This window comes from Fodinicurvata sp. EGI_FJ10296 (assembly GCF_040712075.1).
In the GTDB taxonomy this organism is placed as follows: domain Bacteria; phylum Pseudomonadota; class Alphaproteobacteria; order DSM-16000; family Inquilinaceae; genus JBFCVL01.
In genome coordinates this window covers 56,529-170,402 of record NZ_JBFCVL010000007.1, presented here as the reverse complement: position 1 = coordinate 170,402, position 113,874 = coordinate 56,529, and the positions used below count along the sequence as shown (strand labels likewise).

The following is a 113,874-nucleotide window of genomic DNA, read 5'->3' as shown; positions in this document are numbered from 1 at the left end:
CGATCGCCAATTGGCCGGCCAGCGACGGCGATGCGCCCGATACCGCTTCGGGCCCGACAAGCACCAACAGCCCCGCCAAACCGACGCAGAGGCCTGCCAGCTTGGGGACTGTGAACCGGTCGTCAGGTGTGAAGAAATGTGAGATGAACAGCGCCATGAACGGACCGGCGCCCATGAGCACGGCGGCCGTGCTGCTGGGGATGTGCTGTTGGCCCCAGGCGACCAGCGAAAACGGAATGGCGCTGCCGAAGGCGCCGGCAACCGCAATGCGCATCAGCGCGCGGCGATCCATCGGCACCCGGTAGCCCGCCGAGATCGACAGGATGAGCAACAGCGCCGCCCCGATGACCGTCCGCCCGGCAACGATGGTCATTGGCGGCATACCCCTGAGGGCAACCTCGATCCACAGGAACGTCGATCCCCATAAAGCGCCGAGGCACAGGAGTTTCAGGGTGTCCAGACTGGTGGCGGGCCGGATAGGCTGCATCGATGCATCTCATGGTTGCAGTACGACGATTGGCACAATGCAGCACCAATGTTAAGAGAGTTTCAGCATTGCTGTCGGACTATAGGACGCGGCGAGGTCAACGGCTACCCAGGTGCGTTGGCATTGATGGCGCCGTATTTTCACCCGAGGGGGGACAAAATGCTGGGATGGTTCGGCAAGAAGCCGGCGGCGAAACGACGGACGGGCGCGGCGGACCACGGACACAATGAACACGGCAAGTCCGGGGCCAATCGAGAACAACAGGCGGCGCAGATATCCGGCAACAACGGTGGCCCCCGAATCGAGGGGCATGTCGACCCCGAAATCCTCGATCGCGCGGCCGGGGCGGTCAAGGGCAAGCATGCGTCGGAGTCGATCAAGGGGCTGATGAACGACGACGATGGCCGCAAGGCGATGGCCAACACGCTGCGCAAATGGATGAACGATGGCCGCTCCTGAACGGGCCCTGAACTGCGGCTCGTTAGAAAAGGCTCTGCTGGAAGGGCGGTGGAGGGCCGGACGGAGCGTCTGTTGTCCCTGATCCGGCGGCTTCCGCCAGCATCTGGTCGGCCGTTTCGTCCAGCAGCATGTCGGCGGCGGATCCGTAAACCTGCTCGCGCCCCACTTCCAGCAGGACGGGAATGGCCAGGGGCGAGACCCGGTGCAGCCGGCGATGCGCCAGTCGCTCGGCAGCCCGCTTCAGCAGGCTCCCGATCCGCGAGACGTCGGTGAGGCCGCGCGCGGCGTCGGCGCGGGTCGCCCTCAGCAGCAGGTGGTCGGGTTCGTGCTGGCGCAGGACGTCGTAAATGAGGTCCGACGATACCGTGATCTGCCGGCCGGATTTCTGCTGGCCCGGATATCGCCGCTCGATCAGACCGGCGATTACCGCGACACTGCGAAACGTTCGCCGCAGCAGCGAGCTTTCCTCCATCCAGGCTTCGAGATCGTCACCCAGCATGTCTTCGTCGAACAGCGTGCGCATATCATCGACCTCGTGAACAGACCAGACCGCCAGAACGTAATCGGTGGCGACGAAGCCGAGCGGGCCATAGCCCATACGTTCCATTCGGCGCGTCAACAGCATGCCCAGCGACTGGTGGGCGTTGCGGCCCTCGAAGCAATAGGCGACCAGAAAGCTCTTGCCGCCACGCGGAAACGTCTCGACGAGCAGGTTGTCCCGCCGCGGCAGTTCCGACTTTTCGGCCTGAAGGCGCAACCACCACCGCACCGCTTCGGGCAGATCGATCCAGGTGTCGGGCGATTGCAGGATCGCGCGCACGGCATCCGCCAGATGGGTGGATAGCGGCAATCGGCCGCCGGCATAGGCGGGCACCTTCGGGTCGCCCTTGCCGCCGCGCGCGCACTCGGCAAAGGTATCCCGGACGCCGACAAAGCGCAGCAGTTCACCGGCAAACATGAAGGTATCGCCGGGCTCCAGCGTCGAGATGAAATATTCCTCGATCTCGCCCAGTACCCGCCCCCGTCCCAGACGGACCTTGAGGGTCACGGCCTCGACGATGGTGCCGACATTCATGCGATAGGCGCGCCGGGCGGACTGGTCGCTGGCCGCCAGTCTGCCATCTGGCATCGGGGTGAGGCGCTTGAAGCGGTCATAGGCGGCAAGCGCATAGCCGCCGGTCGCGACGAACGAAACGGCGTCGTCGAAATCCTTGCGCGCCAGATCGGCATAAGGCGCCGCCCGCCGGATCTCGTGATACAGCGTATCGGGATCGAACGGCGTGCTGCAGGCCGTGCCCAGAATATGCTGGGCCAGAACATCCAGACCGCCAGGTGGCGGCGGGTCGCCGTCGAGCTGGTTGGCAGCGATGCTGTCCATGGCGGCGCGGCATTCCAGAACCTCGAACCGGTTTGCCGGAACGAGCAGGGCGCGCGATGGCTCGTCGAGTCGGTGATTGGCACGGCCGATGCGCTGCAGCAGGCGGCTGACGCCCTTGGGCGCGCCGATTTGCACCACCAGATCCACCGACGCCCAGTCGATCCCCAGGTCGAGCGACGAGGTCGCCACGACCGCGCGCAGGTCTCCGGCGGCCATGGCGGCTTCGACTCGACGGCGCTGATCGAACGCCAGACTGCCGTGGTGCAGCGCGATCGGCAGAGTGTCGTCGTTGATCCGCCACAATTCCTGAAAGACCAGCTCTGCCTGGGCGCGTGTGTTGACGAACACCAGCGTGGTCCCGCCTTGGCGGATACGCTCGTAGATCTCGGGCACGGCATGCAGGCCCATATGCCCGGCCCAGGGCAGCCGTTCCCGTGTCGCCAAAATTTCCACCGTCGCCGCGGCACCCGCACGGCCGATGACGGTACGGACATCGCCGGCATCCGAGCGGCCCGCCATCGAAAGATAAGCGACAAGGGCATCCGGGTGCGCGACGGTGGCCGACAGACCGGCGCGGCGAGCGGTGGGGGCGATCGTCGCCAGCCGGCTCAGGCCGAGTGCCAGCAGGTCGCCGCGCTTGGTCCCGGCCAGCGCATGCAATTCGTCGATGATGATCCTGCGCAGACCGCCGAACAGGCGTGGCGCGTCTTCCAGAGACAGCATCAGCGCCAGGCTTTCCGGCGTCGTCATCAGGATCTGCGGCGGGTGGCGGCGCTGACGCTCGCGCACCGCCGCAGGCGTATCGCCGGTTCGGGTCTCGGCACGAATGGGCAGCCGCATTTCGGCGAGCGGGGCGTCAAGGTTGCGCCGGATGTCCTGAGCCAGCGCCTTCAGCGGCGAGATATAAAGCGTATGAAGTCCTTCGCGCGGGCGGTCCTTGAGCGCGGCGAGGGTTGCCAGAAATCCGGCGAGCGTCTTGCCGCCGCCGGTCGGTGCGATCAACAGCGCATTCGCCCCGTCGGCCGCCGCCTGGACCATGGCCAACTGGTGCGGGTGGGGGTGCCAGCCCCGGTGCCGGAACCAGGCGTGCAACTCCGGTGGCAGCAGGGCCGAGCCGTTGCGCTGGGGAACCGAAGTGCCGTCGGTCCCGAAATCGGAACCGGACGGGGGCGGTCTGAATTCATCGTTATGCAAGGAGTCGTGCTCCGGGGCTCGTTCTCCGGGGGCGATCTGTGCCATGATCGGCCAAAGACGCCATGTTTCCGACGAAGATTTGTCCCAATACACCGGGATACGACAGGTCCGGCGTGAGGTATCGATACACGAACAAGGAGATCAAAATCATGAAATCGACCATTCTTCGTACGGGTCAGAGCCTGGCCGCCGCCGCTGTTGTCGTTGTTGCGACAACGGTGACAGCTGCGGCGCAGGTAGAGATCGCCCGGCAACAGAGCCTGGTTGCGACGGTGCCATCCGGTGCCTGGTGCGCGCCCAACGTGCCGGTGACGATCAACGCGCCAAACCGATCTTCGTTCCGTGATGGCGATTGGGCCTTCCGCGAGATCGGCGGCACGATTCGCAGGACGATGGACGAGGTATGCCCCGTTGCCACACACCTGAACATTATCGGGCGGGTCGACGGCACGGAAGTCTATAATGGCCGTCTGGGCCCCGATACCGGAGACCGTATCGTCGGCTCCTATGTCGATGGCTCGGGCACCGTCAGGTCGTCCCCGGCCACCACACAGCCGGCCACGAGTTCGCCGTCCCCCAGCTATCGCGATCAGGTGCGCGAAGCTCAGACCCTGTTGAACCGCCTTGGCTACAACGCTGGCCCTGCGGACGGGCTGATGGGTCCCAGAACCCGCTCGGCCGTCCGGTCGTTTCAACGCGCACACGATCTTTCCGTGACGGGTGAAGTCAATCAGGATCTGATTTCGGCCCTGATCAGCGCCGAGGGGTAATAGCCGTGCCCAATAATTCAGCCGGGTGAGGGCGGAGTTGCGGACCCGGACGGAAGATGGTCTACACGGCAACGACAGCGGGCCGGGCACGACAAGACGGCCGGCCCTCTCCCTTGAACGACCGCTGGAAAAAGGCTGCGGCGATGACGAAAACCGCCACCCTTGGCGTCATGACGGCCATTCCCGAAGAAATTGAGGATCTGGGCGCGGCATTCACCGAAGAAGGGCGCGAGGTCGTCGCCGGCCTCGTCTTCCGGCGCGGCGTGCTGGAGGGTCGCCGATGCGTCCTGGTCGAAACCGGAATCGGCAAGGTCAATGCGGCCATCGTTGCCACGTTGCTGATCTCGCGGTTCGGCTGCGACGGGCTCGTCTTTTCCGGTGTTGCCGGTGGGCTCGATCCGGCTCTGGGCGTCGGTGACGTGGTGATCGCCACCCGGTTGATCGCCCATGATTACGGCGCCCTGATCGACGGCGATATCCGGCCCTATCAGCCGGGTGTGCCGCCGCTTCCGGGCTTCGACGAAACGGTCGGCTACGACATCGACGCCGCCGTGCTGGGCCGTCTGCGCCCTGTGCTGGACGGCATTGATCTGCCGACGCTCAGTTCCGAAGCCGCGGGCGGGGAACCCCGGACGCCGTCTGTGCATTTCGGCACTGTGCTGACCGGCGACACGTTCATGAATTGCGGCGCGACCCGGGAACGGCTGTTCAACCGGTTTGGCGGCCTTGCGGTTGAAATGGAAGGGGCCGCGGTGGCCCAGACGGCCGACCGGTTTGGCGTACCGGTTGTTGTGATCCGGGCACTCAGCGATCTTGCCGGTGCCGACAGCCATGTCGATTTCGGTGCTTTTGTGCACGAGACGGCGGCGGTTGCGGCCGGTATCGTTCGTCAGGTCGTCGGGCATCTATGATGTGGGCGGCCAATAAGGGCGACGCACAAACGCCGGTCCGCCGGTAACGGGAAAAAGGCCCTGAAGTGGCGAAATCGACGCTTGAAATCCGGTGCGACTGGGGAGCCGACGGCGTTGCCGCGCTCGCGCCCTATACGGACGTCTTCATCGTTGTCGACGTCCTGCTCGCCACCACGGCCATCGATCAGGCGGTCTCTCAGGGCGCGGCGGTGATTCCGTTCCTGTACCGCGCCGACACCGCGGATGTGTTCGCCAAGGGCCAGCGCGCCTTCCTTGCCCGGCCGAAAGAGGCCGCCGATACCGGTACATACAGCGACTTGCCGTCATCCCTTGTCGGTCTGGCCCCCGGCGTTCGTCTGGCGCTGCCGGCCGCCGACGTCGCGGCGATCGTCCGGGCGGCCTCGACCACGGGCGAGGAGGTGCAGCCGACGGTGCTGGCCGGCTGTCTTCGCAATGCCGGCGCGGTCGCCGATACGGCACGCCGGATGGGGCGACGGATATCGATCATCTGCGCGGGCGAGCGGTGGCCACGCGGCGGATTGCGGCCGGCTGTCGAAGATCTGCTTGGCGCGGGCGCTATCGCGCACCGGCTGGAAGGCTCGCAATCGCCGGAAGCCCTGGCAGCGCGGGCCGCGTTTCGGGCGGCCTGGGACAGTCTTCCACGATCGCTGGCCGGATCGGCGACGGGATATTCGCTCTGCCGCTCGGGCTATACCCAGGACGTGACCGATGCGGCCGCGCTGAATGTCAGCCCCTATACGCCGGTATTCATCGACGGCGTTTTTCGCGCTGCCGAGTGGTAGGCCCGTGTTTGGGCCGCGGAATCCGATTGCCGCGGCATTGTGTTCCATATATGTTCTATTCTTGGGCGGTGGACGATAGCGTGCAGGCTGAGGAATTCCAGGTAGAATGAGAGAGGGCGCCGTGGCTGATACCGGACATCACGACAGAACGGAGAACGACCGGCGAATCGACAACATCGAGTTCGTCGTCGGCGACATCGACCGGTCGAAGGCCTTCTATCAAGCGGCATTCGGGTGGACATTCACCGATTACGGCCCGACCTATTGCGAATTTTCTGATGGACGGCTGACAGGCGGGTTTACCACCGACGGCCGGGTCATGCCGGGCGGGCCGCTGGTCATCCTCTACGGCGCCGATCTGGAAGGTATGCAGGCGCAGGTGGAAGCCGCGGGCGGGACGATCGTCAAGCCGATCTTTTCGTTTCCCGGTGGCCGGCGGTTCCAGTTCACCGATCCGGATGGGTACGAGCTGTCGGTCTGGTCGGATCGCTGACTGGATATTGAGCGGGGTGGCCGGCTACGGGGCGGCATAGGCGGTTGCAATGCGTCCGGCGAGGGCGGCATTGTTTCGGGCCAAAGCAATATTGGCCTTCAGGCTGGCACCGCCGGTGGCGTCGACGACACGGGACAGCAAAAAGGGCGTGGTTTCCTTGCCCTTGATCCCCTTCAGTTCGGCTTCGGCCAGGGCGTTGTTGATTGCGGCGTCGACGGTCGCCGGGTCGATGGCGTCGGCCGCCGGTATCGGGTTCGCGATAACGGTGCCCTGCCGGTAGCCCAGATGATCCTGATGGGCCAGAATTGCCGCGATCTCGTCTGGCGTGTCGCATCGGGCGTCGCAGCCAAGCCCGCTGTCGGTGCAATAGAATGCCGGGAAGACGTCTGTGCCATAACCCAGAACCGGCACGCCGTGAGTTTCCAGATATTCGAGCGTCTTCGGCAGATCCAGGATCGATTTCGCGCCGGCACAGACGACGGCCACGGGCGTGGACGCCAGTTCCTGAAGATCGGCGGATATGTCGAAGCTGGCTTCTGCCCCGCGATGGACGCCGCCAATGGCGCCGGTGGCAAAGACGCGCACACTGGCGAGCCCGGCAACGATCATCGTGGCCGCCACGGTCGTTGCGCCGCTGCCGCCCCGCGCCATCAGGATCGGCAGATCGCGCCGGCTGGCTTTCGCGATAGCCGGATCCGTGGCGATGCGTTCGAGCATGTCCGGTGTCAGGCCCAGCTTGAGGCGCCCGTCGAGCACCGCGACTGTGGCCGGCACACCGCCGCTGTCGCGGACGGTTTGCTCCAGCATCCGGCCGGTGGCGAGATTGTCGGGATAGGGCATGCCGTGGGCGATGATGGTGCTTTCCAGCGCCACGACCGGGCCGCCAATGGCGATCGCCTCTGCAACTTCCGGCGTCATGTCGACAAGGTCGAGTGCGGGGTCGGCACGGGTATCAGACTTGCGGAATCGGGTTTGCATAGGAGGTCACCATGAAGTCTGGAGAGTGCGGGTCAGAGCGCAAGATATGGCATAACCCTCGCCGCATTGTCAGCCAGCAGCGCGGGTGTCACGGCGTCGAAGCCGGCCCCGGACCGGCAAAGGACGACGGCGGCAGCGGCATGCCCGACGACCGCAGCGTCGGCCAGTTGCAGCCCCATGGCCAATCCGTGGATCATTCCGACCGTAGCGGCGTCTCCTGCCCCGGTGACGTCGACCGTCGTAACGCTGGGCGCCGGGACCAGCCAGGCCGGCGCCCGCTCGCCCGATCCGGCGACGACGACGGTACCGTGGGCGCCGTCGGTCAGAACGATCGAGGCCGCCATGCGGTCGGCCAGCGCGCGGGCCAGCGAAACCAGGGGAACGCCCGGGCGTTCAAGTATGGCCTCGGCTTCGGCACGGTTGGTGCGCAGGATGGTGACGCGTCCGACGAGGCAGGCGGCCCGCGGCGCCTTCGCCACCGACACGGAATCGGCGATCAGGCAGGTCTGTGGCGGACACCGGGCCGCCAGCATCGACAATACCGGTTCCGGCAGATTGGTATCGATGAACCAGACGCGGTCATCGCGTCGGTTGGCGATAATCGGCTCCAGATCGCCAGGGGTCAGGGTTTCGCACAGGCGCGTGTCGGCAAAGCCATAGGTCAGATTGCCGGAGGGGTCGAGCGCGGCGACATAGCGCCCGGTCGGCCGTTCGGTGCGGGTTATCAGGCAGTCGCCGGCGACGTTGGCTTCGGCCGCGCGCTGGCGAAGGCGCTCGCCGTCGCCATCGTGGCCGATGGGGGCGCATAGCGCGACCGGATGGCCGAGGCATCCCAGCCCGACTGCCACGTTGAATGCCACGCCGCCGCAGGATGTCGCGATTTCGCATGGATTGGAGGTTCCGGACCGAATGGGTCCGGTCGCCGTAATGGTTTCATCGATATGGGCGGCGCCGAGGCACAGCATGGAGTCACCGAAAGCAGTGGACCGCCGGATGCGGGTCCGGCGATCGTACGAATTGCGGGTTCGCGGTCGGGCTTGTCAATGGAGCCATGGACGCCGACCCGATGCCGTCCAATTTTCATACCCATGGCACGGTAACGACGGCAGATGAAACGACAGCAGATGACATGACGACCGACAGCACCGAAACAACCGACCTCGTTCACCAGCCGCGACAGGCGCCGTGGATGGAGGTACGCCCGGAGGGTCTCTATTGTCGGCCAGGTGCGTTCTATATCGATCCGTCGCGCGCCGTCGACCGGGCCCTGATCACGCACGGGCATGCCGATCACGCCCGGCCCGGGCACCGCAACGTGCTGGCAACGCCGGAGACGCTTGCCATCATGAGGGTGCGCTATGCCGAAAGGGCCGGAGAGCGGCTGCAGCCGGCGGTCTATGGCGACCCCATGACCATCGGCGGCGTCAGTGTCCGCTTCGTTCCGGCGGGTCACGTCCTGGGCAGCGCGCAGATCGTCCTGGAATACGCGGGCGCACGGGTCGTCGTGTCCGGCGACTACAAGCGCGGCGACGACCCGACCTGCACCCCGTTCGAACCGGTGCCGTGCGACGTGTTCGTGACCGAGGCGACATTCGGTCTGCCGGTCTTCCGCCATCCCGATCCGGCGGGCGAAATTAAACGCCTGCTGGAGTCCATGGCGCTGTTTCCCGAACGCAGCCATGCCCTCGGCACCTATGGACTGGGCAAGACGCAGCGTGTCATCGCCCTTTTGCGCCGTGCGGGCTATGACCGGACGATCTATCTGCACGGGGCGCTGGTGGCGCTGTGCGCGCTTTATGAACAGTTCGGCGTGCCGTTGGGGGCCGTGGCGCCGGCAACCGGCATGAAAAAGGCCGATCTGGCGCGGGAACTGGTTCTGGCGCCGCCATCGGCGATTGCCGACCGCTGGGCGCGACGGCTTGCCGATCCGGTCGTGGCGGCGGCGTCGGGCTGGATGCGCGTTCGTCAGCGGGCAAAACAGGGCGGTGTCGAACTGCCCCTGATCATTTCCGACCACGCCGACTGGAATGAGTTGCTGCGCACGATCGACGAGGTCGAAGCCAGTGAGGTCTGGGTCACCCATGGCCGGGAAGAGGCCCTGATTCTGGCGGTCGAACTGCAGGGGCGGGTCGGGCGGGCGCTCAACCTGCTCGGCTATGATGAGGAGAGTGGCGAATGAAGCGCTTCGCCGCCCTGATGGAGAAACTCGTCTTTACGCCATCGCGTAATGGAAAGCTGCGCCACATGGCGGCCTATTTCCGCTCGACCCCGGACCCCGACCGTGGTTATGCGCTTGCGGCGCTGGCCGGTACGCTCGACTTTACCGGCGTCAAGGCGGGTGCGATCCGCAGTCTGGCGACGGCGCGCATTCATCCGCAGCTGTTCGCGTGGTCTTGCGACTATGTTGGCGATCTGGCGGAAACCGTGTCGCTGGTCTGGCCCGATGGCCCGTCGGACGACGCGGCGGGGCCGGAGACCGGGCCGCACGATCTGAGCCTGTCAGAAGTCGTGGAAACGCTGCGCGCGACCAGCCGCCGTGCGGCGCCGTCGGTCGTCGAGAGATGGCTGGATGTGCTGGCGCCGACGCAGCGCTTTGCCCTGCTCAAGCTGATCACCGGCGGCCTGCGGGTCGGCGTGTCGGCGCGGCTGGCCAAGACGGCGCTGACCGAAGCCTGGCACGACGCCGATCTGGCGGCGATCGAGGAAGTCTGGCACGGCATGGAGCCGCCCTATATCGACCTGTTCGCCTGGCTGGACGGAACCGCAGACCGGCCCAGCATCGACGACCGCGCCGTTTTCCGGCCCATGATGCTGGCCAATCCGCTGGAAGAAGAGGACATCCTGCGTCTCGATCCGGCCGATTATCGGGCCGAATGGAAGTTCGACGGCATCCGCGTCCAACTTGCCGCACGGGGCGGGCAGCGACGCCTGTTCTCGCGCACGGGCGATGAGATCGGCGCCGCCTTTCCCGATATCGTCGAGGCCATGACCTTCGATGCCGTGCTCGACGGCGAATTGCTCGTCATGACCGATGGCGCGGTGCAGAGCTTCAACGCCCTCCAGCAGCGTCTCAATCGCAAGACGGTCGATGCCGGTCTGCTGCAGAAGCACCCGGCCTGGGTGCGCGTCTACGACATCCTCATGGACGAGGGCGCTGATTTGCGCGCGTTGCCGTTCGACCAGCGGCGCGCGCGGCTCCAGGGCTGGATCGAACGAACGGCACCGGCGCGGATGGATATTTCGCCGCTGATCGCGTTCGCCGGCTGGGACGATCTGCGGGTGCTGCGCGACAGCGCCCGCGACACCGGCGACGAAGGGCTGATGCTGAAGCACCGCGAGAGCGCCTATGTCGCCGGCCGGCCCAAGGGGCCGTGGTTCAAGTGGAAGCGCGGTGCGCTGACGCTGGATACCGTGCTGATGTATGCCCAGCGCGGCCATGGCAAGCGGTCGAGCTATTATTCCGATTTCACCTTTGGTGCCTGGCGCCCGGACCCCGAGACCGGCCAGGACGCGCTGGTCCCGGTGGGCAAGGCGTATTTCGGTTTCACCGATGCCGAACTGACCGCGCTGGACAAATGGATCCGTGCCAATACGGTGCGCCGCTATGGTCCGGTGCGCGAGGTGCCGCCGGGGCTGGTGCTCGAAGTCGCGTTCGACAGCATCCATCCGTCCACCCGCCACAAATCCGGTCTGGCGATGCGCTTTCCGCGTATTCACCGCATCCGCTGGGACAAGCCGGCGGCCGAGGCTGATCGGCTGGAAACGCTGCGGGCGCTGGTCCGGGATTAGCCATACCGGTATGCAAATGTCATTATCGAACGCATGCGCCCGATCTCCTGCACCGACGGACGAGGCCAGTTCCGATGGGTCCGATCTTTTTCCTGGACTATGTTGGCGTTGCTCTATTCGCCGCGACCGGCGCCCTTGCGGCGTCGCGCCAGCAACTCGACATCGTCGGCTTTCTGTTTCTCAGCGCCGTGACAGGTATTGGCGGGGGAACGGCGCGGGATCTGATTCTCGGCGTGCCGGTGTTCTGGGTCGAGCAGCCGGTCTTTATTCCGGTTTGCGCCGCAACAGCTGTCCTCGTCTATTTTGCAGCCCATCTGATTGAATCGCGGCACCGATTGCTGCTGTGGCTCGATGCCGTGGCTTTGTCGGCTTACGGCGTCTTCGGTGCTTACAAGGGGCTCGCGGTGACCGATTCCGCGACCGTGGCCGTGGTCATGGGCATGATCACCGGCACGTTGGGGGGAATACTGCGTGATGTGCTGGCCAGTCAGCCGTCGGTTCTCATGAGGCCGGAGATTTACGTGGCGGCTGCAATGGCCGGGGCGGTGACGTTTGTGGCGGTTTACGGCCTGGGCTTGCCGCTCATCCTCGCCGCCGGCTCCGGTTTTCTGGTCGCGCTCGGCATTCGCAGCGGTGCGCTGTATTTCGGCTGGACCTTTCCTCGCTACAGGTCTCGGCCGGGGCGAACCCCGACTGAAGCCGCCGACAAGGAATAAACCCGCAGCGTTCTGTTGCTCCTTCCTGTCTCAGACCACTTCGGTATTCTGCATACATTGTGGCGCCATATCTGCAACAATGGCGTCGATGTCTGACAGGCCTGTCCAGTAATTCATGGCGTTTGTGAAAGCCTGCATCGGATCGTGTCCGGCCTGTGCCAGAATTGCCGGTGTCTGATCAGTGAAACAGGTGGCGATTTCGGTTGCCTGTTCGCGGTCCATGCCATTTGCGACATACGAGTCTACAATGTGTCCTTGCATCGGCTCGACAAGGAAAAAGGCAACCAAGGCCGCGAATATTTCTTGTATCACTTTGTTCTCCAATATTCCGGGGCCGGGGATGGATGGCCCGGCGCCACATCCCCTGATGCCACATTCCCCGGACAGATCGTCATTCCTCCCAATGGTGTCAACGGCCGGTGACGCGCGGCGGCAGGGCAAAGGGCCGGGCCTGCTCGAAGGCATGGCTGGCGGCCATCACGGCGGCATCGTCGTGCATCGGGCCGACGATCTGAAGACCGGCAGGCAGGCCGCTGGCGGTCAGACCGCAGGGCACTGTGGCCGCCGGTTGCTGGGTCAGGTTGAACGGCGGGGTAAATGGCGTCCAGTCGGGCCAGCCGCCAAAGGCGCTGTCCGGCGGCACGTCGTGCCCGGCTTCGAACGCCGGTATCGGAATCGTCGGCATCAGCAGCAGGTCGATATCCCGGTATAGCTTATTAACGGCAGCGCCGATCCGGGCCCGCTCGTTCATCGCAGCAATGTACTCGGCCTTTGTGATCCGGTCGCCGTCTTCGGCGATGGCGCGCAGCCCGGGATCGATCAGGTTGCGGCGCGCTTCGGGAATGTTGCCCACGGCGACGGCGGCAGCGCCGTGCCAGTGAATGCGAAAGATTTCCTCGATCCCCTCGAACGGCAGCGTGACCGGCCGGAGATCGGCGCCGAGATCGGCGAATACCTCTACGGCATCGTCGAACAGGGCCGCGATTTCCGGATCGACATGGTGGCCGTTGAACGTCTTGACGACGCCGATGCGCGATTTGGCCATCGGCCGATCCAGCGCCGCGGTGAAGTCCAGTTCAGGGAACGGCGGGCGGGTCCAGTCGCGGTCGTCAGATCGCGCCGTGATTTGCATCATCAATGCGGCGTCGGCAACCGTCCGGGTCATAGGCCCGACATGCGAGATCGAGCCGAACACGCTCGGCGGATGGACGGGAATCCGGGCGAAGGACGGCTTGAGCCCGAAAATCCCGGTGAATGCGGCCGGAATGCGCACGGAGCCGCCGCCGTCGGTGCCGACATTCAGCGCCGCCATGCCGCAGGCGGCCGCGACGGCGGCACCGCCGGACGAACCGCCCGGTGTCTTCGAGTCATCCCACGGATTGCGGGTGATGCCCGTCAGGGGCGAGTCCGTCACACCCTTCCAGCCGAATTCCGGTGTCGTCGTGCGACCGATAAGAATGCACCCGGCGTCGCGAAGGCCAGCCACCACGGGGCTGTCTTCGTCCCAGGTCTGAAGCGGGTCCGTTGTCCGCGACCCCCTGAGCGTTGGCCAGCCCTTGGCCAGGACGATATCCTTGACCGAGGCCGGAACGCCGTCGGCGGGGCCGATCGGCCGGCCGGCCGCCCACCGCGCCTCGCTTTTGCGGGCGGCGGCACAGGCGCCGTCGGCGTCGACCGCGTTAAAGGCGTTCAATCTGCCGTTGTCGCGTTCGACGGCGCGCAGGCAGGCAGCAACGACCTCGACCGGGGAAAGCGTTCCGGCGCGATAGGCGGTCACCATCGCCGTTGCCGGCCAGAGAGCCGGATCGGTGGGGAGCGTGCTGTCGGTCACTGGTAGTCCTCCTGCCTGTCGTCGTGCTGCCGGGTGCGCTCTTTGGCCTGTCGGCGGCCTGAACGTCCAGTCTCGACCGGCAGTATAGACCTGCGGCCGGGGGGGATCGCAAGGCGAGTGGCTCTGAATGGGTGCCAGATCAGCGTCCTTGACAAGACCGGCTGTCCGCGCCGACGAAGAAGCCATGTCGTTTCTGGCGAGATCCCTGATGGTGGCCCGGCGCCGCCTGCTTTCCCTGTCGACGGTCCCCCGCATCGGGGTCCGGCTGCTCGCCGTGTCACCTGATGAGCATGTCCTGCTGGTCAAGCATACCTACGTGTCCGGCTGGCATCTGCCGGGCGGTGGCCTGAAGACCGGCGAGCGGGCGGACGAGGGCGCGATCCGGGAAGCATGGGAAGAGAGCGGCCACAGGGTCGGCGCAGTCGACGGGCTGCTCGGCCTCTATGCCAATTTCGGTGTCGGATGGTCGGATCATGTTGCCGTCTATGTCAGCCGCGATATCACGGCCGACGTCGATTTGCCCGTGCGGCCGCCGTCGCGGCTGGAAATCGCGGCCGCGGCCATGTTCAATCTGGACGAACTGCCGCCCGATATCTGCGGGTCGAGTCTGCGCCGGATCGAGGAATGGCGCGGGCGCCGGCCGCTGGCCAGAGACTGGTAGCCCGTGCCGCCGACCTGTAACTGCACACGAACACTTGCCGAATGCACCAGGAGATTGCTGCCGATGACCGACCCCAATTCCGGAACCCCGGCCCGAACCCGTCCCGACCGGTCCCGGGAACTACCCGACGAGCCCGAGCCGACGCCGGTAGTGCCCGATCGCCTGACGCAGATTCACGAGTTCCTGCTGTTCTGCGACCGCTACAAGCGGATCGAGCGGCGCAACCCGCTCACCGATGGTTCGCGCCCGGAAAACGACGCCGAGCATACGTGGCACATGGCCCTCTATGCCCTGATGCTCAAGGACGAGATCGGGGCCGATGTCGATATCACCCGCGTGCTGGCGATGATCCTGGTCCACGACCTGGTCGAGATCCACGCCGGAGACACATTCGCATACGACGCGGTCGGCCGGGAGGGTCAGGCTGAACGGGAAGAGGCGGCCGCGACAGAGCTTTTCGCCATGCTGCCCGACGACCTGCGCGACCGCGTCTGGTCCTGGTGGCGCGAGTTCGAAACCGGCGATACCGCCGAAGCGGAATTTGCGCGCGCATTGGACCGCCTGCAGGCCTTCGGGCAGAACGTCCGCTCCGGCGGTCTGGCGCATCGCGAGCATGGTGTCTCTCGTACCATGACGTTCGATCGCATGCGTCCGGCCCGGCGTGCCGACGACGCTATCCGACTGCTCGTCGACCGTCTCTATGCCGAAGCCGATGGTCGTCCGGGATATTGGCTGCCCGAGCGGGGTGCCGGGAAATGAAACCTGGGGGAGCGATGCCGCCGGGATGACGCGGAGCCGTGGGATTACACGTTTTCGGCGTCCTCCTCGGGCGCCGATTCCGCGACATGGTCAACCATGTCGATCAGCGTCCGGCGGATATGCGCATCGGAAACGAGGTAATAGACCCGCGTTCCCCGGCGTTGCGACTGGATGAGGCGGCCGGCGCGCAGCAGGCGCAGGTGATGGCTGGTCAGCGACGCTGACAGGCCCAGCGCCTCCGCCATAACGCTGACCGATTGGGCCTCGTGCAGGCAGGCCAGTATGATACGCAGCCGCGTCGGGTCGGCCATCAGACGGAACATGTCCGCCAGTTCGATGGTCTGGTCTTCGTTCAGGCGCGATTCGCCGGTTTTGGCGCCAGTGGGCAAGGGGTTTGCTCTCGTGTCAGATGCCGCAGTCGCCCGAAAAGCAGTCGACCGTATCGCAGTCTAGGGCGGCCGGTGCCCCGGCGGCAAGACCCGGCGGCACGTCTCTGGCATCGGGTTTCCCGTCATGCTTGACCATCGCCGCCCGACACGCCTGAATGACGCCTCGAATTCGACTGCAAGACGGACACCTGTACCAGACCTCACACCCCCCATTAGAGACCGAGGCAAGATGCGCACTGTCTATTCGAAGGATCACGAACGCCAGCACGGCACGGCCGAACTGAACGAGGGGCGCATGATGCCCGTCGTGGAGATGCCCCGGCGCGCCCACACCATCCTGGCCCGCGTCCGCGAGGTCGGGTTGGGCGCGATCGACGCTCCGACGGACCATGGCACGGCCCCACTCGGACGAATCCATTCGGCGCCGTATCTGTCGTTCCTGGAATCAGCCTGGGACGAATGGTCGAAGCTGCACGGCGAGATCGACGCCATGCCGCTGAACTGGCTCGTCCGGGGCCTCCGTCAGAAGGAGCCGCGCTACATTGACGGCCGGATCGCATTCTATGCCGGCGATGCAGGCACGCCGATCACAGCCGGCACCTGGCGGGCTGCAACGAGTTCGGCCAATGTTGCGCTGACGGGTGTCGACATCATGCAGGCGGGCGAACGCACCGCCTTCTCGCTGTGCCGGCCGCCCGGCCATCATGCTTCGGCGGATGTCTATAACGGGTACTGTTTTCTGAACAATGCCGCAATTGCGGCCCAGGCCTGGCGTGACGCCGGCGCGGATCGGGTGACGATCCTGGATGTCGACTATCATCACGGCAATGGCACCCAGGCCATATTTTATGACCGGGGCGATGTTCAGGTGGTTTCCATCCATGCCGATCCGATGGAGGAGTACCCCTATTTTCTCGGCCATGCCGACGAGCGCGGAGTCGGAGCGGGCGAGGGGGCCAACCTCAATCTGCCGCTGCCATTCGGTACCGACTACGCGCGTTTTGGCGAGGCCCTCGATACTGCCTGCGCCGCCGTTGCCGATTTCGGTCCCGACGTCGTGGTGTTGTCGCTGGGCGCCGATACCTACAAGGACGATCCGATCTCGAAATTCAAGCTGGAGAGCGATGATTTCAACCGGATCGGCGAGCGCATCGCCGGGTTGGCGCTGCCGACCCATTTCGTGATGGAAGGTGGCTATGCCGTGGACGCGCTGGGGGTCAATGTCTGCAACGTGCTGACGGCATTCGAAGGGGCCCTGGATTGATCGGGGGCTGTGACCGACGCCGCGCCTCCCCCTTATGCGTCCTGTTCAAATCGATGGGCCGGATGACGCAGCCGGCCGTCGAGCGTGGTTAGTGGACCGTAAAGATCCGGCCGCCGGTCGCGGAATACGCCCCAGCTGGCCCGCGCCCGGCGAATGGCGTCCAGATCGACGGTGGCGGTCACGATCTCTTCACGGTCGCGGCTGGCCTGGGCCAGCAGTTCACCTTGCGCGCCTGCGATGAATGAGGATCCGTAGAAGGTCGTCTCGCAACTGTTGCCGGTCTCGCGGCCGATCCGGTTGCTGGCGACCAGGGGCATCATGTTCGCGCCTGCGTGCCCCTGCATCACCCGGGTCCAGTGGTCGCTGCTGTCGAGTTCGGGGTCCTGAGGCTCCGATCCGATAGCCGTGGGATACATCAGGATCTCCGCGCCCATCAGCGCCATGGCCCGCGCGGACTCCGGGAACCACTGGTCCCAGCAGATCGCGCAGCCGATCGCGCCGAAGCGTGTCCGGAACACCTTGAAGCCGGTGTCGCCGGGATTGAAATAGAATTTCTCCTGATAGCCGGGACCGTCGGGAATGTGGCTCTTGCGATAGACGCCGAGCACCGAACCGTCGGCGTCGATCATGGCAACGGAATTGTAATAGGCCGTGTTCGCGCGCTCGAAAAACGACACCGGGATGACGATGCCCAGGCTCCTGGCCAGGCTGGCAAACCGCTCTATTACCGGATGTCCCTTTGCTGGATGGGCCAGATCGAAAAACCGCTGCTCCTGATCCTTGCAGAAATAGGGCGTTTCGAACAATTCCTGTGGGAGTACGATGCCGGCACCGGCCGCCGCTGCCTTGCGGACAAGTGCCTCGACCCGGTCGATATTGGCATTGCGATCCCAGTCGCACGCGGTCTGGGTTGCGGCCAGCGTTACTGGGGCCATGGGCGGTTTTCCTCGATTTTTCAAAGCATCACAGAATGGGACAATCCCGGTGGATATGACGACTGCCCCAAGCCTTCGTCAACCGCCGGTGGGGTCGGCTGCTGCGAAAGTTCGACCTTCTCGCATTATCATCCAAAAATTTTTCGGAACAAATTCAAGAAAAATAGGCATATCGATTCCATTAAACAACCTGTGCGGGATATCAGCCTTCGAAAGGACATCGTTGCCTCTGAAAAAATGAGACATCGACGGAGTTGATATGGCCGAATAAAACGTTGGAAGTTTTCTTCGAACGTTATGCGGAGAATAGCATGATATGGCGACCGTTACTAAATCAAAACTCGGAGCGGGGGGTTAAATATAGGGCTATGACAGAGAATTATATTTGTAACGTCACGCAGTATGATTTGGCATATATCGAATTTTTTCTTGTCTGGCGAACCGTTTGATCTTAATCTACTAAGCAATGAGGGCTGTTGCGCCCTTTAAGAGCAGGAGGGGGCCAATATGCTGAACGCCGAAGTCATCGACAGAAAAACGGATGCCGCCATGTCCATGCAGGCAGAAGACGAATTAGAGGTCGAATCCTCCACCGTGGAGGAGCCTGACGGTATCGCGCAACTGTTGCGCGACGCACAGCGCGCGATGTCGCGCACACTCGCCCTGCGTCTTTCGTCTCATCAGGTGTCTATCGGGCATTGGTATTTCCTCCGGGCCCTATGGGAGGAAGACGGCCTCACCCAGCGAGAACTGAGCCACCGTGTCGGAATGATGGAGCCGACGACGGTCACAGCCCTGAACGGCATGGAGCGGCGAGGCCTGGTCCAGCGGGTCCGAAATCCGCGCGACCGCCGGAAGGTCAATATCTTCCTGTCGGACAAGGGTCGCAGCTTGAAGGACCAGCTATTGACCTTTGAGGCCGACGTGAACGCCAAGGCGGTCGACGGGCTGAATGCCGATCAGGTTGAAGCGCTCGTCCGGGCGCTCAAGATCGTCAACGGCAATCTGTCGACCGCGGCAGCTCGATAACTGCTCACACAAGAGACATACCGGCAGCTTTGCATCGATAAGAAGGGCCATCGATTGTCTCGACGGCAATGGTTGCCGGCGGCCGAGAATTGACCGTCGGCAACCCTCTTTGATCCGTCAGACCGGCAGGTCGGCGAGAACGAGTTCCGCCGGTTCGTCAGCCGTGATCGACAGTGACCGCGTGTCCCGGATAACAGCGCCGTCGCGCAGGCAAAGCGCAACGCCATTGACGGTCACCTTGCCCCTGGAAACGACCATATAGCCCTGCCGTCCGGCCCCGATTCGATAGTCGGTCGTCTGACCGGCCATGAGTGAGGCGCCAAGGACTGCCGCGTCCTGGTGGATCAACAGCGCGCCCCCGTCCAGATCGGCCTGCCTTCCGGAGGCCAGGGCGATGAACCGTCCGTCGCGGGCCTCTTTGGGGAACTGGCGTTGCTCCCATCGCGGCGTAACGCCGAGAGTGTGTGGGCGAATCCAGATGTGGAACAGCGTCGAGCGCCCGTCTTCGCGGTTCATTTCACTGTGTTTGATGCCGGTGCCGGCGCTCATCACCTGAACGTCCCCGGCTTCCGTCCGCCCGGAATTTCCCAGGTGGTCGCCGTGCGTGATCGCGCCTTCGCGGACATAGGTAATGATTTCCATGTCGTGGTGCGGGTGCATCGGAAATCCCGCGCCGCGCTGCACTTCGTCGTCGTTCCAGACCAGCAGCGGACCGTGACCCGTGCGGTTCGGGTCGTGATAGTTTGCGAAACTGAAATGGTGGCGCGCCCTCAGCCAGCCGTGGTCGGCGCCGCCAAGCGATTCGAACGGGATCCGTTCGATGTTGGTGTCCTCTGTCGTCTGTGCTGCTGTGCTCATGGTTCCTCTCTGACGGCGCCATTTCGGGCCGTCGAAGCGTCGCGACGGGGCTCGGGCAGCTCCGACAGCCCGTTTGCCGCCGTTTTACCTGTCAGCGCTGAATCGACTCGCGCCCGTGAGGGGCCGCAAAGTCGATCACCGGTCCCTTCGGAACAATTCGCGTCGGGTTGATCATCGGGTGGCTCTCGTAATAATGCCGCTTGATGTGAGTCAGATCGACCGTTCCGGCAACGCCCGGCACCTGAAACAGATCGCGGGTGTAGCCCCACAGGTTGGGATAGTCGACAATACGACGCAGGTTGCACTTGAAGTGGCCGACATAGACCGGGTCGAACCGGACGAGCGTCGTGAACAGCCGCCAATCGGCCTCGGTATAGGTGTCGCCGGTCAGGTAGCGCCGTGTGGCGAGGCGTTGTTCAACCGTGTCCAGGGCATAGAACAGTTTCGTGACATTGGTCTCATAAGCGGCGCTGGTGGTGGCGAAGCCCGACTTGTAGACGCCGTTGTTGATCCGGTCATAGACCAGGGCGTTGATTTCGTCGATCTCCCCGCGTTTCGGCTCGGGGTACATGTCCGGTTGGCGCCGTGTGGCGATGGCGTCGAAGGCCGTGTTCAGCATACGGATGATGTCGGCCGATTCGTTGCTGACGATGGTCTGGCGCTTTTTGTCCCACAGCGTCGGAACCGTCACCCGTCCCGTATAGGTCGGGTTCGCCTTGACGTACAGGTCGCGGAGCCGCTCGACCCCGTTGACGCTGTCGGGCACCACCCCTTCGGACGGCTTGCCGCCCTCGTTGTCGATTCCGAACTGCCAACCGTTGCTGCCCATATAGGGGTCGACGACAGATACGCCGATAGCGTCTTCCAGACCCTTCAGGGCGCGGAAGATCAGCGTTCTGTGCGCCCAGGGGCAGGCGAGACTGACATAAAGATGATAACGGCCGGCTTCGGCCTGGAATCCGCCGTCGCCGGTCGGGCCGGCGAATCCGTCCGCCGTCACCCAGCTCCGAAAGGCGCTTTCCTCACGCTTGAAATGGCCACCGGTCTTGTCGGTATCATACCATTTGTCGTGCCATTCGCCTTCAATCAGCAGGCCCATGGAAAAGCTCCTTTCAGGGATCAGAATTCGGATCGGGATCAGAATGCGCATCCGGCCAGGTCGGCCCGATGCGCATAGTGCCGTGGTTAGCCGGCGAGCTTTGCCGCGACTTCAGCGACATGGTGACCCTGGGAATAAGCCATCGACAATTCGTTGTCGGAGGGTAGCCGCGCCCCGTCGCCGCCGGAAATCGTCGTCGCACCATAAGGTGATCCGCCGGAAATTTCAGCCAGAGTCGTCTGCTCCTTGACGGAGTAGGGCAGGCCCACGACGACGAAACCGAGATGCAGGAGAACGGTATGGAACGACAGGATCGTACTTTCCTGCCCGCCGTGCTGGGTTGCCGTCGAGGTAAATACCGACCCGACTTTGCCGACCAGCGCGTCCGAGAACCACAGGCCGCCCATCTGGTCGATGAAGTTCTTCATCTGCGAGGCCATGTTGCCGAACCGTGTGGGGGTGCCGAACACCACGGCGTCATAATTGGCAAGTTCTTCCGGTGTCGCGATCGGCGCCGCCTGGTCGAGCTTGAAGCCCGATTTCTCGGCGACTTCGGCGGGCACGAGTTCAGGAACGCGCTTCACATCCACCTTTGCGCCAGCTGCCCGGGCACCGTCGGCGATCGATGAAGCCATGGTCTCTACGTGGCCATACGAGCTGTAATACAGGACGAGAACTTTAGCCATCAGGGCAACTCCTTGGTTTGTTCGGCATTCGGTGATGTCCACCGCATGGACCGTATATGGCTGCTTCCTCTTCGATTGTAATCACTGATCGAAGAAAGAGATTGTTGCGCCGATGGATACAATGCCGCTGCGCGCCTCTGTGCGCATCGCTCTTGCCTTCGGGGATTTGACCTCCTAGAAACGGCGGATGTGCGGGGCGACGGCAGTGCGCCGCCGCGCGCCGCCACCGAAATCGTCGCCGGGAGCCATCACCGGGGCCATCACCGGGGCCATTCCCGCGGCACCCCGCCGCCCTTAGCGGAAACGAATAAATGCCTTCATTGACCGCCGACCTGACACTGCTCGTCGCGAACGCCTTCGAGGCTGCCGGCCTCCCGCCCGAACTTGGCGTGGTCGCTGTTTCCAATCGGCCCGACCTCGGCCAGTTTCAATGCAATGGGGCATTGCCCGCCGCCAAAACCGCCCGGCGCAAGCCGCGCGACATTGCCGACGACATCGTAGCGCGCCTGAAGGATGCGCCGGCGCTATCCGATCTGTCAGTGGCCGGTCCGGGCTTCATCAACATCAGTGTTTCGGATGCGGAAATCGCGCGCCGGGTTGCCGCGTTGGACGACGATCCGCGATCCGGTGTTACGCCGGCGGCAGGTGAGACAGTGGTGCTGGATTTCGGTGGCCCGAACGTCGCCAAACCGATGCATGTCGGTCATCTTCGCTCGTCGATCATCGGCGACAGCCTGCAGCGATTGTTCCGGTTCCTGGGCTACCGCACTGTCAGTGACGTCCATATGGGCGACTGGGGCTTGCAGATGGGTATGGTGATCAGCGAGATCGCCATTCGATACCCCGACTTGCCCTATTTCGCCGAGGGGGCCGCGGGGCCGTTCCCCACGGAAAGCCCGATCGGGCTGGACGAACTGGAACAACTCTACCCGCAGGCGTCAGCGGCCTGCAAAGCCGATCCAGAGAGGCTTGAGGCCGCGCGCAGGGCAACGGCGCTGCTGCAGTCGGGCCACCCCGGATATACCGCGTTGTGGCGGCACTGCATGACGGTGTCCAAAGCTGCCATGGAGCGTGACTTCGCGAGTCTTGGCGTCCAGTTCGACCTGTGGAAGGGCGAAGCCGACGTCAACGACCGCATCCCGGGCCTGGTCGATCGGTTGAAGGCCGAGGGCGTCGCGATCGAGAGCCAGGGCGCTCTGGTGATTCCCGTTGCCGAGGAAGACGATACGACCGAGATCCCCCCGCTGATCCTGCTGAAATCCGACGGTGCCGTGATGTACGGTTCGACCGACCTGGCGACGATTGCCGACCGGCAGGATGCCATCGCCCCCGATCTGGCGCTCTATGTCGTCGACCAGCGCCAGCACCTGCATTTCGAGCAGGTCTTTCGCGCCGCCCGCAAAGCCGGCATCGATGGCGGAATGGGACTTGAGCATATCGGGTTCGGGACCATGAATGGTCCGGACGGCAAGCCCTTCAAGACCCGCGAAGGCGGCGTCATGAAGCTGCAGGATCTGATCCGGATGACGACCGACAAGGCGCGCGAGCGCATGGTCGAAGTGGGACTGGATCGCGAATCGCCATCCGAAGAAGCCCCGGTTGCTACAGGCGGCGATGTCGATGAGACGGTCGCGCGACAGGTCGGATTGGCGGCGCTGAAATACGCCGATCTCAGCAACCACCGCAAGACAAACTATATCTTCGATCTGGACCGGTTCACGCGATTCGAAGGCAAGACCGGACCCTATCTTCAATACGCTGTAGTGCGGACGGGGGCGTTGCTGCGGAAGGCGGCAGAAACCGGCGCCGCACCCGGGCCGCTCGCTCCGCCGACAGCGGTCGAGCGCGAGGTCATGCTGACCCTGCTGCAGTTTCCCGATGCGATTGCGGCGGCCCATGACGGCCGCTCGCCGGATGACATCTGCGAGCATCTGTATGCCCTGGCACAGGCCTTCTCGCGCTTTTATTCGGCCTGCCACATCCTCAGCGAACCGGATCCGGCCGTCAAAGCCTCGCGGCTGACGGTGGTCAAGATCACGCGCGATCAGATGGCTCTCGGCCTGTCCCTGCTCGGCATTGACGTGCCTGAACACATGTAGCGGCCGAGAGTGTAAGGGGAATGGGCGGTGGCGGTGATGGCTAGCGTGTTCGTCGACTATGCCAGAATCGGAGAGTGGAATGGCTCGCGGGCTGTTCAAGAATAGGGTGGAGGGATTCGCTTTGGGAACTGGGCCGTAGAAGATGTGTTCTTGTTCGCAAGTTTGACATCGATCCTCGCTGCGTCTGGCGCAGCAAATCCTAGCCGATCAATCATTTTCTTGATCGCGTCCGATTAACCCTGCCCGAATTAGCTTCGCCTCCTTGATCCGGTTTCGGGTCTTCTTCACGTTGATCTTCATTTCGACGGGTGTCTTGCCCCATTCTCCATCTTGCAGCGCGTCAATTTGGCTGGAAGTTAAGGTTCCCTCTGGAACATCTACAGTCAATTCTTGATTTCCTCCTGACTCGCGTACCTTTATGCGATAGCCTCCCTCAATAGCGCCGGAATCTACCGTCAAAATAACGAACTCTCCATCGATCCGGTCTTCTATGGGCATTGCCCGTGGTTTACGCATGATTCTCTGAGCCGTTTCACCGTCTATAACAGGGTGATCACCCATTACGATTTGGTCGTGAACCTCTAATTTTTTCAAGAATCCAGATTGCATTTCATGTATGTTATTTATCTGTTGCTGAAGCGTATCATTATTGCCTGCGAGTTCGACGATTTGACGATGTCGCTCTGTTTCTTGTTGTGACATACTTATACTCTGATCTAGCTCTTTTTCTTTTAGTTTGCTATTCAGAAAAGCCTTGTAAGAAAAATATCCACCTAAAATAGCGGCTAATCCAAGAATAGTGATGGTCGTTTGCGTTCCGTCCATCTTAATAGATGCCTGCTGGACAATAGTGTTGAGTACATGCGTTAAATCAGCCGTAAATTTTGTCGAGCCATTTTCAAAACGTACGACAAGTTCTGTCTTCCTTTTTTCGTGTCTGATTAATGGTTTTTCTTCACCGTATTGTATTATCGAGTAGGTTCTATTGATCTGCTTTTGTAGATTCATGAGGGCGGGCATGATTCGAGTCGGCACACCGCCATCAAAGCTCTCACCGCGAATTGTAATCTCGAATTTCGGCCAACCGAGAAACTCCACGTCGGGTGCTTTGGTAGTCTGCGTAGTTCGGACCCGCTCGATCGCGCCGAAAAGGTCATCCTCACTTCGAATCTCGATCCGTGCCATGCGCTTCCTCCAAATTTCGAACCGTACTATAGGTTGTTTGGGAGAAATTTGCACGTTCTAGATGTATAACTATAGTAAATTTCCCTCATAGAGCGGTGAGTGGGCGATTGTCGATCTTGTGCCAGTTGTTCGGACGTTGCGGGAACAACTGCACAATCTACTCAAGCGGTATCTTCCAATCTTCGCAGACCAATTTGTCGGAACCACCGCAGCCGGCGACGGCATTTGGCTTGTCAGCTTTCTGAAACATGATCTGGGAAATGTCGTTCTAGAACAGAAACGTAAGCGCGATGCCGACCACCTCCTGCCATTTCCGGACTGATCCTGCCATTTTGCGCGGACATGTGCTGCGGGAGTGTTGGAATTGGATCGAGACGGCAAAACGGGCGTCCATTTGGACGGCTCCGTGGATGTTGGGGTCTCCCGGCTGGAAGTGATCGAGGGGCCGAGCGGACGGCATCAGCGCACGAAGGCAGAACGGGCGCGGATCGCGGCGTAATGCCTGATGCCCGGGTGTGGCGTCCTCGCCGATGCTCGCCGAGTTGGTCCTTGAAGACGGCGTTCCGGGTAAGGCCGCGGCATGCGGTAAGCCCGATCTTCAAATTGTCGTGGGCGACGTTGTGATCCGTGTTGGCGCCGGCGTGGATGAAAGACAACTGACACGGGCCATCGCGCGCTGGTCGGGGATATCCGCTACACGCTGGCGCATTGGTCCGGCCTGATCCGGTTCCTGGATGACGGCGCACTCGAACTGGATACCAACCCGGTCGAGAGCCAGATCCGGCCGATAGCCCTTACAAGGAAAATTGCGCTCTTCGCGGGCAACGAGATCGGCGCCGAAAACTGGCCATGCTCGCGTCACTGGTAGCCACCTGCAAGATATCCGACGTGAACCCGGTCGACTACATCGCCGCCACGCTCCGCGCCATCCTCGACCGTCATCTCCCTCTGCCATCGAAGACCTGATGCCATGGCGCTTCAATCAGCCGTCAAGCCTCGCCACATAGGGCAGCGCCGTCGCGCTTACGTCGCTGGCGACGTCATCGTCCTCAGACTCAGCGACACTTCCCCCTCGCGGAGCAAGGTCGGACGTTCTCGGGTAACGGACATGCGCACCGTCTGGGATGCGATCCAGACATGGCAGGGACAGGATGCCAGTGGGAAGTCGTCCGGTTCCGCCCAGGTGTGATTTACATGGGGGCTGCCCCAGATGACGTTTTGCGCGGAACGAAGAGTTGGTTTCCGGGATTTCGAATTCCGGGCGGTCACGCTGTACGTCGTTTCCGGCTGTCAGGAGCAAGACGCCGGGCGGCTCGGCCTGATTGAGACGGGGGTTCGTGATCTGGTCGATGCTCGACTGAGCAAATGTTGAACAATAACCGGGTGGGAGGTGGCGAACCCGTGTCCTCAGGATTGGTTTGGGGCATGGTGCCGCCGCCCTTAAAACGGGAATACCCGTGCCCGACTCGCCGCAATGCGGGCCATCGAATGTGCGGTCGGTCGAGGTTTGCGTCAAAACTTTTCGTAACGGACCGGAGAATCACGTGCGTTTCGACGCCGGTCTGTTCCCATGTGCGGTTGTGAAAGCCACAGCCAGGCAATGCGAAAAACGGCGGATTTGCGGGGATTCGGTGGTGCCGACTGTAGGACTCGAACCTACGACCTACCGCTTACAAGGCGGTTGCTCTACCAGCTGAGCTAAGTCGGCGTCCACGCGAACGGAAATACATTCAACCGGCGTCCGATGCAAGTGACCCTATCCAATATTCCGGACGAGTTCATACAGCGCCGCGGCCGCCGCGTTCGAAACGTTGAGGCTGGCGATCGGACCGGATGTCGGCAGCCGGACGAGATGGGTGCAGTTCTCGCGTGTCAGCCGTCTCAGGCCCGCGCCCTCCGATCCCAACACCAGTGCGGTCGAAAGCCCGTGGGGCAGCCCTGACACGACGGTTGCCAGCGTTTGCTCGGCCTCTTCGGCCAGACCCAGCGACGCTACGCCCGAATCAGTCAGATCTGTGAGTGTCCGGGCCATGTTCGTGACGCGGATGATCGGGACATGCTCCACGGCGCCGCTGGCGATTTTTGCCAGGGTCCCAGAGACCGGCGGGGCATGCCGTTCGGTCATGATCAAGGCCGCGGCTCCAAAGGCGGCGGCCGTACGGAGAATCGCGCCGACGTTGTGCGGGTCCGTCACCTGATCCAGAACAATGAGCAGCGTAAACCGTTCACGTGCCCTTTCCAGCATCGCCTCAAATGTGGGTGTGGACAGCGGATCGACGGATGCCAGCACACCCTGGTGTACAGTCCCTTCCGGCAGGCGCGCATCGATTGTTGCACGCTGAACAATCTCTGGCGCCGGGCGGCGGAGACCGGCAGCCGAGGCCGCCTGTATTTGATCGTTCAACGCGTCCAGCGCTGCCCTGGTCGCCACCAGGTGACGGATCTTGCGTCCCGGGTTGGTCCATGCCTCCGCTACCGCGTGGTGGCCGTAGATCGCGGTTTCGTCGACGGGCTCCGGAGACGCTACCGGGGGCCGTGGGTCCTTTGCAGGAGCCGGCGCCACAGACATTGACTTTCCCGGGCGAACGCTGCCGCGCGGTCCGTCTCCGGGCCGCGGGCCACTTCGGGAGCTGTCCTGCGATGCGGGGCCGGATCTGCTGCCGGTTTTCGGTCCCAGCGGTTTCGGCGGCCTTTTTCCGGCCCGTTTGGTGGCATTCCTTTCCGCCGATGCCTCCTGTGGCTTTCCGGCGGTTCGACCCGGACCTTCTCGCTCGGTCTTCCGCGGCGGTCTCTGTGGCTTGCGATCACGGGACAAGGGTGGCTCCTGTTGGCGAATTGGGGCAGAGGCGAGAATATCGTCGACCCCCTAGATGTGCAGGCTTGTCAATGAATGCACGGAATTTGCGTCCGGTGACGATAACCTGTTGACAGCCGAAGCCAAAAAATTTACTTCCCGCATCCACCGGCTGGTCGGGAAGACTGGGCGTGACAATGTAGCCCTGCGGAGGGGTGGCCGAGCGGTCAAAGGCAGCAGACTGTAAATCTGCCCACGTACGTGTTCGTAGGTTCGAATCCTACCCCCTCCACCAATTTGCGACGCCATAGTACCGGACGTCGTGCTATGGTATCGGTTACTGCTCGCGTGTTATTCCGACCGGTTAAAAAGTCGTTCCGGCTATGCGGGTGTAGCTCAATGGTAGAGCAGCAGCCTTCCAAGCTGAATACGGGGGTTCGATTCCCCTCACCCGCTCCACCGGGAACCGCGTTATTGTCAGTCGGACGCCCCCAAACGGGCAGATAAACCACAGGATCTCCGGAAATGGCCAAGGCAAAGTTTGAGCGTACGAAGCCGCACGCGAACATAGGAACGATCGGTCACGTTGACCACGGCAAGACGACGCTGACGGCGGCGATCACGAAGGTTTTGTTCGAGTCATCCGGTTCCGGCAGTTATCTGGCGTATGACGCGATCGACAAGGCGCCCGAAGAGAAGGCGCGCGGGATCACGATTTCGACGGCGCATGTGGAATACGAGACGGATGCGCGTCACTATGCGCATGTGGACTGTCCTGGCCACGCCGACTACGTGAAGAACATGATCACGGGTGCGGCGCAGATGGACGGTGCGATTCTGGTGGTTTCGGCGGCGGACGGCCCGATGCCGCAGACCCGTGAGCACATCCTTCTGGCACGCCAGGTTGGCGTTCCCGGTCTGGTGGTGTTCATGAACAAATGCGACCAGGTGGATGACGAAGAGCTGCTTGAGCTTGTGGAGATGGAAATCCGCGAGTTGCTGAGTTCGTATGATTTCCCAGGCGACGATATTCCGATCGTGAAGGGTTCGGCGCTGGCGGCGATCGAGGGCACGGACGACAAGCTTGGCAAGGAAGCCATTCTTGAGCTGATGAAGCAGGTCGACGCGTATATACCGACGCCTGAGCGTCCGAAGGACCTGCCGTTCCTGATGCCGATCGAAGACGTGTTTTCGATTTCGGGCCGTGGCACGGTCGTGACGGGGCGTGTGGAGCGCGGGATCGTCAAGGTGGGTGAAGAGGTCGAGATTGTCGGCCTTCACAAGACGGTCAAGACGGTTTGCACCGGCGTTGAGATGTTCCGCAAGCTGCTGGACAGCGGCGAGGCGGGGGACAACATCGGCGCACTGCTTCGCGGGACGAAGCGTGAAGATGTCGAGCGTGGCCAGGTGCTGGCGAAGCCGGGCTCGATCACGCCGCACACGAAGTTCAAGGCCGAAGCGTACATTCTGACCAAGGAAGAGGGCGGTCGCCACACGCCGTTTTTCTCGAATTACCGGCCGCAATTCTATTTCCGAACGACGGACGTGACGGGCAGCGTGACCCTTCCGGAAGGCACGGAGATGGTCATGCCGGGGGACAATGTGTCGATGGAAGTGACACTGATCGCGCCGATCGCGATGGATGAAGGCCTTCGGTTCGCAATCCGCGAAGGTGGCCGTACCGTTGGCGCCGGCGTCGTCGCTTCGATCGTCGAATAAGCGACCAGAGGTGAGCGAAACAACGGTGCAACCGGGTGGAGCGTTTCCTGTTGCATCGCTGTTTCGGTTCGGCTAAAACCCGCCCCTGTCCAGGTTCGGATCGAAATGTACGGGGACCTGTCGGGCCGGCCGTTCCCGCCATCACCGCGATGATGCATGGTTTGCGTTCCGGCTGATGTCTCGGAGGAGTGTAGCTCAATTGGTAGAGCACCGGTCTCCAAAACCGGGGGCTGGGGGTTCGAGTCCCTCCACTCCTGCCATCCGGGACTAAGACGGAAACTGATCAAGCGGTCGGCGCGTCACTGACGGGCCGGCCTTTGTGCTGTATTGAAAGCCTTTACCACGCCATGGCAAGAACCAATCCCGCTGAGTATGTTCGCCAGGTCCGGCAAGAGGTTTCCAAAGTTACGTGGCCGACGCGTAAGGAGACCGGAATCACGACGGCAATGGTCTTCGTATTCGTTACGATCATGGCGCTATTTTTCCTCGTCGTTGACCAGGTGTCGGCAGTGGCGATCCAATTCATACTTGGCGTCGGGGGCTGACCATGGCGATGCGGTGGTATGTCGTGCAGGCCTATTCGGGCTCGGAAAAACGTGTGGCCGAAGCGATCCAGGAGCAGGCTGAGAAGAAAGGGATGACCGACCTCTTCGAGCAAATCTCGGTGCCGACCGAAGAGGTGGTCGAAATGCGGCGAGGCCAGAAGGTCAACGCGGAGCGCAAGTTTTTCCCCGGCTATGTTCTCGTCCGCATGGACTTGACCGACGAATCGTGGAATTTGGTGAAGAATACGAACAAGGTTGCGGGCATTCTTGGCGCGCGCGGCAAACCTGCGCCGATCAGCGACGCCGAGGCCGATCGTATTCTCAAGCAGGTAAAGGATGGTCTTGAGCGGCCGAAGCCATCGATAACATTCGAAGTCGGTGAGCAGGTACGCGTTACGGATGGGCCGTTTACCTCCTTTACAGGCTATGTAGAAGAAGTCGATGAAGAGCGTGCACGCCTAAAAGTCGCTGTCTCGATATTTGGCCGGGCGACCCCGGTTGAGTTGGAGTACACGCAGGTTGAGAAGCTCTGACGCTCGACCAGTTTCGCTGCGGAAGGCTTGCCATGGCCGTACCGCATCTTTCCGACTTCCGGGCCGTCCGCCCGGATAACAAAAAAGGGAAGCAGTAATGGCAAAAAAGATTGTCGGTTACATCAAGCTGGAAGTTCCAGCCGGCGCGGCCAATCCGTCGCCGCCTATTGGTCCTGCGCTCGGTCAGCGTGGCCTGAATATTATGGAGTTCTGCAAGGCCTTCAACGCCGCGACGCAGCATCTTGAAAAAGGTATGCCAATCCCGGTCGTCATCACGGCTTTCGGTGACCGTACATTTACGTTCGTTACGAAGACTCCTCCGGCTGGTTACCTGATCAAGAAGGCTGCCGGCATCCCCAAGGGAAGCCCGACGCCGAACAAGTCGAAGGTCGGGACGATCACGGTGTCTCAGGCGCAGGAAATTGCCGAGGCCAAGATGGTCGACCTCAACGCTTTCGATCTCGACGCGGCGGTACGGATGGTCCGCGGATCATGCCGCTCCATGGGCATTGATGTGGTGGAGGGCTGAGGAATGGCTAAGCTAAGCAAGCGTTTGCGCAGCGTTCGTAAGGGCGTCGATCCCGACCAGACATATCCTCTGGATGCGGCGATAAAGATGCTCAAGGAGCGGTCGACCGTCAAATTCGACGAGACGGTCGAGATTGCCATGAATCTGGGCATCGATCCTCGCCACGCCGACCAGATGGTGCGTGGAATGGTCCAGCTTCCCAGTGGTACCGGCAAGACAGTTCGGGTTGCCGTCTTCGCACGGGCCGAGAAGGCAGAGGCAGCGACCGCGGCCGGAGCAGAAGTCGTCGGTGCGGAAGAATTGGCACAGGAAATCCAGGGCGGACGGCTTGATTTCGATCGGGTTATCGCCACACCTGACATGATGCCGGTCGTCGGTCGGCTGGGTAAGATTTTGGGCCCACGCGGCCTGATGCCGAACCCGAAGCTCGGCACCGTAACAGCCGATGTTGCCGGTGCTATTGCCGCGGCAAAGGGCGGAGCGGTCGAATTTCGTGCAGAACGCGCAGGTGTTGTGCATGCCGGGATCGGCAAGATCAGCTTCGACGAGGCGGCGCTGGCGGCCAACGTCAAGGCGATCGTCGAAGCGATATTTCGCGCCAAGCCGTCGGGCGCGAAAGGCACATATCTGAAGAAGCTCGTCCTGGCGTCGACCATGGGTCCCGGAATTCGGATCGATGTCGGAACGGTGGCAACGGAATCCACTTCGGCGGCTGCATAGAGCGACGGTCGGAGTCGATTGGCCCGCGTTTAGCGGGTGAAAGGGTCGCGTCCAATCGTCTCGATGAGATGAAATGGCGCGATTTCCTGTCCGAGACTGCAGGTGGGTCATATTTTGGCCGCAAATCCTGCACAGACGGGAGTTTGAGAACCATGTTCGCATTGACCCCAGGGTTGAATTGGACAACGTGACTTGAACTTCTAGGGCAGGACGGTGTGGTTTGATCCCGGATCTTGTGGCGCTTCGGGGCCCAGGCAGCGGGATGAAACCGAGGTGTAATGTGCGGCGCCGACCCGGATTCGTTTCGGTCGGCAGTCGAACAACGGAGGCGATCCGTGAGACGTCCACAAAAGGAAGAGAAGGTCGCCGCGTTGCACGAGGCTTTCGGAGCCGCCCATCTTGTGGTGGTGACCCATCAGACGGGTCTTACCGTAGCGGAAGTTACGGCTCTCCGAGGCCAGATGCGCGAGGCGGGCGCCTCGTTTACGGTGACCAAGAACAGGCTCGCCAAGATCGCCCTTGACGGTACGCCATTTGAGCATTTGGCGGATCTCTTTAACGGTCCCACCGCAATAGCGGTGTCTTCCGATCCGGTTGCTGCAGCCCGTGTGGCTGTCGGCTATTCGGAGAAGAATACGAAGCTGAAAGTTCTCGGCGGGGCCATGGGATCTCAGAAGCTCAATGCCGATGAAATCATTGCCCTTGCCAAGCTGCCGTCACTCGACGAGCTGCGGGGCAAGATCGTGGGCGTGATTCAGACGCCGGCGACCCGCATTGCGGGTGTGCTGCAGGCGCCGGGTGGCCAGATGGCCCGGGTGCTCAAAGCGTATGCCGACAAGGACCAGGCGGCCTGATAAAGGCACCGTTGCAGACGATGAAAACGTTCAAGTCAGGAGTTCAATAAAATGGCAGATCTGGACAAGCTCGCAGACGAGCTTTCCGCCCTTACCGTCATCGAAGCCGCTGAGCTGTCGAAGATGCTGGAAGAGAAATGGGGCGTATCCGCTGCAGCCCCTGTGGCGGTTGCGGCCGGTGGTGGTGGTGGCGGCGACGCCGCACCGGAAGAAGAGCAGACCGAATTTGATGTCATTCTTGCCAGCGCAGGCGACAAGAAGATCAACGTCATTAAGGAAGTTCGCGCCATCACGGGCCTTGGCCTGAAAGAAGCCAAGGATCTGGTCGAGGGCGCACCGAAGCCAGTGAAGGAGGCTGTATCGAAAGACGATGCCGCCAAGATGAAGAAGCAGCTGGAAGAAGCGGGCGCCACAGTCGAAGTCAAGTAACTTCGCGTGACGACAGCCTCAGCTGCACTCAGCGCCTTCCGCTATGTCGGGTTCGGAGGTACCGAACCCGGCGTAGCTGGGTGCTTTTTGTCGTTTTCGGTCGGTTGTGAAACCGAAGAAGCGCCTCGGCAGTTGCCGGCGGACTCAACCGGAGCAAGGCAGTGCGGCGAATGCGGCACGGAAAGGTGCAGGCCTTCCGTCCATGCTTCGCCGAACCGCCCTGCGCCGGATCGAACCGCAGTATACGGTAGCACCGCGGTACTAGGCCAACCCTGCTTTATCGAGGGGCATATATGACCAAGTCATTCACGGGTCGTAAGCGCGTCCGCAAGAGCTTCGGGCGAATTCCCGAGGTCGCCCAGATGCCCAATCTGATCGAGGTTCAACGTAGTTCCTACGATCAGTTTCTGCAGATGCACATTAGGCCGGAGGATCGGCAGTTCCTCGGTCTGCAGGAGGTATTCAAGTCGGTCTTCCCGATCAGGGATTTCTCCGAGCGGGCCGAGATCGATTTCGTGCATTATGAGCTGGAACACCCGAAATACGACATTGAAGAATGTCAGCAACGCGGGCTGACCTATGCCGCCCCGCTGAAGGTGACGTTGCGTCTGACGGTTTTCGACGTGGAAGAGGAAACCGGTCTGAAGTCCATCCGGGACATCAAGGAGCAGGACGTCTATATGGGCGATATGCCCTTGATGACCGGGAACGGCACGTTCGTCATCAACGGTACCGAGCGAGTCATCGTATCGCAGATGCACCGTAGCCCCGGTGTTTTCTTTGACCACGATAAGGGAAAGACACACGCATCCGGAAAATACCTGTTTGCTGCGCGCGTTATCCCGTATCGCGGGTCGTGGCTCGATTTCGAATTCGACGCCAAGGACGTTCTCTATGTCCGGATCGACCGTCGGCGTAAACTTCCGTCTTCCACGCTGCTACTGGCGCTTGACAGTGCCGAGACAGAGCGGCGGCGGGCAGAAGTCAGAGAGGAAGGCCGCCAACTCGCGCCTTACGAAGCGATTGGCATGGGCCGCGAGGAGATACTTCAGTATTTCTACGAGACGATCACGTTCAAGCGGTCCAATGATGGCTGGACGACCCCGTTCGATCAGGAGCGGCTGCGCGGGGTCAAGCTGACGAACGATCTGATTAACGCCGACACCGGAGAGGTTGCGGCCGAAGCCGGCACGAAAATGACGCCACGCACTGCGAAAAAGCTCGTCGAGGCGGGACTTCAGAACCAGCTCGTGGCACAGGAAGAATTGACGGGCCGCTATCTGGCAGCGGATGTGATCGACGAGTCGACGGGAGAGGTGTTCTTCGAAGCCGGCGATGAAGTTGACGAGGCCATGCTGGCGACTTTTGTCGAAAAAGGCATCGACGAGTTGCCGGTTCTTGCCATTGACCATTCGAATGTCGGGCCGTATCTGCGCAATACGTTGGCAGTCGACAAGAACGCGACGCGTGAAGACGCACTGATCGATATATATCGGGTGATGCGGCCGGGCGAACCCCCGACGCTGGAATCGGCGGAAAAGCTGTTCAACGACCTTTTCTTCGAATCGGAGCGGTACGATCTTTCTGCCGTCGGTCGCGTGAAGATGAACTCGCGTCTCGGACTCGAGACCGATGATCAGATGCGCGTACTTCGCAAGACCGATATCCTTGAAATACTGCGCATTTTGCTGGACCTCAAGGACGGTCGGGGAGAGATCGATGACATCGATAACCTTGCCAACCGGCGCGTGCGGTCGGTCGGTGAGTTGATGGAAAACCAGTACCGGGTCGGGCTTCTGCGCATGGAGCGGGCGATCCGGGAACGGATGAGCAGCGTCGATATCGACACTGTCATGCCCCATGATCTCATCAATGCCAAACCTGCAGCCGCGGCTGTACGCGAATTTTTTGGTTCGTCTCAGCTTTCGCAGTTTATGGACCAGACGAATCCGCTTTCTGAGATTACGCATAAACGCCGGCTGTCTGCGCTTGGCCCGGGCGGTCTGACCCGCGAGCGCGCTGGCTTCGAGGTCCGCGACGTTCATCCGACTCACTATGGCCGAATCTGCCCTATCGAGACGCCTGAAGGACCCAATATCGGTCTGATTAATAGCTTGGCGACTTACGCACGTGTCAATAAATACGGCTTCATCGAGAGTCCGTATCGGCGAGTCGTGTCCGGGCAGGTTACGGACGAAGTCATCTATCTCTCCGCCATGGAAGAGAGCCGGTTCACAATTGCCCAGGCAAATGCGGAATTGGATGGTGAGGGCCGGTTCGTCTCCGAACTGATCTCCACGCGGTCCGGCGGCGACTACATGCTATCGCGGCCGGAGGCGATAGATCTCATCGACGTCAGTCCAAAGCAGATTGTTTCCGTGGCGGCGGCATTGATCCCGTTCCTGGAAAACGATGATGCGAACCGGGCATTGATGGGCTCGAACATGCAACGCCAGGCCGTGCCGCTGCTGCGCGCCGAGGCGCCGCTGGTGGGCACCGGTATGGAAGGCACCGTGGCCAAGGACTCCGGCGTGGCGCTTAGCGCGCGGCGAACCGGAGTCGTCGATCAGGTTGACGGCACGCGTATCGTCATTCGGGCGACGGAGGATATCGCAGACGGCGCTTCGAACGTCGATATCTATAACCTTCTGAAGTTCCAGCGGTCGAATCAGAACACCTGCATTACCCAGCGGCCGGTCGTGCGCAAGGGCGACTGGATCAACAAGGGTGACATTATCGCCGACGGTCCGTCGACGGATCTGGGCGACCTGGCTTTGGGGCGGAACGTGCTCGTCGCTTTCATGCCCTGGAATGGCTACAACTTCGAGGACTCGATCCTTCTTTCTGAACGGATCGTTCGCGACGACGTTTTCACCTCGATCCATATCGAAGAGTTCGAGGTGATGGCCCGCGATACGAAGCTTGGCCAGGAAGAAATCACGCGCGACATTCCCAATGTTGGCGAGGAAAGCCTTCGTCAGCTTGACGAGGCGGGCATCGTCTATGTCGGCGCCGAGGTGAATCCTGGCGATATTCTCGTTGGCAAGGTGACGCCAAAGGGCGAGAGCCCGATGACGCCGGAAGAAAAGCTGCTGCGGGCGATATTCGGTGAGAAGGCGTCAGACGTGCGGGACACGTCGCTACGGTTACCACCAGGTGTAACGGGAACCATTGTAGAAGTTCGTGTTTTCTCACGCCGAGGCGTGGACAAGGACGAGCGGGCATTGGCCATCGAGCGGGCAGAGATCGAGCGGCTGGCCAAGGACCGCGATGATGAACGCGGTATTCTGGAGCGCGGCTATGTTGCCCGGCTTCGGGAACAGCTAGTAGGCCGGCCGGCGGTTTCCGGACCGAGGGGATTCCCGACTGGGCGACCGATCGAGGAGGCCGATCTCAGCGCTTTGTCGGTTCCGCAATGGAAGCAGATCACTGTCGATGACGAGACGGTGATGACCGACGTTGAAGCTGTGGTGCAGCAGTTCGAGCAGTCGGTGCAGAATTTGCAGCGTCGGTTTGAAGACAAGGTAGACAAGCTCCAGCGCGGTGACGAATTACCTCCTGGTGTCATGAAGATGGTCAAGGTGTTCATAGCCATCAAACGCAAGATGCAGCCTGGGGACAAGATGGCAGGTCGCCATGGTAACAAGGGCGTCGTCTCGCGCATCATGCCCGTCGAAGACATGCCGTATCTTGAAGACGGGACACCAGCTGATATCGTCCTCAATCCACTGGGCGTGCCGTCCCGTATGAATGTGGGGCAGATTCTCGAGACGCATCTGGGGTGGGCCTCGGCCAATCTTGGGAAGCAGATTGCGGAAATGCTTGAGTCGATCAATGGTCAGATGAACGACCCGGCCAAGCAGACCCTGTTGGACAAGCTCAAGAAGATCTACGGAGACGAACAGTTCCGTGAGGACGTGTCCGATCTGGATGATGCTGAACTTCTTGAGATGGCGGGCAACCTTCGCAATGGCGTACCAATGGCCACGCCTGTCTTTGATGGCGCTCGCGAAGATGACATTGTCGACATGCTTCTACAGGCCGGCCTGGAGTCGAGCGGACAGGTGACGTTGTTCGATGGCCGCACCGGTGAGCAGTTCCATCGCATGGTGACCGTCGGATACATCTATATGTTGAAGCTGCACCATCTTGTGGACGACAAGATCCATGCCCGATCGATTGGTCCCTACAGCCTCGTCACCCAGCAACCGTTGGGCGGTAAGGCCCAGTTCGGCGGTCAGCGATTTGGTGAAATGGAAGTTTGGGCACTGCAGGCGTATGGCGCTGCGTACACGCTTCAGGAAATGCTGACGGTCAAGTCGGACGATGTTTCCGGTCGAACGAAAGTTTATGAGGCGATCGTACGCGGGGACGACAATTTCGAAAGCGGTATTCCCGAGAGCTTCAATGTTCTGGTCAAAGAACTGCGGTCCCTCGGCTTGAACGTCGAACTCGGCCAAAGTGACTGATGCCTTTTCAGGGGCCGGCAGTGTCGGCTCCTGACCCGACTACGCCCCGGCGGGGGGTCGCGGCCCCGCAGGTGGCTTTTTCCGCGCGAGGAATATTTTTAGGAGTCGGTGCATGAACGAGTTGATCAATATCCTCGGCCAGGTCACCAGCCCGCAAAGCTTCGATCAAATTCGAATCTCGATCGCGAGTTCAGAGCAAATTCGCTCGTGGTCTTATGGCGAGATCAAGAAGCCGGAAACGATCAATTATCGTACGTTCAAGCCAGAACGGGACGGATTGTTTTGTGCGCGCATATTCGGTCCGATCAAGGACTACGAATGCCTGTGCGGCAAATACAAACGGATGAAGTACAAGGGCATCGTTTGCGAAAAATGCGGTGTCGAAGTGACCCTGTCCAAAGTCCGCCGTGAGCGGATGGGCCACATCGATCTTGCCTGTCCAGTTGCGCATATCTGGTTCCTGAAATCGTTGCCGAGTCGGATCGGATTGATGGTCGATATGACCCTCAAGGATCTTGAACGCGTACTGTATTTCGAGAATTTTGTCGTCATAGAGCCCGGTCTCACGCCGTTGAAACGGAATCAGCTGCTCAGTGAGGACGAATTCGCGCGCTATCAGGACGAATTCGGTGAGGACTCCTTTACCGCCAAGATCGGCGCCGAAGCGTTGAAAGATATGCTGCAGGCGATCGATCTCGAAGAAGATCGGAAGACGGTACGGGAAGATCTTCGCGAAACGGGCTCCGAAGCCAAGCGCAAAAAACTCGTGAAGCGGCTGAAGCTGATCGAGGCGTTCATGGAGAGCGGCACCCGACCGGAATGCATGATCCTTGACGTCGTTCCTGTCATCCCGCCGGAATTGCGGCCACTGGTGCCGTTGGACGGCGGGCGTTTCGCGACATCGGATCTGAATGATCTCTACCGGCGGGTCATCAATCGAAACAATCGCCTGAAGCGGCTTATGGAACTGCGGGCGCCCGATATCATCGTGCGCAATGAAAAGCGAATGCTGCAGGAAGCTGTCGACGCGCTGTTTGACAACGGTCGGCGCGGCCGGGTTATAACCGGCGCGAACAAACGTCCGCTGAAATCCATGTCGGACATGTTGAAAGGCAAACAGGGTCGGTTCCGCCAAAACCTACTTGGAAAGCGCGTGGACTACTCTGGCCGTTCGGTCATTGTCGTCGGTCCAGAGTTGAAGCTCCATCAATGCGGCCTGCCGAAAAAGATGGCGCTGGAGCTTTTCAAGCCGTTCATCTACCACAAGCTTGAACTTTACGGGATGGCTTCGACCATCAAGGCTGCCAAGCGGATGGTCGAAAAGGAACGCCCAGAGGTGTGGGGTATCCTCGATGAAGTTATTCGCGAGCATCCGGTTATGCTCAATCGGGCGCCGACGCTGCACCGTCTCGGTATTCAGGCCTTCGAGCCCGTACTGATCGAAGGCAAGGCGATACAGCTCCACCCTCTGGTTTGTACGGCTTTCAACGCCGACTTTGATGGCGACCAAATGGCAGTGCATGTGCCGTTGTCGCTCGAGGCGCAGCTTGAAGCCCGCGTTCTCATGATGTCGACGAACAATATCCTGTCGCCGGCCAATGGCAAACCGATCATCGTGCCGTCGCAGGATATTGTCCTCGGGCTCTATTATCTGTCGATGGAGCGGGCCGAAAAGCTTGGGCGCGTCGTGTCGATCGACAGCCGCGAAGCGTTGGACGCCGCTATCGATCATAGCGATGTCGTGTTGTGCAACGCTGACAAGCGCGTGGTGGATCCGGCGACCGTCGATCGCGACACCCTGTTTGCCGGTTTGCAGGATGGCAGCTTCGTTGCTCATCAGGTGCCGCGCTTCTCATCGATTGGCGAGATCGAGGCGGCGCTGGCCAGCGGCGCGATTGGTATGCATACGCGGATTAAATCCCGTTTCAAGACGGTCGATGCCGACGGACAGCCAATCGTTCAACGGGTGTCGGCCACGCCGGGGCGGATGCTGCTTTCGCAGATTCTGCCCAAGCATCCGGCGATACCTTTTGACCTCGTCAATCAAATGCTGACGAAAAAAGAAGTGACCAACGTCCTCGATACGGTCTATCGCCACTGCGGTCAGAAGGAATCGGTCATATTCGCCGACCAGATGATGTCGCTGGGCTTCAACTATGCATGCCGTGCTGGTATATCCTTCGGCAAGGATGACATGGTCATTCCAGCGGCCAAAGCCGAATTGGTCGCAGAAGCGTCGGAGCTGGTCAAAGAGTATGAAAATCAGTACCTGGAAGGCCTGATTACCCGCGGCGAGAAATACAACAAGGTTGTCGACGTGTGGTCGAACTGCACGGACAGGGTCGCCGATGAAATGATGAAGGAAATCTCGTCGACATTGACGGACCCGACGCGTGAAGTGAATTCCGTCTATATGATGGCCCATTCCGGGGCCCGCGGGTCGGCTGCCCAGATTCGCCAGCTTGCGGGGATGCGCGGGTTGATGGCGAAACCGTCGGGCGAGATCATTGAGACGCCGATCATCTCCAATTTCAAGGAGGGCCTGACAGTCCTCGAGTACTTCAACTCAACCCACGGCGCCCGTAAGGGATTGGCTGACACAGCATTGAAAACGGCCAATTCCGGTTACCTGACTCGCCGCCTCGTCGACGTGTCCCAGGATTGCGTCGTGGTAGAGAGCGATTGCGGGACAACGAGGGGCGTTCGGGCGAAGGCCGTCATCGACGGCGGTGAAATCATCGCCTCGCTGGGCGATCGCATCCTGGGTCGGACCGTTCAAGAGGACATCAAGGATCCTCAGACCGGTGAAGTCATTGCGGCAAAGGGTGACCTGCTGGATGAACCGACAGTGGAGCGTATTGAAAGCCGAGCTGTCGACAGTGTCTATATGCGGTCCCCGCTGACTTGCGAAACACGCAACGGCATCTGTGCAGCATGCTATGGCAGGGATCTGGCGCGTGGGACCCGGGTCAACATTGGTGAAGCGGTTGGTGTCATCGCCGCTCAGTCGATCGGCGAGCCCGGAACACAGTTGACGATGCGCACGTTCCATATCGGGGGTGCCGCTCAACGTGGAGCAGAGCAGTCATTCGTCGAAGCGTCGTTCGACGCGACTGTGCGGATCAAGAACCGGAATATTGTTGAGAATTCTCAGGGCGCATTGATCGTCATGAGCCGCAACACCGAAGTTCAGCTGATCGACGATGCGGGGCTGGAAAGGGCACGGCACAAGATTCCATATGGCTCGCGATTGGCGGCAGATGAAGGCGTCAGGGTGGAGCGTGGCGCTCGTCTGGCAGAATGGGATCCTTACACGATCCCGATCATAACTGAGCGCGAGGGTGTCGTAACATTTGTCGATATGGTCGACGGAATCTCGGTGCGGGACGTGGTGGACGAACAGACGGGCATCGCGTCCAAGGTCGTCGTCGACTGGCGGCAACAGCCGAAAGGTGGTGACCTTAAGCCGCGAATCACGCTTCGTGACGATGATGGAGAAGTGGTGAGCTTGCCAAATGGTTTGGAGGCGCGCTACTACATGTCGGTCGATGCTATTCTGTCGGTAGAAAACGGAGCACGAGTCCAGGCTGGTGATGTGCTGGCGCGAATTCCTCGCGAAAGCTCGAAGACCCGTGATATTACCGGTGGTTTGCCACGCGTCGCTGAATTGTTCGAGGCACGCAAGCCCAAAGATTATGCAATCATCTCGGAGATTGCCGGCCGCGTCGAATTTGGCAAGGACTACAAGACAAAACGTCGTGTGGTTGTGCGGCCCGAGGCGGCGGCAGATGACGGTTCGGAGTTGGAAGCCCGGGAATACATGATCCCGAAGGGGAAACATCTGTCTGTCCACGAGGGTGACCACGTAGAGCGTGGCGATCTGCTTATGGACGGAAACCCGGTTCCGCATGATATCCTTGCTGTCATGGGCGTGGAGGCACTGGCGAATTACCTCATCAACGAGGTTCAGGACGTGTATCGGCTGCAGGGCGTCAAGATCAACGATAAGCATATCGAGGTTATCGTCCGCCAGATGTTGCAGAAGATTGAAATAACGGATCCTGGCGAGACGACATTCCTTGTTGGTGAACAGGTCGACCGTGAGGAGTTTGACGAGGTCAACCAGAAGACGGAGACCGAGGGGTATCGTACTGCCAGTGGAATGCCTGTCCTGCAGGGTATTACCAAGGCATCGCTCCAAACGCGTTCCTTCATCTCGGCAGCATCGTTCCAGGAGACAACCCGTGTTCTGACGGAAGCTGCTGTTGCCGGCAAGATCGATGGGCTCGTTGGCCTCAAGGAAAACGTGATCGTCGGATCTTTGATACCGGCCGGAACCGGAGCCTATGTCAGTCGCGTGAAGAAAGTTGCGGCAAAGCGGGATCGAAATGTTACGCAAGGATATGCAGGCGATATGGATTTCCTTGAGGGGCATTCGGACTCCGGTGAAAGCTCCGCTGCATAATTGACTCGATGCAGGTGCCTCGACTCGTTTCTGATCGCCAGCAGGGCTCGGTTTCGTGGTTCATGGACGGACATCGATGGTCCGTCCGTGGCCCATGCTGCCGGCCGCCTTGTGACAGGCATGACCGTTTATTGACGAGGGCAGCGAGGAGTCTTCTTGACGTGCTGTGCGGCCATACGTATAGTCCGCGAACCTTGACGGGACCTGGCAGTAGACGAACGCTGTCTAGACGCTGATCGCCGTCGGTGAAATGACGATAGATCGTGGCGAATCCATCCACGCCGCCAAAGAAAGCCGCCGGAGTCCGCATCGCGGAAACGCCTGGCTGGCTTTCTTTTGTTTTGCGCATCGTCTTGCATCGGCGACACAGCAGGAAAAGCAATCGGGCGCCACCGGTTCCTTTCAGGGCTCGGCGGTCTGTGGCGGAGCTCGTTCCGCTATTGGACTGATAATCTAACGAGTTTTAAAAAAGGGCTGATATGCCAACGATCAATCAGTTGATCCGTAAGCCGCGTACGCCGGTGCGGGCGCGCAACAAGGTTCCGGCGCTGGAGGCCTGCCCCCAGAAACGCGGCGTATGCACCCGCGTCTATACGACCACCCCGAAGAAGCCGAACTCGGCACTTCGTAAGGTAGCGCGTGTCCGACTGACGAACGGCTTCGAGGTCACGAGCTATATTCCGGGTGAGGGGCATAACCTTCAGGAGCATTCGGTCGTGCTGATCCGTGGCGGCCGCGTAAAGGATCTTCCCGGCGTCCGGTACCACACGGTTCGCGGTGCATTGGACACGCAGGGTGTGAAAAACCGGAAGCAGCGCCGTTCAAAGTATGGCGCGAAACGACCGAAGTAAGGGATAGATCATGTCACGGCGTCATAGAGCAGAAAAACGCGATGTCCTCCCGGATCCGAAGTTCGGGGACGTCGTAATAAGCAAGTTTATGAGCAATGTTATGCGCGACGGCAAGAAGTCCATCGCCGAAGGAATCGTATACGGAGCGTTGGAGCGGCTTGAAAGCCGCGCGAAGGCGGATCCGGTTCAGCTGTTTCACGACGCGCTCGGCAATGTTCGTCCGCAGGTCGAAGTTCGCTCGCGACGGGTCGGCGGTGCGACCTATCAGGTGCCGGTGGAAGTGCGGTCCGAGCGGAGCCAGGCATTGGCCATTCGTTGGCTGATAGTCGCCGCGCGGAAGCGCTCTGAAACGACGATGGTTGACCGTCTGTGCAACGAACTTCTCGATGCCGCCAACCAACGCGGCGCCGCGGTAAAGAAGCGAGAAGATACGCATAAGATGGCAGAGGCCAACAAAGCGTTCTCGCATTACCGCTGGTAAGGCGATTAACCGACTGCAAACCGGGAATGGCATAATGTCTTTGAAGCGCCAGACACCGATCGCCAATTACCGAAATATCGGTATTATGGCGCATATCGATGCGGGTAAAACGACGACTACGGAACGCATCCTGTACTATACGGGGCGTTCGCACAAAATCGGCGAGGTCCATGACGGCGCCGCGACGATGGATTGGATGGAGCAGGAACAGGAGCGCGGCATAACGATTACGTCGGCCGCGACGACCTGCTTCTGGCGGGATCATCGCGTCAATATCATTGACACGCCGGGACACGTCGATTTCACAATTGAAGTCGAAAGATCGCTTCGCGTACTTGATGGTGCGGTTGCTGTCTTCGACTCCGTTGCTGGTGTTGAACCTCAATCGGAAACGGTCTGGCGCCAAGCGGACAAGTACAAGGTTCCGCGTATGTGTTTCATCAATAAGATGGATCGCATGGGCGCAAACTTTTACCGCAGCGTCGACATGATTGTTGATCGGCTGGGTGCGACGCCTTTGGTATTGCAGCTGCCGATTGGGAGCGAAGCAGAGTTTGCCGGCGTAATCGATCTCGTTGAGATGAGGGCGATTATCTGGAAAGACGAGTCGCTCGGAGCGGAATTCGAGTATCGGGAAATTCCGGAAGAACTCAAGGAGCATGCTGCGGAATGGCGGTACAAGCTTCTCGAGATGGCCGTGGAGCATGACGATGCGGCGATGGAAGCTTACCTCGAGGGCAAGGAGCCGGACGCCGATACGCTGAGAAGTTGTATCCGAAAGGGCACAATCGGTCTCAGTTTCGTTCCGGTTATGCTCGGCACTGCCTTTAAGAACAAAGGTATTCAGCCGCTTCTGGACGCCGTGGTTGATTACCTTCCGTCGCCGTTCGATGTGGAGAGGGTTGAGGGAATTGTCCCCTCCACCGAAGAGAAGGTTTCCCGGCCGACAGACGATGAAGCCCCTTTCTCGGCATTGGCATTCAAGATCATGTCGGATCCCTATGTAGGGACGCTGACATTCGTGCGGGTCTATTCCGGTACCGTTGAAGCCGGCAGCTATCTGTTCAACAGCGTAAAAGAGCAGCGGGAACGCGTGGGTCGTATGCTGTTGATGCATGCGAACACAAGAGAAGAAATCAAATTCGCGTCAGCGGGCGACATTGTTGCGCTGGTCGGTCTGAAGAACACGACGACCGGCGATACGTTGTGCGATCCATCGAAGCCGATCATTCTGGAGCGGATGGAGTTTCCCGACCCGGTTATTGAAGTTGCGGTGGAACCCAAATCCAAGGCTGACCAGGAAAAGATGTCGACGGCTCTTCAACGGCTGGCGGCGGAGGATCCATCTTTCCGCGTTAGTGTTGACCATGAAAGCGGGCAAACGGTCATCAAGGGAATGGGTGAGCTTCACCTTGACATTCTCGTCGACCGCATGCGCCGGGAATTCAAAGTTGACGCGAATGTTGGTGCGCCGCAGGTCGCCTATCGTGAGACAATTTCGGCGAAGGCCGAAGTGGATTACACGCACAAGAAGCAAACTGGCGGCTCCGGTCAATTCGCTCGAATAAAGTTGCAGTTCGAGCCGCTCGAGCGGAGCGAAGGCTTCAAATTCGAGAGCAAGATCGTCGGCGGTTCCGTGCCGAAGGAATACATCCCTGGCGTTCAGCATGGGTTGGAGTCTTCCAAGGAAACTGGCGTGATCGCTGGCTTCCCGATGGTCGATTTCAAAGTGACCCTCATTGATGGCGCCTATCATGATGTCGATTCGAGTGTCATGGCCTTTGAAATCGCGTCCCGTGCGGCCTATCGGGAAGGGATTCCCAAGGCGAAGCCGGTTCTTCTCGAGCCTGTGATGCGGGTCGAGGTGGTCACCCCCGAAGAATATATGGGTGACATTATCGGCGATCTGAACAGCCGGCGCGGTAACGTCACGGGAATGGAAAACCGCGGGAACGCAAATGTCGTGAACGCGATGGTCCCGCTCGCGAACATGTTCGGGTATGTGAACACCCTGCGTTCGATGTCACAGGGGCGTGCGCAATACAGTATGTTCTTTGACCATTACGACCCGGTACCTCAGGCGATCGCCGATGAGGTGAAGGCGAAGCTAGCCTAGCGGTCCAAGAGCGGCATTCTGAGAACGGAGAATTTGATAACATGGCCAAGGCAAAGTTTGAGCGGACGAAGCCGCATGCGAACATAGGAACGATCGGTCACGTTGACCACGGCAAGACGACGCTGACGGCGGCGATCACGAAGGTTTTGTTCGAGTCATCCGGTTCCGGCAGTTATCTGGCGTATGACGCGATCGACAAGGCGCCCGAAGAGAAGGCGCGCGGGATCACGATTTCGACGGCGCATGTGGAATACGAGACGGATGCGCGTCACTATGCGCATGTGGACTGTCCTGGCCACGCCGACTACGTGAAGAACATGATCACGGGTGCGGCGCAGATGGACGGTGCGATTCTGGTGGTTTCGGCGGCGGACGGCCCGATGCCGCAGACCCGTGAGCACATCCTTCTGGCACGCCAGGTTGGCGTTCCCGGTCTGGTGGTGTTCATGAACAAATGCGACCAGGTGGATGACGAAGAGCTGCTTGAGCTTGTGGAGATGGAAATCCGCGAGTTGCTGAGTTCGTATGATTTCCCAGGCGACGATATTCCGATCGTGAAGGGTTCGGCGCTGGCGGCGATCGAGGGCACGGACGACAAGCTTGGCAAGGAAGCCATTCTTGAGCTGATGAAGCAGGTCGACGCGTATATACCGACGCCTGAGCGTCCGAAGGACCTGCCGTTCCTGATGCCGATCGAAGACGTGTTTTCGATTTCGGGCCGTGGCACGGTCGTGACGGGGCGTGTGGAGCGCGGGATCGTCAAGGTGGGTGAAGAGGTCGAGATTGTCGGCCTTCACAAGACGGTCAAGACGGTTTGCACCGGCGTTGAGATGTTCCGCAAGCTGCTGGACAGCGGCGAGGCGGGGGACAACATCGGCGCACTGCTTCGCGGGACGAAGCGTGAAGATGTCGAGCGTGGCCAGGTGCTGGCGAAGCCGGGCTCGATCACGCCGCACACGAAGTTCAAGGCCGAAGCGTACATTCTGACCAAGGAAGAGGGCGGTCGCCACACGCCGTTTTTCTCGAATTACCGGCCGCAATTCTATTTCCGAACGACGGACGTGACGGGCAGCGTGACCCTTCCGGAAGGCACGGAGATGGTCATGCCGGGGGACAACGTGTCGATGGAAGTGACACTGATCGCGCCGATCGCGATGGATGAAGGCCTTCGGTTCGCAATCCGCGAAGGCGGCCGTACCGTTGGCGCCGGCGTCGTCGCTTCGATCGTCGAATAAGTGTTACTGGTTCGGCCCCGCTTGCGCGGGGACGGACTTTTGCTCTGGCATGCGGGAACGTCGGCGTGTATAAGGCGCCGGCTTCCCTCATGCATTTTCGTTTGAGGTCGACTGTTCGCGATGTATCCGTCGGTCAATCGGCGGGGACCTCTCGGCACTCACAGACAAACCAGGACAGGTAATGGACAGTCAAAATATCAGGATACGATTGAAAGCGTTCGACCATAGGGTCTTGGACCAGTCGACGTCCGAAATCGTTTCGACGGCAAAGCGGACCGGCGCCCAGGTGCGCGGCCCGATACCGCTTCCGACTCGGATGGAGCGTTACACCGTGCTGCGGTCGCCGCACATCGATAAGAAGTCGCGTGAGCAGTTCGAGATCCGCACCCACAAGCGTTTGCTCGACATCGTCGATCCGACGCCGCAGACGGTCGATGCGCTGATGAAGCTCGACCTTGCGGCCGGCGTGGATGTCGAAATCAAGCTCTAAGGGGGGCGACATGCGTTCCGGAATTATTGCGCAAAAAGTGGGTATGACGCGCGTCTTCACTGACGAGGGCGTTCATGTTCCTGTAACGGTTCTTAAAGTCGATTCATGTCAGGTGATCGCTGTCAGGCGTACCGAAAATGACGGCTATTCCGCTGTTCAACTCGGCGCAGGCAAAGCGAAGGTCAAGAACGTTAGCAAGCCGATGCGCGGACACTTTGCGAAGGCTCTTGTCGAGCCAAAGCGGAAAGTCTGTGAGTTCCGGGTTGGCGATGACGAATTGCTGGATGTCGGCGACGAATTGACGGCGGACCATTTTGTTCCAGGCCAGTTTGTCGATGTGACAGGCACATCGATCGGTAAGGGATTTGCCGGTCCGATGAAACGGCATGGGTTCGCCGGTCTTCGGGCATCGCACGGTGTATCTGTGTCTCACCGAGCGCACGGATCGACGGGTCAGAATCAGGATCCGGGCCGGGTTTTCAAGGGCAAGAAAATGGCCGGCCACATGGGTGATCGGCGAGTGACGGTTCAGAATCTTTCCGTTGTGTCGACAGATGTGGAACGGGGTCTGGTCCTTGTTCGTGGCGCTGTCCCGGGGTCCGAGGGCGGCTGGGTCTTTATAAGTGACGCTGTTAAGCGGCCCCTGCCTGATGCGGCTCCTCGCCCCGGTGCGGTCCGCAAGGCATCGGCAAGCACCACGTCCGGTGAATCGGATGGTTCCAGCGAACCTGCCGAGTCGGCTGCCGGCACAGAGAGCGGGAACTGAGACGATGAAGGTAACGGTCAAAACTCTCGACAATACCGAGGCCGGCGAGATCGACTTGAGCGATGCGGTCTTTGGTGTAGATGTCCGGAAGGATCTGCTTCACCGCGCGGTACGGTGGCAATTGGCGAAACGGCGGGCTGGCACCCATAAGGTGAAGGGTCGCAGTGAAGTCGCCGGCACCACGAAAAAACCTTGGCGCCAGAAAGGTACCGGACGGGCTCGCGCCGGCAGTCTTCGCGTCGCGCAGTTCAGGGGTGGTGGCGTAGTCTTCGGACCGACTCCGCGCGATCATGGATTCGATCTGCCGAAGAAGGTTCGGGCGCTGGCGTTGAAGACTGCTCTTTCGTCCAAGGTGAAAGCAGGACAGGTGCTCATCCTGGATCGGTTGGCCGCAGACAGCCACAAGACTGCAGCCATGCGGCAAAAGTTGGCGGCGCTCGGGCTCAAATCCGCTATTTTCATCGGCGGTGAAGAGATTGACGGAGCTTTTGCGCTGGCCATTCGGAACCTTCCGTTCATCGACGTTCTGCCGAGTCAGGGCGCAAACGTTTATGACATCCTGCGTCGCGAAACGCTCGTCTTAAGCAAAGACGCCGTTGAGAAGCTGGAGGCTCGTCTGTCATGAAAACGAACGGTATTCGCAAGTTTCCGAAGATTACACGGGAACGGATGTACGACGTGATCCGATCGCCAATCATCACTGAAAAATCGACAGTGATGTCTGAACATGGGCAAGTGGCATTTCGTGTATCGCCCGAAGCAACCAAGCCCGAGATCAAACAGGCTATAGAAACGCTTTTTGACGTAAAGGTCACGGCCGTCAACACCCTTGTACAAAAGGGTAAGACCAAGCGGTTTAAGGGCGTTTCTGGGAAGAGGTCCGATCAGAAGAAAGCGATCGTCACTTTGGCCGAAGGGCATTCCATCGACGTGACGACGGGGGTTTGACGCATGGCGCTGAAACAGCATAACCCGGTAACACCGGGCAGACGACAGCTCGTCACTGTAGATCGATCGGATGTCTATAAGGGCAAACCGGTTAAGAAGCTGACGAGTGGCTTGGGGAAAAGTGGTGGCCGTAACAACACCGGGCGCGTAACCGCACGGCGGATCGGCGGTGGCCACAAGCAAAAATACAGGCTGGTGGATTTTAAGCGCCGGAAGCAGGGCGTCGAAGCAGTTGTCCAGAGGATCGAATACGATCCCAACCGGACTGCTTACATCGCGCTCATCGAGTATGGTGACGGTGAAGTCTCTTATATTCTTGCGCCTCAGCGGCTTTCGGTCGGCGATAAGGTTATCTCCGCGGAACGGGCAGATATTAAACCCGGCAACGCGATGCCGCTTAGAAATATTCCGGTCGGTACGATTCTTCACAACGTGGAGATGAAGCCTGGCAAGGGCGGGCAGATCGCTCGCGCCGCCGGAACCTATGTTCAACTTGTTGGCCGGGATACCGGCTATGCGCAGGTTAAGCTTGCCTCCGGCGAACTGCGTGTGGTCAGAGGCGAGTGCATGGCGACGGTTGGCGCGGTTTCAAATCCGGATCAGTCGAATACCAGTCTCGGAAAGGCTGGACGAAAGCGGTGGCTTGGCAAACGGCCGTCCGTTCGCGGCGTTGCCATGAACCCGATCGACCATCCGCACGGTGGCGGTGAGGGTCGGACATCAGGCGGTCGACATCCGGTCACGCCGTGGGGCAAACCCACTAAAGGCCACAAGACCAGACGCAACAAGGCCACGGACAAGTACATTGTTCGTCGGCGCAAGGCGAAGTAAGGGAGACGGAAGATGGCGCGTTCCGTGTGGAAGGGGCCGTTCGTCGACGGTTATCTGCTCAAAAAGGCGGAGGCGGCTCGGGATTCCGGCCGCAACGAGGTCATTAAGATTTGGTCTCGGCGTTCGACGATTTTGCCGCATTTCGTAGGCCTTACCTTCGGCGTTCACAACGGTCACAAATTTCTACCTGTGCTGGTGAACGAGAATATGGTCGGCCATAAGTTTGGTGAGTTCGCACCGACTCGTACGTATTACGGGCACACGGCGGACAAGAAGGCGAAGAGGAAGTAGGGATGGGCAAGCCAAAGGCAGAACGACGCGTTGGCGAAAGCGAGGCCGTAGCCCGTGGTAGCCAGATTCGCGGCAGTACAAGCAAGCTCAATTTGGTGGCCCGTCTTATCCGTGGCAAGGAAGCCGCTCGTGCGATGACCGACCTTAGCTTCTCCAAGCGCCGCGCCGCAGGTGATGTTAAGAAGGTACTTGAGTCCGCGATCGCCAATGCAGAAAACAATCACCAGTTGGATGTCGATCGGCTCTATGTTTCGGAGGCCTATGTCGGTAAGAGCTTGGTCATGAAGCGATTTCGGGCCCGGGCGAGGGGACGTGTCGGCAAGATCGTGAAGCCATGGTCGAACCTGACAATCGTTGTTCGGGAACGTGAGGAGACCGTATAATATGGGACAGAAAATCAACCCGGTTGGTCTTCGACTCGGCATCAACCGTACGTGGGATTCGCGTTGGTACGCTGACCGTGACTATGCCAAGCTGCTGCATGAAGATCGTGCTATTCGCGAGTTTCTGCACAAGCGGGTCGCCCAAGCGGGTGTCAGCCGCATCGTGATAGAACGGCCAGCCAAGCGCGCAAGGGTGACAATTCATACCGCTCGCCCCGGCGTCATCATCGGCAAGAAGGGGGCTGACATCGAGCGGCTCCGCCTGGAACTGTCGAAGATGATCGGTTCGGATGTGTCGCTGAACATCGTTGAGATCCGCAAGCCGGAGATCGACGCACGGCTGATCGCCGAGAACATCTCGAACCAGCTTGAGCGGCGAGTGGCATTCAGGCGTGCCATGAAACGCGCGGTTCAGAACGCAATGCGGCTCGGTGCGCTTGGTATCCGGATTAATTGCGGCGGTCGTCTCGGCGGCGCTGAAATCGCCCGGACCGAATGGTATCGCGAAGGGCGTGTTCCGTTGCACACGCTTCGTGCCGAAATTGACTATGGCACAGCGACGGCGAAAACGACATACGGGACGTGTGGGGTCAAGGTCTGGGTCTTCAAGGGCGAAATCATGGCCCACGATCCCATGGCCCAGGACAAACGGCTTACCGATCAGAATAGCGGCGGCCGTAGCAACTGAGGCGGCGTCTACGCCGATTGCATAAGAGGAAACGACGATGCTGAGTCCAAAGCGCACCAAGTTTCGGAAGGCGCACAAGGGACGGGTCAAGGGCGTCGCCAAGGGGGGTACGGACCTGAATTTCGGAGCTTTCGGGCTCAGGGCCGTCTCTCCCGGGCGCGTGACCGCACGTCAGATCGAGGCGGCGCGACGGGCCATAACCCGTCACATCCGACGCCAAGGTCGAGTGTGGATCCGTATATTCCCGGATGTCCCGGTTTCGCAGAAACCGGCCGAAGTTCGTATGGGTAAGGGGAAGGGCAGTCCAGAATACTGGATGTGCCGTGTTAAGCCGGGTCGAGTGATGTTCGAGCTGGACGGCGTGCCTGGCGTGCTCGCCAAGGAAGCCTTCGCATTAGCGTCGTCGAAGCTTCCGGTTGATACGCGGTTCGTTGCTCGACTGGGTGAGGAGGTCGAGTGATGAAGGCCAGTGATCTTCGGACGAAGAGCGAGGACGAATTGAACGATCAGTTGGTCGCGCTCAAGAAAGAGCAATTCAATCTGCGGTTCCAGAAGGCGTCCGGTCAGATGGAAAATACGGCGCGTGTCCGTGTCATTCGCCGTGACATTGCCCGGATCAAAACGCTGTTGGACGAGCGTGGCCGGGCTGTCGCCGCGGCGAGCTAAAGGGGATAAGACATGCCAAGGCGCGTCCTGACTGGGAAAGTTGTATCTGATAAGATGGACAAGACGGTCACCGTCTCTGTCGAGCGTCGGATCATGCACCCGGTGTATAAGAAGTTCATTAAGCGCAGTAAGAAGTTTCACGCGCATGATGAAACCAATTCGTGTAAGGTTGGCGACGAGGTGTCGATTATCGAATGTGCACCTGTTTCCAAGAGTAAGAAGTGGGCAGTCGTTTCGGGTCGGCAGAGTGCCGAATCCGTCGGCGCCTGATTGTTTTTGAGGAGCCATAATTCATGATCCAGATGCAGACGAACCTGGAAGTGGCCGATAATTCCGGCGCGCGCAGGGTGCAGTGCATCAAGGTTCTTGGCGGGTCCAAGCGGAAGTCGGCAGGCATCGGCGATGTTATCATCGTTTCTGTGAAGGATGCCATTCCGCGGGGCCGGGTGAAGAAGGGTGACGTCCACCGTGCCGTCATCGTTCGCACTGCCAAGGAACTGCTTCGTTCGGACGGATCGACCATCCGGTTCGATACCAATTCAGCCGTTCTGCTGAACAAGCAGAATGAACCTATCGGCACCCGTATCTTCGGACCGGTGACTCGCGAGCTTCGGGCCAAGAAGTTCATGAAGATCATTTCGCTGGCGCCCGAGGTGCTGTGATGAAGCAGGATGACACGAAGGTGAAATTCAAGATCAAAAAGGGCGACAAGGTTGTCGTTCTGGCCGGTCGCGACAAGGGCAAGCGCGGTGATGTCCTCAAGGTTCTGCCCAAGGACGAAAGGCTTGTCGTTCAGGGCGTGAATATGGTTAAGCGCCACACCCGTCCAAGTCCGAGCAGTCAAGGGGGAATCGTCGAGAAGGAAGCGACGATTCACGTATCGAACGTCGCGCATATTGATCCGAAGACGGATCAGCCGACGCGCGTTGGATACAAGACCCTCGAGGACGGTCGCAAAGTTCGATTTGCGAAAGTGTCCGGCGAAATGATTGATCGGTGAGGATCATGGCAAGGCTCAAGGACAAATTTCGAAGCGAGATCGTGCCGGATCTGCTCAAGGAGTTCGACTACAAGAACCCCATGGAAGTGCCGCGGCTCGATAAGATCGTGATCAATATGGGCGTTGGCGAAGCTGCCGCCGACAGCAAAAAGATGAACGTCGCGGTATCCGAACTTACAGCGATTTCCGGACAGAAGCCGCTCATCACAAAAGCGAAACGCTCTGTTGCGACGTTCAAGTTGCGCGAGGGTATGCCGATCGGGGCAAAGGTAACTTTGCGCCGTGACCGGATGTACGAATTTCTTGATCGGCTGGTTACGATCGCCCTGCCTCGGCAGCGCGATTTTCGAGGTCTGAGACCGACCAGTTTCGATGGTCGCGGTAACTATTCTCTGGGCATCAGGGAACAGATCGTCTTTCCCGAAATCGACTATGACAAAGTCGACGATGTACGCGGGATGGACATCATCATCGTAACGACGGCGAAGACCGATGCGGAAGCGCGATCGCTTCTGAAGAAGTTCGACTTCCCGTTCGTCAACTGAGTGCCGGAGAGACGTAATGGCCAAGAAATCTGCCGTTGAGCGGAACAAGAAAGTCGAACGAATGGTGAAGCGATATGCTGCCAAACGTAGTCGGCTGAAAGAGATTGCAGAGGACAAAAAGCTGCCACCGGAAGAGCGGTTCGCTGCCAGTTTGAAACTGGCGGAGATGCCACGGAACAGTTCTGCAACGCGCGTGCATAACCGGTGCGAAGTCACGGGTCGGCCAAAGGGCTTTTACAGGCGCTTTCGGGTGAGCCGAATTGCGCTTCGGGAACTTGCATCTGATGGCAAGATACCCGGTATGGTCAAGGCCAGTTGGTAGAGGAGGGCCGGTAGAATGCAGCTCAGCGATCCTTTGGGCGATCTGCTGACCCGAATCCGCAATGGACAACGGGCCGGCAAGACGACCGTAGCAAGCCCTTCATCAAAGCTTCGCAGGAACGTGCTCGAAGTTCTGAAGCGTGAAGGTTTTATTCGTGGGTATTCGGAGACGGCGGAACGGGCAGGCGTCCGTACGCTGACGGTGGAATTGAAGTATCATGACGGTACAGCAGTGATCCGGCGGATTGGCCGCGTTTCCAAGCCAGGCCGACGTGTGTACAAGAAGATCAAGGAACTGCCGAAGGTTTACAACGGCCTAGGCGTTGCTGTCGTATCCACCCCACGGGGTGTCATGTCCGACGCAGAGGCTCGCGCTGCCAATGTTGGCGGCGAGATTCTCTGCGAGGTATTCTAAGGGGGGTGCCGGATGTCGCGAATTGGTAAGCATCCCATTAAGGTCCCGGCAGGTGTCGAAGTAACAATCGACGGCCTGTCTGTATCGGCGAAGGGTAAGCTCGGCATGTTGAGCGTCGATTTGACGGATGACGTGTCGATCAAGAGAGAGGACGATCTGATCGTCGTCGAGCCGCGGGAGTCCTCCAAGAAGGCCAAGACGATGTGGGCGACCAGTAGGTCGCGCATTGCGAATATCGTCACGGGCGTGGATACGGGATTCACGAAGACGCTCGAGATCACCGGCGTCGGTTATCGTGCAGCTGTCCAAGGCAAGGATCTGGTTCTGAACCTCGGCTATAGCCATGAGGTTCGCTATCCGATTCCCGAAGGCATCAAGATTGCCTGTGAGAAGCCGACGTCAGTGGCCATCAGTGGCGCCGATAAGCAGGTTGTTGGTCAGGTTGCCTCGGAAATCCGCGCCAAACGTCCGCCGGAGCCCTTCAAGGGTAAGGGTGTCCGATACGGCAATGAGCGGATTCTCCGCAAAGAAGGCAAGAAGAAGTAGGGGGCCGTTGTCATGCTAAGTTCAAGGGAGTTGGTCCTGCGGCGAAGGATGCGGCAACGCGCCAAGCTTGCACGGAAAAGAAGCGATCGTCCGAGGCTTTCGGTTTTTCGGTCAAACAAGCAGATTTATGCCCAGGTTATCGACGATGTTCATGGCCGCACCGTTGCGGCGGCATCGTCTCTGGATAAGGATTTGCGGGAAGCGCTGACGCGTGGTTCCGACAAGGACGCTGCGACAGCGGTCGGCAAACTCGTTGCCGAACGGGCGACGGCGGCGGGCGTCAAGCAGGTTGTTTTTGACCGAGGCGGTTACATTTATCACGGCCGGGTGAAGGCGCTGGCAGATGCCGCGCGCGACGCCGGTCTGGACTTTTAGGGAGGGCTTGGGCGCATGGCACGCAACCCAAGACAAGACAGAGATTCCCGCGACCGTGATGATGCCGAGCTCATCGAAAAGCTGGTGCACATCAATCGCGTGGCAAAGGTGGTCAAGGGCGGTCGCAGATTTGGTTTCGCTGCTCTGGTTGTCGCCGGTGACGGGCGCGGTCGCGTCGGGTACGGATCGGGCAAGGCCCGGGAAGTACCGGAGGCCATCCGCAAGGCGACCGAACAGGCGAAGCGCAGCATGATTCGCGTCCCGCTGCGCGAGGGCAGGACACTCCACCATGATATGGTGGGGCAGTTTGGTGCCGGAGACGTCGTTCTTCGATCGGCGCCACAGGGCACCGGCGTGATCGCGGGTGGGCCGATGCGTGCGATCTTCGAAGCGCTCGGCGTTCACGATGTCGTTGCGAAATCACTTGGATCGTCTAACCCGCACAACATGATAAAGGCCACTTTCGAGGCGCTTAAAGCGATTGAGGGCCCTCGAATGGTAGCGGCTCGCCGTAGCAAGCGGGTCAGTGAAATCATCGGCAAGCGGGAGCCGCAACCAGGCGGCGATGCTGTTGCTGCGGAGGCGAGCAATGGGTGATAAATCCGTCGGCACCGTGGTGGTGACGCAGACCGGTAGCCCGATTGGCAGGCGCAAGGATCAGCGCGAAACCTTGATCGGTCTCGGCCTCAATAAGTTGCAGAGAACCCGTGAACTGGAAGATACGCCGGCGGTTCGAGGGATGATCGAAAAGGTGAAGCACTTGGTGCGAGTCGAATCCGCTATTTAAGCGGATCGGCGACAGGAGACTGAAAATGGTAAAGTTGAACGAACTCCGGGACAATCCGGGTGCTACTCGTGACCGGATCCGCGTCGGCCGAGGTATCGGTTCCGGCAAGGGCAAGACCGGCGGGCGTGGCGTCAAGGGACAAAAGTCGCGGTCCGGTGTCGCAATGAGCGGCTTCGAAGGCGGCCAGATGCCGATCTACAGGCGTCTGCCGAAACGCGGCTTCAACAATGCGAATTTTTCCCGCCGGTATCCGATCGTTAATCTGGGCTCGATTCAAAAAGCGCTGGATGCAGGTCGACTCGACGCTTCAAAGACCGTGGACGTCGAAGCTCTTCAGGCCGCCGGACTTCTTCGCCCGAAGGAAGTTGCTTTTCGTCTGCTGGCGAAAGGTGAAGTTACAAGCAAGATTACCATTTCGGCGGACGGTGCTTCCAAAGGCGCCATCGAAGCCGTCGAGAAGGCGGGTGGTGCGGTAACTGTCACTGCTGTGTCGAAGAAAATCGATTCAGTTGCCGAGTGACGGTGTCGAACCTGGCAACGGTTGGAATTGGCAAGGCCGGATCGTTCGTGTTCCGGCCTTGCCGCGTTAAGGACTAGAGGTCATCATGGCATCAGCCGCTGAACAGTTGGCGTCCAATTTGAACTTCGGTGCCATTGCAAAGGCAACCGAACTCAAAAAGAGGATATGGTTCACGCTAGGCGTGTTGATCATATACCGCTTCGGGACCTATGTGCCGATACCCGGAATCGATCCGGTCGCTCTGGATCAGCTCTTCAGCGCTCAAGCGGGCGGCATTCTGGGCATGCTCGACATGTTTGCCGGTGGCGCGCTGGGGCGGATGTCGATCTTTGCACTTAATATTATGCCGTATATTTCTGCATCCATTATTATGCAATTGATGACTGCCGTGAACCCGACGCTCGAGCAGCTCAAGAAGGAGGGTGAAAGCGGTCGGAAGAAGATCAACCAGTACACCCGGTACGGGACTGTGGCGCTGGCGACGGTTCAGGCATATGGCCTGGCGGTCGGTATGGAAGGAATGGGGGCCGCAACAGGGGCGTCGGCCGTGATCGATCCCGGATGGTATTTCCGTCTTACGACGGTCATTACCATTGTCGGGGGTACCGTCTTCCTGATGTGGCTGGGTGAGCAGATCACCAGCCGAGGTGTTGGAAACGGCATCTCGCTTATCATCTTTGCCGGGATCGTCGCGGAGTTGCCGAGAGCACTGGTGAGTACGCTGGAGCTTGGCCGTACCGGTGCGCTGTCCACGCTGTTCATAATGTTCATGCTGGTGATGGTTGTGGCTGTTATTACGTTCATTGTGTTCATGGAACGCGCACAGCGACGTCTGATTGTCCAGTATCCGAAGCGGCAGGTTGGCAACCGGATGTTTGGCGGTGAAAGCAGCCATCTGCCGCTGAAACTGAATACTGCAGGCGTCATTCCGCCGATTTTCGCGTCGGCGCTCCTGCTGTTACCGGCGACGCTGATTGGCTTTTCGGGCGCCGATGCGGCCGGCGGCTGGGTCCAGCCGATCGCTGCGTCTCTGGAGCACGGTCAGCCGTTGTTCATAGCCCTGTACATGGCGCTGATCATTTTCTTCTGCTTCTTTTATACGGCCATTGTCTTCAATCCCGAAGAAACCGCGGAGAACCTTCGAAAGTATGGAGGGTTTATCCCCGGGATCCGACCGGGCAAAAATACCGCCGCTTATATCGATTATGTGTTGACGAGACTGACGACGGTTGGAGCGCTGTATCTTGCTTTGGTATGCCTCCTTCCGGAAATTTTGATCTCGCAATATTCGATACCGTTTTATTTTGGAGGAACAAGCCTCTTGATTATCGTCACTGTGACGATGGACACTGTCGCGCAGATTCATTCGCACTTGATGGCGCATCAGTATGAGGGTCTGATCAAGAAGGCGAAGTTACGAGGGAGACGCTAATGAACCTTATCCTTCTGGGCCCACCTGGAGCGGGCAAGGGAACGCAGGCTAAACGGCTCGAAACGGCTTTTGGCTTAAAGCAGTTATCGACCGGCGACATGTTGCGTTCGGCCGTCCGCGAAGGAACCGAGGTTGGCCTGAAGGCCAAGGCGGTTATGGATGCTGGCGAACTGGTTTCTGATGAAATCATGGTCAGGATGATTGCCGATCGAATCGACCAGCCGGATTGTCGCAACGGGTTTATCCTTGACGGTTTTCCGCGGACCGTTGCGCAGGCGGAAAGTCTCGATGCAATGTTGGCCCGCAAAGGGCTGATGTTGGATGCCGTGATTCAAATGGCTGTGGATGATGAAGCCCTCGTGAAACGGGTCATTGGCCGGTTTACCTGCGCTTCCTGCGGCGCGGGCTACAATGATTTCTTCCATCGCCCCAAGGTCGAAGGCGTTTGTGACGTTTGTGGCGGTACGAAGTTCGATCGTCGAGCAGACGATACCGAAGAGACCGTTCGAGCACGGCTTCAGCTCTTTCATGATCAGACGGCACCCATTCTTCCCTATTATCAAGAGCGAGGACTTCTCAAGGCGGTAGATGGCATGGCTTCGATGGACGAGGTGTTCTCGCAGATCGTCGCCTGCCTCCCTCAGGAGAAACTTGCTTAACGTCGGTGACGATATGTAACGATTGCGGGTTGTTATTCATTGACCATAGGGCTCCGAACAGCGTCGCGATTGGTATGGTTGACTCGCCGCAGAGTGCCGCTATACTCCGCCAACTTCTCGGGCCCGGGTGTGGAGGAATGGGCGCCATTAGGCCCCGCCTGCGCCCCCATTCAGGCTGCGAGTGGTCGATATCGATTCCAATAAGACGACAAACCCGGAAGCGCAGGCCATTGATTGCTTCTGTAATCAAGGCAGCGGGGCTTCCGAAGGTGGTCACGAGCATAGGAGAAACGGCGTGGCACGTATTGCTGGCGTCAACATTCCCACCCAAAAACGGGTGGTCGTTGCACTAACTTACATACACGGGATAGGCCGCACAACGGCCGACAAGATCTGCAGCGCTCTGTCTATTCCGAGCGAACGCCGGGTTTCGGAACTGACCGAAGACGAGTTGGTCCGCATTCGCGAGACGATCGACAGCGATCATCGTGTCGAAGGGGACCTTCGGCGGGAAGTGGCGATGAACATCAAGCGGTTGATGGACATGGCCTGCTATCGTGGTTTGCGGCACCGTCGCGGCCTACCCGTTCGCGGGCAGCGGACGCATACCAATGCGCGTACCCGCAAGGGTCCCGCGAAGCCGATCGCCGGTAAGAAGAAGTAAAGTCAGAAGGACGCTCAGGTCATGGCCAAGCCAGCAGCCAGCACCCGTCTTCGTCGACGGGAACGGAAGAACATTACGTCGGGTGTCGCGCATGTAAGCGCCACCTTCAATAATACGATGATCACCATATCCGACGCCCAGGGAAATACCATTTCGTGGTCGTCCGCAGGCGGAATGGGTTTCAAAGGGTCACGGAAGTCGACACCTTATGCCGCCCAGATGGCCGCGGAAGATGCCGGTCGGAAGGCCCAGGAACACGGCATGAAGGTTCTGGATGTCACAGTGAAGGGTCCTGGTTCCGGGCGGGAAAGTGCCTTGCGGGCGCTGCAAGCCGTCGGGTTTCAGGTGACTCAGATCAGGGACGTGACGCCGATCCCGCATAATGGTGTTCGGCCTCGGAAGAAGCGTCGGGTCTAGTCGACGAATACGAACCATCGGCCACCGATCCGAGATATCGCTTCACATCGCCATGGGGCGAGACGGATGGGATCGGACGCCGGCGACGGGATTGCGCCCGTTGTCGGCCTTTTGGCTTTGGGGCGACGATCGTCGTGAATTCCGGTCAGTTGTCGATTTTGCGGGAGTATACCCGGTCGGACGGATACTGCGGTTCACGGGGGTTGGCGCGGCATGTTAGGCGAGATGAGGACGAACGTGGCTTTAGCAAAAAATTGGCAAGAGTTGATCAAGCCGGAGAAACTGGATATCCGCTCCGGTTCCGATCCGCAACGCGTCGCAACTGTCGTCGCTGAGCCGCTTGAGAGGGGATTCGGTCTGACGCTCGGCAATGCGTTGCGCCGCATCCTGTTGTCGTCACTTCAAGGTGCGGCAGTGACGTCGATTCAGATCGATGGCGTTCTTCATGAATTCTCGTCCATCCCTGGCGTTCGTGAGGATGTGACGGATATCGTTTTGAACGTGAAAGCTCTGGCACTGCGAATGCACGCCGAGGGTCCCAAGCGGATTCGGCTGCATGCGGAGGGCCCGGGACCAGTGACGGCTGGCCAGATCATTACCGGCCCAGACATCGAGATTATGGACCCGACCCTTGTCATTTGCAATCTGGATGCCGGTGGCCGGTTGAATATCGAGATGACCGTCAGTTTGGGCAAAGGGTATGTGCAGGCTTCGGAGAACCGGCCAGAAGACGCTCCGATCGGCCTGATTCCGATCGATGCGCTTTACAGCCCCGTGCGCAAGGTCTCTTACAAGGTCGACAACACGCGGGTCGGGCAGAATACGGACTACGACAAGTTGTCTTTGCTGGTGGAAACCAATGGCGCGGTTACGCCGGAAGACAGCGTGGCACTGGCTGCACGGATAATGCAGGACCAGTTGCGGCTGTTCGTCAATTTCGAAGAACCGCAGCACGACCGGCGTGAAGAAAGCCGAGATGAAATTCCGTTCAACAAGAATCTTCTTCGGAAGGTCGATGAACTGGAACTTTCTGTGCGGTCGGCCAATTGCCTGAAAAACGACAACATTGTCTATATCGGCGATCTGGTGCAGAAGACCGAGGCGGAGATGCTTCGGACACCCAATTTTGGTCGGAAGTCATTGAACGAGATCAAGGAAGTGTTGACCGGTATGGGGCTTCACCTGGGAATGGATATTCCGAATTGGCCCCCGGATAACATTGAGGATCTGGCCAAGAAACTGGAAGAGCCTTATTGAGATTGGCAGGTTGGATCTGCTGAGGTCAGTAGGTGAGCAAGGGGCATGTCGCCCCGCCGCCGGCGAGCTTTATCCTCGTAATGGTCGGGTAGGTCATTTGAGACTGATGACCGGAACTTAATTCGAGGAGAGGCGACGGCGCCCGAAATCCGCAATCTGCGGGACGCAGTTGATGTATGGGAGTTGAACGATGAGGCACCGTAACGGCGGCCGGAAACTGAACCGGACGAGTAGTCACCGCAAAGCGATGTTTTCCAACATGGCTGTGGCCTTGCTGAAGCATGAGCAGATCAAGACGACTCTGCCGAAGGCAAAGGATCTGCGTCCATTCGTGGAAAAGCTGATCACCAGCGCCAAACAGGGCGGGCTTCATAAACGTCGGCAGGTTCTTTCGATTCTTCAGGACGAGGTACTGGTCCGGAAACTGTTTGATGGTGATGAAAGTCTGGCCACACGCTATGCGAACCGCCCCGGCGGCTATACGCGGGTTCTGAAAGCGGGATTTCGCTATGGCGATGCAGCGCCAATGGCAGTGATCGAGTTGGTCGATCGCGATATTGACGCAAAGGGCAAAGACAGCGGCCCGACTGGCGACGAAGGCGATGACTCTGACGAGGACGCCGCAGCCTGACCAAGGCTCTGGTATTCGATTTCGGGTGGGGATAGTCCGGATCGCCGGGCTATCCCTTTTCTCGTTCAGCCGTCCTTCCAATTCGTCAGGCTTTCTTGTTTCTTTTGACTGCCGCGGGACTTTATCGGCAGTCCTGGGGGAATGCGATGTCCATCGGCAGGCGCAGAAAGGGCGGGGAAGCTGACCCGACTGAACCCGGGCTGTTTGGCGATTCAGTTCCACGTCCTCTGGCGGATCGGCTTCGGCCGGATCGGCTGGATGATGTTGTTGGCCAGGAGCATTTGCTGAAACCGGAGGGGGCAATCGGCCAGATGGTCTCCGGTCGGGCGGCCAGTTCGATCATATTGTGGGGACCTCCCGGCACAGGAAAAACGACGATTGCGCGTCTGCTTGCCGAAGGGTCTCGGCACGAGTTTGTGGCACTGTCGGCAATTTTCTCCGGCGTCGCAGAACTGCGCAAGGTATTTGAGGCAGCACGCGAACGCCGGCGGGACGGCCGTGCGACACTCTTGTTCGTCGATGAGATCCATCGGTTCAATCGGTCGCAGCAGGATGCGTTTCTGCCGCTGATGGAGGACGGGACCATCGTCTTGGTGGGCGCTACGACGGAGAATCCGTCGTTCGAACTCAATCCGGCGCTGTTGTCCCGCAGTCGCGTGCTTGTTCTGAATCGTCTCGATGCGACCGCGCTCTCGACCCTTATGGCGCGTGCGGAATCGACGGCGGGGCGGCCGCTCCCGGTGACGCCCGATGCGCGGGACGCCATGATTGCGATGGCCGACGGAGACGGACGGTATCTGTTGACGCTTTGCGAAGATGCGTTGCGCTATGAGGGCGAAGCGCCGATGACGCCGGCCGTGCTGGCCGAACGGTTGCAGCGCCGGGCGCCAGTCTATGACAAGGGGCAGGAGGGGCATTTCAACCTCATCTCGGCCCTGCATAAGAGCCTGCGAGGATCCGACGTCGATGCCGCTCTCTACTGGATGGCCCGTATGCTGGCCGGCGGTGAGGATGCACTTTACCTCGCCCGGCGGCTGATCCGATTTGCCGCGGAGGATATAGGTATGGCCGATCCGCAAGCCCTGGTGCAGGCAATGACGGCATGCGATGGCTTTGAGCGTCTGGGCAGTCCGGAAGGTGAACTGTTGATCGCGCAGGCCGTGGTCTATCTGGCGACGGCACCGAAGTCGAACGCGCAATATGCAGCGTTTAAAGCGGCAATGTCGGATGCTCGGGAAACCGGATCGCTTCAGCCGCCTGCTCATATCCTCAATGCACCGACCCGACTGATGAAGGATCTCGGCTACGGCAAAGGATATCAGTACGATCATGATATGCCGGACGGGTTTTCAGGTCAGAACTACTTTCCCGATGGTATGGGGCGTCGCCGATACTATACGCCGCCCGAGCGCGGCTTTGAGCGGGAGATCCTGAAACGACTGGAATATTGGGCCAAGCGCCGCCAGGCGACCGATCCGGAAAGCGGTCAATGACAGAGCGAGGGAACCTTGCGTCAATGCGGGGTCTTCACCACCTTAGACCAGATGACGCCAATCCATTGCCGCGATGCCGGATGGATCGGCAGGAAAGCCGGAGAAAAATGACGATGGCGCGGCCACCAATACACTACAACGGATGTGTTCCTGATCCGGAGGGCCGGTCGTGAGCGGCGTCGTGACCCGTTTGGTCGGAGAAAGCGAGGGCGATGCTCGTCTGGATCGATGGCTGCGTCGACTCTATCCGGGGCTGACGCAGGGGCGTGTCGAGAAAATGCTGCGGACCGGTCAGATCCGGGTCGACGGCCGACGCATCAAGAGTGCGCACCGGCTTTCTCCGGGTGAGACGGTTCGATTGCCGCCGTTGGATGCGGCCGATTCCGCCGCCAGGAGTGCGCCGCGTCGGGACACAGTCAATGACGGGCAGCGAACGGCCGATGCCGACCAGCTCAGGGCGATGACGCTTTACAGGGATGACCACGTCATTGTGCTGAACAAGCCCGCGGGTTTGGCTGTGCAGGGCGGCACTTCGGTTACGCGCAGCGTCGACGGCATGCTGGACGCCCTTACCGAGAAAGGCGAGCGACCACGCCTGGTGCATCGCCTGGATCGGGATACCGCCGGTGTGTTGGTGCTCGCCCGTACGGCGGATGTCGCCCGCAATCTGACGACCGCCTTTCGCGGCCGGTCAGTCCGGAAGATATATTGGGGTCTGGTGCGGGGAATTCCGGAACCGGCCGACGGCGTGATCGATGCGCCGCTTGGCAAATCGGGCGGAAGTCGCGAGAAGATGGAGATCGACGAAGCCGACGGGCGCCGTGCGGTGACGCTTTTCCGAACTCTCGACCGCGCCGGAAAAGTCGTCGCCTGGCTCGCATTGTGGCCACGAACCGGCCGTACCCACCAGATCCGGGCCCATTGCGCGGCGATAGGAACGCCCATTCTTGGCGACGGAAAGTACGGCGGCCGCGAAGCATTTGTCGAGAGCGAGGGAGTGGCCCGGCAGGTGCATCTGCTGGCTCGCCGGATCGTTTTGCCGCATCCGGGCGGACGGGGAGTCCTGGACGTAACGGCACCGATGCCGGAACACATGGTTGCTGCCTTTGACGCGTTCGGTCTCAATCAGCGCGATGCGCGGTCGGACCCATTTCCGGACGAGACCTGACAGCGGCGGCCTTCGGCCGTTATAAGTCTGTATTCGTGGTTATCCGGCCGGCGCGAAAACCGACGATGCACATGCTTGCCGATGTAGTGGGAGATTTGATTGGTGGATGGACGAGAGCGAAGTAATGACATAACCCGACCATTGGTCATTGCCGGCGAGCGCGTGGGTGACCTCATTCCTGGCGACGACGGTGTGACGTTTTTCTCGACCCGTCCGGAGGTCAAGTCGTTGAGCGGCCGGCTCTTTGCATCGGATAAAGACGCCATTGAGGCAATTTCCCGCTGTCTGCGGGAATATCGGCTGTCGGCATGACCGCGAAGGACCAGGGCGTTGCCAACAAAGGGATCTCTGCCGGAGATGCCGACCTGACCGTCCCCTGGGTGGCCATCTTTGATTGCGACGGCACATTGATGGACACGGCCGGTCCGATGGGGCCGGTCCCATTCCCGCCGATACCCGCAATGCTCACCCGCCTTCGGCATGCCGGTTGGCTGTGCGCAATTTGTACTGGCCGGTCCCGCGCCAGCGTCAGTCACCTGATCCGCCGACATGGCCTGGTGCCCGAAATTGTCGCCGTACGGACGCCCGATGATGGCCCGTCGAAGCCGCACCCGGATTCCGTTCTGGACGTGCTTCATCAGATCGGCGGAGCGATTGGTCAAGCGGTCATGATTGGCGATGGCCCTGCCGACATGCTGGCCGCCAGGAATGCCGGCATACCGTTTATTCACGCCGCATGGGATGTCACTGAGCCCGGTCCGGCCGAGCCGCTCGCCGCCGTGGCCGTGGTCAGATCCATCGCCGATCTCGACCGGCATCTGGAAGCCCTCCGTAGTCAGGCGATCGCCAGGGAAAGCGCATGAAACGGCATTATCAATCGGTTTCGGTCGGTCGCGCCGACGCGGGTTATACCATTCTTCTGGATGGCCGGCCGGTCAAGACGCCGGCTCGCGTGACGCTCGCGGTTCCCAACGCGCCGCTTGCCGAAGCAGTGGCGGCCGAGTGGTCCGCCCAGGGCGAGACCATTAAACCGGCTGAAATGCATCTGACAGCGTTCGCGACGACGGCACTCGATAAAGGCAGCGACAGGAAACAATCCGTCGTCCAGACGCTCGCCGGCTACGCAGCTACCGATCTTCTTTGTTATCGCGCGGAGTCGCCAGCAGAACTCGCCCGACGCCAGGAAGAGCGATGGCAGCCGATCCTGGATTGGCTTGCCCTGACTTTCGATGCCCCGTTGACCGTGACGAAGGGAATATTGCCGGTGCCTCAACCGGAGGCGTCGCTTCGGGCCATTCGCGCGGCGCTTGAGCGTCTGGACGGTCTGCATCTGGTGCCCACGGCCACGATCGTCGACCAACTGGGCTCGACCGCGTTGGGGCTTGCGGTCGCTCACCGTCGGATTTCTGCCGAAGAGGCGATTGCGCTTAGTCATATCGACGATGATTATCAAGCCGACCTCTGGGGCTGGGACGCCGAGGCTGCAACTCGACGCCGGGCGGTTGCGGCCGAGGTCGCGGCGGCGGAGACATTCTTGCGTCTGCTGGACGCTTGACCGAGACTGATCGGATCGCCGATTAAGGCGCGCAAAAGCGATGCCGGTGATGGCGTCCCCACCAAGAGCCGGACTACGAAAGGAACCGACCAATGCGGGATATTCTGGAAACGCTCGACGCGATGCGCGCGGCCGCCCGCCAGGGCGGCGGCCAGCGCCGCATCGACGCGCAGCATGGCAAGGGCAAGCTGTCGGCGCGAGAGCGGCTGGAAATCCTGCTCGACGATGGATCATTCGAAGAATGGGATATGTTCGTCGAACACCGATGCACCGATTTCGGTATGGACGAGCAAAAAATTCCCGGCGATGGGGTCATTACCGGCTATGGCACCATCAACGGCCGGCTCGTTTTCGTTTTCTCGCAGGATTTTACCGTATTCGGCGGTTCCCTGAGCGAGGCCCATGCCGAAAAAATCTGCAAGATCATGGATCAGGCGATGAAGGTCGGGGCGCCGGTCATTGGTCTCAACGACAGCGGCGGTGCCCGAATTCAGGAAGGAGTCGCCAGTCTGGGTGGGTATGCCGAAGTATTCCAGCGGAATGTTCTGGCATCCGGCGTCGTCCCGCAGATCTCGATGATCATGGGGCCCTGTGCCGGTGGCGCCGTCTATTCGCCCGCAATGACGGACTTCATCTTCATGGTGAAGGAAAGCTCGTACATGTTCGTGACCGGTCCGGACGTCGTGAAGACTGTCACCCACGAGGTGGTGACCGCCGAGGAACTTGGCGGCGCGGTCACCCATACGGGCCGATCGGGGGTCGCCGATCTTGCTTTCGAAAACGATGTTGAAGCGATTCTCAACCTCAGGCGCTTCATGGGATTCCTGCCGGCTTCCAACCGCGAGACGCCGCCGGTGAAGCCCACGGACGACCCTGTCGATCGTGCCGAACCGGCCCTGGATACGCTGGTGCCGGACAATGCCAACAAGCCTTACGACGTGAAGGAACTGATCGCCAAGGTCGTGGATGATGGAGATTTCTTCGAGCTGCAGCCGGAATTCGCCCGCAACATGATCATCGGTTTCGGGCGTCTCAACGGCCAGACGGTCGGGTTCGTCGCCAATCAGCCTATGGTGCTCGCAGGCTGCCTGGATATCGACAGTTCGAAGAAGGCAGCACGATTCGTCCGCTTTTGCGATGCCTTCAACATTCCGATCGTGACCTTCGTCGATGTGCCCGGCTTTCTGCCAGGCACGAGCCAGGAATTCGGCGGCATCATCAAGCACGGCGCCAAGCTGCTGTTCGCGTTTGCCGAAGCCACCGTGCCCAAGGTGACCGTCATAACGCGCAAGGCCTATGGCGGAGCATACGACGTCATGGCATCGAAGCACCTGCGCGGCGACGTCAACTATGCGTGGCCGACGGCCGAGATCGCGGTCATGGGGCCGAAGGGGGCCGTGGAAATCATTTTCCGGTCTGACGCGGGCAACGCTGAAAAGATTGACCAGCGCACCGAAGAGTATCGAGCAAAATTCGCCAACCCGTTCGTTGCCGGTTCACGGGGTTACATCGACGACATCATCATGCCCCACAATACCCGCCGGCGTCTCTGCCGAGCATTGGCGATGCTTCGCGACAAATCGCTGTCCAATCCCTGGAAGAAGCACGACAACATACCGCTATGAGGGGACTCGCGCCCGCCGGACCGCGCCCACTTGCCGTGTTCGGCTATGCCATCATCCAGTAGGCAAGATTCCAGACAGCGCCAACGATCATGACCAACCAGGTCAGGACCATGCCGAGGCCACGCCCGATTGACTGCCCGTCGGTCTTCCACAGCCCCACCGCATGAGCCACCCGACCTGCGATCAAGGCGATGCCGAGCCCATGCAGCGCGAGCGTCGGGGCGCCGCCAGCTTCGAGAAGCCCGATCAGGATCAGACAGATCGGGATATATTCCGCCGCGTTGCCGTGAATGCGTATCGCGCGTGCCAGTTTGGCGTCCTTGCCGTCGCCGATACCAACCCGAGCTCGGTAGCGTTGCGGGATGACCAGTCCGGCATAGGCCAGGAGCAGGAGTGCGGAAAGTGCGGCATAGAGTGCGGTGACGGTTAACGCCATTGGGTTTGGCCTCGACAAAAAGAAATTCGGGGAGGGACGGGAGCGCAGGTTCGGCCTGACGTTAGCCCGATATGGCTGCAAGAGACATTGTGATCAAGGGGCACGGGTGGACCGCGCCGGGCGCGACCGGCTCTGGCTTGTCGTTTCACACGCTGTACCATCCGCCGCAAGTTTCGCGATTGGATCTGGTTCCTAACATATCTTTTTTCGGGAATGTTTACGGGTTGTTGACGATCCGTCGTGTAGGTCGTTGAGATGCGGAGAGGGAGTTGCCCCATATAGCCTCCGACGATCGCAACCATTTGATCAGGACGGCGCGATGGTGTCGCTTACCGCCGTGGTTCCACGCATCGGACCGATCTTCGTTCCGATGTTCATTGTTTTCGGTGCGCTTGCGGCGCTTGCGTGGGCCGACACGCCAATTCCACGTGAACTCGTCCGCCTCGGACCGGCGCTGGCCATGGCGATGGCGTTTGTTCTCGCCCTCTACTTCAAACTCAGCAATGTGGCCATGATCGTGGCCGTCGTCGTCGCCGGCGTCTTTCTGATCGCAGCAGATCCGGCCCTGCTGCCGCCGACGCTGGGTGATACTGCAGTACGCACGGCCCTGGTCAGCGTGCTCCTCCCGGTCAACCTCGTCCTTCTGACCGTCTTGCCCGATCGCGGACTCCTGACCGTATCGGGCATTATGCGTATGACCTTCGTCCTGTTGCAGGTCGGCGGGGCGATTATTGTCATCATGACGTGGCCCGAGATTGTGGCCGTGGGATCGGTGCTGGCGCCTGGCGGGCTGCCTGCCGGTATACCGGCGACGCCGCTATCGATCGGCGGGCTGGCTGTATTCGGCATGGCCATCGTCATCCTGGCAATCCTCGCCGTTCGGCGGAGCACCCCGCTGGAAGCCGGCACCATGGTAATGGCCGTCGCGATCCTTGCGGCGCTCCATCTTCAGGATCGTCCGGATGCCTCGTCCGTGATGATCGTGGCGGCCGGTGCGGCGTTGGCCGTTACCCTGCTTCAGAACGGTTACCGGCTGGCATTCGTCGATGAACTGACGAATCTTCCGGGACGGCGTGCCCTGGAAATGGAGATGAGCCGACTTGGCGGTCGATATGTCGTCGCCATGCTGGACATCGACCATTTCAAGTCGTTCAACGACACCTATGGGCACGATATCGGCGACGAAGCTCTGCGCATGGTCGCATCGCATATTCGACTTGTCGGTGGCGGGGGAAAGCCGTTCCGGTATGGGGGGGAGGAGTTTACCGTCGTCTTCCCGGGTATGAATACCGACGAGGCGGCGGAATGGCTGGAAGACCTTCGTGCCGACATCGAAGGAACGCCCTTCCGCGTTCGCGATACAGGGGCTCGCGCCAAGGACGGCGGATCGGGGAAGCGACGCCGAGGACGCTCCCGGCGAACCAAATCGCTGACGATCACCATCAGCATTGGTCTGGCCGCCCGCAACGATAAGCACAAGACGCCGGAACATGTCATTAAGGCGGCCGACAAGGCACTGTATCGCGCCAAGGAGAAAGGCCGGAATCAGATATCGAAATAGTCGCTGGTACCGAATCGGGGGAGCGGAGCCGCACGGCGCGGCCGCCCCCTCTCATGCGGCGCATTCGACCGGATCGTCGGACTAGGCTGCCCGGCTTGAGGCGGCCGAGTTCGGCGAATCAGCATTAGCGGGTTTGATCGTACGGACGGCCTCAACCGAACCCACGCGCGGCGCTGACGTTGCTGCAATGTCGGAGGGCTGCGCACGGTATTGCTGAAGACTTGCCAGCAGGTTGTCGCGATCAAGGCCAATATCGGCGAGCATGCGGTCGTCAAAGCGCTTCAGCTGAGAATAGGCGCGGGAAACGTCGCCCTGCTCGTTCCAAAGTCGGACCAGGGACCGGAGAGCATTGGCGATGGGGGCCGTGATCTGACCAACTGCGGCGGCAATGGCCTGGGCCTGCGCGCGGCGCCCATTCAGTTCGGCAGTAACCGTATCGGATATCGCGAAGCGCGCTGTCGAGGTCGCGGGTTGAATGGAAGATGTCGTCGTCATAATACGTAATTCCGTGGTTGCCGGATCTGGAACCGGACCGGGGCAATAGCAGCCACGGGTTACCGATTCGGCACCGGCTGGCGCTTGTGCGCCTCTCTGCCCGGTGCTTATCCGTTGGTGTTCCGTCCTCAAGTTGTATAGGCAACATGGTCCGATAAGTGACTGGTGGCCACCCGCGTTTTTGCAGCGCAGTATTGCGGCAAGTCGATGGCTGGCATAACCAGCCATGCGGTGCGCGCTCGTCTCCGAAGACGCGACGCAAAAATCAGGTTTTGCGAGAGCGCAAACTGACCGGCCGCCGGGCGGCGATCTGCGGTAGCATCACGCCAACGACGACGAGGAGGGCGCCCATACCCTGCGCCAGGGTGAGGCCTTCGCCGAGGATGGCAAAGGCGATGGCGATGGCGAAAAAGGGTTCGGAGTTCGCCAACAGGGTCGCCCGGAGCGTGTCCAGGAGCAGCAATCCGGTGAAGAAGGCGAGAATGCCGGCCAGGAACAGCAGCCCGCTCGCCGCCAGGCCGACCCATCCGACGATCCCGTGCGGCAAGGCCGGCGCCGAGACGAAAACGGCATGGGCCGTCATGATGATCGCCGCAACGGAAAGCGAGAGGGCATTGATCACGATCGGGCCACTTCGGCGGCCGATGGCCCCGCCATAGACGATATAGGCAGCCGTGCCCACGGCGGCCAGAAAGGCGAGGGAAAGCCCCCGGCCATCGGGGATTTGAGGTGATGCGCCGGTTGCCACGGCGACGCCGGAAAAAGCGACGATGACGGCAGCCCATTTCGCGCGTGTCAACGGCACGCCGTCGGAAACGCGAACGATCAGGGCGGCGATGACCGGAAATGTGAAGAAGACCAGAACGGCAACCGGTACGCTGACATACTGGACAGAACTGAGATAGGCGAGGGTCTGTACGACATAGCAGGCGCCGATAACGATGCCCCCGACCAACAGCCGCCGGTCACCGGGGACGCGTTCGCCGCGCAGGAGCATGATCGCCACGAAGCCGACGCCGGATACCAGAAATCGGGCCAGAGAGACTGTGGCCGCATCGCTTCCATGAGCATAGGCGAGCCGCGCCAGAGTCGGCGTCGCGGCCAGGCAGAGCGATGCCAGAAGCACGAGCGCGATGCCCAATCCGACCTTTGCTGCCGGAGCCCCGTTTCGCTGCCGAGCCGCATCGGCTTCGCTTGCATGTCTCAATGCCATCGCCGGGTCCTTCTTCGTCTTCTGGCTGATATTCCCCCGGGAAGGCGGGCTGGGGGAAGGCAAGTCCATGCATCCGGAGAACCGGTGCAGGGGTGGATCGATTCAAAGGGATACTGCGAAAGGGAATGTCACCGCGCGGTACTGGACGTAGCCGGGCGGTGCTGCCATAGTCGCGGCACTGGTCGATGGGCGGCCAGGTCTCCGGCAGTGTATCCTCACTGTGCAACGAATTGTTCTATCAGGTCATGGCGTTCGATATATACGAATGGAGCATGCGCGCCTATCTCCGCTACAAGACGATGCGGCGTGGCGAGTTTGTCGGCAAAGACGATAGCGGCAACGACTACTTCGTCGACCGCAGGACCAAGGGCACGCGACGCGAGAAGCGTTGGGTCGTGTTCAATGGCGGTGAGTCGGAAGCCAGCCGCGTTCCAGCGGGATGGCACGGATGGCTGCACCACCAAACCGACACACTGCCGTCGGCCGACAAGCCGTTCCACAAGCCGTGGGTGAAGGAGCACGTACCGAATCTGACCGGATCGGTACAGGCATATCACCCGCCGGGCTCGTCGCTTCGCGCCGAGCGCCGTGACAAGGCGACGGGAGACTACGAGCCATGGGTCCCGAAGTGATCGACATGCCGCGGCCGGTCCTGCCGGCCAGCGATCGGCGTCGATGAAGGGGACCGGTGCGGGGTCGGCGGGAGAAGGCCTGGTATGAGCCGCAATGTCATTGAAACCGTCATGGGGGGTGTCGTGCTCCTGGTGGCGGCCTTTTTCCTCGTCTTTGCCTACACCAGCGCCAATCTCGGTTCAGTGAACGGCTATGACGTTACTGCGCGCTTCGCGAATGCCGATGGTTTGAGCGTCGGCACAGATGTCCGCATCAGTGGCGTCCGCGTCGGTTCGGTCGTGGAGCATCGGCTCGATCCTGAAACCTTCATGGCAGAAGTGCGCCTGTCGATCGATCCCACGATCGAGCTTCCTGCGGACACCGTCGCCGTCATTGCGAGCGAGGGGCTGCTCGGTGGCCGTTACATGCGGCTGGATGTTGGCGGCGATCCCGAAACCATACCGGCGGACGGGCGAATCATCTACACGCAGTCGACGCCGGGGTTGGAGCAATTGATTGGCCAAGCCATTTATGGCCTCCAGAGTGGCGGCGATTCGGGAAATGCGACAGGCGCAGGCGAATCCGGCACATCGGTGCCATCGGATGACCACGATGGGAACGAATCCTTCCCCAGCATGTTCGCTGATTGACGATGAAACTGACCCAAGGGCTGATTCGGGGACTGACGATCGTCGGGCGGTGGAATGAGTGGGCAATACGGAAGGACTATGAATGAAATCCCTGATACTGGCATTCGGACTTTCCGCGATTCTTGCGGCGCCGGTCTCGGCGATTGCCCAGGGCAACGCCCCCGACATTAACAACGAATACGCCGTGCTTCAGGCGCTCGATAAGATCAGCGCCCGCGTTTCCCGTATCGTCACGCGGGTTGGCGAGCCGGCGACGTTCGGGTCTCTTACGATCCATGCCCGCGCCTGCAGGACACGGCCTCCGGAAGAAACGCCCGAGAACGCGGCGTTCCTGCAGATCGTCGACAACCCGCCAGAGGAGGAAGAGGCCCTTGTCTTCTCCGGCTGGATGTATTCCTCGTCGCCCGCGGTTTCGGCCCTCGACCATCCCGTATTTGACGTCTGGGTCGTTGCTTGCGCCGACGAGCCGCCGCTCGAAGACGAAGATTTTGGCGACACGGAACGCGGAACGGTTTCACTACCGAACTCGCCACCGCTGCCCCAGCAGCCGCCGGAGCAGACGCCCGACCGTCCGGAGCAGTAATGGAGTGGATGCCGGTCAATCCGATGGGGTGCCAGGGCTCGCAGCAATACCGGGGCGCGGCAGCGTCCCGGCCGATGGCCAGACGCCGGGGCAGTCAAGGCACTCGGTGAGCAGCGCCCGGTAATCAGCGCGGGGCATCTCCCGAGCACCGAACTGGCAAAGATGTTCTGTCACGAACTGGGCGTCAAATAGCCGAAAGCCGCCGGCGCGCAGGGTTTCGACCAGCCGAACGAGACACATCTTGCTCGCATTGGTCCTGCGAGCGAACATGCTTTCCCCGAAGAAAGCAGCGCCAAGCTTGATCCCATAGATGCCACCGACCAGCTCGGGACGGTCACGGCCATGCTGCCAACACTCGATGCTGTGCGCATGGCCCTGCACATGAAGCTCATGGTACAGATTGCGAATGGGTCGGTTGATCCAGGTCGAGCGCCTGCCGGGCGCCGGTGCGGCGCACCCTGCCATCACGGCGTCGAAGGCGAGGTCTATTGTAAAGGTCAATGTGGTCTTGCGAAGAGCCTTTGCCAGCGACCTTGGCACGTGGAAGCCGTCGTCCAGAGGGATGACGCCGCGGATATCCGGGTCGATCCACATCAGTTCAGGGTCGTCCGCGCTTTCGGCCATGGGAAACAATCCCACGGAATATGCCTTCAGGATCAGTGAGGGTGTGATGACAGGCCCGGTGCGTGCCTCGGCGCCGGAAGCGTCATATTCCGGCGGACCTTCGTCTGCCGCGTTGTCGCTCACGTCGGATCCTCGTTTCCGTTGCGGCTGGGGCTGGTCGGACGGTATTGCCGCTCCAGCCCGTCAGCCCGCCTGCTTATGACTTGTGAGTCATGACTTGCGATCGGCCAGAACTCTTTCAAGCCAATGGATGTTGTAATCGCCGCGTATGAATTCCGGTTCCCTCACCAGGCGATGATGCAGCGGCAGCGTTGTGTCGACACCCTCGACAACGAACTCCTCAAGAGCCCGCTTGAGCCTCATGAGGCACTCGTCGCGGTTGGCGCCATGGACAATGAGCTTCGCCAGAAGGCTGTCATAGTGCGGCGGAATCTTGTATCCGGCATAGATGGGACTGTCGATACGAACGCCCAGGCCGCCCGGCACATGGAGATTGGTGATCGTTCCCGGACATGGAGCGAATGTCTCCGAGTTCTCGGCGTTCACCCGGCATTCGATGGAATGGCCCTGAAACACGATATCCTCCTGACGGAAGGATAACGGCAGTCCGGCCGCGACGCGAATTTGCTCGCGCACCAGATCCACGCCCGTGATCATTTCCGTGATCGGATGCTCGACCTGGAGGCGCGTATTCATCTCGATGAAATAGAAATTGCCGTCCTCGTAAAGGAATTCCATCGTCCCGACGCCGCGATAGCCAAGTTCGCGTGCCGTCTTGGCCGCGAGATTGCCGATGTATTCGCGCTCATCCGCCGAAAGGCTCGGCGAAGGGGCTTCTTCAATGACCTTCTGGTGACGGCGCTGAACCGAACAGTCGCGCTCGCCCAGGTGGACGCAGTTGCCGTGCTGGTCGGCGATGATCTGAACTTCGATGTGACGCGGCTTTTCGAGATACTTCTCCATGTATACAGCGTCGTCCCCGAACGCCGATCGTGCCTCGGATCGTGCTTCGTCGAAGGCGTCCTTAAGATCGTCCGGCCCGCGGGAAACCCGCATACCGCGCCCGCCGCCGCCCGATGCGGCTTTGATCAGCACGGGGTAGCCGACAGTGTCGGCCAGTGACTGCGCATCCTCGAAGTCGGTGATCGCGCCTTCCGAGCCCGGAACGACCGGTAGGCCTGCCGCCGTCACCGCGGATTTCGCGGAGATCTTGTCGCCCATGATACGAATGTGTTCAGCTGTCGGTCCGATGAAGGCGAACCCGTGCTCCTCGACCATCTGGGCAAACGACGCGTTCTCGGCCAGGAAGCCGATGCCGGGATGAATGGCGTCGGCGCCGGTAATAGCGGCGGCCGACAGTATCGCCGGCACGTTGAGATAGCTCTCTCTTGCCGATGGCGGTCCGATGCAGACACTTTCGTCGGCGAACCGCACGGCCATACCGTTGGCGTCGGCCGTGGAATGGACGACCACGGTCGATATGCCCATCTCGCGGCAGGCCCGATGGATCCGCAACGCGATCTCGCCGCGGTTCGCGATCAGGATCTTTTCAAACATCGATATCTCCGATCCGTGCCGCCGTCACTCGATTGCCAGTAACGGTTCACCGAACTCCACAGGTTGCGCATCGCTAACGAAAATTTCACGGACCGTTCCGGCCTTCGGTGCGCGGATCGGATTCATAACCTTCATCGCTTCCACGATCAGAACGGTCTGTCCGGCCTTGACGGCGTCACCGACCGAAACGAACGGCTTGGCTCCCGGTTCCGATGCCAGATAGGCGGTTCCCACGATCGGCGACGTAACCGCGCCAGCTGGCGGGCCGGCGGGCGTTTCTGCCTTCGGCGGTTCCGCGGGAGCGGCCGCCAGTTCCGGGACAGCGGGCGTGGCCTGAATCTGTACGTGCCGAGCCACACGAATGCGACTCTCACCCTCGGCGTACTCAATTTCGGTCAGGCCGCTTTCTTTCAGGATTTCCGCGAGGGTGCGGATCATGTCCCCGTCGATATTGAATTGCGTCATATTTCTCACTCTTTTTCCGCGATCAACCGAGCCACTGCATCGAGCGCCAGCAAGTATCCCTGGCTGCCGAACCCGCAGATCATACCGGTCGCCGCCAGGCTTATGTAGGAGTGGTGCCGGAACGATTCACGGCTGTGTATGTTAGTCATGTGAACTTCCACGACGGGAAGGTCGCACGCCCGCAACGCGTCGAGGATTGCAATCGAAGTATGCGAATAGGCACCCGCGTTGATAATAATGCCGTCATGGTTCGATCTTGCTTCATGGGTCCAGCTGACGATCTCACCTTCGTGGTTCGTCTGGCGGAAATCGCATTCCAACCCCAATGTGGCACTACGCTCTGCGCAGGCCGCCTCGATATCCCCAAGCGTTTCTGTGCCGTAGATGTCGGGCTGGCGTACGCCGAGCAGATTGAGATTGGGACCATTGACGATCATGATTGTCGCGGCATTCGGCATTGCCGTTATTCCTATCCGGCCAAGCTCCGAGGCAGCCCGCATTCCTGCAGACGCTACGCCGAAGTGGGGCGGCCCCGAACTGGATCACACGAAGTTGGATCGCACGACGTTCTATCATGCGAATTCCCGCGGGTTATACCATGTCTGTACTCCCTCGCAATGGCCCCTCGATGTCAGGAGATATCAGGCTAATGCTAATAGTTGTTTAATGGAAGTCTATTCAATCTATAAGGGTATCCGCGATACTCCGTTTCGTCAGCACAGGTTGGCGGAAGGCGACCATTGGGCTAAACTCTCACCGTACAACGCTGGTATCGGCGCCGCGCGGGCGGCGTCCCGCACCGACAGCGCAGGTGCTCTTTCGTATCCTGCCTTCCCTCGAAAACCGGAAGCCCGATGAAATTATTTACGTACTTCAGATCTTCAGCCGCTTTCAGGGTTCGTATCGCGCTGCTGCTCAAGAATGTCGAACACGAAGCCGTGTACGTCCATCTTCGAAAGGGCGAACAAAAAGCGCCGTCCTATGCGGCGCTGAACCCCCAGAAATTCGTGCCGTCCCTGATCGACGGCCCCGAGGTCCTGAACCAGTCGATGGCCATCATCGAATACCTCGAAGAAAAGTATCCGGATCCGCCCTTACTGCCAAAGGATACGCTCGCCCGGGCGCGGATACGCTCCATTGCCAGCACCATCGCCTGCGACATTCACCCTCTCAACAACCTGAGGGTGCTGGAATATTTGAAGGACGAAGCCGGCCTGCCGCAGGAAAAGATCGACGCGTGGTACCGTCACTGGATTGATGAAGGCTTCTCGGCATTGGAAGCAATTCTCTCGAAGTCGGATGAAACGGGCACCTTTTGTCATGGCGGTCACCCCACCGTTGCCGATATTTGCCTGGTCCCTCAGGTCTATAATGCCCGACGCATGAATATCGATCTGACGGCATATCCGACCATCACCGCAATCAACGACACTTGCATGGGATTGCCGGCTTTTGCTTCCGCGGCACCGGACGCCCAGCCGGATGCCGATTCCTGAGTCCCGCGGCTCAGGACTGGATCAAGGGTGACAGGGGCTCCGACTTTCGTCGGCACCCCTGACCCTCCCCCAGGCTTTTCTGGCAATCCTTCTGCGGCCTGCGGCCGATTATTGCTGGCACTCAAGACAAAACGCGAATGCGGCGGAACGGACCACCGTCCGCCCCGCCGCATCAGACCCGCATCCGGGATTACAGATCGGCGCGCCGTCGGCGGCGCCGGTTGATCAGCCTCTTGCCGCCCACCAGCCGCGACGCGGCTTTTTGGCATCGCCCTGATCAGAGTGCCCCCGATCAGAGTGCCCCTGACCAGACTCACTTTGACCAGAACCACTCTGTGCTGCTTCGGATTTGGCCTCGCCATCAGACGCTGCCGGGGTGTCCGCATTGGCAGCTTTGCCTGCGCGGGACCGGCTGCGCCCGGGGGCTTTTGCTGCCGATGGCTTCGGTTCGCCTGCGTCGTCGTCCTTCGTTGCAGTCGAGCCCGTCTTTTTCGACGCTGCAGCGCGCTTGGTGGTACCGGTTGAAGCGGTTTTCCCGGTGGCCTTGGCACTGGCCGTGCCGCTCTTGCTGCGTGTCGTCGCCTTCTTTGCGGGCGCTTTGGTCGCTTTCTCCTGTCCATCGGCCTCGGCGGCTGAAGCTGCCGAGGCCGGGCCGTCAGATGCGCCAGCGTCGTCTCCCGAACCGGATGCAGCAGCGGCTTTGGTGGATTTTCTCGGTGCCCTGCTACGCTTCGGTTCGGCCGGTGCCTCGGTATCGGTCGTCGTCGCCGCCTTGCGGCTTCTTGACTTCCTCGCCGTCGTCTCTCCGGTCTTGGTTTCGCCCGTCTTTTCCTCCGGCGTCTTTGCTGCAGCCCGCTTTCTGGGCGCCCGAGGCTTGGCTTTGGGTTTTGCCGGAGCCTCCTCGGGTTGCGTCCCGGTCTGCAGGTCCGCCGGCGCAGTGTCCGAGGAACCCTCGGCCGGTTCGGTCACAGCACCGCTGATGGCGGTAGCTGATTCCGGGGAGCCTGAGGCGGATTCCGCCGCTGCTTCGTCGACCTGTGGCTCTGACGGTTCGGGTGTCCGATCCTGCCGCTGGAGGGTCTCAGTCTCCTCGGAGGCCGGCTTCAGCGGCTCAACTGGGATCTCCGCAGCCGTGACGCCGTCGCCATCGTGGAGATCAGCGTCGCGATCGCCGCTGGCGAACTCTGCAGATGCCGCCACATCGTCGTCTTCCTCCTCGACGCCGTCCTCGTCACGCCGCCGGCCGGACCGCCGCCGCCCGCCGCGTTTGCCGCGCCGTCGCCGCCTGCGCTGACGTTCCTCTTCGGTTTCATCTTCATAGGCCCCACTGGACGAGGGGAAGACTTCACCGATCTCGTCATCGTCGGCGTTCTCGTCGACGGGCAGAACATTCTCGGCGTCATCGAGAGTGCTGATGTCAGACCGGTGCTCTTCCGCCCGATAGGATTCGGCCGGAGTAGCAGTCGGAACATCGTCACGGGCAACCGAGGTGCTGGCTGCCGCCTCCGCCGCCGCTCGGCGACGCGCCCACCAGCCGCCGGGTGGCCGCTGTCTCTCGCCGCCGACCGGCTTGTCGTCGTCTTTGCGATCGGCTGCCGGGGCCCGAGTGTCCACGGCGTCGGCGCCCATCCGGGCTTCCTGGGCAGGACGCGGGGGCTCGGTCGGGTGAGGGATCGGCGCCTGGACAGGCGCTGCGGCGATGTCGTCCGCGGTCGGGCCGGACGTTGCGTCCTCTGCTCGCTCCTCCTGCCGTTCCTCGGTGTTTTCCTCCGGTCGATCATCACGCCGCCGCCGGCGAGAGCGTGAGCGGCGTTTGCGCTTCGAGCGACCCTCGGCACCGGATTCGTCGCCGTTCTGGCCGTCGGACGGTCTGGCGCTTTCGGTGTCATCGGACTCTTCAGCCGCATCCGGGGCCAGGATCGGGGCCGGGGCGGACGCGCCAACCGGGACGATGTCCTCGCCGTCGAGTTCTTCGTCCACCAGCTCCTCGTCCGCCTGTGCCGCCTGCTTTTCGATCAGTCGTTGTTCGGCGGCGGCGGCGGCGGCGCGGGCTTCGGCGGCGGCGATTTCCTCAGCCGATCGTGCCTGGACCTGATCAATCCGGTGTTCGGGCGGTATGAGGGTGTCGTCGCGCGCCAGAATGACCGAAAAGGCGTAACGTTGTTCGATTTCGGTCAGTGCCGCACGCTTGTCGTTCAGGACGAAAAGCACGACGTCCGTCGCGGCCGAAACCCGGACCACGGCCGATCGGCTTCGGATGCCTTCTTCCTCGATCGCCCGCAGCAGATGCAGCGCGGAGCTGCTGAGCGACCGCGTGAGACCGGTACCGTTGCAGCGCGGGCAGGGTTCGAAATGGGTCTCGGTCAGACTGGGGCGCAGCCGCTGGCGCGACAGCTCCAGCAAGCCGAAAGCGCTGATCCGGCCGAGCTGAATTCGGGCCCGGTCCTGTCGCATCGCTTCTTTCAGGCGCCGTTCGACCGCCGCATTGTGCCGATCGTCTTCCATGTCGATGAAATCGATGACAATCAGGCCGGCCAGATCGCGGAGCCGGAGTTGTCTGGCGATTTCATCGGCTGCTTCGAGATTCGTCTTGTAGGCCGTTTCCTCGATATTGCGCTCACGCGTCGACCGGCCGGAGTTGACGTCGATCGCGACCAACGCTTCGGTCGGGTTGATGACGACATAGCCGCCCGATTTCAACGCGACGGTCGGGCTGTGCATGGCGTCGATCTGGCTTTCGACTGCATAGCGCTGAAAGAGCGGTATATGCCCATCCCGGTACGGCTTGACCCGCCGGGCATGGCTGGGCATCAGCATCTTCATGAAATCCTTGGCCGTGCGATAGCCTTCCTCGCCAGCGACCTGGATGTCGTCGATGTCTTTGGTATAGAGGTCGCGTTCGGCCCGTTTTATGAGGTTCGCTTCTTCGTAAATCAGCGTCGGCGCCGTGCTTTGCAGCGTGGTTTCGCGGATGTTGTCCCAAAGCCGCAGAAGATAGTCGAGATCGCGCTTGATCTCGGCCTTGGTGCGTTCCAGGCCGGCCGTGCGCAGGATGACGGCCATGCCCTCCGGGATCATCAGATCATCAAGGATGCTTTTGAGGCGCTTGCGGTCCTTTGGCGAAACGATCTTTCGGCTGATGCCGCCGCCGCGCGGCGTGTTCGGCATCAGGACACAGTAACGGCCCGCCAGAGACAGATAGGTCGTGAGCGCGGCACCCTTGTTGCCGCGCTCCTCTTTCGTGACCTGAACCAGAAGAATCTGACGCCGTTTGATGACTTCCTGGATCTTGTAGCTGCGCTTCGGACGGACGGGTCCGGTCTGCGCGGCTTCGTCGATGTCGTCGCCGCCGACAGTTTCGATATCCTCGTCGTCGTCATCGTTGTCGCCGCCGTTCTGCTGCGACTTCTGAGCCGATCTTGAGCCGCGCCGGCCGTCGTCCTCGTCTCGGGGATCGCCAAACGGATCATCCTGATCGATCGCGTTGCCTTGGGCCGCGGCCTGGCGCGCCGCTTTGCCGGCCTCGGCGGCAGCCTTCGATTCTTCTTCGATCAAGGCTTCGCGGTCGGCGACGGGAATTCGATAATAGTCCGGATGAATTTCGGAGAAGGCCAGGAAGCCGTGCCGGTTTCCGCCGTACTCGACAAAGGCTGACTGAAGGCTGGGCTCAACCCGCGTTACTTTTGCAAGGTAGATATTGCCCTTCAGTTGCTTCTTGCTTGATGTCTCAAAGTCGAATTCGTCGAGCTTATTACCGTCAAGTACGACGACGCGGGTCTCCTCGGGATGAGACGCGTCTATAAGCATTCTCTTAGTCATGAACGATCCTTACGACGCAACCGCCGACAGCCGTGCGACACGACGGAGCCGACAACGCGTCATTGGCTTAGGGGGGTATGCGGATCGGCAGGCCGAACTCGGAACGGCGCTGTGACAGCAAGCCAGGACCGATACCAGCCGTCTCCGGACATGGCGCCGCCCATAAACAGGAAGCGTCAGGTCAACCCCGGTTACACCGTTACCTTTCACATGTGTGCCGTCGCCTGTCGGCGGACGGACTTGCCCCAGCCCTTTGATCCGGCCAATCGGCCGTAACGAAGTCGATCGCGTCGGGGTGATGGAAGCCCCGGTCGAAATCATCGGCAGGCACACGGTGATCCTGGAAGAAAGGACGCTACCGCTGCATTCTGCGGCGATTTTGTCCGTAACTCTGGATCCCAGGGCAATCTCCGGTACAGAATACCGAAACGCCAACCGGAGGCCGGCACACATACTATGTCGCAAAGTGACAATAGACGTTGAGTGCCGGTTCCACAATGTCCGAATTCACTGAAAACAAAGTCGATTCGGGTTCAGCCGAACGCCGGGCGCCGTGCCGGAACGCTGTGATCGCTCGATAGTGTGGCGCGCCACACTATCGGGGCGCTGGCGGTGCGGCGAATCGCCTGAAGCCGGCAGCGATCGCCATCGCGATCCCGGCGAGCGGCGAATGACTTGTGTTCATATTGTCGCCTATGGATCAAGCGTTACATTACCTTTTCGATTGAAGGTACTGATTTTCTTCTATAATAAGGGAGGTATATCCAATGGCGAGGTAGCATGGGCAGGCCAGGATTGCTGATAACACTCTTGGTAGCGGTCCTGTCGGGACTCGCTGCCTTGCCGCCGGTGTCGGCGCTTGGCCAGTCGGCAAACGCGACTGGTTCGGGGGCAGCTGCGGTCGTGACGGCTCAGCGGATGGGTGATCACGGCGACCGGACCCGTTTTGTCCTCGAAATGAGTCGCGAGCGGGCGTTCTCGATCCTCACGCTCAGCGATCCCGATCGAGTTATTCTGGATTTTCCCGCAACCGACTGGCGCGCCGCCTCCGAGGGGCCGGGTATCGGTCTCGTTGGCCGGTTCGAGGTGGGGCGCTCGCCGGACGGCGCACGCCGCGTTCTTCTGACGATGACAGAACCGGTTGCCATTTCGGACGCCTTTTTCATCCCCGCCCGCGACGAGGGTCCAGCACGTTTCGTGCTCGATCTCGTCGAGAAACCGGCGGAGACCGGCGCCTGGACGGCCGACGGAGGAGAAGCCGACGGGACACGGCACGGCAGTTCGCCGGCCGCCGATGCGGCGTCGGAAACCGCTTCATCGCCCCGTACTCCGCCGCGCGCTCCTCCGGATATTCCCGAGTTTCCGATCCCGGATCGTCGTCCCGACGTTGACGGGGCAGGGGCAGGGGCAGATGGCGCGACGGACGGCAATCGGTCCGGCGGTACCGTCGCCGTTTTCGAGTCGTCGGACGGTAGCGCTACGACCGCGCCACGCCGCCGCATCGCAGCCGTAGCGCCGGTATCACGGCAGGTAGCTGCGGATATGCCTGATCTCGGTGGACTGCCGCTGCCGCCGATTCGACCTGCCGTGATGTCGACGGCTGACGGGGGGGGGCCGGAGGGTGAGGGTCGGAGCGTTGGGCAATCCGGACCGGTCGCAGTGGACGGCGTTCCATTCGATGTTCCGATGCCGCCGATACGGCCCAATCGACCGGCCGTGCGCACAGTCGTGATCGACGCCGGGCATGGCGGTATCGACCCCGGGGCAGTCGGCGTTTCCGGCACTATGGAGAAAACGATTGTTCTCAGGGCGGCACGAATGCTGCGCGAGGCGCTTCTGGACCGGGGGGGCTACAGGGTCGTCCTGACCCGTGACGGTGACGAGACCCTGCGGCTGCGCGACCGGGTCCGGATCGCCCGTCAGGCTGACGGCGACCTGTTTCTCTCGCTTCACGCCGACAGCATGGAGAACCAGAACGTTCGTGGCGCGTCGGTCTACACCTTGTCCGAGGTTGCTTCCGACCGGGAAGCCGAAATGCTTGCCGCCCGGGAAAACCGCGCGGATGCCCTTGCCGGCGTGGTGCTCGATCCAACCGACGATATGGTCGCGTCGATTCTCATCGACCTGGCCCAGCGTGACACCAAGAATCAATCCCGCCTGATCGCGGATCATCTGGTGACGGCGCTGGGCGGCGTGACGCGCATGCTGTCGAATTCTCACCGACAGGCCGGTTTCGCGGTACTGACGGCGCCGGATGTCCCCTCCGCCCTGGTGGAGCTGGGCTATCTGTCGAATGTGGAGGACGAGCGCCAGTTGAGTGACACGGCCCATCTGGAGGCCATGATTGAAACCATCGCCGGCGCAGTGGATGACTATTTCAGGGCCCCCAATCTGGCGGGACTGGCCCGGCGCTAGATTGAACGGGTGCTGGATGGGCCTCAGCGCATCCGCTGGTTCGACACGGCACAGGGTGCTGTGACATCGGGGCACTCATGGCACTCATACTTCCCTGACGACTTGACCGCGCGCAATCGGCAGGGCACTTCGGGGTCAGGTCTTCAGCGACTGGTGCTTCCGCTGGTCATGAACGGGTCACAATCGCGCGCTACCCAGTCCGGATGTATGATGCGAATCGGTCCGGTCCGACTCTGTCTGATGCAGGCGGTATGGGGTGGAACGGCTTTGGTTCGGGAGGCTTGCAGGTCTGGCCGGGAGTGATCGGACGGTAGTTACATAGTCGGAACGGTGGATAGAACGGCATGCGCATTCTGGGTTGGTTTATATCTTCACTACTGATCGTCACCGTCGTCGGCGGTGCCGCCGCCTATGGGGCGCTTAGCCATTTCAGCTTGAGGTTGCCTGACTATCGGCAGCTCGCCGACTACGAGCCGCCGGTAACAACCCGCTTTCATGCCAGTGACGGCCGGCTGCTGGATGAATTCGCGATCGAGAATCGCCTTTTCGTGCCGATCAATGTCATTCCCGAGCGCGTGCGCCAGGCATTTATTGCCGCGGAAGATCAGAATTTCTACGGCCACAGCGGCATCGATCCGACCAGCCTGGTCCGGGCCGTCGTCACCAACATCCGGAACATTGGCAGCGGCCAGCGCCCGGAGGGAGCGTCCACGATCACGCAGCAGGTGGCGAAGAACTTTCTGCTGACATCGGACGTTACCCTTGATCGCAAGATACGCGAGGCACTGATTGCTTTGCGCATGGAGCGGACGTTCTCCAAGGACCAGATCCTCGAACTCTATCTGAATCAGATTTATCTGGGCCGCGGCGCCTATGGTGTGGCTGCGGCATCACTTGCGTATTTCAACCGCTCGCTCTCGGAACTGAATCTGGAAGAAATCGCCTATCTGGCAGCCCTGCCGAAGGCACCGAACAATTACCATCCGACCCGGCGTACCGAAGCGGCCGTCTCCCGGCGCAACTATGTCCTGAATCGCATGCTTGACGACGGCTACATCACCGAAGATGAGCATGCCGAGGCCGTGGCCGCGCCCCTGGAAGTGACCAATCAACTGCGGCAGGACGTGGTCCGCGCGGATTACTTCAGCGAGGAAGTCCGACGGATCGTTCAACGGATATACGGCGACACCACCCTGTATGAAGGCGGGCTATCGGTCCGGACGACGGTCGATCCCTTTTATCAGCGGGTGGCGGGCCAGGCCCTGCGCAACGGTCTGGTCGACTACGACCGGCGGTTCGGATGGCGCGGACCGATTGCCAATATGGCGGATTTCGATGCCTGGCCCGAGCAACTGCGCGATATCAGGGCCAACGACGAGGACGCGGCCGGGATAGAGGATTGGCGGCTGGCCGTCGTTCTTGAAATCGATGCCGACGGTGCGCTGATCGGGTTCGAGGATCGCAGCCGCGGCTGGATGGATCTGGAAAGCGTGTCCTGGGCCCGGCCGCACCGTGGCGACGGGCGGTCCCCCGGGCCAGCGCCGCAGTCGGTCGAGGACGTGCTCGCCCTTGGCGATGTTGTCGCCGCCGATGCCTCTGTAAACCGGCCGGATTATCGAGCCGCCCCCCGCGACGAGGAGGCGAGCGAGGCGGTTGCGGAAGGCGACCTGATCCCGCGTTTCGCCCTCAGGCAGATCCCCGAGATCGAAGGCGCGGTCGTTGTCATGGATCCGCATACGGGACGCGTGATGGCGACGACGGGCGGGTACAGCTTCGAGCGATCCGAGTTCAACCGCGCCACCCAGGCAGAACGTCAGCCCGGCTCCGCCTTCAAGCCCTTTGTCTACCTCGCAGGGCTCGAAGCGGGGCTGACCCCGAGCACGATCCTCTATGACACGCCGGTCGCCATCAGCCAGGGGGCGGGTCAGGGACTGTGGCGACCGACTAACTATGGCGGCGATTCTCTCGGGGCGGCGCCGATGCGCGTCGGCCTGGAACGTTCGCGCAACCTCATGACGGTTCGGCTGTTGCAGGAAGTCGGTCTGGAGCGGGTGCGCGAGGTTGCGAGCGAATTCGGCATCTATGAAGAAATGCCGCTGCTGTACTCGATGGCGCTCGGGGCCGGCGAAACCACGCCTCTCGATTTGACAGCGGCCTATGCCATGCTCGTCAACGGCGGCCTGCGGATCGAACCGACATTCATCGACCGCATTCAGGACCGGACTGGCCGGACGATCTATCGACATGACGAACGGGGCTGCAATGACTGCACGAACGTCGCATGGAATGGTCAGGAAACACCGGCACTGCCCGACGACCGCGAGCGTGTGGCGGATCCCGTAAGCGCGTATCAGGTCGTCTCGATGATGGAAGGCGTCATTCAGCGGGGTACCGGCCAGCGGCTCCAGTCGATCGGCAAGCCGCTTGCCGGCAAGACCGGGACGACCAACGACGTTCGCGACGCGTGGTTCATCGGATCGACACCGGATCTGGTCGTTGGCGTTTTCGTGGGTTACGACGCGCCGCATTCGCTGGGCGAGGGGCAAACGGGCAGCAGCGTGGCGTTGCCGATCTTCGGTGAATTCATGGAGACGGTCCTGGACGGCCAGCAGGTGCCGCCATTCCGCATTCCGCAGGCAGCCAACCTGATTCGCGTCAATCCCCGGACAGGCCAGCAGGCGAGTTCCGGAGAGCCGTTCATATGGGAAGCCTTTCAGGCCGGCAGCGGCCCGTCGACGGCCGGTACGATCGGTGGTGTGTCGGACTTCACGGCCCCAGGCGACGACAACGATGGCGGGTTCACCGGCGGGGGCACGGGCGGCCTTTACTGAAGGCTGCTTCGGCGCTATCAATCGGGCGTGACGGGATAATCCCGGGGCCGCTGGCACCGGCAACGGGTGGCTGTCCCGTCGTCCTGCCCGATCCGTTTCACTTCCAATCCTATCGCTGGGGAGAACGCCATGCGCGCCGAACTGCAAGCGGTCGTCAACGACATCGAAGGGTCGTTGGCGCTGCTGAGGAGGTCACTTTGACGTCGATCAATCAACGCTGCGTCTGGACGAACTGAACGCACTGGTCGAGGACCCTGATCTCTGGAACGATCCCGATTCCGCACAGACTCTGATGCGGGAACGTACGCGTCTGGAAGATTCGCTGGGCGCCTATCACGAACTGACGACGGCGCTGTCCGACGCGGTTGAGCTCATTGAAATGGCCGAAGCGGAAGGCGACGACGACACGCTTGCCGCCGCCGAAGCAGATCTCAAGGCTTTGAAGTCCCGGGCCGACGGACTCGAACTCGAAGCGCTCCTGTCCGGAGAGGCCGATAGCAACGATTGCTATCTCGAGGTGAATGCCGGCGCCGGCGGTACCGAAGCTCAGGACTGGGCCCGTATGCTGCTGCGCATGTATGTTCGCTGGGCCGATCGGCGCAAGTTCAAGACCGAACTGCTGGAAGAAAGCGCAGGCGAAGAAGCGGGAATAAAATCGACGACGCTGGTCATTCGCGGCCACAATGCCTATGGCTGGCTCAAGAGCGAACAGGGTGTGCACCGGCTTGTCCGGATCAGCCCGTACGACAGCCAGGCCAGGCGTCACACCAGCTTTGCCTCCGTCTCGGTGTCGCCGGTCATCGACGACACCATCACGGTCGAGATCGAAGACAAGGACCTGCGGATCGATACCTATCGCGCCTCGGGTGCGGGCGGACAGCACGTCAACAGAACCGACAGCGCGGTACGTATCACGCACGTTCCGACCGGCATCGTGGTGCAGTGTCAGAACGACCGGTCGCAGCACAAGAACCGTGCGACAGCTTTCGACATGCTGCGGGCGCGGCTATACGAACGCGAACTGAAGATGAAGGAAGAGGCCGCCCAGGCGCTGGCCGACGAGAAAACGGATATCGGCTGGGGCCACCAGATCCGATCCTACGTCCTGCAGCCCTATCAGATGGTCAAGGATCTGCGCACGAACGTGGAGTCCGGCAACCCGCAGGCTGTCCTCGACGGCGCGATCGACCCGTTTCTTGAGGCCGCTCTGGCCGCCAAGGTCGAGACCACGGCATCGGCGGATTCCGCCTGACCGACATCCGGATCAGTTGCCCGCCGCTTATGCGGCGGGCATTTCGTGTCGTCTGAAGACGACGGTCAGATTGTTGGCCGGCATCGGCACGACGGCGTCGATCGTGAAACCGCACTCGGCGGCCAGCGGTGCCACCTCGGTATCGAGACACCGCAGGCCCCAGCGCTCGTCCTGGCTGCGAAGCTGAGCATCGAAGGCGGCGTTCGACTGTGCCGTATGGTCGCCGTTGCGCTTGAAAGGGCCATAGAGAATGATGGGGGCGCCGACATCCAGCAGCCGCGCGGCGCCGGCAAACAGACCCTCCGTCGCGGGCCATGGCGCGATGTGGATCATGTTGCTGCAGAAAATCGCATCGGCTTCGTCAATCGGCCAGTCGTGTTCCGCCACATTCAGGTAGAGCGCGGGCCGTATCGTCAGACAGCGGCTTTCGCGGGCATGTTCGTCGATATCGACCAGGGCGTCCATGTCAGCCTCGCTCGGTTGCCAGACGATACCGGGGCCGAGGCGCGGCGCCATATAGGCTGCGTGCTCGCCGGTGCCGCTGGCAATCTCCAGGACGAGCCCTGCGGATGGCAGCGCGGTTCTGAGAACATCGAGGATCGGCCGTCTGTTGCGGGCGGTTGCCGGCGCATGCCGCCGTGGCCTGTGCAAAGACATCTCCCACCTCCGGCCCTTTATCACGATGGCTTCGAATATCAGGAAGCCGGCCCTGCGGCAAGCCGAAGCCGGATCCGGGCGATCGCGGCACCCGCGCGGAGACCAACAGCCATCCCGCGTTGACAGCCTTGTGCCGGGTCGCCACGATGCCTCATACCGACACATAAGAGCAGGCATCCGGCACTGGGAAACGGAAAGCCCGGAGCCGGCAATCAACACAGCAAGGGAGAGGAAAGTCGATGCGAGGCAAGGCATGGGGGGCGGCTCTGTTGGCCGCCGGGACGATCGCCGCCGGTACGAGCGGCGCCGGCGCCGATGAAATAACGCTGAGATTCGGACATTTCTGGCCGGCGGGGGCGGGACCGCATGCCGATTTTGCCCTCGACTGGACCGAACAGGTGGCGGCCTGCGCCGATGGCGCCGTCAATTTCGATTTTCATACCGGCGGTTCGCAGCTCGGCAACGTCACCCGGCTGGAAGAATACCTTCGCGCCGGACTTCTGGATATCGCGCATGGCCTGAACCACCTGCCGCGTGGCCGATTCGACGCCGCGACCGTCATCGATACGCCGTTGCTGGCCCGAAGTGCCTACGCAAACTCCAATGCGCTGTGGTCGTTGTTCGAGGAAGGGCTGATTTCCGAGCCCTATGAAGGGCTGAAGGTTCTGGCGCTTCATGCGCATGATGCCGGGCTGATCCACACTGCCGGAACGCCTGTACGGACACCGGCCGATGCGGCGGGACTTCGTATCAGAACGCCCGCGCCGTCGGTGGCCCTCATGATCGAGAGCCTGGATGCCGTCCCGGTGGGCGTCCCGCCGACAGAGACATACGAAACTCTGGCGCGCGGCATCGCCGACGGAACGGTCTTCCCGTATGAGGCCGTGTTCGGATTCAATCTCGCCGAAGTCCTCGACTACCACTCCGAAATTGGGCTCTACACGACCTCCTTCTGGTTCGCCATGAACGAGGATGCCTATAATGGTCTGCCCGACACGGTCCGCGACTGCGTCGACGAAGCGTCCTACCGACCGCTCGCGTCGCGTTTCGGCGAGGAATACTGGCCAAGCTGGGACGAACCCGGGAAGGAACTGGCGATTGCCGAAGGCAACGAGATCATCGAGCTGACCGAAGAGGAGCAGGCTCTTTGGCAGGCGCATTTCGAACCGGTCGCCGAAGAATGGCTTGACAGCCTTCAGGCCGAAGGTGTCGACAACGCGCATGAAATCTATGCACGGGCGCAGGAACTGGTCGCCGAATACCAGGCCGAGTACGAAAGCCGGTAACAGCCGGTCGGGAAGGGGGCATCGATGGCGCCGTTAGCGGCATTCGTCCGGGCGGCCGACCGGCTGGCAGTCATGCTGGCCGTGCTCGGCGCTCTCTGCCTGGGCGCGGCGGCGGCGGCGACCGTCGCCGATGTCATCGTCCGCCCCTTTGGTCTGGGGCTGCGGGGTGTGGTCGATATCGTCCAGCTCTGCGTCATGACGGGTGTTTTCCTGGGGATGCCCTATACCTTTTTTTCCGAGGGGCATGTCAGGGTGGAACTTCTCCTTGAAGCTTTGCCGACGAGACTGCGCAAGGGTTTGCTAACGATCGTGGATCTGGTCGCGATCGCCTTTCTTGTCCTGTTGTCCCTGAAGACCTTCGAGGGCTTTGAAAGCGCGCTTGCCCGCAATGACATCTCCATGAACATCGCGCTGCCCATGGCGCTGTTCTGGGGGCCGATGGCGGCCGGGTTGGCGCTTTCGGTCCTGACCTCCGCCGCTCTCGTCTTCAAGCGACTTTTGAACATTCCGACGCCCGAACGGGAACAGGCCGAAGTATGAGCGATCCCGTAATCGGCCTGCTGGGCTTTCTCGTCGCCCTTGTGCTGGCTTTTGTCGGTGTGCCGGTGGGGCTGGCCATGGCCATGGTCGGCGTGGCCGGGTTCACGATCCTGAACGGTCCCATGGCTGCCGGCTTTGCGCTGAGTGTTGCGCCCTTCGAAGCCGTCTTCCCCTATAGCCTGTCGGTGGTACCGCTGTTCGTGGCCATGGGGGTCTTTGCGGCGCGGTCCGGCGTATCGCGTGGCCTGTTCGACATGGCGAATGCCGTCGTCGGCCGTCTGCGCGGCGGTGTCGCGATCGCGACGATCGGCGCCTGTGCGTTGTTCGGTGCGATCTGCGGCTCGTCGCTCGCCACCGCCGCCACCATGGGACGGATCGCCGTGCCCGAGATGCGGCGCGTCGGCTATGCCGACAGCATCAGTGCCGGAACGGTTGCCGCTGCGGGAACCCTGGGCGTTCTGATACCGCCATCCGTCCTGCTGGTGATCTATGCCCTTCTGACGGAAACATCGATCGGGCAGCTCTTCATCGCCGCGCTGATTCCGGGGCTGCTGGCGGTGGCGCTCTATGTTCTGGCGGTGGTCATCACCATACGGATCCGCCCGAACCTGGTCCGTGACGCCCCGCCCGGACCGGCCGTCGACTGGTACAAGCTGGGTCTGGACGTCATGCCAGCCCTGCTTTTGTTCGCGGTTGTGATCGGTGGGCTCTATCTCGGCCTGTTTTCGCCGACCGAAGCCGCCGCTATCGGGGCGACGGGCGCATTTCTGCTGGCGCTGGCCAAGCGTATCAGCGCGTCCGACCTGTTGAGCGCCGCTCTGGAGACAGTGCGAACCTCGGCAATGATCTTCTTCATTCTGATCGGGGCGGCCCTGTTCAATTTCTTCCTCGAAAGCACCGGCCTGAGCGGGCTGATGAGCGGCTGGATCGGGCAGTCGGATCTGTCGCCGATATCGGTCATGCTGATCATTCTGCTGTTCTATGTCGTGCTGGGCTGCTTCATGGACGCGCTGTCCATGATCCTGCTGACCATTCCGGTTGTGTTTCCGCTGGTCACGGGGCTCGGATTCGACCCGATCTGGTTCGGCATCATCGTCGTCTCGGTTGCCGAGATCGGGCTGATCACGCCGCCGATCGGCATCAATCTCTTCATCATCCAGGGTGTCGTTTCCCGGCTCCGGCAGGCGGATGTGATGCGCGGGGTCATCCCCTTCATCGTCGCCGATATCGTGCGTATACTTCTGCTTGTCGCGTTTCCGGGTCTGGTGCTGCTTTTGCCCTCGATGATGTAGTCACGGCCGATACCAGGATTTGAATCCGGCGCCATGAATGACGATATCGTACGGGACTGCGCTGCGGAGGCGCCGCGCAGATAGCAAAGAGGAACTTTCATGGTGCAAAACGGCGGGTTTCAGGGATTCGGATATCGTGTCGTCAGGCTCCCGCGCTGGGCGGCTTTCCTGATCGTCGCGGCGTCGGTACTGGTGGGTCTGTTGTTCATGGTGCTGGCCGCCGGTATCGCGTTGATCGTCGTGCCGGTGGTTCTGGTTGCAGGCGCGATCGCCGCATGGTTCGGGCGCCGCCGCAACGGCAATTTCAACGCCGGTCATCATCGCTCGGGACATAGCGCAGCCGGCGGCGGCGATGTCGTTGAGGGTGAATATATCGTCCTTGACCGTGACCGCACCAATGGCGGCTACGGCCGGCGCTGAATGCCAACCTCCGGACCTCCTGCCGGTATGACCGCGGATTGACGCTCACAGTGCTGGAATCCGGCTGGCGCGTATGATACGCGATACTGCGTCCCATCGGTTGCGGCAGTATTGTTCCCGATCATGACATCGCGATCCTCCATGGCCATCGAGGCCACCGGCCTGGTTAAGGCATTCGGCTCGACGCGGGCCGTCGACGGTATCGATCTGTCGGTCGGGCAGGGCGCCATCTATGGCGTGCTGGGGCCCAATGGTGCCGGCAAGACGACGACCGTCCGCATGCTGGCGACATTGCTGCGGCCGGACGCGGGCCGCGCCGTCGTTCTGGGGCACGATCTGGTGCGCGAGCCCCAGCGCATCCGGCGACGCATTAGCCTGACAGGCCAATTCGCCTCGATCGACGAGGATCTGACTGGCGCGGAGAACCTTGTTCTCCTCGCCCGGCTGCTGGGGTTTCCCCGCGCCTGGGCGAAGAAGCGAGCCGTCGATCTGCTCGACGCGTTCGACCTTGGCGACGCGGCCGGTCGGCAGGTCAAGGCGTTTTCCGGCGGCATGCGCCGGCGCATCGATATCGCTGCCAGCATTCTCGCCACTCCGGACCTGCTTTTTCTGGATGAGCCGACAACCGGCCTCGACCCCCGCAGCCGTAACGACGTGTGGGAAATCGTCCGTGCGCTGGCGGCCGCGGGCACGACGGTGATGCTGACGACGCAGTACCTGGAGGAAGCGGACCAGTTGGCCGACCGGATCGCGGTCATCGACCGTGGCCGCGTCATCGCCGAGGGGACGAGTGCGGAACTCAAGGCCTCGGTCGGCACGGGCGTTCTGCATATCCGGCTGAAGAATGCCGGCGACCGGCCGGCGGCCATGGCTCTGGTGACCGAGACGCTCGGCGCCGATATCACCATACACACCGACGCCGATCCCAGAGTAATGGCGATCCAGCTGACCGATCCCGACGCGGCGGTGCCGGTCCTGAACCGTCTGTCCGGGGCGTCGCTGCCGCTATCGGGCTTCTCGCTCGGTCAGCCCAGCCTGGATGAGGTCTTTTTCGCCCTGACCGGACACGGTGCGGTTGATGGTCCGACGGACTCCGGGTCCGATTCCGGAACCGACTCCGAAACCGGCGGATCGCGGGGGGCTGCATGACGGACCAAAACAATCGTATGCGCACGCTGCTGTCAGCGGACCGGCCGGTGCCGCCGTCACGCGTTGCCAATGTCATGACTTTCGCCTGGCGGGCGCTGCTGAAAATCAAGCACATGCCCGAACAGGTGTTCGACGTCGTGGTCACGCCGGTCATGTTCACCGTGCTGTTCACGTATCTGTTCGGCGGCGCGCTGGCCGGATCGGCCGGTGCTTATCTGCAGTTTCTGCTGCCCGGCATTCTCGTGCAGACGGTCATGTTCACTTCGATTTATCTCGGCTTCACGCTGAACACGGATCTGTCGAAGGGCATCTACGACCGCTTCAAATCGATGCCGATCTGGCGGCTGTCGCCGATCGCCGGGGCCATGACCGGCGACATCGCGCGATATTCCATCTCGGCGGCAATTGTCTTCGTGATCGGTTTCGGCCTCGGCTATCGCACAGAGGCCGGCATTACCGGAATCGTTGCCTCGATCGTTCTGCTTAACGTCTTCGCCCTCGGATTCAGCTGGATATTCACGCTGATTTCGCTGGTCGTGCGCACGCCGTCGACGGTCATGACGCTGGGCTGGCTGGTCCTGATGCCGATGACTTTCGTGTCGAATGTCTATGTCGATCCGGCGACGATGCCTGGATGGCTGCAGTCACTGGTGGCGGTCAACCCGGTTTCGCATGTGACCACAGCGATCCGGGGGCTGATGGCGGGAGCGGCCGATATCGGCGAGATCGGACTGGCCCTCGCATCGCCGCTGGCCGTTGCCGCCGTCTGCGCGCCGATCGCCGTGCGGCTCTATAATCGCGAACGCTGACCGACAGGGGCCCGATTACTGCCGCCAGAGCCCAATCAGGCGGCGGCAGTCTTGCCCGCCAGGATCGTACGGCGCGCCAGGACGGCGAGCAGGTCGGAGCGCGTGACGATGCCGACCAGACGGTCGCCCCCGGCCTCGCCCCCGATCCCGACCTCGACCACTGGGGCGGCCTGTACGCCGTCATCGGCAAGCAGCGTGACGAGGACGCCGATCCCATCGGCCGGTGCGACGCTGATCGGTCTGACGGTCATGATGTCTTCGGCCCGGGGCTCTTTGTGCCGATGGCCGTTCGGCCATCCGCGCTGGATGAAATCGTTCTGGGTGATGATGCCACAAAGACGGTCCTGCTCGCCCAGGACCGGCAATGTCTTGAAGCGATGGCGGCGAAACAGGTCGGCCACCTGAACAAGCGGCGCGTCGCGCCCGACAGAGACGACGTCGCGCGACATCACATCGCTGCAGGTCAGCCCGTCGAAATGGCGGCGGGCCGCTTCTTTCTCAGCCGCCGCCAGCACCCGTCCGAAATCTTCCGCGCCGATATTCGGCGACAGGTTATGGTGCGACAGGATCGAGGACAATTCCTCCGGCCCGAGCCCGAGACGACGATCGGGGGCCCGATCGGCTGTCGCATGGCTGTTTCGCGGGTTCGGTTGCCGAAACGGATATTTGCGGCCGGTCAGGCGGTTATACCCAATGCCGAGTCCAACAAGAATGGCCGAATCGACGAGAACCGGCGTCAGAACGAACTTGTATCCAAGATCGGCGACCTCCGGCGCGGCGAGAATCGCAGACAACGCCACGGCGGCCCCCGGCGGATGAAGGGCGCGGCAGAGGGCCATCAGCACCATGGCCCCGGCGACGGCCAGCCCGGCTGCGATTTCAATCGGGATGTCGAGAAGAATGATGGTTACCGCGACGCCAGCCGACGCGCCATTGCCGACGATGACCGACCAGGGCTGGGCCAATGGTGAATTCGGTACGGCGAAGATCAGAAATGCCGACGCGCCCAGGGGGGCGATCAGCCACAAATCGAGGCCGTCGCGAAACACCGTATCCGCACCGATCAGGATAAGGCCACACAAAACGAGCGCCAAACCTGCGCCGACCGCAGCGCGTGCCGGCTCGAACCCCTTTGGTTGCCCCATGACCGGCCCGAAGGCTTGTAATCTTCGATAAATTGTCAGTAATGTTCTGCTGCGCGCAGCCAATAAGATATTCGACATTTGTAATTGAGCTTTAATATCCAGATCGTGAATTTCGGGAATTCGAGTGTTTTTCAGGCGGGCGCCGGGAAATGAGCCTGGTCGCTTTGGATGATTAGGCGCGAATGCACTCGTTCAAAGAGGCCGACACTTGCCGACCCCTGTTCGGTCAGGATAGCGAGAATGACGCCAATGCGCAACGGCGGTGGGGCGCCTAATCGGAGGCAGGAGCGTCACCGGGGCGTCAAGGGCGGTCCGGCCCCGACCAGAAGCGGCATTGTCCGCTGGACGCCGAGCCCGCGCTGTGGTCGTCTCGGGCTGGCCTAGCGCCGAGGGACAATGACTGAGGAGAGCCGACCCATGAGCCCGTCGGACCGGAGAGCCCCCACGAATGCCGAGGACCTTCTCGCGTTGCTGCGCGAGCGGGATCTGCCCCATGTCAAGGTCGGGGCGTTCGATGTCGATGGTATCTTCCGCGGCAAATATATGAGCCGGAAGAAGTTCGAGGGGTCGCTGGAGAAAGGCTTCGGATTCTGCAATGTCGTCCTTGGCTGGGACAATAACGACCAGCTTTACGATAATGTTTCCGTTGCCGGTTGGCACAACGGGTATGAGGATGCCGGCCTGCGCCTCTTGCCCGAAACGACGCGGCTGATCCCGTTCGAGGACGATCTTCCACTGGTTCTGGGCGAATTCACCGGCGTCTACGAAAGTGTGTGTCCGCGCGGTGTCCTGCGCCGGGTACTCGATCGGGCGGCGTCGATGGGCTATGACGTCGCCGCGGCGGCGGAATTCGAGTTCTTTGTGTTCGACGAGACGCCCCACTCGATTCGCGAAAAGGGGTACCGCAATCTGCGCACCATCACGCCGGGCTTTTTCGGCTATTCGATGCTGCGCGCCGGCGTGCATGCGGAATTCTACGAGGATCTGCTCGCCACCTGCCGGGCGATGGATATGGAACTGGAGGGCCTGCACACCGAGACCGGACCAGGCGTCCTGGAGGCGGCCCTGACGGTGACCGACGCGCTGACCGCCGCCGACAATGCGGCCCTGTTCAAGACCTTTACCAAAATTCTGGCCCAGCGGCAGGGGTGGATGGCGACCTTCATGGCGAAGTGGTCGCCGGACTGGCCGGGCCAATCCGGGCATCTGCATCTGTCGCTGACCGATAAGGAAACCGGCGCATCGGCTTTTCACGACGCCGACAAGCCGTATCGGATGTCGGACGCCATGCGATGGTTCGTCGGTGGACAGCAGGCGCTGATGCCGGAACTGCTGTCGATGGTCGCATCGACGGTCAACAGCTATACCCGCCTGATCCCCGGCTTCTGGGCGCCGACCGATGCCGCCTGGGGCGTGGAAAACCGGACGACCGCGCTGCGGGTGATCCCCGGTTCTCCGAAATCGCAGCGCGTCGAGTACCGGATTTCGGCGGCCGACATCAATCCGCACATCGCGCTTGCCGCGGCGATCGGGTCCGGCCTATGGGGCATCGAGAACCGTATCGAGCCGGGCGATCCGATCGAGGGCAATGCTTACGAGAAATCGCTGCCCGCCACCCGTGCCTTGCCGCGCACGTTGATGGAAGCGGCCGACCGGCTGAAGGCGTCCGAGCCGGCGAGAATGTTGTTCGGCGACGGCTTCGTCGACCATTTTGCCGCCACACGGCAATGGGAGGAACGGGAGTTCCGGCGGGCTATCACCGATTGGGAAATGGCCCGCTATTTCGAGATCATTTGACGAATCAGAATCCGGCGTGGCGGCCTGACGGCCGGCGCCCCGTCTCAAGGTCGAGTGGCAAGAGAGAGTACAGAAAAATGTCAGAAATCGTCTGCGTTTCCCCCGTTGATGGCCGGGAAGTCGCCCGGCGTCCTGCCGCTTCGGCTTCGGAAATCGAGGCGGCGCTGGCCAGTGCGCGCCGCGCCCAGAAGGAATGGCGTCAGGTGCCGTTGGCCGAACGCAAGGCTGCCTTGCTGCGATTCCTCGATGCAATGAAGTCGATGAAGGACGAGATTGTACCGGAGATGGCCCTGCAAATGGGGCGCCCGGTGCGCTATGGCGGCGAGTTCGGGCCATTCGAGGAACGCATCCGCTATATGGTCGATATCGCCGACGAGGCGCTGGCGCCCGTCGTGCCCAAACCGATGGACGGCTTCCGCCGCTATATCGCCCGCGAGCCGGCCGGCATCGTTTTCGTCGTGGCGCCATGGAACTACCCGTATATCACGACGATCAACACGGTCGCGCCGGCGCTGCTGGCCGGCAATGCGGTCATCCTGAAACACGCCCAGCAGACGATCCTGGTCGGCGATCGCTTTCAGATGGCGGCGGACAAGGCCGGGCTTCCGGCGGGACTGTTCCAGCATCTGGTGCTTGACCACGACGCCGCCGCAAGGATCCTGTCCACGGGGTCGGTCGATCACGTCAATTTCACCGGATCGGTCGCTGGCGGCCGGGCGATTTCGAAGGCATGTGGCGGGACGTTCACCTCGATGGGCCTCGAACTCGGCGGCAAGGATCCCGCCTATGTCCGCCCCGATGCCAATTTCGATGCCACGGTCGCCAATCTGGTGGATGGTGCGTTTTATAACGCCGGTCAGTGCTGCTGCGGCATCGAGCGGGTCTATGTGCACGAAAGCCTCTATGACCGGTTCGTGGAGGCGTTCGTCGCTCAGACCGGCGACTATACCCTTGGAAATCCGCTGGACGAGGCGACGACGCTCGGCCCCATGGCCGCGACGCGGTTCGCCGATGTCGTCCGTGCCCAGACCGCCGAGGCCGTGGCGAAGGGCGCCAGGGCCTGGATCGATCCTGCCCGGTTCGCGGCCTCCCGGGAGGGGACGCCCTATCTGCTGCCCCAGGTGTTGACGGATGTGGATCATTCCATGACGGTCATGCGCGACGAAAGCTTCGGCCCGGTGGTCGGCATCATGAAGGTCAAGGACGACGCCGAGGCGGTCGCCATGATGAACGACAGCCCCTATGGCCTGACCGCGTCGATCTGGACGAGCGACACGGACGCCGCCGAACGGCTCGGCCGCGATATCGAAACCGGCACGGTGTTCATGAACCGCTGTGACTATGTCGATCCGGGTCTGGCCTGGACCGGCGTCAAGGACACCGGACGCGGGGCATCGATGTCGGTGATCGGGTTCGAGATGCTGACCCGGCCCAAGAGCTATCATCTGCGCTCGATCTGACGGCGCGCCGCACCCACTGACTGGATTGGACGAGTACCGCAATGCCGACACTGCGTGGAAACTGGACCTTCCCGACCGCGATCCGCTTCGGCGCCGGCCGGATCGCCGAATTGCCCGACGCCTGCCGTGCGGCGGGCATGAAGGCGCCGTTGCTGGTTACAGACCGCGTGCTTGCCGACCTGCCAATGGTCGGGGCGGCGGTCGATGCCTTGCGGGCGGCGGGGCTCGGTGCGGCCGTGTTCTCCGACGTTCAGGGCAACCCCGTTGGCGCCAATGTCGATGCCGGCGTTGCGGCGCTGAAGGCGGGCGGTCATGACGGCGTGGTGGCGTTCGGCGGCGGTTCGGCGCTGGATGTCGGCAAGGTGGTCGCCTTCATGGCGGGCCAGTCTCGTCCAATCTGGGATTTCGAGGATATCGGCGACTGGTGGACCCGCGCCGATGCGGCCGGCATCCTGCCCATCGTCGCCGTGCCGACAACCGCCGGAACCGGTTCCGAGGTCGGGCGCGCCGGCGTCATTACCCGGGAAGACACCCATACGAAAAAGGTGATCTTCCACCCGAAGATGATGCCGGCCGTCACCATCTGCGACCCCGAACTGACCGTGGGCATGCCGACCGCGATCACGATCGGCACGGGCATGGACGCGCTGGCCCATTGCCTGGAGGCCTATTGCGCGCCCAGCTATCATCCGATGGCCGAAGGCATCGCCGTGGAAGGCCTGCGCCTGGTCAACGACGCCCTGCCGCGTGTGGCCGCCGATCCGACAGATATCGAGGGCCGGAGCCATATGATGTCCGCCGCCGCCATGGGATCGGTCGCCTTCCAAAAGGGGCTGGGCGCGATCCATGCCGTGTCGCATCCGCTGGGCGCCATCCATGACACCCATCACGGCATGACCAACGCCGTGTTCATGCCCTATGTGCTGCGTCTGAACCGGCCGGCGATCGAGGACAAGATCTCGCGCCTCGCGGCATTCCTGGGACTGGAGCCGAGCTTTGATGCCTATCTGGCTCATATTCTGGAACTGCGGGCCAATCTGGGCGTACCGCACACGCTGGCGGACCTGAAGCCCGGCATCGGTGACTTCGAGACCATGGCCGCCATGGCCCCGCACGATCCAACCGCCGGCGGCAACCCGATCGAGGTTACCGAAGCCGTCGCCCTGGACCTCTATCAGCGTGCATCCGAAGGTCGTCTCGACTGACCACCGTCGCTCCCGGATCGGTCAACGGTGTACGACAACATTGCCTGGTCCGTCGGGCGGCGCCCAATCCGCGTCGTCGGGCGTTACGAAGACCTCCCCCCAGGGATGACCGGGACGTATGGTCAGAGAATCGACGATGACCTGGTTGTTCCGGACATGCCCTCCATGGAAGTTGATGTCCGTATCGCTGTCAACGCCGGCCAGAGAATTGCCGTAGCTGGACCACTGGATCGCAAGATGTCGCAATCCGCGTGCGACGAGACCGTCGATCCGGCTGTGATAGGTCCGTGCGAGACGGAAATAGCCGTTGCCACCGGCACCCTTGTTGTAGGCGCCGAACGCTGACACCGCTCGCAGGCGGGCATCGAGAACATTGTCGAGGTTGAAGGGGTGGCGCCCGGCATTGTACACGGTGACATTCTCGATCCGGGGCCGCAATGCGCCCTGGATGGATACGCCGTCGACACGGTTTGTCGGGGCGGTGTTCTCGTATTCCGTTGGATCGGGTTGAAAGCCAGCGTCATAGACTATCGTCAGGTCGCGCAGGATGACGTCTTCGACGAGGTCGATCGGGCAGACCCGAGCCCCGTCAGGAACGTCCAACCCCAAAGGCCGATCCAGTTGGATGAATTTGCTGTCAATAGCATCGGCGATAACCAGAGTTTGCCGGATCATGGGATACTCTTCGTTCCAGACCTGCGAGCCGATCGATTGGAGAAAATCCTCGGTGTTCCTGGCACGGATCGCCAGTGACGACCCGGAGTGCCGAGCGGCCAGGGCCACATCCGTCTCCAGTTGGTCGTCGCTCGAACGTCGATCCCCATGCAGCGCGACACAATTCGACGGCGTTGTATCGCGCATCAGTTGCCCGTGGATTTCGATGACGCCGATGTCGTCTCCTTCGAAATCCGCGTACAGAATGGTCTGCTCTGGCCCTTGTCCGATCAGCGTGGCGTTGTCGTGCTGAAGTCGAAGCGGCGAGGTCAGGCGGTACTCCCTCGCATTGAGGTGTACAGTGCCCCCATTTCGGGTGCGGTCGAGCGCGTCCTGGATTGCTTCTGAATCGGATCCGTCATCAGCTTTGGCGCCGGGAGCAGCCAGCAACAGGAGAACTGCTGCAGTCAGTAGCTGGACGGAAATCCGGCACTGATGCGGTAACCCCATGATTTTCTCCATGAACAGGCCCGTGTTTTTCGAGTGCGTCAGTTCGTCATCAAATCAACCAGCGTCTGGATCGTCGTGTCGCGCGGTGCCTCAAGGTTATCTCGCAGCCAGCTTTCGGCCACTTCTCTATCGACATGATCAACACCACTGAATCTCAGATAGGTCTCGGCCAGATGACCGAAGGCCCCTTCATGTCCCTGGCGCGCAGCATCGGCGAGCAGCGCGATCGCCCGGTGGATTTCTTCGTCGGACGATGTCGCATCAGCGAGGATCGTGCGCGCGATTGCCGACATCGCGCCGCCATGGCCGCGATCGGCGGCCTGCTCAAGATACCAGCTTGCAGCATCAGCATCGGCGGAAATACCGATACCGTCCCGATACGCGATCCCGAGCCGGTAGGCGGCCGATCGCTCGCCAGCCTCGATGGCTCGGTGCAGAAGCGATACGGCAAGGCCGGCGGCGTGGGCGTCTGGTGTCGCCGACAGGATTGACCAGGCCGTTTCGATGCTCTCCGACGTGCGGCCTTCTTCAGAAGCTTGGGCCAGCAGATCGTAACCCCTGTCCAGGTCGTGCGGTGCCTGAAGGATGAGCGACTGGCCGAGCGCTGCTGTGGCGGAGAGGTCCCCCGTCCGGGAGGCGCGCGCCAGCTGGTCGCGGCCCCGTTCCAGCGCATGGCCACTCTCTTCGGAGATCAGGCGCAATCCCTGCTTCGTCAATTCTTCGGCTGCCCCATCTTCTGCCGTCTCAGCCAGCCGTGCCAGTGCTGCTTGCGCGGATTGGTGTCCGCGATTGGCGGCTTCCCGCAACCAATCCTCACCTTCGGATTGTGTGCCTGCGAAGTCGCCGTCAATAATGCCACGGCCAAGGGCAGCCGCGCCGGCGACGTGCCCCCGTACGGCCGCCTTTCGGTAAAGTGCCGCGGCCGCTTCGCCGGACGCGTTCTGGCCGGCACTGAACCACATGGCAGCAATGGACTCGGTGTCGCCTGCTTGATCGAACCAGCGTTCGGCGGCTTCCCTATCGACGGCCACATCGGGCGCACCGTCTCTGTAGGTTCGGGCAAGGGTCAGCATGGCATTGCGGTCACCGCTTTCGGCATATCCGCGAAGCCTGCTGATGGCTTCTTCTGCGGGATAGCGCGAAGCAGGCGTTTCAAGGCTGAGATATGCCAGATCTTCGGCTGCGGACGGATGTCCGGCACTTTCAGCCCGTTCCAGCCATGCCGCTGCCTCGGATGTTTCGCCATGGGGAGGGTGTTCAGCCAGTATGGAGCGCCCCAGCAGGGCCATGGCTGTCGCGTCGCCTCGTTCCGCCGCCCATCTGAGATGCTGCGCGCCGGTCACGGGATCGCGGCCAGTGGCGATCATATCATCCCCGAGCAATCTCGCGGCGCGGGCATCTCCCAAGCTTTTGGCTTCCAGCAGATATCGATCGGCCTCAACGCGGTTTCGTTCGACATGGAGCCCTTGGAGCAGGGCTCCCCCGAGTCGTGTCAGCGCGTATACTCTGGCCGGTGTCGCGGCCTGTCGAAGCAGTCGAAGCCCTTCGGTCGGACGATAGTGATCCGACTGGGGGTCGAGATAGAAATCGGCCAATTCGTAAGCCGCGTCTGCGTCGCCTGCCGCCGCTCGCGTCTGCAAGGCTGAGAGCGCCCGGGCTTGCCACTGCTGCGCCTGAGCGGGAGACGATGGCAACCGGCCATTATCGCCAAGCGCGTCCGACAGGCCGAGCATGGCGCGGGTGTCGCCACGGTCGGCGGCCCGGTTCAAATTCTCCTGGCCTTCGAGGCGCATTTCGACGGCATCTGATTGGATCAATAGAAGTCCCAGGTCCCTCAGTGCCTCAATGCGTCCAGTATCGGCAGCCGCGCGCAGCAGTTCCGTCGCCAGTTGATCATTTCCGTCGATCTCTCCAGTCAGGATCATGTCGGCGAGGTTGTGCTGGGCTCCGGCGCGCACCGAGGATGAAATCGAAGCAGATTCGGCGAACAGCGCCGCGGCACGCTGCGCATCTTGCGTGATGCCACGTCCGAGGCGTAGCGCCCTTGCCAGGCCATATTGGCCGTGCGGCACGCCGTTTCGGGCAAGTTCGGTCCATATCATACTGGCCTGATCGAAGTGACCTTCGTCCCACAGACGTTGCGCTTCGTCTCGCAAGGCCTCTGACGCGGCGCTCAATCGATACTGGCGCGCGGGTTCGAGCATCTGCAGTTCCGATGCCGCAACCCCGGCTTCCACCAGCCCGTGCCGCTTCTCGGAAGGCAGGCCGCATGCGCCGAGAAATATCAATAGAAGGGTGGATGCCAATTTGATCCGGAACTGTGTGGTCATAGATTTCATGGAGGAGCCATTAACTTTAATAAAAACTGAATATGTGTTATTTTTTTATCCGATTACTGAATATTATTTTCGTTTTCATATGTGAATTGTGATTCTGGATCCATGAAATATAAAGTCACATTACCAATCATGCTTCTGTTAAATAGAGGTCTATTTGTCATGATTAACTCTTCTAAGAATTCATTTTCAAAATGAAATAAATAAATTTCAATCCAAGCTAAATATCTTTCATTTCGTATGAAAGAAAAGTTATTGTCCGTATTTTGGTCAAAATTATTATGATGATTATCATATATCGAGCTTATAGTGTATTCGTAAATACGCATAATATTATTATTATCTACGTACAAATCAAATGCTGAGTAACCTTGGCGTTCGATCAAATGTGCGATTGGTGTAAGGTATAGAAGGGAGTAATTATGGTAATGAAACGCGCGATCTCCCCTAGCCAATTCGAGCGGAAGAGATCCGTCCGGCTCCATTTGGGACAAGGCGGAATATAATGTGCTAACCCCGAATTGAAAAAGCGCGTTGTCGTCCACCAATATGCCGATGGCGGTGCTGTATAATCCCCGACGATAGAGACGATGATTGCAACAGGAGCCGTCGGCGCGACCTGCTATGTTTCTATGACGGCGAGCACTTCTGGCCAACCATTCCTCTATTACAGTCGCCTTGCTGGAAGCGATCGGGTGCACCTGCCTTACCAGTGAATAATTCAACGCAGCTGCGAACAGGCTCGCTTCAGTCACGTACCAGGCCTGCGGACTCTCCGGAGCGTAGTAAAAGTTTTCAAAGGCGCCACTTTCGGCCAACCGAAACAGCAGATCAACGAGGCAGTCGGCATAGTACGGATCCCCGCTTGCCACAAACGCTCCGGCGAGGTCGCTGACCGTCTCTTCGAAGATCGAAAGGGGTTGCGAGAGTTCCTGCAGCAAGTCCGGGTCGGGGTAGTAATTGGGCAGACGTATCTGAAAATCCAATGCCGGGATGGCTGCGGCGCGCTGGCAGTTGGTGCGAAGGACCAGTTCATCGGCCGTATTCCGTAGCAGGTAATTGTCCGTTCGCCGCAGGAGATCCATCCGCTCAGCGACATTCATGAACGAAGCATCCGGGTCGGTCACGACATAGCCGGAAAGATCAAGCCGGGCGCGTTCTTCCGTCGTCATTCCCGAAGCAATTCCCACCCATAACGCGACGAAGCAGGTGATACAGGCGGCGATGCCGGAATGATGGTCGGGCCCCATATTCTCTCTTCCACACATTGCCTACTATCGGACTCGGGTCAGGGAACAAAAATGTCCTGTCGGCGGGAGGGCGTGGCCGGCGACTCAGGTTCGCCGAAAAGTCCGGCAATCCGGGTCCATTGTTCGCGGACGAATCCGGATGTTGCGCTAGCAGCAGCGCCCAGAGCTTGCCCGACCGATCCATTCCTGAGGATGACGACGTCCACCGGGCGGCCAATTTCGGCCGTGGAAATGGGAGTGTCGGCAACGATCGTGACGTGAGCTATGCTTTCATCATGCGAAACCCAGTCGGGAAAGCCCATGCGGGGCGAGCCGACACGGTCGAAATCGATGCCGACAACCCGTCCTGAAAGGGGGGCGGTCTGGTTGGGAAGATAGATCCTGGCCTGTTGCTGAGGAGCAATGCGTTCGGTTGCCGAAATCGGGACAATGGCTTCAATCAGAAGGTTGCTCGAATTCGCGTCAGCCAGGCGAAGCAGCTCTTCACCTTGATTCACCCAACTGCCGCCCGGCAGCACCCATCGTACCAGGCAGGCGCAAGGTGCGGTGAGGGTGTTTGCCGCCTGGCGCAGTCTCAGCGCCGCGACCCGAGACTGTTCATAGTCTCTGGAAATCCGGAATGCCTCAAGTCTTTCCCGAGCTTCGGAGCGATTCAATTGCTCGAAGCGTCCGGGGGAGGAAAGGTCCACCGAGGCCGGATCGAGCGCAGAAATCATTGACGCGCCATTGCTATCGCCTGAGTTCAGCCGAGCCTCAAGATTCTCCGCCAAACGGCTATTGAACTCGAGGGCCGCATCGGAGAGGGCGATGCGGCTGTCCAGGTCGCTGTCGACGATGCGCATTAGCGGATCGTCCCGACTGACGGTTTGACCGGGCTCCAGTTGATGGTCCGAAATCAAGCCGGCAGCAGGTGCTCGCACGGCGATCGCTGGTGCCGTTACAGTTGCGAATTCAGCGCTTACTGTCATGACGCGCCCGTAGACACTGCTGGCGATCGCGATCAGGAGGAATACTACGATGAACCCGGTTGCAGAATATCCCGCGATACTAGTGAGCGAGCGGTTTTTCGTCGTTTCAACGCGAATGGCGTGTCGCCGCGGGGGCGCTTGTTCATCCTCGCTAACGACAGCCTGCTCGATCTCCAGTCGATGCCCTGAAAGATGGGTGCGGATCAATCGCTGGAAGGTTTCCTTTTGGCCAGCCTCCACAAAAGTAATCAAATAGCCGGCTTGGCTGCCTTCAGCATCGCGCCACACCGATCTGGCCGAAACGACGATGGCGACATGAAAGCCATTCAGGACAAAGCGGATCTCGCTAAGCCCGTCCTCGGGGAACTGTCCGTTCTTGTCCGCCTGGACGCAGAAACCGCCGATTGAAACATCCTGACCGACAAATGCGTGTCCGCCTTGAACGACGACAATCGGCGGTGCAATACGAACGAATTGACGCACTTCACGTTTGACGTGATTAAATTGAGCGCTAGATTCGTCCATAAACCATCACCTCGGTCAGTGGTGGGCCCTGGGCAGGTACTTGCCGGGCTCGTCTGCATTCAGAGAGAAAATCAGGGTAGCTGGTCGACCGTTGACGGGGCGGATATCAGTGTGGCGTTGATTACAGTAACGACGCTGTTGTCGCCCAGGGCGATCCGGCATGACTGCGTCCCATGTTCACAGTATTGCCGCACGACCTCGCCACCCGGTTCTTCGGGTGACGGCGCTGATGAGGCAGACATATCGACGACGGAATCACGGCCCTGACCCACAAATGCTGCCGTTCCGGTGAACGCAATGGCGTCGAGAGTGATCTGGCCGATATGCAACGTGTCGTTGGCCAATTCGATCGACGCGCCCCTTCCGCTCCGTCTGATGATCGGAGCGATCCACCAATCGTCATTCAACCCGGATTCCGTCTCGAAACTCATGGACGCCATCGCCGAGCGATCCAGTGGCGCCGGCAGTATCTGAAGCAGCAACAGTGCGCCGTAGACAAAGGCTGCCAATCCGCCGCAATGAAGAATGAGCGACACGCGGTGCGGCCAGTTCCGGCCCGAAGGCGCCGAAGCATGGCCTGCGGTGATGCCCTGGCGTGTCCAGCTTTGCTGATTGCGGCGAAAGCTGACGTATCCTTTGATCAAGGCGCCGACGACCTGACCGTAATAAAGAAGGACTGGCCAATAAAAGCTCATGCGTCCACGTTGGGCGCCGAGGATCAGGCTGGCTGTCAGACGTGTCATCATGACCCAGAACACGTAAAACAGCAGGAACGACGGTCTGATGAAGATGGTCAGCAGTATTGCGACCGTCGGGCCGATCAGTCCCGTCCAGACTGACAATCGTTGATCGACGATGCACCACCAGATGAACAGGCCCATCGGGCGGGGACCGAGCGCGATTGCCCGTCCATTCGTGCGAAGCATGTTGCCGTACCATCGGCGCATGAGGCTGGTCGATGACGCGACAAACCGCCTCGGTTCCGGCAGCTTTTCAAAGCCATGAACTTCGACATCCGGCAAATAGAGCATCTTCCAGCCCCGCCGAAGCAGCCAGTACCAGGTTGATTTGTCGTCACCACTCAGGAACTGGAGCCGTCCGAAGCGCCAATGATCGACATAATCGGCTTCAATCTGTTCGATGAAGCTGCGATCCGTCGCAAGATCGCCCCTTATCACGCTGTATCGGCCGGTGAGAACGAGGACGCGCTCGGAAAGAGCCATGGAGCACATTAGCATGTGACGTTGAGCGTATCGCAGATCGTACCACTCGCGCGTTACGGGGCCGCCATCGACGATCGCTCGATTGTTTACCGTGAGGGCACCGAGCTGGGGGTCATGAAAATAGGGGATTGATCTGTTCAATGTGTTCGGAGTGAGAAGGATATCTCCATCCATGAACACGACCAGAGAGTCTTTCTGCGGGATCGTTCTTGAAATGGCGCGCAGCACTTCGGCCATGGCAGAGCGCTTTCCGTCACCACGCTGAAACATGTAGCGGATCTTCAGCCAACTCGGAGGATTCGATTGCTCAATGATGTTCGAGAGTATATCGACATCAGATCTGTCGCTCACAGAAGCATAAATCGTCGTTGGTATATTGCAGCTAATGCAATTTTCTATGATTGATGAATATACTTGGCACGTGTGTATGGGATCGATTCGATATGACGTAACCAGGATAAATATTTCTTTCGGAGTGTGATTATTATGTAGCGCTTTCCTCTTTATATTCGGAAACGTGTGAATTCGATATATGACAGAGCGAACAAGATGAATAAGCCACCAGCTATATCGCCATATACCTATTGCACCGATCACAAAGATGAAGATCTGAGATTCTGGATCGAAGGTGCCTGGTGGAAGATGAATAGCAACTAATATTGCAATAGATATGTATATAATACCGAATAATATATTATGAAGAGGAGGCGCGAAAGTCGGATTGACTTTCACGGTTTTTTCCTTTGCACGATGTATCGAGGCACTTTCGCTCATTCGCATCCCGGCGCTCTTCGCGAGGTGGCCAATTCGCCAGGCAAAGACAATATCAATTAAAAGAAATTAAAATACGCACGATTGTAGGTAAATGTCAACAGCGATGTGCGCATCATCAATCTTGCAGCCTCCGGAGAAACGCCAGCACTCGCTCTAGCGCCCCATACTGATAAATGTCGTTGTGGCCGGCGCCGGGGATGATTTCCAGCGACTTGGGGTCGGACGCCGCATCGAACAGGCGCCATCCCAGTTCCGTCGGGACGATCGTGTCGGCATCGCCGTGAACGACGAGCAACGGGGCGTCGATCTCACGGATCGGGCCAAGATTGTCGAACCTGTCGGTCATCAGCAGCCGGACGGGAAAGATCGGATAGTGCCGGGCGGCGACATCGACGGCCGAGGTGAATGGCGAAATCAGAATGACGGCGGCGACCGGCCGTTCCGAAGCCAGGCGCACGGCCACGCCCGATCCGAGCGACTCGCCCATCAGGGCGGTACTCTCGGCACTGACGCCGCGCTCGGCCAGAACGTCAAGCAGCGCGCGACCATCGGCCAGCAGACCCGGCTCGCCGGGCGACCCCGGATTGCCGCCATAGCCCCGGTAGCCGGCCAGAACGACGCCATAGCCGGCCTCGGCCAGTGCCTTGGCGATGAAGGCGCGGTGGGAAATATTGCCCGCATTGCCCTGAAACAGGACGATTGTCGGCCGCTCATCATCAAGTGCCGGTACGTGCCACGAGATCAGTTCCAGCCCGTCACTTGTCCGGGCGGTCAGGAGGTTGGCCCGGGGCAATCCGACGTCGGCCGGCGCCGGCAGATTGCCAATCGGCATATACATCATCTGCCTCTGGCACCCGAAAAGGCCACCCAGTAGCAGCAGATAGACGGCGAGTGCGCCGAGGGCGATGGTGGTCACGGTGCGCATGACCCTCACGCTGACAGAATTACGGTCGACCCATCCGAAACAGCAATTCTGTCCAAGACGCGGGCGGCCGATCCCGCATAGGATGCCGCCATGATGCCTGGTTCACAAGCCTCCGTACTGGACACCAGTTGCCTGTCGCGCGACGAGGCGGCCACGCTGTGGCGCGTGCCCCGGCATAACGGCCTGGAGTGCCTGCGGGCCAGCTTCCGGCGCCATCGCTATGCGCCCCATACCCACGAAACCTATGTCATCGGCGTCATCACCCATGGGTGCGAGACCTTCCGGTGCCGTGGTGTCCGGCACTATGCTGGTCCCGGCGCACTGACCATCGTCAACCCGGAGGAGGTGCATGACGGCGAGCCGGCCGATACGGGCTATGTCTACCGAATGACCTATCCGGACCGCGCCCTGATCGCCGATATCGCGTCGGAGGTCTTCGCGCGGCGCGTCGATACTCCCTATTGCGACGGGCCATTGTTCGACGACCCGGAACTGGCGGCGGCATTCGTCGCCGCCCATCGCGCGGCCGAGGATGCCGGTACCCCGACACTGGAGGCCGACAGCCGGCTGATCGGCGTCTACGGCGACGTGCTCCGGCGCTACGGCCATATCGGATCGGCCATTCCCGTCGGCCGGGAGCCCATGGCGATCCGTCGGGCGCGCGACTATATCCACGAGCACATGGCATCGGACATCGATCTGGGCGATCTGGCGGCGGTCGCGGGGTTGACGCGCTATCATCTGATCCGCGCCTTCAAAGCCCATGTCGGGTTGACGCCCCATGCCTATCTGCTCGACCTTCGGGTCCGGACGGCCCGCCGGTTGTTGCGCCATGGCGCCGACCTGGCCGACGCCGCGACCGCCTGCGGATTCTACGACCAGAGCCACCTCAACAGGGCGTTCAAGGCCCGGGTCGGCGTCACGCCCGGCCGCTATCGGCCGAGTGCATAGCGACCGCCAAACCTTTTCCAAAGCGCCAGACAGAACGGGTATCGCAATGACGACGAATGACAGCACGCGCGACTTCGGCGAGGCGGCCGGATTGATGCTGCCGGTCGCACTCGGCGTCGCACCTTTTGGGCTGCTGCTGGGCAGCGTGGCGGCAGACAAGGGATTGACGCTGGTCGACGTGCTTGCGATGTCGGGCCTGGTCTTTGCCGGATCGTCGCAGTTCGTGGCGGTTTCGCTGTGGAACGACCCCCTGCCGTGGCTGGGCATTGCGGCGTCGGTTCTGCTGGTCAATGCCCGCCATGTGCTGATGGGGGCATCGCTGGCGCGGTCGCTGCAAACCGTCCCGCGGCGTCATCGGCTGATCGCGGCGTTCTTCATGGCCGACGAGATCTGGGCGCTGGCCGAGCGGCGCGCGCGGTCCGGCCGGTTGAGCCTGTCCTATTATTTCGGGCTTGCCGTCGTGCTTTATACCAGTTGGCTGCTGTTCACCGGGCTGGGCACGGCAATCGGGGCTGTCATCGCCGATCCGGCCGCGCTTGGCTTCGACTTTGCCTTTACCGCCATCTTTATCGCGCTGATCGTGTCGTTCGTCGGTTCGGCGTCGGCGGTTCTGCCGGTCGTTGCCAGCGCGGTTGCGGCAACGGTGGTGCATCTGTTGGTGCCGGGAGCGCTGTCAATTCTGGCCGGCGCGATGGCCGGCATTGCCGTGGCCATGATCGCGCCGGCCGGGAGCGAGGAATATGCGCCCGCCGCTGGCGCGGAGGAGGAAAGGGCATGAACGCGACATTGCTGCTGATCGCCATCATGGCGGCCGTTACATATGCGACCCGCGTCATCGGATTCGTGGCGCTGGACGGCTTTCGACCGCGCGGCCGATTGGCGGCGGGGCTGGAGGCGGTCCCGGCGGCCGTCCTGACCGCCGTTGTCGCGCCGGCGGTGCTGCTGGGCGGGCCGGCGGAGATGATCGCCGCCGCTCTTGCCGCGCTGGCGGCCCTGCGCCTGCCGATCATCGCCGTCGTGGCGATCGGCGTTGTCGCGGTGGTCGCATTGCGCGCGGTACTGGGGTAGCCCGCACTTACGGGGCCGCCGCGCACTGGATAGTCGATCCGTCCCGCTCGTCGACGATCGTGAAGCCGGGGCCGGTCATCGTGGATGCAGGGATTTCGAAACACGCGCTGCCACCGCCGCCGGTCGTTGTGTCGGACCCAAGACGGTTGCCGCTGCCGGAGAAGTCGCCGGTTCCCAGGACGAAGCCGCTGAACCCGAAGGATTCGCTCAGCCGGTTGTCGGCAACGGTAACGTTATCTGCCCTGTGACCGACAAGGATGCCCGAGCCGAAGATGGTCGAGATCCGGTTGCCGGCTATCGAGACGTCGTCGCTATCCCAGCCGATCTCGATACCGGCATTGCCGTCGGCGCGGTCGATCGCGTTATCGGCGACGGTGACGCCGACGGCATCGTTGCCGACGCGCACACCCGACCCGCCGATCGGTCCGATCCGGTTTTCGCGCACCGTGATGTCGCTGACATCATGGCCGAACGAGACAGCGTGCGAGCCGATCATATCGATCGTATTGCCGCTGATCGTGATGCCGCTGACATCCGAGGCGACATCGATGCCGCCAAACCCGTTGTTGACCCTGTTGCCGGTGACGATGGTTTCGGTTGTCGCCTCTGCGATCGAGATACCGGCGCCGCCATATCGGCTGACGGTGTTGTCGCGCACGGTGATGCCGTTGTTCGCTTGTGCAATCTGGATGCCGTTGCCGACAACGTCGGTGACGGTGTTGTCGGCGATCACGGCGTCCCTGATTTCCGGATTGAGCGCGATGCCGCCGTCGCCGGTCCTCGACACCGTGTTGCCGGTGATTGTCACGGACCGGCTGTATGGGTTGACCCAGATTCCCTGCCGCCCGGTATCGCTGACAGTGTTGTCGGCGATCGTCAGCGAGCGGCTGTTCAGATTGGCAAAGATGCCGGACTGGCCGGTATCGCGAACGGTGTTACCCGCGACGGTGACGCGGGATGTCTCCGATCCGATGAATATCCCGTTGGTCCCGGCGCCGGTCACGGTGTTGTTGCGCAGGCGTATGTCGGAGGACCGGTTGCCGACGGAGATACCGTAATCGCCTGAGGATATGATGTCGTTGTCGGTGACCCGCACCGTCGTTCTGCCTTCCGGAATGACGATGCCGTCGGCAGAGCCGTCGCCGACGATGCGAACGCCGTCGATCGTCGTCCGCGAGGCGGCAACGATCCCTGGATTTCCTTGCGTGGCCCGGATCGTCGGCCGGGTGCCCGGTACTGTAAGGACGAACCGCTGGCCGTCGTCCGCGCCCATGACTTCGATGTCGTATGCACCGCCGAGCAGCCGCTGGCCTTCTCGCAGGGTGATGTTCCCGTCATAGGGATTGTTCTCGCCGGAGGCCACGATGGTCTGACGGTCACCGCTCTCGACGGCGTTCTTCAGGTCCGCGCCGTTGCCCCGGACAATGGCCACATGGCCGAAGCTTTCGCCGTCGCCGTCGAGCGCCTCTTCCCGCTCGGTCCGGGTGGCTGTGTTCGTTGTCGTCTGTGACGGAGCGGCACCGGTGACGATATCGACGTCGCGGATGACGCGATCGGTCATACGCCGCTCTTGCGTTGTCGACTGGCGACGGTCGGTGCCGGCCTCCTGCAGGGGAAGACGCAGTCGCACGCCGGCGAAATGCTGGCCGCCCCGGACGTCGTCGCCCTGGCTTTCCACGCCGGCGGTCAGCCGGCTGCCGGTGCCGAGGCCGGGCACATCGTGCCATGTCAATTCGGCGCGGCCCCGTGGACCGGTGACAGCATCGGTGCCGGACGCGTCGAAATGATAGCCGCCAGCGTAAACCCTGAGGTCGAGACCGCTTTCGGGCGCGGTGATCGGCAGACGATAACCGATTTCCGCGTCGACGCCGGACAGCGCCCGCTCGCGCCGTTCCACGATGGTTGTCTGGTCGCGGTGCTGTGTTTCCAGCAGCAGGCGGCTGTCGTCAACGACCAGGCCGGCATCGACCAGCCGCGTCGCGGTGGTGGTAGAGCGGCCGCTGGTCTGGGTGGTGTTGCCGAACGGCAGATAGGCGTTGACCCGCAGATCCCAGTCGGCGCTTAGCGCCTCGACCCCCAGCGTCGCCTGGGTGAACGTGTTGTCGTTGGGCGAGTTGCGGATATCGGCAAAGCCATAGGCGCCCAGGTTCCAGCCATTGTCCAGCATGTGCCGGACCCCGAGACCGAAATTGCCTTCCTGTGAGTCCCTGTCATCGAATGCCGCCCTGATATTGCCGAACAGCAGCGAACGGTCCGTTTGGACCAGCGGAACGAAGAGATCAATGTCGCCATATGAACGGGACGAGCCGAACCGGCCGCCGATCTCCACCGAGGGGCCCCATATTGGCGTGTCGGCCAGTGCGGGGGGTGCGGGCGCGACGATGCCTGCTGCGAAGGCCCCACAGCACGCAACAACCAGTGATAATGCCGATGTCGATTTGACGCTCGTCATGGTCGTCTCCCGCTGAAATCATTCGAATGCATTATTAATATTAAATAAATAAATTTGAATAGTAATTTTATCAAGCCGCAGCGTCCCGGCCGTTGCGGTCGCCGATCGGATTTCCCTTGAGCGTGATCCAGCCTTGGGTCATACGCGGTGGCGACCGGTTTTGTAGGGATTGGGGCGAAATCTATCGCTCCGTCGCGGGCGGTCGGATTCCGTGAGCGGCGCTGAGGAGAAAAACGTGACGGCAACGGTAACGGTCGTGTGCATGAAATGGGGGACTGCCTATTCGTCCCGGTATGTCAACATTCTGCGGGCAATGACGGCCCGCCACCTGGCGCGTCCTCACCGATTTGTCTGCCTCACCGACGACACGGCAGGTCTTCATCCGGAGATCGAGACGTTCGCGATTCCAGACGTTCCGCTGCCGCCCCACAAGAAAGACAGGCCGTGGCGCAAGCTGGCGCTTTTCGCGCCCGGTGTTGCCGATCTGGCGGGGCCGTGCCTGTATCTGGACCTGGATGTCGTCGTCGTCGATGCCCTCGACCCGTTCTTCGACGTTCCGGGCGACGTCGTGATCATCGAGAACTGGACCCAGCGGGGCCAGGGCATTGGCAACAGCAGCGTGTTCCGATGGGTGGCGGGTGCGCACGACAGTATATACAATGACTTCCGCAAGGATCCCGACGGGATCATCAGGGACGTGCCGAATGAGCAGACCTATCTTTCGCACCAGGTGGCCGCTGCCGGACACCGACTGGCATTCTGGCCCGACGCCTGGGTCCGCAGCTTCAAATACCACTGCCGGCCGGTCTTTCCATTGAACTGGGTCCGCGCGCCGCGAAAGCCCGAAGGGGCCAGGGTCATTGCCTTTCACGGGCGGCCGAACCCACCGGACACAGCGACCCACGGACCTCTCCATCCGAAGAAGTATTTTCGCCCGGCGCCCTGGGTCGCCGATCACTGGAAAGAATAGGCGGTATTTTTGCCATCACCGTCACAGAGAGGAGGCCTGGCCGCGAATGTTTCGATCTGCACGCTGTGTTGCGAGTGCGGGGATGGCGATTGCAGGGCTGGTCGTGGCTTCGCTGCTGTTCCCGCTGGACGCCGAAGCCGACTCCTCCGTTGCCGGGCCCTGCGCGGCGGTCTCGCACGAGGGCAACGCCTATACGGTCTGCACAATCGATCCGGAGCGCTATGAACTGCGGCTGTTCTGGGACGATCCTGCCGGCGAGCCCTATCGCTGGTTCCGCGATCTGCCCCGAATTTCCAGCGGCGGCAGGATCGCGTTCGCGATGAATGCGGGCATGTATGACGGCGATCTGGCGCCGGTCGGCCTTTACGTCGCGAACGGGCAGGAACGCAAATCGCTCAATACCAATGACGGTCCAGGCAATTTTCACCTGTTGCCCAACGGCGTGTTCTTCATCGCCGATGGCCGCGCCGGCGTGATGGAGACCGAGCGGTTTGCGCGAGAAGCGCCGGCCGT

Annotated in this window: 110 protein-coding genes, 4 tRNA genes and 1 pseudogene (2 of these 115 running past the window's edge); 84 read left to right on the top strand and 31 right to left on the bottom strand. The window is 61.0% G+C overall.

From position 1 onward, the window contains the following. Positions 1-487: the 5' portion of a DMT family transporter gene (locus ABZ728_RS16665; protein ID WP_366657363.1), read on the bottom strand. Its footprint begins 461 nt before the window's first position; the window shows 487 of its 948 coding nt (coding positions 1-487); its start codon is at positions 485-487; the stop codon falls past the left edge of the window. A gap of 159 nt (positions 488-646) precedes the next feature. On the opposite strand from ABZ728_RS16665, the gene ABZ728_RS16660 reads away from it, so the two are divergent. Further along, complete coding sequence (locus ABZ728_RS16660) at positions 647-946, top strand: hypothetical protein (protein ID WP_366657362.1); 300 nt, start codon at positions 647-649, stop codon at positions 944-946. A 22-nt stretch (positions 947-968) separates the two neighbouring features. Here ABZ728_RS16660 and ABZ728_RS16655 read toward each other — a convergent pair whose 3' ends face one another. After that, on the bottom strand, positions 969-3,416 hold the full coding sequence (locus ABZ728_RS16655) for a ligase-associated DNA damage response DEXH box helicase (protein ID WP_366657490.1): 2,448 nt from the start codon (positions 3,414-3,416) through the stop codon (positions 969-971). A gap of 251 nt (positions 3,417-3,667) precedes the next feature. Between ABZ728_RS16655 and ABZ728_RS16650 the strand changes: the two genes are divergently transcribed. The 4 genes from ABZ728_RS16650 to ABZ728_RS16635 all read left to right on the top strand — a co-directional run bounded on the left by ABZ728_RS16650 (position 3,668) and on the right by ABZ728_RS16635 (position 6,495). After that, complete coding sequence (locus ABZ728_RS16650) at positions 3,668-4,288, top strand: peptidoglycan-binding domain-containing protein (protein WP_366657361.1); 621 nt, start codon at positions 3,668-3,670, stop codon at positions 4,286-4,288. A gap of 143 nt (positions 4,289-4,431) precedes the next feature. Beyond that, entirely contained in the window at positions 4,432-5,199 is a 768-nt protein-coding gene (locus tag ABZ728_RS16645) for a 5'-methylthioadenosine/adenosylhomocysteine nucleosidase (protein ID WP_366657360.1), read from the top strand. 65 nt (positions 5,200-5,264) lie between these two features. Continuing rightward, complete coding sequence (locus ABZ728_RS16640; protein WP_366657359.1) at positions 5,265-6,002, top strand: 2-phosphosulfolactate phosphatase; 738 nt, start codon at positions 5,265-5,267, stop codon at positions 6,000-6,002. 106 nt (positions 6,003-6,108) lie between these two features. Next, a complete protein-coding gene (locus ABZ728_RS16635) occupies positions 6,109-6,495 on the top strand; it encodes a VOC family protein (RefSeq protein ID WP_366657358.1) in 387 nt (128 codons plus the stop codon). Between the two features lie 24 nt (positions 6,496-6,519). On the opposite strand, the gene ABZ728_RS16630 is transcribed toward ABZ728_RS16635, so the two are convergent. Both ABZ728_RS16630 and ABZ728_RS16625 read right to left on the bottom strand, forming a co-directional pair. Next, positions 6,520-7,473 carry a pseudouridine-5'-phosphate glycosidase gene (locus ABZ728_RS16630; protein ID WP_366657357.1) on the bottom strand — a complete coding sequence of 318 codons (954 nt, stop codon included), beginning with the start codon at positions 7,471-7,473 and terminating at the stop codon, positions 6,520-6,522. A 32-nt stretch (positions 7,474-7,505) separates the two neighbouring features. Beyond that, positions 7,506-8,438: a PfkB family carbohydrate kinase gene (locus ABZ728_RS16625; protein WP_366657356.1), complete on the bottom strand. Its 933-nt coding sequence runs from the start codon at positions 8,436-8,438 to the stop codon at positions 7,506-7,508. A gap of 224 nt (positions 8,439-8,662) precedes the next feature. Between ABZ728_RS16625 and ABZ728_RS16620 the strand changes: the two genes are divergently transcribed. The 3 genes from ABZ728_RS16620 to ABZ728_RS16610 all read left to right on the top strand — a co-directional run bounded on the left by ABZ728_RS16620 (position 8,663) and on the right by ABZ728_RS16610 (position 11,978). Beyond that, positions 8,663-9,652 carry a ligase-associated DNA damage response exonuclease gene (locus ABZ728_RS16620; protein ID WP_366657489.1) on the top strand — a complete coding sequence of 330 codons (990 nt, stop codon included), beginning with the start codon at positions 8,663-8,665 and terminating at the stop codon, positions 9,650-9,652. Next, complete coding sequence (locus ABZ728_RS16615; protein ID WP_366657355.1) at positions 9,649-11,262, top strand: cisplatin damage response ATP-dependent DNA ligase; 1,614 nt, start codon at positions 9,649-9,651, stop codon at positions 11,260-11,262. Before ABZ728_RS16620 ends, ABZ728_RS16615 begins: the two co-directional genes overlap by 4 nt. Before the next feature lie 74 nt (positions 11,263-11,336). Beyond that, positions 11,337-11,978, top strand: coding sequence for a trimeric intracellular cation channel family protein (locus tag ABZ728_RS16610; RefSeq protein ID WP_366657354.1), 642 nt, complete (start codon positions 11,337-11,339; stop codon positions 11,976-11,978). Positions 11,979-12,008: 30 nt separating this feature from the next. Here ABZ728_RS16610 and ABZ728_RS16605 read toward each other — a convergent pair whose 3' ends face one another. Both ABZ728_RS16605 and ABZ728_RS16600 read right to left on the bottom strand, forming a co-directional pair. Then, entirely contained in the window at positions 12,009-12,290 is a 282-nt protein-coding gene (locus ABZ728_RS16605; RefSeq protein ID WP_366657353.1) for a hypothetical protein, read from the bottom strand. 97 nt (positions 12,291-12,387) lie between these two features. Next, a complete protein-coding gene (locus ABZ728_RS16600; RefSeq protein WP_366657352.1) occupies positions 12,388-13,809 on the bottom strand; it encodes an amidase in 1,422 nt (473 codons plus the stop codon). Between the two features lie 148 nt (positions 13,810-13,957). On the opposite strand from ABZ728_RS16600, the gene ABZ728_RS16595 reads away from it, so the two are divergent. Together ABZ728_RS16595 and ABZ728_RS16590 are read left to right on the top strand one after the other, a co-directional pair. Further along, the gene (locus ABZ728_RS16595; RefSeq protein WP_366657351.1) at positions 13,958-14,470 is read left to right on the top strand and encodes an NUDIX domain-containing protein; all 513 of its coding nucleotides are present in this window, start codon (positions 13,958-13,960) and stop codon (positions 14,468-14,470) included. Between the two features lie 63 nt (positions 14,471-14,533). Continuing rightward, entirely contained in the window at positions 14,534-15,229 is a 696-nt protein-coding gene (locus ABZ728_RS16590; RefSeq protein ID WP_366657350.1) for an HD domain-containing protein, read from the top strand. A 44-nt stretch (positions 15,230-15,273) separates the two neighbouring features. On the opposite strand, the gene ABZ728_RS16585 is transcribed toward ABZ728_RS16590, so the two are convergent. Continuing rightward, positions 15,274-15,618, bottom strand: a complete 345-nt coding sequence (locus ABZ728_RS16585; protein ID WP_366657349.1) for a metalloregulator ArsR/SmtB family transcription factor — start codon at positions 15,616-15,618, stop codon at positions 15,274-15,276. Between the two features lie 229 nt (positions 15,619-15,847). On the opposite strand from ABZ728_RS16585, the gene ABZ728_RS16580 reads away from it, so the two are divergent. Then, on the top strand, positions 15,848-16,882 hold the full coding sequence (locus tag ABZ728_RS16580) for a histone deacetylase family protein (RefSeq protein WP_366657348.1): 1,035 nt from the start codon (positions 15,848-15,850) through the stop codon (positions 16,880-16,882). A 32-nt stretch (positions 16,883-16,914) separates the two neighbouring features. Here the strand turns inward: ABZ728_RS16580 and aguB are convergent, their stop codons facing one another. Then, positions 16,915-17,817 carry an N-carbamoylputrescine amidase gene (gene aguB / locus ABZ728_RS16575; protein WP_366657347.1) on the bottom strand — a complete coding sequence of 301 codons (903 nt, stop codon included), beginning with the start codon at positions 17,815-17,817 and terminating at the stop codon, positions 16,915-16,917. A 507-nt stretch (positions 17,818-18,324) separates the two neighbouring features. Between aguB and ABZ728_RS16570 the strand changes: the two genes are divergently transcribed. Further along, on the top strand, positions 18,325-18,846 hold the full coding sequence (locus ABZ728_RS16570; protein WP_366657346.1) for a MarR family transcriptional regulator: 522 nt from the start codon (positions 18,325-18,327) through the stop codon (positions 18,844-18,846). A gap of 117 nt (positions 18,847-18,963) precedes the next feature. Here the strand turns inward: ABZ728_RS16570 and ABZ728_RS16565 are convergent, their stop codons facing one another. The 3 genes from ABZ728_RS16565 to wrbA form a co-directional block, all read right to left on the bottom strand. Beyond that, positions 18,964-19,704, bottom strand: a complete 741-nt coding sequence (locus ABZ728_RS16565) for a pirin family protein (RefSeq protein WP_366657345.1) — start codon at positions 19,702-19,704, stop codon at positions 18,964-18,966. A gap of 91 nt (positions 19,705-19,795) precedes the next feature. Further along, a complete protein-coding gene (locus ABZ728_RS16560) occupies positions 19,796-20,803 on the bottom strand; it encodes a glutathione S-transferase family protein (RefSeq protein WP_366657344.1) in 1,008 nt (335 codons plus the stop codon). A gap of 86 nt (positions 20,804-20,889) precedes the next feature. Then, the gene (gene wrbA, locus ABZ728_RS16555; protein WP_366657343.1) at positions 20,890-21,489 is read right to left on the bottom strand and encodes an NAD(P)H:quinone oxidoreductase; all 600 of its coding nucleotides are present in this window, start codon (positions 21,487-21,489) and stop codon (positions 20,890-20,892) included. Between the two features lie 311 nt (positions 21,490-21,800). Here wrbA and argS point away from each other — a divergent pair, with 311 nt between their 5' ends. After that, positions 21,801-23,588: an arginine--tRNA ligase gene (argS, locus tag ABZ728_RS16550; RefSeq protein WP_366657342.1), complete on the top strand. Its 1,788-nt coding sequence runs from the start codon at positions 21,801-21,803 to the stop codon at positions 23,586-23,588. Between the two features lie 207 nt (positions 23,589-23,795). Here the strand turns inward: argS and ABZ728_RS16545 are convergent, their stop codons facing one another. Further along, positions 23,796-24,773 carry a hypothetical protein gene (locus ABZ728_RS16545; protein ID WP_366657341.1) on the bottom strand — a complete coding sequence of 326 codons (978 nt, stop codon included), beginning with the start codon at positions 24,771-24,773 and terminating at the stop codon, positions 23,796-23,798. A 688-nt stretch (positions 24,774-25,461) separates the two neighbouring features. On the opposite strand from ABZ728_RS16545, the pseudogene ABZ728_RS16540 reads away from it, so the two are divergent. Next, positions 25,462-25,780 (top strand): annotated as a pseudogene (locus tag ABZ728_RS16540) (transposase); the annotation flags it as partial. A 625-nt stretch (positions 25,781-26,405) separates the two neighbouring features. Here ABZ728_RS16540 and ABZ728_RS16535 read toward each other — a convergent pair. Then, positions 26,406-26,481 (bottom strand) — tRNA-Thr (locus ABZ728_RS16535). Between the two features lie 48 nt (positions 26,482-26,529). After that, positions 26,530-27,342, bottom strand: a complete 813-nt coding sequence (gene rlmB, locus ABZ728_RS16530) for a 23S rRNA (guanosine(2251)-2'-O)-methyltransferase RlmB (protein WP_366657340.1) — start codon at positions 27,340-27,342, stop codon at positions 26,530-26,532. A 434-nt stretch (positions 27,343-27,776) separates the two neighbouring features. On the opposite strand from rlmB, the gene ABZ728_RS16525 reads away from it, so the two are divergent. The 48 genes from ABZ728_RS16525 (at position 27,777) to ABZ728_RS16290 (ending at position 66,986) form a co-directional block, all read left to right on the top strand. Further along, positions 27,777-27,862: transfer RNA gene (locus ABZ728_RS16525), tRNA-Tyr, on the top strand. A gap of 90 nt (positions 27,863-27,952) precedes the next feature. Then, a tRNA-Gly gene (locus ABZ728_RS16520) sits at positions 27,953-28,026 on the top strand. Between the two features lie 66 nt (positions 28,027-28,092). Then, on the top strand, positions 28,093-29,286 hold the full coding sequence (tuf, locus tag ABZ728_RS16515) for an elongation factor Tu (protein ID WP_366657329.1): 1,194 nt from the start codon (positions 28,093-28,095) through the stop codon (positions 29,284-29,286). Between the two features lie 184 nt (positions 29,287-29,470). Further along, positions 29,471-29,546: transfer RNA gene (locus ABZ728_RS16510), tRNA-Trp, on the top strand. A gap of 87 nt (positions 29,547-29,633) precedes the next feature. After that, positions 29,634-29,831, top strand: coding sequence for a preprotein translocase subunit SecE (secE, locus tag ABZ728_RS16505; protein WP_366657339.1), 198 nt, complete (start codon positions 29,634-29,636; stop codon positions 29,829-29,831). A gap of 2 nt (positions 29,832-29,833) precedes the next feature. Then, complete coding sequence (nusG, locus tag ABZ728_RS16500; RefSeq protein ID WP_366657338.1) at positions 29,834-30,364, top strand: transcription termination/antitermination protein NusG; 531 nt, start codon at positions 29,834-29,836, stop codon at positions 30,362-30,364. A gap of 97 nt (positions 30,365-30,461) precedes the next feature. After that, the gene (gene rplK, locus ABZ728_RS16495; protein ID WP_366657337.1) at positions 30,462-30,893 is read left to right on the top strand and encodes a 50S ribosomal protein L11; all 432 of its coding nucleotides are present in this window, start codon (positions 30,462-30,464) and stop codon (positions 30,891-30,893) included. A gap of 3 nt (positions 30,894-30,896) precedes the next feature. Continuing rightward, entirely contained in the window at positions 30,897-31,613 is a 717-nt protein-coding gene (rplA, locus tag ABZ728_RS16490) for a 50S ribosomal protein L1 (RefSeq protein ID WP_366657336.1), read from the top strand. Positions 31,614-31,948: 335 nt separating this feature from the next. Next, positions 31,949-32,467, top strand: coding sequence for a 50S ribosomal protein L10 (gene rplJ / locus ABZ728_RS16485; protein WP_366657335.1), 519 nt, complete (start codon positions 31,949-31,951; stop codon positions 32,465-32,467). 51 nt (positions 32,468-32,518) lie between these two features. Further along, positions 32,519-32,896, top strand: a complete 378-nt coding sequence (rplL, locus tag ABZ728_RS16480; RefSeq protein ID WP_366657334.1) for a 50S ribosomal protein L7/L12 — start codon at positions 32,519-32,521, stop codon at positions 32,894-32,896. A gap of 293 nt (positions 32,897-33,189) precedes the next feature. Next, complete coding sequence (gene rpoB / locus ABZ728_RS16475; protein WP_366657333.1) at positions 33,190-37,365, top strand: DNA-directed RNA polymerase subunit beta; 4,176 nt, start codon at positions 33,190-33,192, stop codon at positions 37,363-37,365. A gap of 112 nt (positions 37,366-37,477) precedes the next feature. Beyond that, complete coding sequence (gene rpoC, locus ABZ728_RS16470; protein ID WP_366657332.1) at positions 37,478-41,830, top strand: DNA-directed RNA polymerase subunit beta'; 4,353 nt, start codon at positions 37,478-37,480, stop codon at positions 41,828-41,830. Positions 41,831-42,309: 479 nt separating this feature from the next. Next, the gene (rpsL, locus tag ABZ728_RS16465; RefSeq protein WP_366657331.1) at positions 42,310-42,681 is read left to right on the top strand and encodes a 30S ribosomal protein S12; all 372 of its coding nucleotides are present in this window, start codon (positions 42,310-42,312) and stop codon (positions 42,679-42,681) included. 10 nt (positions 42,682-42,691) lie between these two features. Continuing rightward, positions 42,692-43,162, top strand: a complete 471-nt coding sequence (gene rpsG / locus ABZ728_RS16460) for a 30S ribosomal protein S7 (protein ID WP_366657330.1) — start codon at positions 42,692-42,694, stop codon at positions 43,160-43,162. A 40-nt stretch (positions 43,163-43,202) separates the two neighbouring features. Next, entirely contained in the window at positions 43,203-45,278 is a 2,076-nt protein-coding gene (gene fusA, locus ABZ728_RS16455) for an elongation factor G (protein WP_366657488.1), read from the top strand. 41 nt (positions 45,279-45,319) lie between these two features. Then, positions 45,320-46,513, top strand: a complete 1,194-nt coding sequence (tuf, locus tag ABZ728_RS16450) for an elongation factor Tu (RefSeq protein ID WP_366657329.1) — start codon at positions 45,320-45,322, stop codon at positions 46,511-46,513. Between the two features lie 181 nt (positions 46,514-46,694). Next, positions 46,695-47,003 (top strand): 30S ribosomal protein S10, encoded by a 309-nt coding sequence (gene rpsJ / locus ABZ728_RS16445; protein ID WP_366657328.1) that lies wholly within the window; start codon positions 46,695-46,697, stop codon positions 47,001-47,003. Between the two features lie 10 nt (positions 47,004-47,013). Further along, positions 47,014-47,769 carry a 50S ribosomal protein L3 gene (rplC, locus tag ABZ728_RS16440; protein WP_366657327.1) on the top strand — a complete coding sequence of 252 codons (756 nt, stop codon included), beginning with the start codon at positions 47,014-47,016 and terminating at the stop codon, positions 47,767-47,769. A 4-nt stretch (positions 47,770-47,773) separates the two neighbouring features. Continuing rightward, a complete protein-coding gene (gene rplD / locus ABZ728_RS16435; RefSeq protein ID WP_366657326.1) occupies positions 47,774-48,394 on the top strand; it encodes a 50S ribosomal protein L4 in 621 nt (206 codons plus the stop codon). After that, positions 48,391-48,717: a 50S ribosomal protein L23 gene (locus ABZ728_RS16430; protein ID WP_366657325.1), complete on the top strand. Its 327-nt coding sequence runs from the start codon at positions 48,391-48,393 to the stop codon at positions 48,715-48,717. The genes rplD and ABZ728_RS16430 overlap by 4 nt, the downstream gene beginning before the upstream one ends. Before the next feature lie 3 nt (positions 48,718-48,720). Beyond that, the gene (gene rplB / locus ABZ728_RS16425) at positions 48,721-49,548 is read left to right on the top strand and encodes a 50S ribosomal protein L2 (RefSeq protein ID WP_366657324.1); all 828 of its coding nucleotides are present in this window, start codon (positions 48,721-48,723) and stop codon (positions 49,546-49,548) included. Between the two features lie 12 nt (positions 49,549-49,560). Then, entirely contained in the window at positions 49,561-49,839 is a 279-nt protein-coding gene (rpsS, locus tag ABZ728_RS16420; protein WP_366657323.1) for a 30S ribosomal protein S19, read from the top strand. Between the two features lie 2 nt (positions 49,840-49,841). Beyond that, positions 49,842-50,222 carry a 50S ribosomal protein L22 gene (gene rplV, locus ABZ728_RS16415; RefSeq protein WP_366657322.1) on the top strand — a complete coding sequence of 127 codons (381 nt, stop codon included), beginning with the start codon at positions 49,842-49,844 and terminating at the stop codon, positions 50,220-50,222. 1 nt (position 50,223) lies between these two features. After that, positions 50,224-50,910, top strand: coding sequence for a 30S ribosomal protein S3 (rpsC, locus tag ABZ728_RS16410; RefSeq protein ID WP_366657321.1), 687 nt, complete (start codon positions 50,224-50,226; stop codon positions 50,908-50,910). 37 nt (positions 50,911-50,947) lie between these two features. Continuing rightward, positions 50,948-51,370 (top strand): 50S ribosomal protein L16, encoded by a 423-nt coding sequence (rplP, locus tag ABZ728_RS16405; RefSeq protein WP_366657320.1) that lies wholly within the window; start codon positions 50,948-50,950, stop codon positions 51,368-51,370. Further along, positions 51,367-51,576: a 50S ribosomal protein L29 gene (gene rpmC, locus ABZ728_RS16400; RefSeq protein ID WP_366657319.1), complete on the top strand. Its 210-nt coding sequence runs from the start codon at positions 51,367-51,369 to the stop codon at positions 51,574-51,576. The genes rplP and rpmC overlap by 4 nt, the downstream gene beginning before the upstream one ends. Before the next feature lie 12 nt (positions 51,577-51,588). Next, positions 51,589-51,846 (top strand): 30S ribosomal protein S17, encoded by a 258-nt coding sequence (gene rpsQ, locus ABZ728_RS16395; protein WP_366657318.1) that lies wholly within the window; start codon positions 51,589-51,591, stop codon positions 51,844-51,846. Positions 51,847-51,869: 23 nt separating this feature from the next. Then, a complete protein-coding gene (gene rplN / locus ABZ728_RS16390) occupies positions 51,870-52,238 on the top strand; it encodes a 50S ribosomal protein L14 (protein ID WP_366657317.1) in 369 nt (122 codons plus the stop codon). Continuing rightward, positions 52,238-52,576, top strand: a complete 339-nt coding sequence (rplX, locus tag ABZ728_RS16385) for a 50S ribosomal protein L24 (protein WP_366657316.1) — start codon at positions 52,238-52,240, stop codon at positions 52,574-52,576. The genes rplN and rplX overlap by 1 nt, the downstream gene beginning before the upstream one ends. A 5-nt stretch (positions 52,577-52,581) precedes the next feature. Then, entirely contained in the window at positions 52,582-53,121 is a 540-nt protein-coding gene (rplE, locus tag ABZ728_RS16380) for a 50S ribosomal protein L5 (protein WP_366657315.1), read from the top strand. Between the two features lie 16 nt (positions 53,122-53,137). Further along, positions 53,138-53,443, top strand: a complete 306-nt coding sequence (rpsN, locus tag ABZ728_RS16375) for a 30S ribosomal protein S14 (RefSeq protein WP_366657314.1) — start codon at positions 53,138-53,140, stop codon at positions 53,441-53,443. 15 nt (positions 53,444-53,458) lie between these two features. After that, complete coding sequence (rpsH, locus tag ABZ728_RS16370) at positions 53,459-53,857, top strand: 30S ribosomal protein S8 (RefSeq protein ID WP_366657313.1); 399 nt, start codon at positions 53,459-53,461, stop codon at positions 53,855-53,857. Between the two features lie 12 nt (positions 53,858-53,869). Beyond that, entirely contained in the window at positions 53,870-54,403 is a 534-nt protein-coding gene (gene rplF, locus ABZ728_RS16365) for a 50S ribosomal protein L6 (protein WP_366657312.1), read from the top strand. Positions 54,404-54,415: 12 nt separating this feature from the next. Continuing rightward, positions 54,416-54,778: a 50S ribosomal protein L18 gene (gene rplR / locus ABZ728_RS16360; protein WP_366657311.1), complete on the top strand. Its 363-nt coding sequence runs from the start codon at positions 54,416-54,418 to the stop codon at positions 54,776-54,778. 15 nt (positions 54,779-54,793) lie between these two features. Continuing rightward, the gene (gene rpsE / locus ABZ728_RS16355; RefSeq protein ID WP_366657310.1) at positions 54,794-55,375 is read left to right on the top strand and encodes a 30S ribosomal protein S5; all 582 of its coding nucleotides are present in this window, start codon (positions 54,794-54,796) and stop codon (positions 55,373-55,375) included. Further along, entirely contained in the window at positions 55,368-55,565 is a 198-nt protein-coding gene (gene rpmD / locus ABZ728_RS16350) for a 50S ribosomal protein L30 (RefSeq protein WP_366657309.1), read from the top strand. Before rpsE ends, rpmD begins: the two co-directional genes overlap by 8 nt. 25 nt (positions 55,566-55,590) lie before the next feature. Further along, a complete protein-coding gene (gene rplO / locus ABZ728_RS16345) occupies positions 55,591-56,085 on the top strand; it encodes a 50S ribosomal protein L15 (protein ID WP_366657308.1) in 495 nt (164 codons plus the stop codon). A gap of 85 nt (positions 56,086-56,170) precedes the next feature. Further along, the gene (gene secY, locus ABZ728_RS16340; protein ID WP_366657307.1) at positions 56,171-57,517 is read left to right on the top strand and encodes a preprotein translocase subunit SecY; all 1,347 of its coding nucleotides are present in this window, start codon (positions 56,171-56,173) and stop codon (positions 57,515-57,517) included. After that, the gene (locus ABZ728_RS16335) at positions 57,517-58,176 is read left to right on the top strand and encodes an adenylate kinase (RefSeq protein WP_366657306.1); all 660 of its coding nucleotides are present in this window, start codon (positions 57,517-57,519) and stop codon (positions 58,174-58,176) included. The genes secY and ABZ728_RS16335 overlap by 1 nt, the downstream gene beginning before the upstream one ends. A gap of 295 nt (positions 58,177-58,471) precedes the next feature. Continuing rightward, positions 58,472-58,840, top strand: coding sequence for a 30S ribosomal protein S13 (gene rpsM / locus ABZ728_RS16330; protein ID WP_366657487.1), 369 nt, complete (start codon positions 58,472-58,474; stop codon positions 58,838-58,840). Between the two features lie 21 nt (positions 58,841-58,861). After that, the gene (rpsK, locus tag ABZ728_RS16325; RefSeq protein WP_366657305.1) at positions 58,862-59,257 is read left to right on the top strand and encodes a 30S ribosomal protein S11; all 396 of its coding nucleotides are present in this window, start codon (positions 58,862-58,864) and stop codon (positions 59,255-59,257) included. Between the two features lie 237 nt (positions 59,258-59,494). After that, on the top strand, positions 59,495-60,514 hold the full coding sequence (locus tag ABZ728_RS16320; RefSeq protein WP_366657304.1) for a DNA-directed RNA polymerase subunit alpha: 1,020 nt from the start codon (positions 59,495-59,497) through the stop codon (positions 60,512-60,514). Between the two features lie 190 nt (positions 60,515-60,704). Continuing rightward, entirely contained in the window at positions 60,705-61,145 is a 441-nt protein-coding gene (gene rplQ, locus ABZ728_RS16315; protein ID WP_366657303.1) for a 50S ribosomal protein L17, read from the top strand. 146 nt (positions 61,146-61,291) lie between these two features. Continuing rightward, positions 61,292-62,638, top strand: a complete 1,347-nt coding sequence (locus tag ABZ728_RS16310; protein WP_366657302.1) for a replication-associated recombination protein A — start codon at positions 61,292-61,294, stop codon at positions 62,636-62,638. Between the two features lie 169 nt (positions 62,639-62,807). Continuing rightward, positions 62,808-63,806, top strand: coding sequence for an RluA family pseudouridine synthase (locus tag ABZ728_RS16305; RefSeq protein WP_366657301.1), 999 nt, complete (start codon positions 62,808-62,810; stop codon positions 63,804-63,806). A gap of 308 nt (positions 63,807-64,114) precedes the next feature. Then, complete coding sequence (locus ABZ728_RS16300; RefSeq protein WP_366657300.1) at positions 64,115-64,669, top strand: HAD family hydrolase; 555 nt, start codon at positions 64,115-64,117, stop codon at positions 64,667-64,669. Further along, positions 64,666-65,361, top strand: coding sequence for an ATP12 family protein (locus tag ABZ728_RS16295; RefSeq protein ID WP_366657299.1), 696 nt, complete (start codon positions 64,666-64,668; stop codon positions 65,359-65,361). Before ABZ728_RS16300 ends, ABZ728_RS16295 begins: the two co-directional genes overlap by 4 nt. Before the next feature lie 92 nt (positions 65,362-65,453). After that, a complete protein-coding gene (locus ABZ728_RS16290; RefSeq protein ID WP_366657298.1) occupies positions 65,454-66,986 on the top strand; it encodes an acyl-CoA carboxylase subunit beta in 1,533 nt (510 codons plus the stop codon). A gap of 43 nt (positions 66,987-67,029) precedes the next feature. On the opposite strand, the gene ABZ728_RS16285 is transcribed toward ABZ728_RS16290, so the two are convergent. Next, entirely contained in the window at positions 67,030-67,422 is a 393-nt protein-coding gene (locus tag ABZ728_RS16285) for an MAPEG family protein (protein WP_366657297.1), read from the bottom strand. A 319-nt stretch (positions 67,423-67,741) separates the two neighbouring features. Here ABZ728_RS16285 and ABZ728_RS16280 point away from each other — a divergent pair, with 319 nt between their 5' ends. Further along, the gene (locus ABZ728_RS16280; RefSeq protein ID WP_366657296.1) at positions 67,742-68,983 is read left to right on the top strand and encodes a GGDEF domain-containing protein; all 1,242 of its coding nucleotides are present in this window, start codon (positions 67,742-67,744) and stop codon (positions 68,981-68,983) included. Between the two features lie 81 nt (positions 68,984-69,064). Here ABZ728_RS16280 and ABZ728_RS16275 read toward each other — a convergent pair whose 3' ends face one another. After that, positions 69,065-69,478: a DUF1127 domain-containing protein gene (locus tag ABZ728_RS16275; RefSeq protein ID WP_366657295.1), complete on the bottom strand. Its 414-nt coding sequence runs from the start codon at positions 69,476-69,478 to the stop codon at positions 69,065-69,067. Positions 69,479-69,743: 265 nt separating this feature from the next. Next, on the bottom strand, positions 69,744-70,691 hold the full coding sequence (locus ABZ728_RS16270; RefSeq protein ID WP_366657294.1) for a DMT family transporter: 948 nt from the start codon (positions 70,689-70,691) through the stop codon (positions 69,744-69,746). A 185-nt stretch (positions 70,692-70,876) separates the two neighbouring features. Between ABZ728_RS16270 and ABZ728_RS16265 the strand changes: the two genes are divergently transcribed. The 3 genes from ABZ728_RS16265 to ABZ728_RS16255 all read left to right on the top strand — a co-directional run bounded on the left by ABZ728_RS16265 (position 70,877) and on the right by ABZ728_RS16255 (position 72,536). Continuing rightward, positions 70,877-71,323 carry an NADH:ubiquinone oxidoreductase subunit NDUFA12 gene (locus tag ABZ728_RS16265; protein ID WP_366657293.1) on the top strand — a complete coding sequence of 149 codons (447 nt, stop codon included), beginning with the start codon at positions 70,877-70,879 and terminating at the stop codon, positions 71,321-71,323. An 84-nt stretch (positions 71,324-71,407) separates the two neighbouring features. Then, complete coding sequence (gene mlaD, locus ABZ728_RS16260; protein ID WP_366657292.1) at positions 71,408-71,953, top strand: outer membrane lipid asymmetry maintenance protein MlaD; 546 nt, start codon at positions 71,408-71,410, stop codon at positions 71,951-71,953. Between the two features lie 82 nt (positions 71,954-72,035). Next, the gene (locus ABZ728_RS16255; protein ID WP_366657291.1) at positions 72,036-72,536 is read left to right on the top strand and encodes a DUF2155 domain-containing protein; all 501 of its coding nucleotides are present in this window, start codon (positions 72,036-72,038) and stop codon (positions 72,534-72,536) included. Positions 72,537-72,551: 15 nt separating this feature from the next. Here ABZ728_RS16255 and aat read toward each other — a convergent pair whose 3' ends face one another. The 4 genes from aat to aroQ all read right to left on the bottom strand — a co-directional run bounded on the left by aat (position 72,552) and on the right by aroQ (position 75,640). After that, entirely contained in the window at positions 72,552-73,283 is a 732-nt protein-coding gene (aat, locus tag ABZ728_RS16250; RefSeq protein WP_366657290.1) for a leucyl/phenylalanyl-tRNA--protein transferase, read from the bottom strand. Between the two features lie 87 nt (positions 73,284-73,370). Continuing rightward, complete coding sequence (accC, locus tag ABZ728_RS16245; RefSeq protein ID WP_366657289.1) at positions 73,371-74,717, bottom strand: acetyl-CoA carboxylase biotin carboxylase subunit; 1,347 nt, start codon at positions 74,715-74,717, stop codon at positions 73,371-73,373. A gap of 24 nt (positions 74,718-74,741) precedes the next feature. Continuing rightward, a complete protein-coding gene (gene accB, locus ABZ728_RS16240) occupies positions 74,742-75,182 on the bottom strand; it encodes an acetyl-CoA carboxylase biotin carboxyl carrier protein (RefSeq protein ID WP_366657288.1) in 441 nt (146 codons plus the stop codon). Positions 75,183-75,187: 5 nt separating this feature from the next. Continuing rightward, positions 75,188-75,640: a type II 3-dehydroquinate dehydratase gene (gene aroQ, locus ABZ728_RS16235; protein ID WP_366657287.1), complete on the bottom strand. Its 453-nt coding sequence runs from the start codon at positions 75,638-75,640 to the stop codon at positions 75,188-75,190. 396 nt (positions 75,641-76,036) lie between these two features. Between aroQ and maiA the strand changes: the two genes are divergently transcribed. Further along, positions 76,037-76,678: a maleylacetoacetate isomerase gene (gene maiA / locus ABZ728_RS16230; RefSeq protein WP_366657286.1), complete on the top strand. Its 642-nt coding sequence runs from the start codon at positions 76,037-76,039 to the stop codon at positions 76,676-76,678. Between the two features lie 225 nt (positions 76,679-76,903). Here the strand turns inward: maiA and ABZ728_RS16225 are convergent, their stop codons facing one another. After that, positions 76,904-80,497 carry an Rne/Rng family ribonuclease gene (locus tag ABZ728_RS16225; protein WP_366657285.1) on the bottom strand — a complete coding sequence of 1,198 codons (3,594 nt, stop codon included), beginning with the start codon at positions 80,495-80,497 and terminating at the stop codon, positions 76,904-76,906. A gap of 795 nt (positions 80,498-81,292) precedes the next feature. Between ABZ728_RS16225 and ABZ728_RS16220 the strand changes: the two genes are divergently transcribed. From ABZ728_RS16220 to prfB, 3 genes are all read left to right on the top strand, one after another. After that, a complete protein-coding gene (locus ABZ728_RS16220) occupies positions 81,293-82,912 on the top strand; it encodes an N-acetylmuramoyl-L-alanine amidase (RefSeq protein WP_366657284.1) in 1,620 nt (539 codons plus the stop codon). Between the two features lie 344 nt (positions 82,913-83,256). Beyond that, positions 83,257-85,743, top strand: coding sequence for a penicillin-binding protein 1A (locus tag ABZ728_RS16215; RefSeq protein WP_366657283.1), 2,487 nt, complete (start codon positions 83,257-83,259; stop codon positions 85,741-85,743). A gap of 129 nt (positions 85,744-85,872) precedes the next feature. Continuing rightward, a protein-coding gene (prfB, locus tag ABZ728_RS16210) for a peptide chain release factor 2 (RefSeq protein WP_366657282.1) occupies positions 85,873-86,995 on the top strand; the annotation gives its coding sequence in 2 pieces (ribosomal slippage) (positions 85,873-85,935 and positions 85,937-86,995; 1,122 coding nt in all). A gap of 27 nt (positions 86,996-87,022) precedes the next feature. Here prfB and ABZ728_RS16205 read toward each other — a convergent pair. Next, positions 87,023-87,652, bottom strand: coding sequence for a DUF938 domain-containing protein (locus tag ABZ728_RS16205; protein WP_366657281.1), 630 nt, complete (start codon positions 87,650-87,652; stop codon positions 87,023-87,025). A 239-nt stretch (positions 87,653-87,891) separates the two neighbouring features. On the opposite strand from ABZ728_RS16205, the gene ABZ728_RS16200 reads away from it, so the two are divergent. The 6 genes from ABZ728_RS16200 to ABZ728_RS16175 all read left to right on the top strand — a co-directional run bounded on the left by ABZ728_RS16200 (position 87,892) and on the right by ABZ728_RS16175 (position 93,148). Then, positions 87,892-88,938 (top strand): TRAP transporter substrate-binding protein, encoded by a 1,047-nt coding sequence (locus ABZ728_RS16200; protein WP_366657280.1) that lies wholly within the window; start codon positions 87,892-87,894, stop codon positions 88,936-88,938. 24 nt (positions 88,939-88,962) lie between these two features. Beyond that, complete coding sequence (locus ABZ728_RS16195; protein WP_366657279.1) at positions 88,963-89,478, top strand: TRAP transporter small permease; 516 nt, start codon at positions 88,963-88,965, stop codon at positions 89,476-89,478. Beyond that, positions 89,475-90,770, top strand: coding sequence for a TRAP transporter large permease (locus tag ABZ728_RS16190; RefSeq protein ID WP_366657278.1), 1,296 nt, complete (start codon positions 89,475-89,477; stop codon positions 90,768-90,770). The genes ABZ728_RS16195 and ABZ728_RS16190 overlap by 4 nt, the downstream gene beginning before the upstream one ends. Before the next feature lie 99 nt (positions 90,771-90,869). Next, positions 90,870-91,190 carry a hypothetical protein gene (locus ABZ728_RS16185; RefSeq protein WP_366657277.1) on the top strand — a complete coding sequence of 107 codons (321 nt, stop codon included), beginning with the start codon at positions 90,870-90,872 and terminating at the stop codon, positions 91,188-91,190. A gap of 123 nt (positions 91,191-91,313) precedes the next feature. Continuing rightward, complete coding sequence (locus tag ABZ728_RS16180; protein WP_366657276.1) at positions 91,314-92,339, top strand: ATP-binding cassette domain-containing protein; 1,026 nt, start codon at positions 91,314-91,316, stop codon at positions 92,337-92,339. Beyond that, entirely contained in the window at positions 92,336-93,148 is an 813-nt protein-coding gene (locus ABZ728_RS16175; RefSeq protein ID WP_366657275.1) for an ABC transporter permease, read from the top strand. The genes ABZ728_RS16180 and ABZ728_RS16175 overlap by 4 nt, the downstream gene beginning before the upstream one ends. Before the next feature lie 35 nt (positions 93,149-93,183). Here the strand turns inward: ABZ728_RS16175 and ABZ728_RS16170 are convergent, their stop codons facing one another. After that, positions 93,184-94,293 carry an HPP family protein gene (locus tag ABZ728_RS16170; protein WP_366657274.1) on the bottom strand — a complete coding sequence of 370 codons (1,110 nt, stop codon included), beginning with the start codon at positions 94,291-94,293 and terminating at the stop codon, positions 93,184-93,186. A gap of 417 nt (positions 94,294-94,710) precedes the next feature. Here ABZ728_RS16170 and ABZ728_RS16165 point away from each other — a divergent pair, with 417 nt between their 5' ends. The 3 genes from ABZ728_RS16165 to ABZ728_RS16155 all read left to right on the top strand — a co-directional run bounded on the left by ABZ728_RS16165 (position 94,711) and on the right by ABZ728_RS16155 (position 98,755). Further along, complete coding sequence (locus ABZ728_RS16165; protein WP_366657273.1) at positions 94,711-96,090, top strand: glutamine synthetase; 1,380 nt, start codon at positions 94,711-94,713, stop codon at positions 96,088-96,090. Positions 96,091-96,167: 77 nt separating this feature from the next. Beyond that, a complete protein-coding gene (locus ABZ728_RS16160) occupies positions 96,168-97,550 on the top strand; it encodes an aldehyde dehydrogenase family protein (RefSeq protein WP_366657272.1) in 1,383 nt (460 codons plus the stop codon). Between the two features lie 41 nt (positions 97,551-97,591). Then, a complete protein-coding gene (locus ABZ728_RS16155; RefSeq protein WP_366657271.1) occupies positions 97,592-98,755 on the top strand; it encodes an iron-containing alcohol dehydrogenase in 1,164 nt (387 codons plus the stop codon). Positions 98,756-98,776: 21 nt separating this feature from the next. Here the strand turns inward: ABZ728_RS16155 and ABZ728_RS16150 are convergent, their stop codons facing one another. The 6 genes from ABZ728_RS16150 to ABZ728_RS16125 form a co-directional block, all read right to left on the bottom strand. Then, a complete protein-coding gene (locus ABZ728_RS16150) occupies positions 98,777-99,919 on the bottom strand; it encodes a hypothetical protein (protein ID WP_366657270.1) in 1,143 nt (380 codons plus the stop codon). Between the two features lie 38 nt (positions 99,920-99,957). Continuing rightward, positions 99,958-102,249, bottom strand: coding sequence for a hypothetical protein (locus ABZ728_RS16145; protein ID WP_366657269.1), 2,292 nt, complete (start codon positions 102,247-102,249; stop codon positions 99,958-99,960). A gap of 62 nt (positions 102,250-102,311) precedes the next feature. After that, complete coding sequence (locus ABZ728_RS16140) at positions 102,312-103,427, bottom strand: alginate lyase family protein (protein WP_366657268.1); 1,116 nt, start codon at positions 103,425-103,427, stop codon at positions 102,312-102,314. A gap of 116 nt (positions 103,428-103,543) precedes the next feature. Continuing rightward, complete coding sequence (locus ABZ728_RS16135; RefSeq protein ID WP_366657267.1) at positions 103,544-104,998, bottom strand: HlyD family efflux transporter periplasmic adaptor subunit; 1,455 nt, start codon at positions 104,996-104,998, stop codon at positions 103,544-103,546. Between the two features lie 71 nt (positions 104,999-105,069). Continuing rightward, positions 105,070-106,995, bottom strand: a complete 1,926-nt coding sequence (locus tag ABZ728_RS16130) for a glycosyltransferase (protein ID WP_366657266.1) — start codon at positions 106,993-106,995, stop codon at positions 105,070-105,072. A 115-nt stretch (positions 106,996-107,110) separates the two neighbouring features. Beyond that, positions 107,111-107,920 (bottom strand): alpha/beta hydrolase, encoded by an 810-nt coding sequence (locus ABZ728_RS16125; RefSeq protein WP_366657265.1) that lies wholly within the window; start codon positions 107,918-107,920, stop codon positions 107,111-107,113. Positions 107,921-108,010: 90 nt separating this feature from the next. On the opposite strand from ABZ728_RS16125, the gene ABZ728_RS16120 reads away from it, so the two are divergent. The 3 genes from ABZ728_RS16120 to ABZ728_RS16110 are packed head-to-tail and all read left to right on the top strand — an operon-like array spanning position 108,011 to position 109,939. Next, positions 108,011-108,871, top strand: coding sequence for an AraC family transcriptional regulator (locus ABZ728_RS16120; protein WP_366657264.1), 861 nt, complete (start codon positions 108,011-108,013; stop codon positions 108,869-108,871). Positions 108,872-108,917: 46 nt separating this feature from the next. Beyond that, the gene (locus tag ABZ728_RS16115) at positions 108,918-109,649 is read left to right on the top strand and encodes an AzlC family ABC transporter permease (protein ID WP_366657263.1); all 732 of its coding nucleotides are present in this window, start codon (positions 108,918-108,920) and stop codon (positions 109,647-109,649) included. Beyond that, on the top strand, positions 109,646-109,939 hold the full coding sequence (locus ABZ728_RS16110; RefSeq protein ID WP_366657262.1) for an AzlD domain-containing protein: 294 nt from the start codon (positions 109,646-109,648) through the stop codon (positions 109,937-109,939). The genes ABZ728_RS16115 and ABZ728_RS16110 overlap by 4 nt, the downstream gene beginning before the upstream one ends. A 7-nt stretch (positions 109,940-109,946) precedes the next feature. Here ABZ728_RS16110 and ABZ728_RS16105 read toward each other — a convergent pair whose 3' ends face one another. After that, positions 109,947-112,391, bottom strand: coding sequence for a right-handed parallel beta-helix repeat-containing protein (locus ABZ728_RS16105; RefSeq protein ID WP_366657261.1), 2,445 nt, complete (start codon positions 112,389-112,391; stop codon positions 109,947-109,949). Between the two features lie 235 nt (positions 112,392-112,626). Here ABZ728_RS16105 and ABZ728_RS16100 point away from each other — a divergent pair, with 235 nt between their 5' ends. Both ABZ728_RS16100 and ABZ728_RS16095 read left to right on the top strand, forming a co-directional pair. After that, positions 112,627-113,361: a glycosyltransferase gene (locus ABZ728_RS16100; protein WP_366657260.1), complete on the top strand. Its 735-nt coding sequence runs from the start codon at positions 112,627-112,629 to the stop codon at positions 113,359-113,361. A gap of 82 nt (positions 113,362-113,443) precedes the next feature. After that, positions 113,444-113,874 carry the 5' portion of a phosphodiester glycosidase family protein gene (locus ABZ728_RS16095; protein ID WP_366657259.1) on the top strand. 310 nt of this gene lie beyond the right edge of the window, so only the first 431 of its 741 coding nucleotides appear in the window; its start codon is at positions 113,444-113,446; the stop codon falls past the right edge of the window.

Bases quoted from the DNA above. Each gene is read 5' to 3' on its own strand.
- ABZ728_RS16660 (WP_366657362.1), top strand. From the start codon at position 647: ATGCTGGGATGGTTCGGCAAGAAGCCGGCGGCGAAACGACGGACGGGC.
- ABZ728_RS16650 (WP_366657361.1), top strand. From the start codon at position 3,668: ATGAAATCGACCATTCTTCGTACGGGTCAGAGCCTGGCCGCCGCCGCT.
- ABZ728_RS16645 (WP_366657360.1), top strand. From the start codon at position 4,432: ATGACGAAAACCGCCACCCTTGGCGTCATGACGGCCATTCCCGAAGAA.
- ABZ728_RS16635 (WP_366657358.1), top strand. From the start codon at position 6,109: ATGAGAGAGGGCGCCGTGGCTGATACCGGACATCACGACAGAACGGAG.
- ABZ728_RS16630 (WP_366657357.1), bottom strand. From the start codon at position 7,473: ATGCAAACCCGATTCCGCAAGTCTGATACCCGTGCCGACCCCGCACTC.
- ABZ728_RS16625 (WP_366657356.1), bottom strand. From the start codon at position 8,438: ATGCTGTGCCTCGGCGCCGCCCATATCGATGAAACCATTACGGCGACC.
- ABZ728_RS16620 (WP_366657489.1), top strand. From the start codon at position 8,663: ATGGAGGTACGCCCGGAGGGTCTCTATTGTCGGCCAGGTGCGTTCTAT.
- ABZ728_RS16615 (WP_366657355.1), top strand. From the start codon at position 9,649: ATGAAGCGCTTCGCCGCCCTGATGGAGAAACTCGTCTTTACGCCATCG.
- ABZ728_RS16610 (WP_366657354.1), top strand. From the start codon at position 11,337: ATGGGTCCGATCTTTTTCCTGGACTATGTTGGCGTTGCTCTATTCGCC.
- ABZ728_RS16590 (WP_366657350.1), top strand. From the start codon at position 14,534: ATGACCGACCCCAATTCCGGAACCCCGGCCCGAACCCGTCCCGACCGG.
- ABZ728_RS16580 (WP_366657348.1), top strand. From the start codon at position 15,848: ATGCGCACTGTCTATTCGAAGGATCACGAACGCCAGCACGGCACGGCC.
- aguB (WP_366657347.1), bottom strand. From the start codon at position 17,817: ATGGCCCCAGTAACGCTGGCCGCAACCCAGACCGCGTGCGACTGGGAT.
- ABZ728_RS16570 (WP_366657346.1), top strand. From the start codon at position 18,325: ATGCTGAACGCCGAAGTCATCGACAGAAAAACGGATGCCGCCATGTCC.
- ABZ728_RS16565 (WP_366657345.1), bottom strand. From the start codon at position 19,704: ATGAGCACAGCAGCACAGACGACAGAGGACACCAACATCGAACGGATC.
- ABZ728_RS16560 (WP_366657344.1), bottom strand. From the start codon at position 20,803: ATGGGCCTGCTGATTGAAGGCGAATGGCACGACAAATGGTATGATACC.
- wrbA (WP_366657343.1), bottom strand. From the start codon at position 21,489: ATGGCTAAAGTTCTCGTCCTGTATTACAGCTCGTATGGCCACGTAGAG.
- argS (WP_366657342.1), top strand. From the start codon at position 21,801: ATGCCTTCATTGACCGCCGACCTGACACTGCTCGTCGCGAACGCCTTC.
- ABZ728_RS16545 (WP_366657341.1), bottom strand. From the start codon at position 24,773: ATGGCACGGATCGAGATTCGAAGTGAGGATGACCTTTTCGGCGCGATC.
- rlmB (WP_366657340.1), bottom strand. From the start codon at position 27,342: ATGTCTGTGGCGCCGGCTCCTGCAAAGGACCCACGGCCCCCGGTAGCG.
- tuf (WP_366657329.1), top strand. From the start codon at position 28,093: ATGGCCAAGGCAAAGTTTGAGCGTACGAAGCCGCACGCGAACATAGGA.
- secE (WP_366657339.1), top strand. From the start codon at position 29,634: ATGGCAAGAACCAATCCCGCTGAGTATGTTCGCCAGGTCCGGCAAGAG.
- nusG (WP_366657338.1), top strand. From the start codon at position 29,834: ATGGCGATGCGGTGGTATGTCGTGCAGGCCTATTCGGGCTCGGAAAAA.
- rplK (WP_366657337.1), top strand. From the start codon at position 30,462: ATGGCAAAAAAGATTGTCGGTTACATCAAGCTGGAAGTTCCAGCCGGC.
- rplA (WP_366657336.1), top strand. From the start codon at position 30,897: ATGGCTAAGCTAAGCAAGCGTTTGCGCAGCGTTCGTAAGGGCGTCGAT.
- rplL (WP_366657334.1), top strand. From the start codon at position 32,519: ATGGCAGATCTGGACAAGCTCGCAGACGAGCTTTCCGCCCTTACCGTC.
- rpoB (WP_366657333.1), top strand. From the start codon at position 33,190: ATGACCAAGTCATTCACGGGTCGTAAGCGCGTCCGCAAGAGCTTCGGG.
- rpoC (WP_366657332.1), top strand. From the start codon at position 37,478: ATGAACGAGTTGATCAATATCCTCGGCCAGGTCACCAGCCCGCAAAGC.
- rpsL (WP_366657331.1), top strand. From the start codon at position 42,310: ATGCCAACGATCAATCAGTTGATCCGTAAGCCGCGTACGCCGGTGCGG.
- rpsG (WP_366657330.1), top strand. From the start codon at position 42,692: ATGTCACGGCGTCATAGAGCAGAAAAACGCGATGTCCTCCCGGATCCG.
- tuf (WP_366657329.1), top strand. From the start codon at position 45,320: ATGGCCAAGGCAAAGTTTGAGCGGACGAAGCCGCATGCGAACATAGGA.
- rpsJ (WP_366657328.1), top strand. From the start codon at position 46,695: ATGGACAGTCAAAATATCAGGATACGATTGAAAGCGTTCGACCATAGG.
- rplC (WP_366657327.1), top strand. From the start codon at position 47,014: ATGCGTTCCGGAATTATTGCGCAAAAAGTGGGTATGACGCGCGTCTTC.
- rplD (WP_366657326.1), top strand. From the start codon at position 47,774: ATGAAGGTAACGGTCAAAACTCTCGACAATACCGAGGCCGGCGAGATC.
- ABZ728_RS16430 (WP_366657325.1), top strand. From the start codon at position 48,391: ATGAAAACGAACGGTATTCGCAAGTTTCCGAAGATTACACGGGAACGG.
- rplB (WP_366657324.1), top strand. From the start codon at position 48,721: ATGGCGCTGAAACAGCATAACCCGGTAACACCGGGCAGACGACAGCTC.
- rpsS (WP_366657323.1), top strand. From the start codon at position 49,561: ATGGCGCGTTCCGTGTGGAAGGGGCCGTTCGTCGACGGTTATCTGCTC.
- rplV (WP_366657322.1), top strand. From the start codon at position 49,842: ATGGGCAAGCCAAAGGCAGAACGACGCGTTGGCGAAAGCGAGGCCGTA.
- rpsC (WP_366657321.1), top strand. From the start codon at position 50,224: ATGGGACAGAAAATCAACCCGGTTGGTCTTCGACTCGGCATCAACCGT.
- rplP (WP_366657320.1), top strand. From the start codon at position 50,948: ATGCTGAGTCCAAAGCGCACCAAGTTTCGGAAGGCGCACAAGGGACGG.
- rpsQ (WP_366657318.1), top strand. From the start codon at position 51,589: ATGCCAAGGCGCGTCCTGACTGGGAAAGTTGTATCTGATAAGATGGAC.
- rplN (WP_366657317.1), top strand. From the start codon at position 51,870: ATGATCCAGATGCAGACGAACCTGGAAGTGGCCGATAATTCCGGCGCG.
- rplX (WP_366657316.1), top strand. From the start codon at position 52,238: ATGAAGCAGGATGACACGAAGGTGAAATTCAAGATCAAAAAGGGCGAC.
- rplE (WP_366657315.1), top strand. From the start codon at position 52,582: ATGGCAAGGCTCAAGGACAAATTTCGAAGCGAGATCGTGCCGGATCTG.
- rpsN (WP_366657314.1), top strand. From the start codon at position 53,138: ATGGCCAAGAAATCTGCCGTTGAGCGGAACAAGAAAGTCGAACGAATG.
- rpsH (WP_366657313.1), top strand. From the start codon at position 53,459: ATGCAGCTCAGCGATCCTTTGGGCGATCTGCTGACCCGAATCCGCAAT.
- rplF (WP_366657312.1), top strand. From the start codon at position 53,870: ATGTCGCGAATTGGTAAGCATCCCATTAAGGTCCCGGCAGGTGTCGAA.
- rplR (WP_366657311.1), top strand. From the start codon at position 54,416: ATGCTAAGTTCAAGGGAGTTGGTCCTGCGGCGAAGGATGCGGCAACGC.
- rpsE (WP_366657310.1), top strand. From the start codon at position 54,794: ATGGCACGCAACCCAAGACAAGACAGAGATTCCCGCGACCGTGATGAT.
- rpmD (WP_366657309.1), top strand. From the start codon at position 55,368: ATGGGTGATAAATCCGTCGGCACCGTGGTGGTGACGCAGACCGGTAGC.
- rplO (WP_366657308.1), top strand. From the start codon at position 55,591: ATGGTAAAGTTGAACGAACTCCGGGACAATCCGGGTGCTACTCGTGAC.
- secY (WP_366657307.1), top strand. From the start codon at position 56,171: ATGGCATCAGCCGCTGAACAGTTGGCGTCCAATTTGAACTTCGGTGCC.
- ABZ728_RS16335 (WP_366657306.1), top strand. From the start codon at position 57,517: ATGAACCTTATCCTTCTGGGCCCACCTGGAGCGGGCAAGGGAACGCAG.
- rpsK (WP_366657305.1), top strand. From the start codon at position 58,862: ATGGCCAAGCCAGCAGCCAGCACCCGTCTTCGTCGACGGGAACGGAAG.
- rplQ (WP_366657303.1), top strand. From the start codon at position 60,705: ATGAGGCACCGTAACGGCGGCCGGAAACTGAACCGGACGAGTAGTCAC.
- ABZ728_RS16310 (WP_366657302.1), top strand. From the start codon at position 61,292: ATGTCCATCGGCAGGCGCAGAAAGGGCGGGGAAGCTGACCCGACTGAA.
- ABZ728_RS16300 (WP_366657300.1), top strand. From the start codon at position 64,115: ATGACCGCGAAGGACCAGGGCGTTGCCAACAAAGGGATCTCTGCCGGA.
- ABZ728_RS16295 (WP_366657299.1), top strand. From the start codon at position 64,666: ATGAAACGGCATTATCAATCGGTTTCGGTCGGTCGCGCCGACGCGGGT.
- ABZ728_RS16290 (WP_366657298.1), top strand. From the start codon at position 65,454: ATGCGGGATATTCTGGAAACGCTCGACGCGATGCGCGCGGCCGCCCGC.
- ABZ728_RS16285 (WP_366657297.1), bottom strand. From the start codon at position 67,422: ATGGCGTTAACCGTCACCGCACTCTATGCCGCACTTTCCGCACTCCTG.
- ABZ728_RS16280 (WP_366657296.1), top strand. From the start codon at position 67,742: ATGGTGTCGCTTACCGCCGTGGTTCCACGCATCGGACCGATCTTCGTT.
- ABZ728_RS16275 (WP_366657295.1), bottom strand. From the start codon at position 69,478: ATGACGACGACATCTTCCATTCAACCCGCGACCTCGACAGCGCGCTTC.
- ABZ728_RS16270 (WP_366657294.1), bottom strand. From the start codon at position 70,691: ATGGCATTGAGACATGCAAGCGAAGCCGATGCGGCTCGGCAGCGAAAC.
- ABZ728_RS16265 (WP_366657293.1), top strand. From the start codon at position 70,877: ATGGGCGGCCAGGTCTCCGGCAGTGTATCCTCACTGTGCAACGAATTG.
- mlaD (WP_366657292.1), top strand. From the start codon at position 71,408: ATGAGCCGCAATGTCATTGAAACCGTCATGGGGGGTGTCGTGCTCCTG.
- ABZ728_RS16255 (WP_366657291.1), top strand. From the start codon at position 72,036: ATGAAATCCCTGATACTGGCATTCGGACTTTCCGCGATTCTTGCGGCG.
- accC (WP_366657289.1), bottom strand. From the start codon at position 74,717: ATGTTTGAAAAGATCCTGATCGCGAACCGCGGCGAGATCGCGTTGCGG.
- accB (WP_366657288.1), bottom strand. From the start codon at position 75,182: ATGACGCAATTCAATATCGACGGGGACATGATCCGCACCCTCGCGGAA.
- aroQ (WP_366657287.1), bottom strand. From the start codon at position 75,640: ATGCCGAATGCCGCGACAATCATGATCGTCAATGGTCCCAATCTCAAT.
- maiA (WP_366657286.1), top strand. From the start codon at position 76,037: ATGAAATTATTTACGTACTTCAGATCTTCAGCCGCTTTCAGGGTTCGT.
- ABZ728_RS16225 (WP_366657285.1), bottom strand. From the start codon at position 80,497: ATGACTAAGAGAATGCTTATAGACGCGTCTCATCCCGAGGAGACCCGC.
- ABZ728_RS16215 (WP_366657283.1), top strand. From the start codon at position 83,257: ATGCGCATTCTGGGTTGGTTTATATCTTCACTACTGATCGTCACCGTC.
- ABZ728_RS16205 (WP_366657281.1), bottom strand. From the start codon at position 87,652: ATGTCTTTGCACAGGCCACGGCGGCATGCGCCGGCAACCGCCCGCAAC.
- ABZ728_RS16200 (WP_366657280.1), top strand. From the start codon at position 87,892: ATGCGAGGCAAGGCATGGGGGGCGGCTCTGTTGGCCGCCGGGACGATC.
- ABZ728_RS16195 (WP_366657279.1), top strand. From the start codon at position 88,963: ATGGCGCCGTTAGCGGCATTCGTCCGGGCGGCCGACCGGCTGGCAGTC.
- ABZ728_RS16190 (WP_366657278.1), top strand. From the start codon at position 89,475: ATGAGCGATCCCGTAATCGGCCTGCTGGGCTTTCTCGTCGCCCTTGTG.
- ABZ728_RS16185 (WP_366657277.1), top strand. From the start codon at position 90,870: ATGGTGCAAAACGGCGGGTTTCAGGGATTCGGATATCGTGTCGTCAGG.
- ABZ728_RS16180 (WP_366657276.1), top strand. From the start codon at position 91,314: ATGACATCGCGATCCTCCATGGCCATCGAGGCCACCGGCCTGGTTAAG.
- ABZ728_RS16175 (WP_366657275.1), top strand. From the start codon at position 92,336: ATGACGGACCAAAACAATCGTATGCGCACGCTGCTGTCAGCGGACCGG.
- ABZ728_RS16170 (WP_366657274.1), bottom strand. From the start codon at position 94,293: ATGGGGCAACCAAAGGGGTTCGAGCCGGCACGCGCTGCGGTCGGCGCA.
- ABZ728_RS16165 (WP_366657273.1), top strand. From the start codon at position 94,711: ATGAGCCCGTCGGACCGGAGAGCCCCCACGAATGCCGAGGACCTTCTC.
- ABZ728_RS16160 (WP_366657272.1), top strand. From the start codon at position 96,168: ATGTCAGAAATCGTCTGCGTTTCCCCCGTTGATGGCCGGGAAGTCGCC.
- ABZ728_RS16155 (WP_366657271.1), top strand. From the start codon at position 97,592: ATGCCGACACTGCGTGGAAACTGGACCTTCCCGACCGCGATCCGCTTC.
- ABZ728_RS16150 (WP_366657270.1), bottom strand. From the start codon at position 99,919: ATGGGGTTACCGCATCAGTGCCGGATTTCCGTCCAGCTACTGACTGCA.
- ABZ728_RS16145 (WP_366657269.1), bottom strand. From the start codon at position 102,249: ATGACCACACAGTTCCGGATCAAATTGGCATCCACCCTTCTATTGATA.
- ABZ728_RS16140 (WP_366657268.1), bottom strand. From the start codon at position 103,427: ATGACGACGGAAGAACGCGCCCGGCTTGATCTTTCCGGCTATGTCGTG.
- ABZ728_RS16135 (WP_366657267.1), bottom strand. From the start codon at position 104,998: ATGGACGAATCTAGCGCTCAATTTAATCACGTCAAACGTGAAGTGCGT.
- ABZ728_RS16130 (WP_366657266.1), bottom strand. From the start codon at position 106,995: ATGAGCGAAAGTGCCTCGATACATCGTGCAAAGGAAAAAACCGTGAAA.
- ABZ728_RS16125 (WP_366657265.1), bottom strand. From the start codon at position 107,920: ATGCGCACCGTGACCACCATCGCCCTCGGCGCACTCGCCGTCTATCTG.
- ABZ728_RS16120 (WP_366657264.1), top strand. From the start codon at position 108,011: ATGATGCCTGGTTCACAAGCCTCCGTACTGGACACCAGTTGCCTGTCG.
- ABZ728_RS16115 (WP_366657263.1), top strand. From the start codon at position 108,918: ATGACGACGAATGACAGCACGCGCGACTTCGGCGAGGCGGCCGGATTG.
- ABZ728_RS16110 (WP_366657262.1), top strand. From the start codon at position 109,646: ATGAACGCGACATTGCTGCTGATCGCCATCATGGCGGCCGTTACATAT.
- ABZ728_RS16105 (WP_366657261.1), bottom strand. From the start codon at position 112,391: ATGACGAGCGTCAAATCGACATCGGCATTATCACTGGTTGTTGCGTGC.